The organism is Pseudomonas agarici, from assembly GCF_900109755.1.
In the GTDB taxonomy this organism is placed as follows: domain Bacteria; phylum Pseudomonadota; class Gammaproteobacteria; order Pseudomonadales; family Pseudomonadaceae; genus Aquipseudomonas; species Aquipseudomonas agarici.
Map to the genome: position 1 here is coordinate 1 of NZ_FOAR01000019.1, position 109,806 is coordinate 109,806.

The following is a 109,806-nucleotide window of genomic DNA, read 5'->3' on the forward strand; positions in this document are numbered from 1 at the left end:
AGTCCGAGCCATTGTCGTGGTCGCAAGGCGAGTTCGCCGCCTCTCTCCCGCAATCGCTTATTGATGAAGTAGCGGCTGCGCGGGTGACGCCATGATCGCCCTCGCCTACATGGCCTGGCTCATCTACAAAGGGCCGAAGTGATGAGTGCTTCAGCGAAAGTTCTCGACCCATGCAGCGCCAGCCGAATGATGTGGTTTGACAAGCAGGACCAACGCGCACTGTTCGGCGACATCCGCGACGAGGAACACATCCTGTGCGACGGGCGGGTGTTGAAGGTTGAGCCGAACGTCATCATGGACTTCCGCTCGCTGCCTTTCGAGGATGGCACATTCAAGCTGGTCGTGTTCGATCCGCCACATCTCACCCGCGCAGGCGTCGATAGCTGGATGCGCGCCAAGTACGGCGTGCTCACCGCTGACTGGCGCGACGATATCGCCAAAGGGTTTGCCGAATGCTTTCGTGTGCTGGCCACCGACGGAATCCTGATCTTCAAATGGGCCGAGGCCCAGGTGCTGGTCAGCGAACTTCTAGCCCTAACCGATGAAAAGCCCCTGTTTGGACACAAGTCCGGTAAGCGTGAAAAAACGCACTGGATCACGTTCATGAAGCACCCCTAACCCCAATCCCCCTACAGCCTGCCGGTGATCGGCGGGCGAGGTATTCCTCATGCCTGAAATCAAATGCGAATTCGGCCATAAGCAGAGCATTGGTACCGATGCCTGGGTCGCAACTCTCACCCTGGACCAGATGCGCTACGCCCGCGACCAGATTGCCGAGAAGATCAAAGCGGCTGAGGCTCAGCCGAAGCGCACCGTCTGGCGCGTCAGCAACGGCACATTCTGCGAGGGCAGCTATCGCGAAGAGGAATTCGAGAAGGCCGCTGACCACCTGCTCCGGATCTACAAGGCAAAGTTTATGGATGAGGCGCCGTGCTGGATTGAAAAGCCATGCGGGTACCTGACCTTCGAGCGTCAGTTGCCGAGCCTTAGTCCGGAGCTGGTGACCCAGCACGAATACGACACCGAGTGGTTCCCCGCCAAACCCTAGCCCACCTTCTGCCGCCACGCGCGGCAAGGAGCATCATCATGAAATCAACGCGCCAAACAGCGCAGAGCCGCCGGGAGCTGGTAAAAATCAGCGAGTTCCAGCGACGAGTATGGGGGGAGAACGGTACTCCGCTATGCTCACAAGCAATTCGAAACCAGATCAGGAACGATCAACTGCCAGGCGAGCGCGTCGGAAAGCTCTGGTTCGTTGATTGGACCTCATATCAAAACGCAACTGGCAACGATCTGGTTGATTCGGTGCTCAGAGGAGCCGCCTGATGGTGCCCCGCCCTCGCAACGCCAAGAACAAGGCGTTGCCGCCGAACCTTTATCCGAACAACGGCGGCGAATCCTACAAATACCGGCGCCCAGACACTGGCGCCTGGCACGGTATGGGGACCGACCGTCAGAAGGCAATCCAGGCCGCCAAGCAACTGAACAGCCTGCTGATGGTCGGCAGCGAACTGGTCGCCGGAGTCATGGGCACAGGCCAAACAATGGCCGAGTTCCTCGATCACTACGAGCGCGAAATTCTCCCACCTCGCGAGCTGGCAAAGGCCACATTGGACCTTTACCGAACTCGGGCAAAGCAAATCCGCACAGCCATCGGTGATCAGCCGATTGACCAGATCACCATTCGCCACATTGCCATTATTCTCGACGGACTCACCCCTCGCGCGTCAAACCAGGCACGGGCGCTGCTGGTGGACGTGTTCAACCACGCGGCATCAAAGGGACTATGCCCTGACAATCCAGCATCAAACACCATCCCCAAGATCGAGAAAAAGCAGCGCAAGCGCCACACCGTGGAGGGTTTGAAAGCGATTCGCGAGGTTTCTCCAGCTTGGCTACAGAACGCCATCGACCTGGCACTGATAACCGCCCAGCGCCGGGGCGATATCCTGAACATGAAGTTCAGTGATGCGCACGATGGCGGCCTGCACGTAGTCCAGAGCAAAACAGAGAAGGCAAGTGATGCTGGCTGGATCAAGTTTGCTTTGACGAAAGAGCTGGCCGAAGTGATCGCTCGGTGCCGTGACGATATCGCATCGCCCTACCTGATCCACCGGAAGCCTGAGCGCAAAAAACAGTCCCAGGCCAGTGGCAAAGCGCATTGGACGAAGGTCGAGGAAAGGTTTCTAACGAGAGCGTTCAAGGACGCGAGGGACGCTGCGGGTTGCTACAGAAAATGGACCGAGGCCGAGCAACCAGGCTTTCATGAGGTGCGCGCGCTATCCCTCCACCTGTACAAGCGGGCTGGCAAGGACGGGCAGAGAATCGCGGGGCATACAACGGAGGGGATGACGCGGAATTACCAGAAGGACCACAACGACATCATCTGGTCAGAGGTGGTCGCAGACCTCGATATCAAGGAAATTTCGGGCTGACTTTTTGATTTTATTTTGATTCTGTTTTGATTATGGGGTCAGAAATGAAAACGGCTCAAGCACCGTAAGTGCTTGAGCCGTCTACAGAATAATTGGTCGGGACGGAGTGATTCGAACACTCGACCCCTTGCACCCCATGCAAGTGCGCTACCGGGCTGCGCTACGCCCCGACACTGAGTAGCTGTGCTTCCAAACCTCTGAAAGCGATTAGGAATTTAACCTAACCTTTTGAATTTTGGAAGTATTATTTCCAAAAAAATTACTTCTTCAGCACCATCAACACATCCTCCAGCTCGGAAATCATCTGGCGGATAAGCTGTTTGTACTGGGTGCTGTCGTCCCTGGCCTCATCGCCGGAGAGGCGCAGACGCGCCCCGCCGATGGTAAAGCCTTGGTCGTACAGCAAAGCGCGGATCTGCCGGATCATCAGCACGTCGTGACGCTGATAATACCGACGATTACCACCACGCTTGGCGGGGTTGAGTTGAGGAAACTCCTGCTCCCAGTAACGCAGCACGTGTGGTTTTACCGCACACAACTCGCTGACTTCACCAATGGTGAAGTAGCGTTTGCCTGGGATCGGCGGGAGCTCGTCGTTATGACTTGGTTCCAGCATAGGCCTCAACTCGGGCTTTCAACTTCTGCCCTGGACGAAAGGTGACCACACGGCGAGCCGTGATCGGGATTTCTTCTCCCGTTTTTGGATTGCGGCCAGGCCGCTGGCGTTTGTCCCGCAGATCGAAATTGCCGAATCCCGACAATTTGACCTGCTCGTTGTCTTCCAGAGCGTGTCTGATTTCTTCAAAAAACAGTTCGACCAATTCCTTGGCCTCCCGTTTATTCAGACCCAGCTCCTCGTAGAGACGTTCCGCCATTTCAGCTTTCGTCAGAGCCCCCATACGTCACTTCCTTAACGTGGCGTTCAACCTTTGTTCGAGCGAGGTGAGAATGTTTTGCGTCGTGGAATTCACCTCATCGTCATTAAGAGTGCGCGATGGATGCTGCCAGGTCAAGCCAACTGCAAGGCTTTTTCTATGCGGATCAATGCCTTTACCCTCATAGACGTCAAAGAGCCTGAGCTCTGTGAGCCATTCGCCTGCATTTTCACGAATTACTTCCAGTACGGCACTGGCCGCCACGCCCTTGTCCGCCACCAGTGCGAGGTCACGACGCACCTCAGGGAAGCGCGACAACTCGTTGAATTTCGGCATTTTACCCAATGCCACTTCGGCCAAGACCAGCTCGAAAACGAAGACGGGACGATCAAGACCGAGGGTTTTCGACAGTTCGGGGTGGATCGCGCCAATGAAACCGACCAGACGCCCTTCCCGTTCGACGCGCGCGGTTTGACCCGGATGCAACGCGGGGTGCTTGCCCGCCACGAAAGTGAACGAATCCAGCGCACCGGCAAAGCCCAGCAACGCTTCCACGTCTGCTTTGACGTCGAAGAAGTCGACGGTATCGCGACCCTGTGCCCAGCCCTCCGGCAGGCGACTGCCACAGACCACCCCGGCGAGCATGGGTTCTTGCTTCAGGCCTTCCAGCTGCCCGACGAAACGCAGGCCGCTTTCGAACAGGCGAACGCGATCCTGTTGGCGGTTCAGGTTGTGCTGCAACACCTTGACCAAACCTGGCCACAGGGACGAGCGCATGGCCGCCATGTCATTGGAGATCGGGTTGGCCAGCAACAACGGCTCGACGCTAGGGCTGAACAATTCGAACTGCTTTGGATCGATGAAGCTATAGGTGATTGCTTCCTGGTAACCACGGGCCACCAGCAGGCGGCGCAACTCCGGTAGCTCGCTACGAGCTTCGGCCTTGGCTTTGGGTGCCAGGCGGGCTTGCGGATAACGAACCGGCAGGCGATTGTAACCATACAGGCGCGCCAGCTCTTCGATCAGATCGACTTCCAGGCTGATATCGAAGCGATGGCTGGGTACCTCGACCTGCCACTGCCCTACTCCGCTGGCGACAATGCCCAGGCCCAGGCCGGACAGCAGGCGCTCCACCTGGGCCGCGTCCATTTCCATGCCCAGCATCTGGGTGACGCGCTCCGCACGCAGAGTCACCGGAGCTACGGCAGGCAGGTGCGCCTCGCTGACAGTTTCGATGATGGGGCCGGCTTCGCCACCGGTGATTTCCAGCAGCAGGCCGGTGGCGCGCTCCATGGCTTCACGGGCCAACTGCCAGTCCACGCCACGCTCATAGCGATGCGAGGCATCGGTGTGCAGCCCATAGGAACGGGCCTTGCCAGCGACAGCGATCTGATCGAAGAAAGCACTTTCCAAAAAGATGTCGCGGGTGGTCGCGGTGTTGACACCACTGTGTTCGCCACCCATTACGCCGGCCATCGCCAGGGCACGAGTGTGGTCGGCAATCACCAGGGTATCGCTACGCAGGCTGACTTCCTGACCGTCGAGCAGTACCAGCTTCTCGCCCTCCTCAGCCATTCGCACACGGATGCCGCCGTTGATCTCGGCGAGGTCGAAAGCGTGCAGCGGCTGGCCCAGTTCGATCATCACGTAGTTGGTGATGTCGACGGCGGCATCGATGCTGCGCACGTCGCAACGACGCAGGCGCTCGACCATCCACAACGGGGTCGGCTTCGACAAGTCGACGTTGCGAATCACCCGTCCCAGGTAACGCGGGCAAGCTGCTGGCGCCAACACCTCGATCGACCGCACCTCGTCATGCACGGCAGCCACAGCCTGGACCACTGGGCGAGTGACTGGAGCGGCATACAGCGCGCCGACTTCACGGGCCAGGCCAGCCAGGGACAGGCAGTCGCCGCGGTTCGGGGTCAGGTCGACCTCGATGCTGGCGTCGTCCAAGCTCAGGTAAACACGAATATCTTCGCCAACCGGCGCATCGGCGGCCAGCTCCATCAAGCCGTCATTGCCTTCACCGACCTGCAACTCGGCTTGCGAGCACAGCATGCCATGCGACTCGACGCCGCGCAGCTTGGCTTTCTTGATCTTGAAGTCGCCGGGCAGTTCGGCACCGATCATCGCGAACGGAATCTTCAGACCTGGGCGCACGTTGGGTGCGCCACAAACAACCTGAAAGGTCTGCGAACCGTTGCTGACCTGACAGACACGCAATTTGTCGGCGTCCGGGTGCTGCTCGGTGCTGAGTACTTCACCGACGACCACGCCGCTGAAAGCGCCGGCGGCCGGGGTCACGCTATCGACCTCAAGACCGGCCATCGACAGACGAGCAACCAGCTCGTCGCGGCTCACCTGCGGGTTTACCCAGCCGCGCAGCCATTGTTCACTGAATTTCATCCTGTTCTCCTAATAAGTTCGTGACGACTAGCGAAATTGCGCGAGGAACCGCAAGTCGTTATCGAAGAACAGACGCAGGTCGTTCACGCCGTAACGCAGCATGGCCAGACGCTCGACGCCCATGCCGAAGGCAAAGCCCTGGAATTCTTCAGGGTCGATGCCAGACATGCGCAGTACATTGGGGTGGACCATGCCGCAGCCCATGACTTCCAGCCAGCCGGTCTGCTTGCAGACGCGACAGCCTTTACCGCTGCACATTACGCATTCCATGTCGACTTCAGCGGATGGCTCGGTGAATGGGAAGTACGAAGGCCGAAAACGCACCGCCAGTTCTTTCTCGAAGAACACCCGCAGGAACTCTTCGATGGTGCCTTTGAGGTCGGCAAAATTGATGTCGCGATCGACCAGCAGGCCTTCGACCTGGTGGAACATCGGCGAATGAGTGATATCGGAATCGCTACGGTACACACGGCCTGGACAGACGATGCGGATCGGCGGCTTCTGCGACTCCATGGTGCGCACCTGTACCGGTGAGGTATGGGTGCGCAACAGCATGCTGGCGTTAAAATAAAAGGTGTCATGCATCGACCGGGCCGGGTGATGGCCAGGGATGTTGAGCGCCTCGAAGTTGTGGTAATCGTCTTCCACCTCGGGACCTTCGGCGATGCCGTAGCCGATGCGGGTAAAGAATTGTTCGACGCGTTCCAGAGTCCGGGTAACCGGATGCAGACCGCCCGAGGTCTGGCCGCGGCCAGGCAGGGTCACGTCAATGGACTCGGCGGCGAGTTTGGCAGCCAGATCCGCCTCCTCGAACGCAGCCTTGCGCGCGTTGAGAACCTCTGTGACACGCTCCTTGGCGACGTTGATCAGAGCACCGACTTGCGGACGCTCTTCTGCCGGCAGGCTCCCCAGGGTCTTCATCACCTGAGTCAGCTCGCCCTTCTTGCCAAGGTAGTGAACCCGGATTTGCTCCAGGGCATTGATATCTTCAGCGCTTTGCACAGCCTCAAGTGCTTGAGAGACCAGTGCGTCCAGGTTTTCCATGTACAGACTCCAGATACGAAATAGGGGAAGAGCTTTAAGGCTCTTCCCCTATTTACTGACGTTTAACACCCGAGCCCGCAAAGGCGTGCCCAGGTGATTGTCGGGGGGTACTTAAGCCAAGGTGGCTTTAGCTTTCTCGACAATCGCAGCAAACGCCGCTTTTTCGTTCACTGCCAGATCAGCCAGAACCTTACGGTCGATCTCGATGGCCGCTTTTTTCAAGCCGGCGATGAAACGGCTGTAGGACAGACCGTTGATACGCGCACCGGCGTTGATACGAGCGATCCACAAAGCGCGGAACTGACGTTTTTTCTGACGACGGTCACGGTAGGCGTATTGGCCTGCCTTGATAACCGCTTGCTTGGCAACACGGAATACGCGCGAGCGAGCGCCGTAGTAGCCTTTAGCAAGTTTCAGAATTTTTTTGTGACGCTTACGGGCAATGACGCCACGCTTTACACGAGCCATGAGTTACTTCCTCTATTCTTGATCCAAAAATTAACGAAGGCGCAGCATGCGCTCGACCTTTGCCACGTCAGACGGATGCAGCAAGCTGCTACCGCGCAGTTGACGCTTACGCTTGGTCGACATTTTGGTCAGGATGTGGCTCTTGAAAGCGTGCTTGTGCTTGATACCGTTAGCAGTTTTCAGAAACCGCTTAGCAGCACCACTTTTAGTTTTCATCTTTGGCATGTTCGGATACTCCGCATTCAGTTGATAAACATAACCGCAAGGCCTGCCGTGCCCTGGTGGTTACTTCTTCTTTTTCGGGGCGATGACCATAATAAGCTGGCGTCCTTCCATCTTAGGATGCTGTTCGACCGAACCGTACTCAAGCAGGTCACTTTCAACCCGCTTGAGGAGTTCCATCCCCAGCTCCTGGTGGGCCATCTCACGACCGCGGAATCTCAAGGAAACCTTGGCCCTGTCCCCATCACTCAGGAAACGTACCAGGTTGCGCAGTTTTACCTGGTAATCCCCTTCCTCCGTCCCTGGACGAAACTTGATTTCTTTAACCTGCACTTGCTTCTGGTTTTTCTTCGCAGCAGCAATTTGCTTTTTCTTTTCGAAAATCGACTTGCCGTAGTCCATCACCCGACAAACGGGTGGCACTGCATCGGCGGAAATTTCCACCAGATCCAGCTTGGCTTCTTCGGCAATCCGAAGCGCTTCATCAATCGAGACGATGCCAATCTGCTCGCCATCAGCGCCAATTAACCGAACCTCGCGTGCCGAGATATTCTCGTTGATCGGGGCCTTCGGTGCAGCTCGTTTATCTTGTCTCATTTCACGCTTAATAATAATTACTCCGAATCTGGGCGACCACGCCGGGAAACCGCTTGCGCGAGGAACTCGGCGAACTGGGCGACGGGCATCGAGCCCAGGTCAGCACCTTCACGAGTACGCACAGCGACAGTCTGCATCTCGACTTCCCGATCTCCGATAACCAAAAGATAGGGAACCTTGAGCAAAGTATGCTCGCGGATTTTAAAGCCGATCTTTTCATTTCTCAAGTCGGACTTGGCACGAAATCCGCTTTCGGCCAGAGTTTTTTCCACTTCGAGGGCGAAATCAGCCTGTTTGTCCGTGATATTCATGATCACGGCCTGGGTGGGCGCCAGCCACGCCGGGAACGCACCTTCGTAGTGTTCGATCAAAATGCCGACGAAGCGCTCGAACGAGCCGAGGATCGCCCGATGCAACATCACCGGGTGCTTGCGGCTGTTGTCTTCGGACACGTATTCGGCACCGAGACGGATAGGCAGGTTGAAATCGAGCTGCAGGGTACCACACTGCCACACGCGGCCGAGGCAGTCCTTGAGCGAAAACTCGATCTTTGGACCATAGAAGGCCCCTTCGCCCGGTTGCAGGTCATACGGCAGGCCGGCGCTGTCGAGTGCCGCCGCCAAGGCATTTTCGGCCCGATCCCACAACTCATCGGAACCTACGCGTTTCTCCGGACGAGTGGACAGTTTCATCTCGATGTCCTTGAAACCGAAGTCGGCGTAGACATCCATGGTCAGCTTGATGAACGCGGCGGATTCGGCCTGCATCTGCTCTTCGGTGCAGAAGATATGGGCGTCGTCCTGGGTAAAAGCACGCACGCGCATGATGCCGTGCAGCGCGCCCGACGGCTCGTTGCGGTGGCAGGCACCGAATTCGGCCAGGCGCAGCGGCAGCTCGCGGTAGCTCTTCAGGCCCTGGTTGAACACCTGCACGTGGCATGGGCAGTTCATCGGCTTGATCGCGTAGTCGCGGCTTTCCGATTCGGTGGTGAACATGTTCTCGGCGTAGTTGGCCCAATGCCCGGACTTCTCCCACAGGGAGCGATCGACCACTTGCGGGGTCTTGATCTCCAGGTAGCCGTGGTCACGTTGCACCTTGCGCATGTACTGCTCAAGCACCTGGTACAGGGTCCAGCCGTTCGGGTGCCAGAACACCATCCCCGGCGCTTCTTCCTGGGTGTGGAACAGGCCCAGGCGCTTGCCGATCTTACGGTGGTCGCGTTTTTCCGCTTCTTCGATGCGCAGGATGTAGGCAGCCAACTGTTTCTTGTCCGCCCAAGCCGTGCCGTAGACACGTTGCAGTTGTTCGTTCTTGGCGTCGCCGCGCCAGTAGGCACCGGACAGCTTGGTCAGCTTGAACGACTTCAGGAAGCGCGTGTTCGGCACATGGGGACCACGACACATGTCGACGTATTCTTCATGATAATACAAGCCCATGGCCTGTTCATTCGGCATGTCCTCGACCAGACGTAGCTTGTAGTCCTCGCCACGTTGGGTGAACACGTCGATCACTTCGGCGCGCGGCGTGACTTTCTTGATCACGTCGTAGTCTTTTTCGATCAACAACTGCATGCGCTGCTCAATCGCGGCCAGGTCGTCCGGAGTGAAAGGACGCTCGTAGGCGATGTCGTAGTAGAAACCTTCGTCAATGACCGGACCGATCACCATCTTGGCCGTCGGGTACAGCTGTTTGACCGCATGGCCAACCAGGTGGGCACAAGAGTGACGAATGATCTCCAGCCCCTCCTCATCCTTGGGCGTGATGATCTGTAGCGTGGCGTCGGCGTCGATCAAGTCACAGGCATCGACCAGCTTGCCGTCGACCTTACCGGCCACCGTGGCCTTGGCCAGGCCGGCACCAATGGAGGCGGCAACCTCAGCGACGGAAATGGGACGATCGAACGAGCGTTGACTGCCGTCGGGAAGAGTAATAGTGGGCATGGCGCCTCCTCTCCTAGTGGTGACCCCTACCAAAGGTCACGTGGGTTGGGATGAGCAGCCAGTACATGATCCGTCCAGCCGTTCAGTGAAGAACGCCTGCCGCACAGTGGCAGGAGCCGCAAGGGCCAACCGGAAAACGAACCACCGTGACTGGAGTTCAAAAAAGGGTTGATGGCAGTGGCATCGATTAGTTGCAGCTCGCACCGATGCCGGAAATAGCCAGGTCGGGGATGCTAGCACAGATGAACGGTCATCGCCTCGCTTGACGCACAAACTGCTAAAGTCCGCGGGTTAATAGCCCGACTGAACTTGAATTGCACCCACGCCCTCAAATACGGGGCAAGCGCTACTACTCAGCCCGTCGTTTTTATCCGGAGAAGTATTCAACCATGCGCCTGACTCAGCTTTTTGCCTTTGCCGTTCCAACCCTTCTCCTGCTGCCCTCGGGTGCCCACGCTGACTGGCCTTCAAAGGAAACGCGCACTGCCTACATGAACGACTGTACCGCTGCCGCCAGCCGGAGCGTCCCGGTCAACGTGGCGAAACAACACTGTGCCTGTAGTGCCGACAAGCTGCGGGACAACTTCAGCAAGAATGAAATCTCCGCACTGATGAACGCCAAAAAAGAGCCCAGTCCCGAACTCAAGACCAAGGCCCTGGGCGCCATTGCCGACTGCCGGGTCGTCAAATAATCCCTGACATACGGAGATTTACGCGGTCTTCAGAACCAAAAACGGCTTGAAAACCAGCCTTTTCACACATTTTATGCAGCTTTACGGCTTTTTTTATCACCGCCGGTTTTTCCTGCAACCCTTTTAAACCGGGGCTCTCAGCCAATCACTGCGATAAAGAAAGCACGACTGCTTGGCAATCGGGAACTGCGGGGGGCTCCCAAGTCGAACATTTCGACTATGATAGGCCTGTGTGCCCAGTTGGCCTGAGCAGCACAGTACTACTGAAAATATATGTTTCTTGGAGATACACCATGTCTAATCGCCAAACCGGCACCGTAAAATGGTTCAACGATGAAAAAGGCTTCGGCTTCATCACTCCTCAAGGTGGCGGTGACGACCTGTTCGTACACTTCAAAGCTATCGAAAGCGACGGTTTCAAAAGCCTGAAAGAAGGCCAGAGCGTTTCCTTCGTGGCTGAGAAAGGCCAAAAGGGTATGCAAGCTGCACAGGTTCGTCCGGAGTAAATTTCCGCGAACTGAAAAAACCCCGTCCACGTGGCGGGGTTTTTTATGGAGGCTACAAAACTCAGCCGCAATTGACCCGCTCGATCTTGCCCGCGCTGTCCGCATTAAGGTTCAGGCGTTCTGAACGATATTCCAGGGTGACCATATCATCGGGTCCAAGAATCCGTGCCATCTGTGCGCCACTCCGGTTGCGCGCCTGCTCAAGCAGCTCGGCGGAGGCCTGCTTGCCAAGCGCGAACTCGGCGCCTTTAGCTTCGCAACGGCTATGGCCACTCTCGCCGGCAGACGCATTGGCCGTCGAGGCCGAGCCGCCATTCGCGCAACCCGCCAGGACCAACATGGCGAACAACGCCCCCAAAGATGCAAGCTTGCAAGGCATGAAGCCTCCTTTAAAAAAATAAGTAGAGTGCGTGCGACCGTCGTTTACGTCATTGGTTGCATGCCGAACAATCGTCAGCCCGATTCCTACGGCAACGAAGGATAAGTCTGCCTGAGTCGCCGGCTCACCCGTGCAATGAATCGTGACTGAATATGAACGCATTGTTGAATCAGTAAACATCGATGTAATCGGATGGCGGATTGGGCCAGTTTTCTTTCAACGCATTGAAGACCTGCATGACCCAGACTTCGTCACTGGCCGCGACGTTGCCGACATAACCGGAACCGGCTGCCCAGGTTTCGAGCCGGAACGACAGACCCTCGATATCCTGCCCGCCGACGACACGAGAAGACAGATAGGCGATGCCGGAACGGGTCACCCGCAATTGAGTGTGCACCTCGTCACTGGCCGATGCGAGCAACTGGCGCACGGCCTCGAGGGTCAGGTTGGCGGGGTTGTTCAAATCGATTTGCACGGATGGGTTCCAGAAAAAGCAAAACCCGATTCTGGCATGCTGCCGCCCCTTGTGCCTAGGAACCCGCAGGCAAGTGCCCGCGGGTTATCACCGTTACTTCAGGCGGGCCAGGCGCGCCGTCAGCAGGTCGAAGAAGCCCTGGGCGTCGCCATTCTCGACCCAGAACACGTTTTTGTTCTGTTGCAGGCCATCGTACCAGTCGACAATGGTCTGGCCGAAGGTCGGGCCTTCACGGCTGTCGACCACCATGTTGACCCGGCGCCCGCTGAATAACTCGGGCTTGAGCAAATAGGCGATCACCGTGGCGTCATGTACCGGGCCACCAGGGATACCGTAGTGCTCCATATCGCCCTTGACGTATTCGTTGAGAATATCGCCGACCACCTGGCTGGCGTTGTTGTTCAGCGCCGCGATCTTCTTCAGGCGCTCGTCACTGGTGAGAATCTTATGGGTCACGTCGAGCGGTAGGTAGGTCAGCTTGACCCCACTCTTGAGCACCACCTCGGCGGCCTGGGGATCGGCGAACAGGTTAAACTCGGCCACCGGGGTGATATTGCCACCGTTAAAGTGCGCGCCGCCCATGACCACCACTTCCTTGATGCCCTGGGTGATCTCGGGATCTTGGATCAAGGCCAGCGCCAGGTTAGTCTGTGGCCCCAGCATGGCAATGGTGATGCTGTGGGGCTTGGCGCCACGCAGGGTTTCGATCAGGTAGTTGATGGCATTGCCCTTGGCCAGGGGTGCCTTGGGTTCGTGCACGGTGACGCCAGAGATGCCTTCCTTGCCGTGGATGTTCTCGGCATAGATCGGCGTGCGCAGCAACGGCTTGGGCGCACCGGCATACACCGGCACCTCCTCGCGCCCTGCCCATTCACGGGCCAGGCGCGCGTTGCGCGAGGTCTTGTCCAGGCGCACGTTACCGGCCACGGTGGTCAAGGCACGAATATGCAACTCCTCAGGCGAAGCCAGGGCGAACAGCAGCGCGACCACGTCGTCGGCCCCTGGGTCGGTATCGATGATCAGATCGATTTTTTCCGCCGCCTGGGCGCCTGTAGCAGTGAGCAAGGACAAAATCAGCAGACTCCGGAACCAGCGTTGCAAGATCTGAGCATAGCGGTGCATTGTGCGCTCCTTGTGCGAGGGTTTGAATCGGGAAAGAGGCTCTTAAAAAGTAACGCCTGCAACCAGGACGATGTTGCAGTACGGCTGACACTCGCCGGTGCGTACCACCGCCCTGGCCTGGCGGTTGAGTAACTTCAAATCCTCGTGACCGAGCAGGCGGCGCTGTCCGAGATTGCCCTGGGCATTCAAGGCTTCCAGGTACTCCAATGGCGGCGGACGCTTGAGCAGGATTTCCTCGGCCAGCACGTGACTCTCTACCTGCATCTCGCTAAGCACGGTGCGCAGGGTACTGACGAAATCCGGAATGCCTTGGGTCAGGGCCAAATCGATCAGCTCGACGCCCGGCGGCACCGGCAGACCGGCATCAGCGATTACCAACATATCGCCATGCCCCAGCGAGGCGATCACGCGGGACAGGGCGATATTGAGCAGCGGTGTTTTTTTCATGGCTGTTTGAAACCCTGTACGTCGGACAAATGCGGAATGGACGGCTGCGCACCGGCACGGGTGACCGACAACGCCGCCGCCGCCTGGCCAAAACGAATGGCCTCGGCTTCGCTCTTGCCGCAGGCCAGCGCCGCGGCAAAGCCACCGACAAAGGTGTCGCCGGCGGCGGTGGTATCGAGCGCCTTGACTTTGGGCGCCGGGAAATGCACCAAAGCCTGGCCATCGGCAAACAACAAGCCCTGGGCACCGAGGGTGATGATCACCTTCCCTGCCCCGGCCGCCATCAGGTGGGTCGCGGCAGTCTCGGCGCTCGCCAGCGAATCCACCGGCAAGCCGCTCAGGGCCTCTGCCTCGCTCTCGTTGGGAATCAGATAGTCGATGGATGCATACCAGTCAGCCGGCAGCGGCGTACTGGCCGGTGCCGGATTGAGGATGACGGTCTTACCCAGCTCACGACCGCGTTTGAGCGCATAGCCGACGGTTTCCATCGGCACTTCGAGCTGACAGATGATGACATCCGCCTCTCGCAGCACCGCATCGAAGCCCTTGAGCACATCGGTGGTCAGGCAGCCGTTGCCGCCAGCGACAATGACAATCGCGTTCTGGCTGCTGGCATCGACCACGATCAAGGCAACTCCGCTGGACACGCCGCCAACCGCCGTGACCGCCTGGCAATCGATGCCCTCGACCCGTAACGCATCCCGCAGTTGCTCACCGTAGGCGTCATCGCCGACGCAGCCGATCATCGACACCTGCGCGCCCAGACGCGCCGCCGCCACCGCCTGGTTCGCGCCCTTGCCGCCGGAAACCGTGGCAAAGGACTGGCCGATTAAAGTCTCGCCCGCGCGCGGCAGACGTTCGGCCCGTGTAACCAAATCCATGTTGAGACTGCCTATGACTGCTACTTTTGCTTGCATGCACCATTACTCTTGAATTCAATTCGGTCAGATTCAGCGCTATGGCCCCAAAGGGACTTATGCGAGCCCGGTCGAAACTGGCGCCGTCGACTCGCGCAAGACGATACTCGGGATCACGATCCGCTGATCGATCGGCACATGCGGCGTGGCAATACGCCGCAGCAGCAGCTCAGCCGCCGTCTCCCCCAGGTGCAGGATCGACTGGCCGACCGTGGTCAGCGCCGGATAGACATAGCGACTCATCTGGATATCGTCGAAACCGATGACCGACAGTTCGCCGGGCACGCGGATATTACGTTCCGCCGCTGCCCGCAATACGCCAATGCCGAGCAAGTCGTTACCGGCGAAAATCGCGCTAGGGCGCTCGCCGTCGAGCAATCCGGCCGCCGCTTGATAACCGCCGGTGCTGGTGAAGTCGCTGGCCAGCAGCCACTTGGCGGGCACCTTGACCTTCGCCTGCCGCAGCGCCCGCAGATGACCGGCCAGGCGCAGTTGCGCCACGCTGGTATTGTCCGGTCCGCCGATAAAGGCAATCGCCCGATGTCCCAGCTCCAGCAGGTGCCGGGTCGCCAAGTACGCACCTTCTTCGTGGTCGATACGCACCATATCGGTTTCCAGGCCGACGACACCACGGTCGACGATCACCATCGGTGTACGCACCGCCGACAGACCCGCCGCGAAGCTTTCGTCGCCGCCGGTTGAGGCCACGATCAGGCCGTCGACGCGCTTCTCCAGCAGCACCCGCAGGTAACTGCGCTGCTTGTCCGGGTCATCGTCGGAATTGCAGAGGATCACGCAATAGTTGTTGCGTTCACAGTAATCCTCGATGCCCCGTGCCAGTTCGGCGAAGTATGGATTCAGGCTGTTGGGCACCAGCAAGCCGATAGTTGCGGTAGTCTTGGCCTTCAGCGACCGCGCCACGGCACTGGGTACATAGTCGAGGGCGGCAATCGCCGCCTCGACCTTGAGCCGGACTTCCTCGCTGACCGGCCGGGTCTTGTTCAACACATGGGACACCGTGGTGTAGGAGATCCCAGCCAGCGCGGCAACATCCTTGATGGTTGCCATGCTTCAAGCCCGCCGACGAGCGCGCTGACTGCGGTAGGTATCCAGCACCACCGCGATCACGATCACGGCACCGGTGATGATCCGTTTGGTCGGCTCGCTCGCGCCGATCTGTGCCAGGCCAGCGGCCAGCACGGAGATGATCAGGACACCGAAGAAGGTGCTGATGACCGAACCGCGTCCGCCCATCAGACTGGTTCCACCGATCACCACGGCGGCGATCACCTGCAGTTCCAGGCCGGAGCCAGCATTCGGGTCAGCCGCTTCCAGGCGCGAGACCTGAAACAGTGCCGCGATTCCGGCCAGCAGCCCCATCAGGCTGAACACCAGGATCTTGTAGGGCTTGGGATTGATCCCCGCCAGCCGTACCGCTTCCTCGTTGGTACCGATACCGATCAGGTAGCGACCGAACACCGTGCGGGTCAGCACCAGTTGGGCGGTGATGATGATCGCCAGGGCGATAATGAATGAGGGCGAGATACCGAAGGCCATCGGGTTCGACAGCCAGGCGAACGAGTCGCCGATATAGGCGGTGCGCGAGCCGGTCATCTGGTACGCGACACCACGGGCCATTTCCAGCACGCCAAGGGACACGATAAACGACGGAATCCGCCAAGCCACCGTGATCGAGCCGGTCAGGGTCCCGGCCAAGGCTGCACAGCCCATGCCCAGCGCCGCCGCCGGCAGCACGCTCCAGCCCCAACTGAGAATCGCCACGCTGACCGCCGATGCCGCCAGCGCCAGCACCGACCCCACCGACAGGTCGATGCCACCGATGATCAGCACGAAGGTCATGCCCACGGCCAGCACCATCAGATCGGGAATCTGGTTGGCCAGGGTGCTGAAGGTGTCATAGGAGAGGAAATGACTGCTCAGGCTGGAGAACAGGATAATCATTGCCAGCAGCGCGCCGGCCAGCCCCAGGTAAGTCCCAAGGCCATAGAAGTTGCGACTGGCTTTGCTGGTCGAGGGTGCAGTTTTCATAGGGTCCCCCTAGGCGCTGCATCGTTGAGCAACGCGTCACGTTTTTGGTAGCCGGCAAAGGCGGCGGCAAGCAAATCATCCTGGGTCCAAGTGCCGCGCTCGAAGGTTTCGATCAAGCGCCCGGCCGACAGCACACCGATCCGGTCGCAGATCAGCATCAGTTCACGCAGGTCGCTGGACACCACCACCAGCGCCTTGCCTTGGCGGGTCAATTCGCCGAGCAAGGCATAGATATCGAACTTGGCACCGACGTCGATCCCGCGCGTCGGCTCATCGAACAGCAATACCGAACAATCGCGCTCCAGCCAGCGACCGATCACCACCTTTTGCTGATTGCCGCCGGACAGCTCGGACACTTGTTGGTCCGGGCTCGAACTGCGAATGCGCATGGCCTCGATCTGTCGCCGCGCCAGAGCTACTTCGGCACCTCCATTGACCAGCCCACCGCGGGAGATCGCCGGCATATTGCCCAACGCGATATTGGCGCTGATCGACTGCGTCAGCAGCAACCCCTCGCCCTTGCGATCCTCGGTGATCAGGGCAATGCCATGACGTACTGCATCCACCGGCGAACGGATGTCCACGACCTGCGCCGGCGAACCGAGGGACACCGTGCCACTATCGGCGGTGTCCGCGCCGTAGATCAAGCGCAGCAACTCGGTACGGCCCGCGCCGATCAGGCCGGAGATGCCATAGATTTCCCCAGCGCGGACTTCGAATGAGACATCGAGTACCTTGTCTGAACGGCTCAGGCCCTTGATCGTCAGGGCCGGCGCGCCAACATTGCGCACGCCCCTATCCATCTGTTCGCCGAGTGTGCGGCCCACCATCAGATTGACCAGCTGCTCGCTGTTGTAATTGACCATCGGTTCGACGCAGACCAGGTTACCGTCGCGCAGTACCGCGATGCGCTGGGCGACCCGTGCCAGCTCTTCGAGCCGATGGGAGATATAGATGATCGACACGCCCCGGGCCTGCAGGCGGGTAATTTGCTCAAAGAGCATTTCGACTTCGCGAGCGGTGAGCATCGCAGTCGGCTCGTCGAGAATCAGCACATGGCAATCGCCGATCAGGTTACGGGCGATTTCCACCATCTGCTGATGGCCGATGCCCAGCTCGCCGACCAGAGTATCCGGGTCGATGGCGTCAAGTCCGACCTGGGCCATCGCCTCGATGGCGGCCTTGCGTAGTTGCTTGCGGCTGATCCAGCCGCCATGGCTGGGCAGGTTGTCGAGAAACAGATTCTCCGCCACCGACAGGGTCGGCAGCAGATTGAGTTCCTGCATGACCATGCGGATCCCCTGTTCTTCTGCCTGACTCCGGCTGCCGGGGGTATAGGCCCGGCCGTTGAACTGCATCTGACCGGTGGTCGGCGCGACCAGCCCGCCGATGATCTTCGACAAGGTGCTTTTTCCCGCGCCGTTTTCACCGGTCAGCGCCAACACTTCACCACGCATCAGCGTCAGGTCGATGTCGTTCAGCACGGGTTGCGCGTAGATCTTGCCGATACCGCTGACCGCCAGGACAACGTTCGGTGCGGAAGATGACATAGGAAAGCTCTCCAGGCACCCGCTCAGGACGAGCGGGTGCTATCGCGTGCGGCTAAGTGCGGGGATTACTGCTTGAGGACCAACTCGACCGGGGTTTCGATCACGCCGTCGACACTATCGACTTTTTCGCCCTTGACCAGCTTGAGCGCGTTCTGGATACCGAAGACGGCTTGCTGGGCGGCAGCCTGGTCAGCGGTGGCCAGGACACGACCGTCCCGCAGCATCGGCTTGATGGCTTCGATATTGTCGTAGCCGACCACTTGCACTTTGCCGGCCTTACCTGCGGCACGGACCGCGGAAACAGCGCCCAGGGCCATGTTGTCGTTACCCGCCAGCAAGGCCTTGAGGTCCGGGTACTCGCTCAACATGGCCGAGGCTACCTTGTTGCCCTGGTCGATTTCCCAGTTGCCGGATTGAGTGGAAACGATCTTCATGCCAGCCGCCTCCATCGCGTCCTTGAAGCCGGCGGTACGCTGCTGGGCGTTGGTGGTGGTCGGTACGCCTTCGATGATGCCGACCTTGTCGCCCGCGGCCAGGGTCTTGGCCAGGTAATCGCCCACCAGGCGCGCGCCCTTACGGTTATCCGGCCCTACGAAGGGGATATCGAGGTGTTTGCTTTTCAGTACATCCGGATCCAGACGGTTGTCGATGTTGACGACCTTGATACCGGCGTCGCTGGCTTTCTTCAGGACCATCACCAGGGCCTTGGAGTCAGCCGGGGCAATCACCAGTGCATCGACCTTGGACAGAATCATCTGGTTGACGATATCGATCTGCGCGCTCGTATCGGTTTCATTCTTGATGCCGTTGGTGATCATGTCGAAATCGGCGGAGTGGGCTTTCTGGTAATCCTTAGCGCCATCCTGCATGGTGACGAAGAATTCATTGGCGAGAGATTTCATGACCAGGCCAACCTTCGGTTTGGTGGCGGTTTGCGCGGCGAAGGCCGAAGAAAACGGCAGAGCGGCAGAGGCGGCAGCCAGCACACCGACAGCGAGAAGACGTCCAGCGAATGGCAACTTCATGGGGTTCACTCCGATCTTATGATTATTGTGAGCAACGCCAGGAGCGCGACAGGGCTTTCGGTGCGTTTTTTTTGAGAAAGCCCCTAAAACAGTCAGCGCAAACGTTTGCGTAAGACAAACTATGAGAACCTCGCCGAATTTTGTCAACGGGCTTGTAGGGGTTTTAGCCAAAGAGTTCCATGAAGAAAGCGTCATCGACAAGCCCTCGACACGCAGTGGCGATCAGACGGCTGTATTGATCGTGAAGCCCAAACTCGCCGGTTCGATTAAGCCCCCTACCAGGACGCTGATTGCTTTCATCAGATTGCCTTCGGTCTTGGATTTAGCCGAGCCTGCTATCGATACCAATCCAGACACTTCAACCTACATTCAACGCCGCAAAAGCTGAATCCCCCTACCAGTTAAAAATCATCAGCTGACATCCATCCTATTGTAAATCCTTATAATTTTCCCTACGACTGACATCAAATCGCAAAAATAGTTGTCAGAAAACGCACCAGATTTTGCTAAGAGTTGCGAAATTGCCTACGTTTAAATACTGTATGCACGTACAGTTTATTAAGGATAGTTCCGTGGCAAATCCAATCTCAGTCTCCGCCGCCCCCAGCGCCTACGAACGCATGGGCCTGCGCGTACAGAACATCATCAACTCACCGACAGCCCAGAAAGCCAGGGCCGCGCTGATCTTCCGCCTGCTGGAAGAGTCTATCGACGACTGGGAACAACTGCTCGAGGAAATCGCCGAGAACGACAACGTCACCCTCGCCTATCGCGATGACGGTGGCGTGCAGATTTTCTGGGTCGTGCCGAAGGAAGACTGAAACAATGCTCGTGCGTGTTATCGCTTTGCTCTGCCTGTGTTGGCTGCTACCGGCCCAGGCCGAGGCCCCTCGCACCTTCGCCGAAGCCAAGAAAATCGCCCGCAGACTCTATGAGCGACAGTCCACGGAGTTCTATTGCGGCTGCAAGTACAACGGCAACCGGGTCAATCTCGAAGCCTGCGGTTATGTCCCGCGCAAAAATGCCAACCGCGCCGCACGCATCGAGTGGGAGCATATCGTTCCGGCCTGGCACATCGGCCACCAGCGCCAGTGCTGGCAGCAAGGCGGGCGCAAGTACTGCAGCCAGCACGACCCGGCCTACAAACGTGCCGAAGCCGACCTGCACAACCTCGTACCGAGCATCGGCGAAGTGAACGGCGACCGCAGCAACTTCAGCTTCGGCTGGCTGCCGGAGCAGAAAGGCCAATACGGCTCGTGTCTGACCCAGGTCGACTTCAAGGCAAAGAAAGTGATGCCACGCCCTTCGATTCGCGGAATGATCGCCCGCACCTATTTCTACATGAGCAAGCAGTACGGCCTGCGCCTGTCGAAACAGGATCGCCAGTTGTATGAGGCGTGGCACAAAACCTATCCCGTGCAGGTTTGGGAACGCCAACGCAACCAGCGCGTGGCCTGCGTGATGGGCCGCGGCAACGAGTTTGTCGGCGCGGTGGACCTGAAGGCCTGTGGCTGACACCTGACTGCATGGATCATAGAGCCCAGTGTTGCTACATCGCGAACCGCGTAAGGCTCAAGGTTGCGCCTGATGCTCCACGACCTCGGAATCCATGTTTTGCTTATCGGCCAATTGCGCCTTTTTCTGCTCGGCAATCTCCTTGCTCGCGAACGGCCCGGCAATCACCCGACCGTCATCGAGGATCTTGAACGGGAAACCATGCTCGATCAGCCAGGCGGTCCAGTCGGTCAATGCCTTGGATTTGTCATCCTTGATCAGCAGATCCCACCCCGTGCTTGCCGCCGCGACCGCTGGCGCGACAGCCACTTTTGCCGGCTCGACCTTGTTTTCCGAACCATCGCCACAACCGGCCAGCACCACGAATGCCACCATCACTGCTATTCTGCGCACAAAGCGTCTCCCGTAATGATCAGTTAATGTGATTTTATCACCTTACGGCTTGTCTCAACCTTGTTGAACTGAGCAGCTCCTGTCTTTATCAGGCTGAATTACCGGCAATTTTCCGGCTTCGGGGAATTAAATAGAATGAAATGACGTCTGTAATGAACCACCCGCTCGAATGAACTTGGCGGTATTCTGTGTGTAAGACCTAAGCCGGGACTGCCTGCGAAAGGCACCTTAGTAACAATCAAGGAGAAAGACATGCTGATACTCACCCGCAAAGTCGGTGAAAGCATCAACATCGGTGACGACATCACGATCACGATTCTGGGCGTTAGCGGCCAGCAAGTCCGGATCGGCATCAACGCTCCCAAAGACGTTGCCGTGCATCGTGAAGAGATTTACCAGCGTATCCAGGCCGGCCTGTCTGCTGGAGACAAGAAAGACCCTCTGTAGGACAGCACACTCGTCAGCCCTACCGCCCATGGTCGCGGCTGACGAAAGTTCCCCCGCAACTCATCTTCCCTTCGCTTCCCCCTGTCACAGGGCCAGACTCAAGCCGCCTGCCGGTAACGGCAGCGCCGTTTTGTAGCGTACCTGCTTGAGCGCAAAACTGGAGCGGATATTCGCCACGCCGGGCACTTTGGTCAGGAAATCCAGCATGAAGCGCTCAAGCGCCTGGATGGTCGGCACCAGCACGCGAATCAGATAATCAGGATCCCCTGCCATCAGGTAGCACTCCATCACCTCCGGGCGATCGGCAATCGCCGCCTCGAAATGCTGCAATGCCTCTTCCACCTGCTTTTCCAGGCTGACATGGATAAACACGTTCACGTGCAACCCCAGCAGATCGGGATCGAGCAAGGTCACCTGCTCGCGAATCAGCCCCAGTTCTTCCATCGCCTTGACCCGATTGAAGCACGGCGTCGGCGACAGGTTGACCGAGCGCGCCAGGTCGGCGTTGGTGATGCGGGCGTTCTCCTGAAGGCGGTTGAGAATTCCGATATCGGTTCGATCCAGTTTGCGCATGAGATAAAAACACCTGTTTTTTATGACTATGCAGATTTTTTATCTGCAAGCAGGCTCGAACGCAAGCAAACATAGAGAAATATTCTCCTACGACCGGCCTATGATGGTTGTAGGACAAGACTTCCCTTACCCAGGGAATATTTGCTAGAGCGCCCACTACAAGAAGTTCACAAGATAGAGCGTAGAAAGCCATGACCTCAGCCTACCCGCCGTTGCGCCTGCACGTTCCTGAACCCTCAGGCCGTCCCGGCTGTAAGACCGACTTCAGTTACCTGCGCCTGACCGATGCCGGCCAGGTTCGCAAACCACCCATCGACGTCGAACCCGCCGACACCGCCGATCTGGCCAAGGGCCTGATCCGCGTGCTCGACGACCAAGGCCAGGCCCTCGGTCCGTGGGCCGAGGATGTCCCGGTAGAGATCCTGCGCCAGGGCATGCGCGCCATGCTCAAGACCCGGATCTTCGATTCGCGCATGGTGGTTGCCCAGCGTCAGAAAAAAATGTCGTTCTACATGCAGAGCCTCGGCGAGGAAGCTATCGGCAGCGCCCAGGCCTTGGCCCTGAACATCACTGACATGTGCTTTCCAACTTATCGCCAGCAGAGCATCCTGATGGCCCGCGAAGTGCCGTTGGTGGACATGATCTGCCAACTGCTGTCCAACGAGCGCGACCCGCTCAAGGGCCGGCAACTGCCGATCATGTATTCGGTGCGTGACCATGGCTTCTTCAGTATTTCCGGCAATCTCGCCACCCAGTTTGTCCAGGCCGTCGGCTGGGGCATGGCCTCGGCGATCAAGGGTGATACCAAGATCGCTTCCGCCTGGATCGGCGACGGCGCCACCGCCGAGTCGGACTTCCACACTGCCCTGACCTTCGCCCACGTCTATCGCGCCCCGGTGATCCTCAACGTGGTCAACAACCAGTGGGCGATCTCCACCTTCCAGGCCATCGCCGGCGGTGAAGCCACCACCTTCGCCGGGCGTGGCGTGGGTTGCGGCATTGCTTCGCTACGGGTCGACGGCAACGATTTCATCGCAGTCTATGCCGCCTCGACCTGGGCTGCCGAACGCGCTCGGCGCAACCTCGGACCAACGTTGATCGAATGGGTCACCTATCGCGCCGGACCACACTCCACCTCCGACGATCCGTCCAAGTACCGCCCTGCCGACGACTGGAGCCACTTCCCCCTCGGAGACCCGATTACGCGCCTCAAGCAACACCTGATTGCCATTGGCCACTGGTCCGAAGAGGAACATGCCAGCGTCAGCGCCGACTTGGAAAGCGAGATCATTGCGGCCCAAAAAGAGGCCGAACGCTTCGGCACCCTGGCCGGCGGGCAGGTGCCCAGCGCCGCGAGCCTCTTCGAGGATGTCTACAAGGAAATGCCCGACCACTTGCGTCGGCAGCGCCAGGAACTGGGGTTATAAGTCATGAACGATCACAGCAAACTGCAAACGGAGAACGCCGTGGCGACCAGTACCATGACCATGATCCAGGCCCTGCGCTCGGCCATGGATGTGATGCTCGAACGCGACGACAACGTGGTGGTATTCGGTCAGGACGTCGGCTACTTCGGCGGCGTGTTCCGCTGCACCGAGGGGCTGCAGGGCAAGTACGGCACCTCGCGGGTATTCGATGCACCGATCTCGGAAAGCGGGATCGTCGGCGTGGCGGTCGGCATGGGCGCCTACGGTCTGCGGCCCGTGGCGGAAATCCAGTTCGCCGACTATTTCTACCCGGCCTCCGACCAGATCGTCTCGGAAGCGGCGCGCCTGCGCTATCGCTCGGCTGGCGAGTTCGTCGCGCCCATGACCCTGCGCATGCCTTGTGGCGGCGGCATCTACGGCGGTCAGACCCATAGCCAGAGCCCGGAAGCCATGTTCACTCAGGTTTGCGGCCTACGCACCGTCATGCCATCCAACCCCTATGACGCCAAGGGCTTGTTGATTGCCGCCATCGAAAACGATGACCCGGTGATCTTCCTCGAACCCAAGCGCCTCTATAACGGCCCGTTCGACGGTCATCACGACCGCCCGGTAACGCCCTGGTCGAAACACCCGGCCAGCGCGGTGCCTGATGGTTACTACACGGTGCCCCTGGACAGTGCCGCGATTGTCCGGCCGGGTAGCGAGGTGACGATCCTCACCTACGGCACCACCGTCTACGTAGCCCAGGCCGCCGCCGAGGAAACCGGCGTCGATGCCGAAGTCATCGACCTGCGCAGCCTGTGGCCGCTGGACCTGGAAACCATCGTCAATTCCGTGAAGAAAACCCGCCGTTGCGTCGTCGTCCACGAAGCCACCCGCACCTGCGGCTTCGGTGCCGAGCTGATCGCGCTGATCCAAGAACACTGCTTCTACTATCTGGAAGCGCCGATCGAGCGCGTCACCGGCTGGGACACACCCTACCCTCATGCACAGGAGTGGGCATACTTCCCCGGTCCGGTGCGCGTCGGAGCGGCTTTGAAACGGGTCATGGAGGTCTGAATGGGTACCCACGTCATCAAGATGCCGGACATCGGCGAAGGCATCGCGGAAGTAGAGTTGTCCCAGTGGCATGTGCAGGTCGGTGATCTGGTGGTTGAGGATCAGATCCTGGCAGACGTCATGACCGATAAGGCCATGGTCGATATTCCCTCGCCGGTCCACGGCAAAGTGATTGCCCTGGGCGGCCAACCGGGTGAAGTCATGGCGGTCGGCAGCGTCCTGATCAGCATTGAAGTGGACGGGGCCGGTAATCTGCGCGAAGGCGGCGAAGCGCCGCTAGCCCAGACAGCGCCGGTCGTGACCCCGGTGGTGCAAGCGCCGATGGTCGAGCCGAAAATCGCCAGCCAGCCGCTGACGGCCCCCACCGCCGTGCGCCCTACTCCGGTGGCACGCCAGGCCGACGAACGCCCGCTGGCCTCCCCGGCTGTGCGCAAACGAGCCTGGGATGCCGGGATTGAATTGCGTTTCATCCAGGGCAGCGGCCCAGCGGGACGTATCCTGCACGACGATCTGGACGCCTACCTGGCCCAGGCCGGGCAGCCTGTGCAGAGCGCTGGCAGCGGCTATGCCAGACGTACCGATGAGCAACAGATTCCAGTGATCGGCCTACGCCGCAAGATCGCCCAGCGCATGCAGGACGCCAAGCGCCGCGCCGCGCACTTCAGCTATGTCGAGGAAGTCGATGTCACGGCCCTCGAGGAACTGCGTGTACACCTGAACCACAAGCACGGCGACAGTCGCGGCAAGCTGACCCTACTGCCCTTCCTGGTGCGGGCACTGGTCGTGGCCCTACGGGACTTCCCGCAGATCAATGTGCGCTACGACGATGAAGCCCAGGTCATTACCCAACATGGCGCGGTGCATGTCGGCGTCGCCGCTCAAACCGACGGCGGCCTGATGGTGCCGGTGGTACGGCATGCCGAAAGCCTCAACCTGTGGGGCACTTCGGATGAGATCAATCGCTTGGCCAGGGCCGCTCGCGGCGGCAAGGCCACGCGCGAAGAAATGTCCGGCTCGACCATCACCTTGACAAGTCTCGGCGCCCTCGGCGGCATCGTCAGCACCCCGGTGCTGAATCTGCCGGAAGTTGCCATTGTCGGCGTCAATCGCATGGTCGAGCGGCCCGTGGTAATCAAGGGCCAAATCGTCATTCGCAAGATGATGAATCTTTCCAGCTCCTTCGATCACCGCGTGGTCGATGGCATGGACGCGGCGCAGTTCATCCAGGCCATTCGCGGCCTGCTCGAACAACCCGCCTGTTTGTTTGTGGAGTGAGCATGCAACAGACTCAAAACACCACCCTGCTGATCATCGGTGGCGGCCCCGGCGGTTATGTCGCGGCGATCCGGGCTGGACAACTGGGGATTCCCACTGTGCTGGTGGAAGGCCAGGCACTGGGTGGCACTTGCTTGAATGTCGGCTGCATCCCGTCCAAGGCGCTGATCCATGTCGCCGAACGGTTCCATACCACCCAAAGCTACAGCGGCAACACTTCGCCGCTGGGGATCAAGGTGTCGGCACCGATCCTGGATATCGCCAAGAGCGTCGAGTGGAAGGACGGCATCGTCGACCGCCTGACCAGCGGCGTCGCGGCGCTGCTGAAGAAAAATGGGGTCAAGGTCATTCAGGGTTGGGCCAAAGTAATCGACGGCAAGCACGTCGAGGTCGATGGCCTGCGGATCCAGTGCGAGCACCTGCTGCTGGCCAGCGGTTCGCAGACCGTGGATCTGCCGATGCTGGCGGTGGGGGGTGCGGTGATCTCCTCCACCGAAGCCCTGGCCCCGAGCTCAATTCCCCGGCGCCTGATCGTGATCGGCGCCGGCTACATCGGCCTGGAACTGGGGATTGCCTACCGCAAGCTCGGCGCAGAAGTGACAGTGGTGGAGGCGCGCGACCGGGTCCTGCCGAGCTACGATCGTGAACTGACCCAACCGGTAGCCGACTCGATCAAGGCTCTGGGCATCACCGTTCTCTTGGAACACCGCGTCGAAGGCTTCGATGCCGCGACAACCACCCTTGAAGTACGTGATCCCGAAGGCGCAACCCTGAAGCTGGCGACCGACCAGGTGCTGGTGGCTGTCGGCCGCAAACCGCGCATCCAAGGCTGGAATCTCGAGGCACTGGCATTGGAGATGAACGGCGCGGCGATCCGCATCGACAACCGTTGCCAGACCAGCATGCGTAATGTGTGGGCCATCGGCGACCTCACCGGCGAGCCGATGCTGGCCCACCGCGCCATGGCGCAAGGCGAAATGGTCGCCGAACTGAATGCCGGCCAGCACCGCGAATTCAACCCGACCGCCATTGCCGCCGTGTGCTTTACCGACCCGGAAGTGGTGGTAGTCGGCAAGACCCCGGACGACGCCAAGGCTGCCGGGTTGGACTGTCTGGTGTCGAACTTCCCGTTCGCCGCCAATGGCCGGGCCATGACCCTGGAAGCAAAAAGCGGTTTTGTGCGGGTGGTGGCACGGCGTGACAATCACCTGATTGTCGGCTGGCAAGCGGTGGGTGTCGGAGTATCGGAACTGGCGGCAGCCTTCGGCCAATCACTGGAAATGGGCGCGCGCCTGGAAGATATCGCCGCAACCGTCCATGCCCATCCGACCCTGGGCGAAGCGGTGCAGGAAGCGGCGTTACGGGCATTGGGGCACGCGTTGCATGTGTGAGCGGGCACTCGGTTTAACCGACTGACACCGAATCTGTAGCAGCCGAGTTCACCGGAGCGCCGGCCTGCCGCGAGGATAACCTCAATGGCGGTGGTCGCCAGCACTCAAGTACTGGGCGACCACCGCCAAGCCCAGTAGAATCGCCGCTCTTTTTTTCAAGGCACTTGCCATGACCGCTCACCAGACTCCGCCCACCGCCGTGCCCGAGGCCAACGAACTGATCCTCGGCCTGGAGGACAGGCCTCGCCTGCTAATCGGCCTGCTGGCCGCTGTGCAACACCTGCTGGCGATCATCGTGCCGATCGTCACCCCCGGCCTGTTGATTTGCCAGGCCCTGGGCGTCTCGGCGCGGGACACCAACCTGATCGTCTCGATGTCGCTGGTGATCTCCGGAATCGCCACCTTCGTCCAGTGCCGGCGCTTCGGACCGTTCGGTGCTGGCTTGCTGATCGTCCAGGGCACCAGCTTCAACTTCGTCGGTCCGCTGATTGCCGGCGGCGCCCTGATGGTCAAGCAGGGCACGCCGGTGGAAGCGGTGATGGCGGCGATCTTCGGCGTAGTCATCGCCGGCTCGTTCGTTGAGATGGGCATCTCGCGCATCCTGCCCTTCGTCAAGCGCATGATCACTCCACTGGTGACCGGCATCGTCGTGCTGATGATCGGCCTGACCCTGATCAAGGTCGGTCTGATCAGCATGGGCGGCGGCTTCAGCGCCATGGCCAACGGCACCTTCGCCAATGGCGAAAATATACTGCTGTCCGGCGTAGTACTGGCGATCATCGTCGTGCTCAACCGCATCCCGCTGGTGTGGATACGCAGCGGTGCAATCGTCATTGCCCTGGTTGCGGGCTACGCCCTGGCCGGTTACCTGAATCGCCTGGACTTTACCGGCATGCACGCAGCACCGCTGTTTCAGGTGCCGACACCAGTGCACTTCGGCCTGGGCTTTTCCTGGGCGCTGTTCATTCCGATGCTGGTGATCTACCTGGTCACCGCCCTGGAAGCCATCGGCGATGTCACGGCTACCAGCAAAGTGTCGCGTCAACCGCTGGAAGGTCCGCTGTGGATGCAAAGAATCAAGGGCGGCGTGCTGGTCAACGGTGCCAACTCGCTGCTGGCCGGCGTCTTCAACACTTTCCCGAGTTCTATCTTCGCCCAGAACAACGGCGTGATTCAGCTGACCGGGATTGCCAGCCGGCATATCGGCAAGTGGATCGCCCTGATGCTGGTGCTGCTGGGGCTTTTCCCCTCGGTGGCCGGGGCGATCCAGGCCGTGCCGGAGCCAGTCCTGGGTGGCGCCGCCATGGTCATGTTCGGTGCCGTGGCGGCCTCGGGCATCAATATCCTGGCGAGCATCACGCTGGACCGTCGCGCCCTGCTGATCATCGCCGTATCTCTGGCACTGGGCCTAGGTGTTTCTCAGGTACCGGAGTTCCTCGCCCATATGCCGGCGGCGTTGCGCAATGTACTGGAATCAGGTGTTGCCACCGGAGGAATCTGCGCCCTGGTGCTGAACGGGTTTCTGCCGGAAACCAAAGCGGGTGCCTGACAGACGACACCGGGCAAACTTCGCGGTTTCCCGCAAGACTTGAATCGCCACTCGGGCCTTGTCGGGCACCAGGCAAAAAAGGCACCGGCAGAACTGCCAAGGACCTGCGATAATGACGAGCAACTCCGGCAGGGATGTAAATCATGGCGCGGTGGAACAGGTACCGAAGTAGTGCCTTGGTGGCACTGTTCATCATTCTCGTCAGTCTCCTGGCGTTCCTGCTGATCAAGGTCTATTCGCGGGATACCTCCACCTACTTCGAATCTCGCGACCTGCTGCGCCAACTCAAGCAACTGGACGGCAAGTTGGATGCCAAAGTGCTCAAGGCACGGATCAACGCCGAATACAATTACAACCTGCTCACTGGTTCGACTACCGAGTCGAGCCGCCGCTGGGAGCAGTTGGTGACGCTGAACGCGACATTGGACGACTCCCCCATCTGGCAGTCCAGGAAAAAAGCCTACCTGGACGCGACGGCGGAAAAGAACAAGCTGATCGAGCAGTTCCAGGTGCAGAACATCACCTTGCGCGATGATCTCGAAACACTGTCCGCCATAGAAGAAACCATCCAGCAAGAATTGGACCCCTTCAGCATCCAACACCCGGTCGCCACACTGATCGTGCTGTACAGTGCCTCGAAACTGACCTTGAGTACGCTGGAATATGCGCAACATGTCTCAAATGAAAAAGCCGAGCGGATTCAGCGCCAGATCGAGAACCTGATCGCGCAAAAAAGCGCCCTGGCGGCCACCTTGATCCCATCGCTCGACAAACTGGTCGAGCAGGTCAAGCTGATCGTGCGCGAGCAGCCCCTGGCCAACGATCTGCTTGACCGTATCGGCTTCATCCCGGTGGCCGCCAGCCTCGACGCCATCAATGAATATCTCAATGAAAGCCAGCGGCGTGCGGACCGCCAGAGCCACCAGGACCATCTGTATCTGACACTCTGCGCCGCATGCATGGCACTGCTGGTGGTCTACCTGATCATTCGCCAACTGCGCAGCCATGCCCTGATCAACCAGATGAACAGCGCCCTGCAGGCTGCCAACGAACGCCTCGAACAGCGGGTGGAAGAGCGTACTCGCGAACTCAGGGAGACCCAGAGCGAGCTGCTCGACACCGCCCGCATGGCCGGTATGGCGGAGATCGCCACCAACGTCCTGCACAACGTCGGCAACGTGCTCAACAGCGTGAACATCTCTGCCGACCTGGTGAGCCGCAAGGTCCGCGCCAGCAAGGCACAGGGGTTGAGCAAGGCCGTGCAACTGATGAAGGAGCACGCTGACGACCTGGGGCACTTCCTCAGCCAGGATGAAAAAGGCAAGCTGCTGCCTGCTTATCTGGGTCAATTGGTCACGGCCATCGGCACTGAACAGGCGGAGATCGTCCAGGAATTGACGCAACTGAGCAAAAGCGTCGATCACCTCAAGGAGATTGTCGCCACTCAGCAATCCTATGCCGGGGCTTGCAGGCTGCTGGAACCGCTGAATATCACCGACCTGCTCGAAGATGCCCTACGCATGAACTCCGGCGCCCTGACCCGGCATCAGGTCACAGTACTCAAGGATTACCAGGACGTACCCACTCTGCTGGGGGACAAACACCGGCTATTGCTGGTCCTGATCAACCTGATCAGCAATGCCAAATATGCGGTGTCCGATCTGTCGAACCGTGAGCGCGACATTACCCTCGCTGTCAGGGTGATCGAGGACACCACCTTGCGTATCAGCGTCAAAGACGATGGCGAGGGAATTGCACCGGAAAACATCACACGGATCTTCAATCACGGCTTCACCACGCGCAAGGACGGCCACGGTTTCGGGCTGCACAGCTGCGCCCTCGCGGCGATCGAGATGAACGGCCATCTGTACGCCCACAGCGACGGACCAGGAAAAGGCGCGCTGTTCACCCTGGAGATTCCCCTGGTCCTGTACCGGAAAGAGACGCCTGCTGTCGCGAATGCCCCCGTCCTCCCCTGAATCTCCTTGCCACTACCGCACCAAGAATGGATAGACTGCCGAGGAATCAAGGGCAGGGGCCCCTTGATTCCTTAGGAGCGGACACATCATGGAATTATCAACGCGACACAAGACACGACTCAGGCACTTATCTGTCGGGCTATTGGTCGCCTGGCTGGCAACCGGTGCTACCCACGGTTTCGCAGAGGAAAAGGACGCAAAGGAAATGCAGAGTATTCAGTTTCGCAAGATCATCGACCTCAGTCACGTCATCTCCCCTTCCATACCGCTTTGGCCACACGACCCTCCCGTCAACTTCAATGTCGTGGCCACCCAGGAAAAGGACGGCTACTACCTGCGTAGCTTCAGCATGGGCGAACACAGTGCCACCCATATGAATGCACCTAACAGCTTTCACGTCGAGGGCGTTGGGATCGATGCCTACACACCACAGTCGCTGGTACGCCCGGCCGTGGTGATCGATGTACGAGCACAGGCCAAGGCTAATCCCGACTATGTGATCAGCATCCAGGACATCAAGAACTGGGAACACGCCCATGGGCCTATCGCCCGGGATTCCATCGTGCTGCTCTACACCGGCTGGCAGGCATTCTGGAACGATCCAAAGCGTTTTTTCAACGCCGATGACCAGGGTGGCCTGCACTTCCCCGGACTCGGGAGCGACACCGCCACCTTCCTGGTTGACGAACGCCACATCGCGGGCGTTGGGACTGATACCCATGGTGCCGATCCAGGCCAGGACACGGTATACGCCACCAATAGCCAAGTCCTGGCGAAAAACGGCATCATCCTGGAGTGCCTGACCAACCTCGACCAGTTACCGCCCAAGGGCACCACACTGGTGATCGGCATCCTGCGGCTCCACGAGGGTTCCGGTTCCCCTGCCTCGGTAATGGCATTCGCCCCCTGACCTCGAGTCGGGATCACTCGGCTACCGGGGCGCAGGTCTGGAATTGCTTGCGGTAGTCCAGCGAACGTCGCAGTACTTCGGTAAAGCCCTGGAAGCAGGCGGGCTTGGTCAGAATATCGTTGGCGCCGGCGCCCCGGAAACGCTCGATCTCGTTGGAGAATGCACTGGCGGTAAAGGCAACGATATAGCACTGTTCCCCCTGTGGCAGTTTCCTGATGCGGCGAATGGCCTCCAGGCCATCCATGCCAGGCAGATTGATATCCATCAGGATGACATCCGGTGTCGACACCCGACAATGGTCGAGCGATTCGAGACCATCGCAGGCAAAATCAGGCGTGTACCCCAGGGTCTGCAACATCGCCATCGCGACCTTCCGGTTCAGTTCGTGGTTCTCCACCAACAAGATATCCAGGGGGTAATGCCTGGCGAACGAGGCGTCGAACCCCACCGTTGGGTGCTCGGCGGCAATGGGTATTTCCAGGTCTGAAAACGGCTCGATTGGTAGCGAGAAAGTAAAAGTCGAGCCAATACCGAACAGGCTGCTGAAAGACAGGATCCCACCCTGGGCTTCGATCAGGTTCTTGCAGATCGACAGGCCGAGCCCGCTGCCGGTGAAACGCTGATTGTTCGCGCCTTCGCACCGGGTAAAGGGCTTGAACAGGCTGCCCTGTCGGTCCATGGGAATACCGACGCCCGTATCACGTATGGAAAAGTTGAGTCGCGTAGGAACCGTGCTGTCACTGAGCGAGACAGACAGCGAGACCTTTCCCGTTTCGGTGAATTTGATCGCATTGCCCAATAGGTTGATCAGCACCTGACGAAGACGGTCGGCATCGGTCTTGATCAGCGAAGGAACATCCGGGAAAACGCTGACCTCAAGAGTGATCGGCTTGTCCTGGATATTCTGGCGGACCAGCTCGACACTCGAGGCGATCAAGATTCGTAACTCGAATACACGGGGCCGCAAGTCCATTTTCCCCGACTCGATCTTCGCCAGGTCGAGAATGTCGTCGATCAACGCCAGCAACGTCTCCCCGCTGGTCTGGATCGTGGTCAGCAGGTCACTTTGTACCGGGTTCAGTGCCGTGGCGGACAGTAGCTCGGTGGCACCGATAACGCCATACATGGGCGTGCGGATTTCATGGCTCATGGTCGCCAGAAACTGGCTTTTCAGGCGGTCGGCTTCTTCGGCGCAGATCTTTGCCTGTTTCAATACCTGCTCATTGACTTGCAGCTGGCGAAGGTGGGTTCGCATGCGCACCGAATCGATGACAAACAGGAGACTGAGAGAGAGAAAGACCAGGATCGCCAGCACGAGATGGTGCAGGGAGTCCTGATTGAGTGCGTGGTAGTAGTCAGCCAGGGTAATTTCCGCGCCGGCGACATAAGGAGTGCCGTCCGCGGATTTCATGGGAACAAAGACAGCACGGAAATCACCCCAGTGGTCCGTGTAATCGATCCAGCTCGGTGTTGTCAGATCGAAACTGTCGAGCAGGGCCTGGCTTGCATCGGGATAAGGATCGAAGAAGCGGACGAAGTTGCCTTCCTCGACCTCCTGGGTCGAGGCACTGGAACTGACCAGGATGGCCTTTGCTCCCCGCTTGATTACCGTGTAGACAAAGGCTGTGCCCATCGACTCGTTGAAACGGGACAGTTTGCGGATGGCATCCAGATCTTCGGCTTCGGACTTTGAATGCTTGTCGACCAGCGCATCGTGGTACTGGTCGCCGAGAATGGCGGCAGCGCCCAGAGCCGCATGCAACAGTTTGTTGTTGATGCCCTCGATCAGGATACGTTGGGCCTGGTCGTGCAGGTAGTAGATGTAACCACTGACCCCGACGATATAGACCAGCAGCAGAACGCCAATTTTTCGCCTGATCTTGAACATGCGTTACGGCCTCCATTGCCGTCGGTCCCCGAGCGTCTAGACCGCGACCCGGGCATCCATCGCCGCAGAGGATAAGTCATGCACCCCAGGAACACAATTCGCCAGTCCTGACAGACCTCCACAGTGTTTTCATGGCAAACGCATTGATTACAGCCCATTACAGCAGACTTGCAACCCAACCATTACGCTGCCGTCCAGGCATACAGAGCTGAAGAACACTACCGGCCAAGAAAGGAGTAGCCAAAACTCACAATCTTGGCATCTTCTCCATACCCGCCCAAGAACGAAACGCCAACCGGCAAGTTGCCCTTGATGGTGCCTGCGGGAACCGTTATCTCAGGAAATCCCGTGGCGGAGGCAATGTACGATGATGCATAAGTATCCGCAGATGCGCAGACGTAGCTCTCATCCGCCACACCATGAACCACCGAAGCCGGGCAATTGATGGTTGCGAAAAGCAAACTATCCACCTGGTTCTTCTTCATGATGTCCAACAGTTGCACACGCAATTGCGGGATCTTTCTCGACAGAATCGAAATATACGCTGGCGAATCGGTACTATCGGTTTTCAATACCCGTTCCAGCCCGGCGAGCCGTGCCGGATTCATGCCATGCGGACCGTTGTGCGCCTGATTTTTCCTGGCAAGGTCTAGGAAACCCTCCAGTGTCCGCGGCTGATTGGCATTGAGGGTTGCCAGGTAGCGCTCAAATTGCGGCTTGAATTCGCTCTCTCCAACCGGCCCCAGCACACCGCTCCAAAGGGTTTCAAATACCTTAGGAAGGGTGATGGAGACCACACGAGCACCCCGCTCGCCAAGTGTTTCCTGCGCCCTCTGGAAAACCTCATCCACCTCGGCGTTGGCGCCTTTGAAATTCGTGACCACGCCAATGACCTTGCCTTTCAGTGAGGATTGGTTCAGCGCTTGCACGAACTGTATGTGCTCTGAAGCAAGATCAAGGGTCGCCGAATCGCTTTTGTCCTGTCCCTTGATCACATCCAGCACAATGGCCTGATCCTGCACGCTGCCGGTAATCACACCCGCGGTATCGAACGTGAGGGAAAGCGGAATAATGCCGCTCCGGCTGATCAGCCCCAGCGAAGGTCGAAAACCCACCGTACCGGTGACACTGGCCGGTGCGCGAATCGACCCGCTCGTGTCCGAGCCCAGCGCGAAGGGGGCAAATGCCGCTGCCACCGCGGCGGCAGAGCCGCTGCTGGAGCCGGAAGCATCGCGCCGGGTGTTTTTCGGATTCAGCGTCTGACCGCCAAACGAGCTGTAGCCAAACCAGCCAAAGGACGCAGCCAATTCCGATAGGTTGGTCTTGCCGAGAAGAATCGCTTGCCCCTCGATCAGTGTCTTGATAGTGAAAGCATCCTGGCTCGGCACCGAGGAACGCAGCACGAAGGACCCACCAGAGGTGACCATCCCGGCGGTGTCAAAGTTGTCCTTCACCACGAACGGAATGCCGGCCAGCGCCGGGTACTTGGCAGTGGGGTTTTTCGCCCGTTGAGCATCCCACTTACGGGCTTGTGCGATGGCGTGTTCGTTGAGGGTCACCAGCGCATTGATGTTTTGCCCTTGGTGATTATTCGCTTGAATATTATCCAGATAATGCTGGACCAATTGCTCGGAACTCAGGGTGCCGCTATTCAATGCATGACGCATATCGGCGAGTGTCATACGGTCGATACCGTCATTCGCCTGAACACTTGCCGCTAATAGTAACAACCAGTACGTCATAAATTTTTTATTCAGCTGCATGGGTAACTTCCCTAATAAATACAGACGAACGGAATACGCTCACATCTCAAGCAGCCGGATTGAGCATCACAACTAAGCAGGCTAAAAAGATGCCGCAAATCTACGGCCAGGGCGCAGTGACGAGTTCTAGCCCGTCATGGCCAGGAACAGCAACGCAGCTCACTTGCGGCACCGAAATTGACTGACAGAACCAACTACACAGGCCACTAGAGCAACTGATTTTTTTGCAAAAACTCCCTGGACACACTCTCGATAGACTCACGACCGACGTCGACCCGAGAATTGAGGCCGGCAATAGTGTCGTCGTCCAGCTTGGACGACAACGCGTTGAGCAACTCGGCTATCTTCGGATTGGCTTTAAACACTTCAGTGCGAATCACCGGTGTCAGCGCGTAGCTGGGGAAAAAACCTCTATCGTCTTTCAGCAACACAAAGCCGAAGGCCGGAATCCGCCCATCCGTCGACAGGACCAATGCCAGATCGACCTGACCGTCTCTGAGCGCCTGATAGGTCAAGCCGCCGTCCATGCGGACAATGTTCCTACGTTCGAATTCAAACTTGTAGGTCTCCTGCAAAGGACGCAAACCATCAGGCCGGGAAAAGAATTCAGCATTGGAGGCAAATTTATAGGACTTGCCTGTTGCGATCTTCTGCGCAAGATCACTGATCGAGACAATGCCATCCTTCTGCGCCTCTTCCTTGCGCATGGCGAAAGCGTAAGTATTGTTGGCCCTGGAAGGGTTCAACCAGGTGATGCCTTTTTGCGCATCAAGCTCGCTGATTTTCCGGTACGTTTCCTCGGCGTTGAGCTTGTCGCTGACTTTATTGTAAGTAATCAGCGAAGTGCCGGTGTATTCCCAATATACATCGACCTGACCATTCTCTTGCGCCGCGCGCAACACCGAAGAGCCCAGATCCGGGCGTTTATCGACCCGGTAGCCATTGGCGCGCAGGAGTTGAGCGGTCATCTCGGCGACCAATTGCTGCTCGGTAAACTTCTTGCCGCCGACCACAATCGGGCTGTTGGCGCAAGCGCCGACCACCACACCAAAAGCCAGGCTCAGGGTAAAAATCAGAGTGGCTAGCATTCGATAAATCATCATGCACCTCCTATTATTGGTTTTTGTCGCTGGTCTTCAGGTTCATTCTCGCCCGGCCAACCTCAAGCCCCGTGACACTGCGATGGTTTGAATCAAACCGCAGCCCAGATCGACCGCAACCGCCAACAACGCGGTCGCCCCGGCACCGGCCAGCATCATGCCGAAGTCGTTCAAGTCGATCCCAGTAAAAATCAACTCGCCCAATCCGCCGCCGCCGACCAGGAAGGCCAGCGGCGCGGTACCGACGTTGATCGCCAGCGCCGTGCGGATACCTGCGAAAATCACGCTCATCGCGTTCGGAATTTCAACTTTCCACAGCGTCTCCCGTGGCGTCATGCCCATCGCCTCGGCGGCTTCGAGTAGATGCTGCGGCACTGCGCGCAAACCTTCATAAGTGTTGACTGCCACGGGCAACAACGTCGCGACAAACAAGCCGATGATAGCCGCGCCGCTGCCGACACCCATCAGACTCATGGCCAATGCCAGCAACGCGAGCTTGGGGATTGCCTGCCCTACGTTAAGCACCTGTAGGCTGGCCATGGCGTAACGCTGGTTCGCCGGACGGCTCATCCAGACACCTAACGGCAGCGCAATGAGCAGCGCCAGGACGCCACTGACCGCAACGATCTGCAGATGCTGGAGCGTCAGGTAGCTGATGTCGTCCCAGTAGAACTGCAACCCTTTCCACAATCCGGTAAGTAAATCAGGCATCGTCAGTGCACCACCGGCGTAATATTTTCGACAAGTCGCGCCAGGATGTCGGCTTGATGGACATAACCGATAAAGCGCCCGTCGCTGTCGTTGCAAAGTGCCCAGTCCTGGCCGCGACCCAGCAATTGCGAAAGCACCTGGCGCAAGTCATCCGCAGGTTTGACGATCAGGAGCGAGTGTGAAACGCCGCTGTTGCCACCTACGATCTGCATGTGCTCCCGTGGCGGGACCTTGCTGGCCACGTCAGCCGCACACAGCAGACACAGGCGTTTGATGATCCGGTCGCCGCCCATGAAGTTAGCCACGAACTCGCTGTTGGGCCGGGCCAGCAGATCATCGGAACTGCCGAACTGCTCGATTTTGCCGTTGTGGAACAGGGCGACACAGTCCGCCATCTTCACAGCCTCGTCTATATCGTGACTGACAAAGAGCACTGTTTTTCCGACTTGGCGCTGGATGCGCATGAACTCGTCCTGGATCCCGTCGCGATTGATGGGATCGATCGCACCAAAGGGCTCATCCATCAACATGACAGGTGGGTCCGCAGCCAGGGCTCGGGCGACTCCCACTCGCTGCTGTTGACCGCCCGAAAGCTCGCAGGGGTATCGTTTCAGAAACTGGGATGGATCCAGTGCCACAACTTCCAATAATTGCGCGGCTCGTCGACGGCTTTTGGTTTTATCCCAGCCCAATAGATTAGGTACGACGCAGATATTTTCTTCTACGGTCATGTTCGGGAACAACCCGACCTGCTGGATCACATAGCCGATCGATCGTTTGAGGGTGACGCTATCGAGTTCGGACGTATCTCGACCATTGATTCTGATGGTGCCGGACGTCGGGGTGATCAACCGGTTAATCATTTTCAACGTCGTGGTCTTGCCGCAGCCCGATGGCCCGAGCAGCACGCAAATCTGCCCTTCTTCGACATTGAATGAGACATCTTCTACGGCAGTGATTGAGCCAAATTTCTTGCTTAAATTTTCGATCCGGATCACGTTGTGGCTTCCTTCATTCGACCAGCGGCCATGTTGTTCTGGTTCAGGCCTTTTGGCGTCAGGATGCGCTGCAGGGCATACAGCGCATAGTCGGCCGCCACGGCAATGACGCTGATAACGATGGCTCCGGCCAATAGCTGGCGGGTATCGGATTGGGCGATGCCGCGAATGATCAGACTTCCCAGGCCGCCCGCGCCGATATAGGCCGCGATGGCCGCGATGCCGATGTTGATGACGGTCGCCATCCTGACTCCCGCCATGATGAGAGGAATCGCAATAGGCAGCTCAACCTTGCGCAGCCTTTGCCAGGTCGACATTCCCATCCCGATCGCCGCCTCGCGCAGGGCAGGGTCAATGTTAGAGATCGCGGTGGTGGTGTTGCGAATGATCGGCAACTGCGAATAGAGAAAGAGCGCAATGACTGCCGGCACTACGCCGATTCCATAGCCAATCAACGACAACGCTGGAATCATCAGCCCGAACAGCGCGGCAGAGGGAATCGTCATCAGCACGGCGGCAAAGGCCAGGACCCAACGGCGAACTCTAGCCTGTTGGGATATCGCGACCCCAACAGGCACACCGGTCAGAATTGCCAATCCCACCGCAACCGCCACGATGAAAAGATGCTGTCCGAGTAACAGGCTGATCAGTCCAGCGTTTTCCAGAATGAAACTCATGGTTTCCATGGGTGTTATGCCTTCTTATATATAATTTTTGTTTTTTGCCAGCGGCCCATCTGAAAGTGAACGGCGGACTTTTTAAGTCACCTTACCTCGTTCCGAACGGAGCTTGAGCCTTGAGTTCGACGATCTCTATCAAAAAATCGACATAACGAAGCCCATCTACGTACAGCGCCAAAGGAAAGGGGCGGTCATGAAAGCAAGGATCGAAGATTGCCGATTAACCAAAGGCCGCCGGAGCGTATCAGCATCCGGATCAAGTCATTAGCTTGCTATGCGGTTTTGTAGGACGAATCGGTTCAGGAGGTGTTCGAGAAATTGCGCCTGCGGGCGACATCGCCAAGCGCTTGCAATCAAGAATGGGCACCATCAAATTTCCGCCGTTCTTCCCCTGGCGTGCATCCCCACACCCGGCGGTAAGCGGCGCCCAGATGAGACGCCGAAACGAACCCGCAACTGTAGGCAATAGAAACAATGGGCTGGGTGCTTTCACGCAGTAATCGACGGGCCTCGCTAAGTCTGAGTTCAAGATAGAATTTTTTGGGTGTCATACCGAAATGCTGATGCCACAATCGCTCCAATTGCCGATGCGACAGATTGCATCTGTCGGCGATCTCCTCGATACCCACGATGCTCTCCAGATTATTCTCCATAACCGCAATGGCAACCGTCAGCCGTTTATCGTGAACCCCGAATCGCCACTGTATCGACATCCGCTGATGTTCTTCCGGGGCTCTTATCCTGGCGTGCAAGAATTGCTCCGCGACGCTGGCGGCGAGCTGGCTACCATAATCAAGCGCGATTTGCGCAAGCATCAGATCAATCGCCGCTGTCCCTCCTCCACATGTCCAGCGATTGCCATGGTTGACATACAGGTCCCTGGTGACTTCGATGGTGGGAAATTCCTCGGAGAATTGAGCGATGCACTCCCAATGCAAAGTGCAGCGCTTACCTTCCAGTAATCCGGCGCGAGCGAGAATGAAAGTGCCGGTACTCAATGCACCGACGGTTTTCCCTCGCGCCGCCGCACGCTGCAGAAACCGTATCATCCTGGGTGGTTTCTGGTGCTCGATGTCCAGGCTCGCCAGCACAAAAATGCGATCAACCTCAGGGGCTTGTTCGATCGACAGGGTCTGAATTTCGATGCCACTGCTGGAGCTGACCGCCCCTCCCGACTCCGTAAGGAGGGTCCACTCATAAAGCGCCTTACCGGACAGCCGGTTCGCGGCGCGCAGAGGCTCGCTGGCGCCCGCCAGTGCCATCATGGAAAACTGAGGGAGAATGAGCAGTCCAATTCGCTTGGTTGTGTCGCTGTATACAGGCATCGCCGACTCACGGGGGCTTGTCATCGCCGATCCTTTAAGAGGGTCCAGCCGTTCAAGTGAACAGCTCGGGCCACTCAGGGAAGTGGCTGTGGATCCACCATGTTAGGGGTTGGGCGCGCATTCAGCCAGATTGAATCGTTGCGACAGTGAACGAGCCATGCACAGCATCACCACAGATCAGAATGAGGGGAGCAATACACCTCATAATGCCGGAGATCGCTACGAGACAACGGTGCCCGAAGTCTCGCAGGAGAATGTCGAGTGGATCAACCGCGCGCGCGAATGGCCTCGTCGATGCGCTGGATCATTGACTTGAACACAGGGCTGTCGACTTGATTTTGCTGACCATGTTGCATGTGCGAAATGATCAGCGCGCTCGGGCCAGCATCACCCGGGTAGTTCTGGTGCAGGCGCACCGACTCCGAGGGCCTGTGTAGGGTGTTATCGGCACCGTGGATGATCAGCGCGGGCGGAAAGCCTGTTGCCCCCTTGATCGACTGCTCCGGGTCATACGTCATATAGGACGTGTAGGACTTCGCGGTCACATAGGTGCAGCCCGGCCAACGATCCGCGCCTCCCGCTTCGGTGTAGCCGCCCAGTTGCTGATCAACATATGCCTGGGTTTCAGGGTCCAGCGGATAGTAGCCGAGGCGCGTTGCGTCAGTGCCGGTATCGAACGGAGGAATCGGCGCGTCGTCCGCGAGCCGCCGGATGGCGGCATCAGCCGCGTCTTTGTCTGCGCGCAAGGTCTGCAACTCGCGCAGGTTGGTGTAACTCATTGGCACCCAAAAACGAATCTGTTCCCCCCCTGCCGCCGCCAGTTCGGCCACTGCACCGAGGCTTGCCACAGAGCCCATCGCCCACGATGCGATCACCGGCATCTCACCGAAGGTCGTGCGCGCCCACTCAATGGCACCTAGTACTTCGTCTTTCTGGTCTTCGAGAATGACGTTAGTGATGATCTTGCCATCCGCCTCAAACGTATTGCGGATGTGCTTATTGGAGAAAAAGCCTGCCACATCGTAGGTCATGACGCGATAACCTCGAGCTGCCAGGGCGCGACTGAACAGTTGGCCATACATCGTCACGCCCCCCGTGAAGCCAGAGTTGAAGATGACCGGTGGCAATTTTTGCGACGCAGCGCCGAGTTGTTCCGGCTGAAATAAGCTGCCTTTGAGGCTTAGGGTTGCGTCGCCATACTTAACGGTAAAGTTGATTTCTTTTGTCGTAATGTTCGTCATCGTTAGATATCTCGAGGTAAAAGCGTGGGCGTAGATCAACTTATCAATTGGCAAGAAGCTGCTTGGAGCAGTTGGCCAACAGGAATATGGGTTTGTGCGGACACCTGTTGTGCAACCGCATCGACAAAGTGAAAGGCTTTGGCTAAATCAAATAGTTGGGCATAGCGCACACCCTTGTTGTCCGTTCCAACATGCGGTGAATCGGTGGCTTCCAGCAGAATCTTGTCGGCACCGACAATTCGGGCAATCTGTATCACATAACCGGCAGTCTCCACTGGATCGGTGGAGGTGCGATAACCTGGGCCTTTGAACCAGACGTTGCCGCGCCTGCTCGCTTCGCTGAGTAATGCGCTATACGCCGGCTCATCAGGCCCGCGTTCCCGGTGGCAACTGCCCAGATGATCAATGACGACGCGCAGATGAGTGGGGAGTTGGCGCAGTACGCGCAAGTTTGTCTCGGCCTCTTTGGCGTACACATGCAGATGCTGGTGTGGTAGCAAGCGAGCGTAGAACGCCGACCATGGCTCATCACTAAAGCTCGTATCGGAAACAGTTTCGGGCTTCGCATCGTGCAGAACGATTCGAGCACCGATAATCTGCGGATGAGCCAGACGCTCCGATGTGGCGTAGGCTGGATCCGCCTTGATTGTTCCTACAAGCCGGATACCTCCGTAGCGGCTGGGGTTGGCAGCTTGAAGGCCCTGTAGTTCAACAAAAGAAGTGAACACATTTTCCGAATCCGGGAGGATGCTTAGATGCACATTGTTAATCAGCCTCGGGGCAATTCCGGCAGTGATAAGTTTATCCAGATAAGTTGTAAGTGGATGCGGCTTCGGTAACGCATAGGGCAGCATGCCAGAAACTCGGTGAAGGTCTTTCGAGGTGTAAAGATGAACATGACTATCAATTCTTGTTGTCGAAGGCAGCATGATTATTGTTTCCTGCTTTTATGCGAAAACAATAATCGGCAGCGGCGCTTCGGCGCTCCCGCCAACTCGACGGGTAATATCAAAATTTCGCCATGAACGATTTGCCGGACATGACGGAGCTTTAGACCAACAGCCGCCTTCTTAAGTCATGCTTGGTCAACCGATGGCGGGATTTTGTTGTGATCTGGAAATAAAAAACCACTCGTTCATTGAAGGATCGAGTGGTTTTTTGCTGAGCGGTCGAGCTTAGCCTAGTATCTCGCTGGCTACCTGGTCGATCGCGCTTTTGGTGATATCGACGATCAGATCGGCCTCCTCCTCGGTCAGGACCAACGGTGGTGCAAAACCGAGAATATCGCCATGGGGCATCGCTCGGGCAATCATGCCGCGTTCAAGGCAAGCTGCCGATATTTTCGGACCCACCTTCAATGCCGCATCGAAGGGTGTGCGTTGTTCACGATCGGCCATGAACTCGATCGCGGCCAGCATTCCGGCGCCGCGCACTTCGCCCACCAGTGGATGCCCTTCCAGGGTTTCACGCATCCGCCGATTCAGGTAACCGCCGACTTTGGCGGCGTTGGCCGTGAGGTTTTCCCGCTCCAGAATATCGAGGTTGGCCAAGGCCGCCGCCGCGCAGATCGGATGCCCGGAGTACGTCCAACCATGCCCCATGGCACCTTGGGATTCGGAAGCCTTGTCGATCACCTCCCAGACTTTTTCACCGACGATCACCGCCGACAATGGCGCATAGGCACTGGTCAACCCTTTGGCCGTGGTGATCAGGTCCGGGCGCATACCATAATGCTGGCTGCCCATCTTCGAGCCCAATCGACCAAAGGCGCAGACCACTTCGTCGGCGATCAGCAACACGTCGTATTTATTCAGCACCGCTTGCATCGCAGCCCAGTAACCGGTCGGTGGAACGACGATGCCGCCGGTGCCCATCAGCGGCTCGCCGATAAACGCCGCCACGGTATCCGGTCCTTCGGCGAGGATCATTTTTTCCAGCTCATCGGCACAATAACCCACGAATGCGGCTTCATCCATGCCGGTCGGCGCTTTGCGATACCAGTGCGGGCACACGGTGTGCTTGACCCCTTCGGCCGGCAGGTCGAAATGCTGATGAAAGCTCGGCAGGCCAGTCAAGCTGCCGGTCATGATTCCCGAACCGTGGTAGCCGCGATCACGGGAGATGATTTTTTTCTTCTGCGGGCGACCCAACACGTTGTTGTAGTAGCGCACCAGTTTGATCTGGGTTTCGTTGGCGTCGGAACCGGAAAGCCCGTAATAGACCTTCTTCATGCCCTCGGGCGCCCAGTCGATGATGCGGCTCGATAGCTCGATGATCGCTTCGGTCGAGTGACCGACATAGGTGTGGTAGTACGCCAGTTCTTTGGCTTGCTTATAAATTGCATCGGCAACTTCGGTGCGCCCGTAACCAATGTTCACGCAATACAACCCGGCGAAGGCGTCGATGAATTCACGACCTTCGTGGTCGCGGATACGGATGCCCGATGCGCTCTTGATGATGCGCCCCTTGAGCGCGCCGCTGGCGTGGTCATGGGCGTGGGTCGATGGGTGCATGAAGTGCGCACGGTCTTGTTCGAATAGCGAGTCGAGTGCTTGGCTCATGGCGGATCTCCTCAGAATTGGCCTTGATGGTGCAGGCAAAAATATTTGGTTTCGACAAAGGCTTCGAAGCCCTCGGCGGCGCCCTCGCGGCCCAGCCCCGAGGCTTTCATGCCACCGAACGGAATCGGATGGCCGGTGAATTTGACGCCGTTGACGGCGATCATGGCGTGGTCGAGACGGCGAATCAGTGGGTAGATCAAATCCAGGCGGTTAGAACAGAGGTAGGCAGCCAGACCGTATTCGGTGTCGTTGGCCCATTCGATGGCTTGCTCAAGGGTGTCGAAAGGCATGACCCCCGCGATCGGCGCGAAATTCTCTTCGCGATAGATGCGCATTTGCGGCGTGACATCGGCCAACACCGTCGGTTGATAAAACAACCCGCCGAGGGCATGGGCCTCGCCACCGACCAGACGTTGCGCACCGTGTTGCAAGGCGTCTTCGACGCGTTCGGCGGTGGCATCGAATGCGGCCTGATGCATCAACGGTCCAATGTCGACGCTTTGCTCCTGATCGCCCACCAGCGCCGGGCCAACCCGCAGTTCACGCACCGCCGCGGCGAAGCGGTTGAGGAACGCCGGGTAGATCGAGCGTTGAACCATGATTCGGTTGGCCGCGCAGCAGTCCTGGCCGGAGGTCTGGAACTTAGCCGCCACCGCGACTTTTACCGCCAGCTCCAGATCGGCATCGGCGCAAACAATGAAGGGCGCATTGCCGCCCAGCTCCAGCGAGACCTTCTTCACATCCTGAGCGGCCGCTTGCAGCACCAACTTGCCGACGCGGGTCGAGCCGGTGAAACTGACCGAGCGCACGCGGCTGTCCTGAACCAGAGTTTGCATGGTCATCTGCGGTTCGCCCAGCACCACGTTGAACACGCCGGCTGGGAAGCCGGCCTCTTCCGCCAGTTGCGCCAGGGCCAATGCCGAAAAAGGCGTTTCATGGGCCGGTTTGATCACCACCGTGCAACCGGCGGCCAGTGCCGCGGCGGCTTTGCGGGTGATCATTGCCGAGGGGAAATTCCACGGTGTCAGCAGCGCACAGACGCCGACCGGTTCCTTGAGGGTGCCCAAATGCGCGCCGGGGATATGACTGGGGATGTTCTGCCCATAAAGGCGTCGCGCCTCTTCGGCGAACCACGGAATGAAACTGGCGGCGTAGGCGATCTCGCCGCGTGACTCCGCCAGGGGTTTGCCTTGTTCCAGGCTCAGGATGCGCGCCAGATCTTCCTGATGTTCCAGGATCAACGCTGCCCAGCGCCGCAGAGTCGCCCCACGGCTATCGAGGCTTTGCTCACGCCAGGCCGCAAACGCCCGGTGTGCGGCATCTACGGCGACGACGATCTGAGGTTGATCGAGCATCGGCACATGGCCGATCAACTCGCCATCGGCCGGGTTGTGCACGGCGACGCTGTGGCCGCTGTCACTGTGGACCCAATGCCCATCTACGTAGCAAAGCGCTTTGAACAACAGCGGATGTTTGTATGTCATGAGGTTCGCTCCAAACCGTGTGCGTGAGTCCATGCTAGGGCAGCGCGGCGCGGGTGATTTGGCGTTTGGCGGGATGCGGCAAGCGGTTTTTTCTGATTGAGCACCGACAAACAGCGGCTTTTTGCGGTGAGGGTCAGGCCAGCTCAGCCGGCAACGCTCCGGCGGTCTTGATAGTCTTGGTCACGATATAGGTGAAGTAACGTTCGATGCCTAGATCATCGAGCAACAACTGGTCAATAAACCGCTGGTAATAGTCGATGTCCGGCGCCTGAATCATCGCCAGGTAATCGATGCCCCCCCCGGTGGCATAACAGAACGCTACCTCGGCGGCCTCGTTCATGCGTTGCTCGAAACGCCGCATGTCCTGGGCGGTGTGCCGGGCCAGGGTGATTTCCACCAACACCTGCTGGCTCTTGAACACCGCGTTCCAGTCGATCTGTGCCCGGTAGCCCTTGACCAGTCCAAGCGCCTCCAGCTTACGCACCCGCTCCCACGCCGGAGTCACCGAGAGATTGATCGCCTCGGCCAGGCTCGACTTGGTGATCCGAGCGTCTTCGGCGAGGATTCGCAGGATTTTCAGGTCATAGCGATCAAGTTTGTGCATGGGTCCGATACGCTCCTGAAATGGAGGGAGAAATCCTGGGAGCGAGCCTGCTCGCACTGGCGGTATTGACGCCACAATCGCTAGCGGGGCTCACTTGCGCGGGTTGGGGTCAGGTCAATACATCGGCAATGACCGCAATGGTATCGCCGCACTGCACCATGCCGGGGAAATGGCGCGCCGCCAACAGGCCGCTGCGAGACGCACGATACTCCATCGGCGCGACGCCGCTGCGAGTAGCGTCGTAAACGCGAGCGACAACCTCGCCCTTGCTCACGTTGTCGCCTAGATCGCGGCACATTTCCAGCAAACCAGCGTGTTCGCTGGTGACAAAGCAATGGGCATCGGGCATGTCGAGCATGATTGACTTCCGGGTCTGGATCTCGCCCTGGAGAATCCCCGCATGCACCAACAGATTGCGCACCCCGCGCTCGGCAATCGCCACGCTACGCGCCGTGGAGGAACCACCGCCACCCAGTTCGGTGGTGATAAACACCTTGCCTTGGCGCTCGGCGGCGGTGTCGTACATCGACCCGGCATCCAGTTCCAGCATACGCATGCTGTAAGGCGCATTGAAAGCGCGCATGCCGGCTTCGCAGAGCGCCTGCTGCTTCTTGTCGGGCAACACATGACACGCCGCAAAAGGCAGGAAATCCAGGGTTCGGCCACCGGAATGAATGTCCAGCACGATGTCGGCCATGGGCAACAAAATCCGATTGAAGTAATCGGCGATTTTCTCGGTCACGGTGCCGTTCGGCTTACCGGGGAAACTGCGATTGAGATTGCCCTTGTCGATCGGCGAGGTGCGCCGCCCCGCATGGAACGCCGGGGTGTTCATGAACGGCACGATAATCACCCGTCCGGTGACTTCGCCAGCCGTCAGGCTTTGCGCCAGTTTGCTCAGCGCCACCGGACCTTCGTATTCATCACCGTGATTACCGCCGGTGAACAGCGCCGTCGGCCCTCGGCCGCACTTAATCACGGTGATCGGAATCATCACCGAGCCCCAGGCCGAGTCGTCCCGGGAATACGGCAGTTTGAGAAAACCGTGCTGCACGCCTTCGCGGGTAAAATCCACGGTGGCATTGATCGGATTATCAAGTAATTGGCTCATGATTCACTCCTTCACGAACAGTTGACGTGGCACGTCGCACAGCGTCTCGACTCCCGTCTCGGTGATCAAAATGCTCTCGGTGATTTCCAGTCCCCAGTCATCCATCCACAAGCCTGGCATGAAGTGGAACGTCATGCCCGGTTGCAACACGCTGGTGTCACCAGGGCGCAGGCTCATGGTGCGCTCGCCCCAGTCCGGCGGATAACTGATTCCGATAGGGTAGCCGCAACGGCTGTCCTTGTGGATGCCAAACTTTTCCAACACTTTGAAAAACGCCACGGCGATGTCGCCAGTGGTGTTGCCCGGCTTCGCCGCGTCCAATCCTGCGGCGATGCCTTCGACTACAGCTTTTTCGCCGTCGAGGAAATGCTGTGGCGGCTTGCCCAAGTAGATGGTTCGCGATAGCGGACAGTGATAACGCTTGTAGCAACCGGCAATCTCGAAAAAAGTCCCGGCGCCTTTTTCGAAGGGTGTATCGTCCCAGGTCAGGTGCGGCGCGCTGGCGTCGGCCCCCGTGGGCAATAGCGGCACGATGGCCGGGTAATCGCCACCATGCCCATCGGCGCCGAGAATGCCGCTGCTGTAGATTTCAGCCACCAGTTCATTTTTGCGCAGGCCCGGCTCGATCCGCTCAAAGATGCGCCGGTGCATGTTTTCGACGATGCGTGCGGCAATGCGCATGTAGGCGATTTCCTGGGGCGACTTGATTGCCCGCTGCCAGTTCACCAACCCGACCGCGTCGACCAGGGTAGCCCTCGGCAGGTGCTTTTTCAGCGACAAGTACGCGGCGGCGCTAAAGTAATAGTTATCCATTTCCACGCCGATGGTCAGCGCGTCCCAACCCCGGCGACTGATGACTTCCCGTGACAGGTAATCCATCGGATGGCGTTCTCGGGACTGTACGTAGATATCCGGGTAACCAACGATGTTGTCGTGCCCCATGAACACTGTGCGCTTGGCGCCATTGGCGTCCTGTCCACGACCAAACCAGACCGGCTCGCCGTCGAGCGCCAACAACACACATTGATGAACATAAAACGACCAACCGTCATAACCGGTCAGCCACGCCATGTTCGACGGGTCGGTTACCAGTAACAACTCGATGCCCTGGGCCTGCATGGCCGCTCGAACCTTGGCCAGACGCAGGGCGTACTCCTCCCGCTGGAACGGGAGATTGACAACTATCTGAGACATGCACAGGCCCTCCGAGAAATGTTGCACGGATGAAAAATGGATTAGCTGCCAAACTGAAAGCCCTTGCCGGCCAAGCGTGCCCGCTCGAAGGCCAGATTGGCCATGGCGGTGTCTTGGGCGCCGGTGCCGGTGAGGTCGCACAGGGTCACTTGTGCCTCGTCGATACGGCCGGGACGCTGGCCTGCCAGTACCTGCCCCAGTTCCACCAGGCTCGCTTCGTCGGCCATGACGCCGGCCACCAAGGCGTGATGCAACTCGCCGAGGATGCGCGTCTGACTCAGGCGATCGGCCACATAGCGGTCGACCTTGGCCAAGGCCTGGGGGGAAATTTCGTTTTTGTGTTCGGCGTCCGAGCCCATGGCGGTGATATGCAAGCCAGGATGCAGGTGGCGCGCCTCGATCAAGGGCTCACGACTGGGGGTGCAGGTGATCGCAATGTCCACACCGGCCATGGCCTCGTCGATGCTCGCGCAAGGTACGACCGCCAGACGGCTGTCACGCGCCAGCTCGGTGCTAAAGGCTTGAGCCTTGGCGCTGTCACGCGCCCAAACCCGCACCGTTGCAATCGGCCGCACCAGCCGCAACGCCTGAAGCTGCAAAGCCGCCTGCTCGCCGGCACCGATCAACGCCACACAGCGACTGTCGGCCCGCGACAGCGCACGCGCGGCCACCGCGCCCGCCGCCGCCGTGCGCACGGCGGTCAGGTAACCGTTATCCAGCAGCAAGGCCTCCAGCACACCGGTACGTGCCGACAACAGCATCATCATGCCGTTGAGGCTTGGCAGCCCGAGTTTCGGATTGTCGAAAAAACCCGGACTGACCTTGATCGCAAAGCGCTCCAGACCCGGCAGGTACGCGGTCTTCACATCCACTTCGCCATTGTGTTCGGGGATGTCCAAACGCAGGATCGGCGGCATCGCCACCGCCGCCGTGGCCAGCAGCACGAAGGCCTGTTCGATGGCATCGATGCTGGGCAAATCCAGCGCCACGCAGGCGCGCAGATCCGCTTCGCTCAATAGAATGATTTCACTCATCAACGCAGCTCCAGTCAGACGGTTATTGTTTGGGTTCAGGCATCCGCGCCCGTCAGGACACGTAAATGCTGATCGATGTCGACGTTACGGCCACTGACCACCACCACGATCGGTCCGCGTGGCTCGATCAGTCCGTCAAGCAATGCGGCGATGCCCACCGCCGCCGCGCCTTCCACTACCAGTCGTTCTTCGCGATAGGCATGGCGGATGGCATTGGCGATGGAGGCTTCGCTGAGCAGATGCAGGTGATCACAGCGGTCGCGGGTCATGCTGAAGGTGTAACGGTTGTCCAGGCCGATGCCGCCACCCAGCGAATCGGCCAGGGTCGGCAGCTCCTCGACTGCCACCGGATGCCCGACCGCGAGGCTGGCGTGCATGGCCGCACCGCGTTGCATGCTGATGCCGTGAGTGACGATGAGCGGGCTGGCGCTTTTGATCGCCAGCGCCACACCGGCAAACAGCCCGCCGCCGGACAACGGCACGAGGATTTGCGCCACGTCCGGCAGCTGCTCGAGAATTTCCAGCCCCAGCGTGCCCTGTCCGGCGATGATGGCCGGGTGATCGAACGGTGGCAGCAATGTCGCGCCTTGCTCGCTGGCGATCCGCTCGGCTTCACGCTGAGCATCGTCCTGGGACTGGCCGACGATGCACACCTCGGCTCCCAGATCGCGAATGGCCTGGACCTTGTTCGCGGGCACCAGGTGCGACAGGCAGATGGTCGCCTTCACGCCCTGCCGGAACGCGGCATACGCCAGTGCTCGACCGTGATTGCCGGTCGATGCCGCCACCACGCCCCGGGCCTGTTGTTCGACGCTGAGTTGTGCGACAGCGTTGCTCGCACCGCGCAATTTGAAACTGCCGGTGAGTTGCTGGGATTCGAGTTTGAGGTACACCGCCACGCCCAATCGCTGCGAAAGGCTGGGCGAATATTCCATGGGAGTGCGCCGGATCAACGATTCGATGCGCTGGCGAGCGAGGTAAACATCCTGTAGCTGCAACGTTGACATGACCGCGTCCCGACTATGCTGTGGTTGGGCGCAGTCTAAGAGGACTGGATTGTCACAATGAATGTACTAGGGCAATTTAACCGACAAACTTTCTTGCGGACTTTTCTCTCTCAAAAGTCATGGATTTGCGGGTACTGACTGAATATCTCGCGCATGCCCATCAGCGCATCGCACATCTCCTCGTCGCTGCATTCGGCACCGACACAAATCCGCACGGCCCTTGACCGAGGCGTGCCACGCACGGTGAACGGGTCCGGCGAGGCAACGGCAATATGCCGGTGACGCAAGGCCCGCACCAGGCTGTCGACCTCCCAATGCCGGGGAATACCCACCCATGCATTCAACGCATGAGGATGCTGGCCGAGCAGGTGTTCGCCCAAGTACTCGCTGACCATGGCCTGACGACCGGCCAACAGTTTGCGCTGCAAACGCACGAGCGTGTCAGCACGACCGTCGCGAATCCAGCGCGCCGCGATCTCGGAGACCATGGGCGTGGCCATCCAGCTATTGACCCGCAAGATGCTCTCGGTGCGCAGCGCCAGACGCTTGGGCATCACCAGATAACCGATGCGCAGACCGGTCAGCACTGACTTGGTCATGCTGGTGCAATAGAACGACAGCTCCGGCAGGTAATGGCTGATAGGCGGCGCGCGATGCTCATCCAGCAACGGCCCGTAGACATCGTCCTCGATGATGTGTACGCCGAAACGCCGGGCGATGTCGGCAATCTCCCGACGACGACTGTCAGGCATCAGGCTGGTGGTCGGGTTGTTCAGGTTAGGCGTGCACACCAGCGCGGTGATGCGCTCATTGCTGCACATGTCTTCGAAATGTTCCGGGTCAATGCCATAACGGTCCATCTCCAGGCCTTTGAGGGTGAATCCCAACACCTGCGAGTTACCGATGACGCCATGGTCGGTGATCCCTTCGCAGAGCACCACATCATCAGGCCCCGCCAGAGACGCCAGCGCCAGGAAGATGCCATGAGCCGCACCGTTGGTGATCAGAATATCATCACGCTCCACCCGCAGTCCTTGTCGGCCAATCCAGTGCATGGCCTCTTCGCGGTGCGACTCGAAACCGGCAATCGGGCGAAATGCATGAATCCATGGCTGATCCTCCTCCATGCTGAGCTCACGGCAGGTGTCACGCCAGAACTGGTCGTGCTCGCGGGTGTGTAGGATCCGCGCGATAGAAAAATCCACCAGGGCCCGTTCGGGGCTATCGAGAATATAGGTAGCCACGCGATCGCTCATGCGCCGCGAAACAAAACTGCCACGCCCAACCTCACAACGCACCAGGCCCTGACGCTCCAGCTCCTTATAGGCATTGGTGACCGTCTGCACGCTGATACCCATGGCTTCGGCAACATTACGCTGTGGTGGCAGGCGTTGATCGTTGACGAGGACGCCCTGCTCGATATCGTCGGCAATCGCCTGCACCAGAATCTTGTATTTAGATTCGCCGCTGCGGGCGATTTCCAATGCCGCTTTCCACTTGTCCATCAACGCTAAGTCCCGGTCTGTGCTCGTCGGGACAGCATCCCGCTAGAATCCCTGCAAAGCAATTGTCCTAGTGCAATACAATGAGACTCAGAGCTTTTGTATGCTCAGGTCAAGGTCGACGCCCAGGCTATCATTCAAGCCCACAAAGAAGCCCATTGACCTGTATCGGAACTGTTCCCCTATCCATGGGATCAGTTCTTATACGCTTTGCTCTTGTCACACTGCCTCCTACCACAGAGCCGTCACCGACGGGTCAACAAGAAACAGGAGATTTTATCGATGAGCAATTTCCCCTCCCGCCCTACCCATGTTTTGCGTCGCCTGTTCGTGGCCTGCGCGATGTTCGGCCTGGCCGCCAGCGCCCACGCCGCCGGTACGCTGGAAACCATTAAACAGAACAGCAATATCCGCATCGGTTATGCCAACGAAACCCCGTTCGCCTTTACCGAAACCGACGGCAGGGTCACCGGTGAATCACCGGAAATCGCCAAAGCCATCTTCGAAAAAATGGGTATCAAGAAGGTCGACGGCGTGTTGACCGAGTGGGGCTCGTTGATTCCAGGGCTGCGCGCCGGGCGTTTCGATGTAATTGCCGCCGGTATGTACATCACCCCTGCTCGTTGCAAGCAGGTGTTGTTCACCGATCCGCAGTATCAACTGCCGGACGCGCTACTGACAGCCAAAGGCAACCCGAAGAACCTGCACAGCTATGAAGACATCGCCAAGAACCCCGAGGTGAAGCTGGCAATCATGGCCGGCACGGTGAACCTGGCCTATGCACGGGATTCGGGGGTGAAGGATGCGCAAATCCTCCAGGTACCGGACACCACCGCCCAGTTGCAAGCCGTGCGCGCCGGACGTGCCGATGCCGCCGTGGGTACTCAACTGACCATGAAAAGTCTGGCCGCCAAAGGTGGTGAAAAAGTCGAAGCGGTCATGGCATTCAAGGACGACCCGTCGCACATCGGATACGGCGCCCTCGCCTTCCGTCCAGAAGACAAAGACTTGCGCGATGCGGTCAACGCCGAGTTGAAAAAGTGGCTGGGCTCCGAAGATCACCTCAAGGCGGTCGCCCCTTTTGGGTTCGACAAATCCAACGTGACCGGCAAAACGGCTGCCGAGCTCTGCGCTCAATAGTCGAAACAGGCATGGCGCCACGGCGCGATGCCTATTTCCCTGCTCAATCCGGATGGCCAGGTTTAAACCATGGGTGAATTACTTCCGCTATTGATACAAGGCGCCTGGGTGACGCTTCAGGTGACAATCTTCGGTTCGCTGCTGGCGATTGTCGCGGCGATTCTCGCGGCACTGGGCCGTATGTCGCCATGGCGGCCATTGCGCTGGTTTTCCATCGCCTACATTGAAGTGTTTCGCGGGACCTCGTTGCTGGTGCAATTGTTCTGGCTGTTTTTCGTGCTGCCGCTGCCGCCGTTCAATCTTGAACTGAGTCCCTACAGCGTGGCCATCGTCGGCCTGGGGCTGCACATCGGCGCTTACGGTGCCGAGGTGATGCGCGGCGCAATCAGCTCGGTGGCCAAGGGTCAATACGAAGCGTCCACGGCGCTGAACTTCAGCGGCTACCAGCGCTTTCGCCGCATCATTCTGCCGCAGGCGTTGCTGGCCGCTATCGCACCGGGTACCAACCTACTGATCGAATTGCTGAAAAATACTTCGCTGGTGTCGTTGATCACCTTATCCGACCTGAGCTTTCGGGCCCGTCAACTGGATCAGGCAACGTTCCAAACCCTGGAAATTTTTAGCCTGGCGCTGGTGATGTATTTTGTCATGGCGCAGGCGATCAACATCGGCATGCGTCGCATTGAGCGTCATCTGGCTCGCGGGCGGATGCGAGGAGGTCTGTCATGACACTGTTCGACTGGACCTATGCCTGGCAAATCCTTCCCGATTTGCTCCGTGCCTCACTGAACACCGTGGGGATTACCCTGATCGGTTTCCTGATCGCCATTGTACTCGGGCTGTTCCTGGCCATCGGCCGACGCAGCCGCAGAGTCTGGCTGTCGTGGCCGGCCACCGCCGTGATCGAGTTCATCCGTAGCACGCCGCTGCTGATCCAAGTGTATTTCCTCTACTACGTGCTGCCCAACTACGGCGTCAGCATGAGCGCCATGCAAGTGGGGATTATCGGTATCGGCCTGCATTACGCCTGCTACATCGCCGAGGTGTATCGCAGTGGCCTCGATGCCGTGCCGCGAGCGCAATGGGAAGCGGTCACAGCGTTGAACATGGCCCCCTACGGCGCCTATCGCCACATCATCCTGCCCCAGGCCCTGCGGCCAATCCTGCCGCCATTAGGCAACTACCTGGTGGCGATGCTCAAGGATACGCCGGTGCTGTCGGCGATTACCGTGGTGGAAATCATGCAACAGGCCAAGAACATCGGCTCCGAGAACTTCCGCTACCTGGAACCGATCACCATGGTCGGTCTGTTTTTCCTCGCCCTGAGCATCGCCTTGGCTTATCTGGTACGGCGCCTTGAAGTGCGCCTGGAGCTACGCTAATGACTTCTCTACTCTCGACACTTGGCGGCCTTTCCCGGCACGGCAACCCGACATCGCTGCATCCGCAGGAGGCCATGGCCATGCAGGAAACCAAAGCGGTCAAGCCAATCGTCAGCTTCCAGGACGTCACCAAGAGCTACGGCAACTTTACCGTGCTCGACCACTTGAATCTGGACGTCTCACCCGGCGAGAAAGTCGCGATCATCGGTCCCAGCGGCTCCGGCAAATCCACCCTGCTACGCGTGCTGATGACACTCGAAGGTATCGATGACGGGCTGATCCGCATCGAGGACGACCTGTTGACCCACATGCTTAACCGCAACGGTGTGCTGGTGCCGGCCAATGATCGGCATATTCGTCGAGTGCGCGGCAAAATCGGCATGGTGTTCCAGAGTTTCAACCTGTTTCCACACATGACAGCGCTGCAAAACGTCATTGAGGCACCCGTCCAAGTCCTTGGCATGAAACCGACCGAGGCGCGCGAGCGAGCAGCAGACTTGCTGGAACTGGTGGGCTTGGGCAGCAAACTCGGACATTACCCTTCGCAACTGTCCGGCGGTCAGCAACAACGGGTGGCGATTGCCCGGGCACTGGCCATGCGCCCGAAAGTCATGCTGTTCGACGAAGTAACCTCCGCGCTCGACCCGGAACTGTGTGGCGAAGTGCTCAATGTGATCCGTAAACTCGGCACCGAACACAACCTGACCATGCTGATGGTGACGCACCAAATGGGTTTCGCCCGCGAGTTCGCCGATCGTGTGTGCTTTTTCTATAAGGGGCAGATTCATGAGCAGGGCACCCCGGCACAGATCTTCGAACACCCGCGGCAAGAACGCACCTGTGCGTTTCTCAGTGCGGTGAAGGAAGCCAACTAGATGTCGCGCTAACGCCTGATTGAGCCTCCCCAGCCGAGCACCGATCCGCCGCGCGCGAAACACGTCGTCAACGCCTCCAACCCCATCGGCTTGGCAAAGTAATACCCCTGGGCCTGCCCCGCGCCCATTTCGCGCAACAGCTCCAGGGTCGCGGCGTCCTCGACGCCTTCGGTGAGCTCCAGGCAGATCCGCGACGGCGAGACCTGGTGCCTGGCCAACAGTGCCAGCACCTCACTGGCGAAGTCCGGGCGTGTCATGCTGTAGCTGGAGCAGTTGACGTGCACCGGCGGCCAGTTGGCGTGCTGGGGTTGGGCGAGGATTACGGCAATACTGGTCAGCATGTACAGATCCAATCGGCCGATCAGGCGCAAGCCCTCGAAGTCCGGCAGAAACTCGCCCGGCGCGATCACCCGGCCACCCGGCTGATGCCAGCGGACCAGCGCTTCAAGGGCCAACAGTTCACCGCTGTCGACGCTGACAATCGGCTGGAAAGACGCCAGCAATTCATCGGTGCGCTTAAGCGCATTGCGCAAGGCACCTTCACGTTCGACCTGGTCCGAGACTTGGCGACGCACTTCCTGGTTGAATACCGCGTAGCTGTCGCGCCCCGCGCTCTTGACCCGGTACATCGCCGCATCGGCATCGCGCAGCCAGTCAGCCGGCTCATGGTGGAACTGGCTGTCGGCACTGACACTACCGATACTGCAGGACGAAAAGACTTCATGGCCATTGATGAAAAACGGCAGTTCAAACGCCCCCAGGACCCGCTCGGCGATGTCGATGACTACGTCCAGTGACGCCTCGGGAGCGAGCACCGAAAACTCATCGCCTCCCACCCGCGCCAACATATCGGTATCGCGTAGGCAGCCGCGCAGACGGTCGGCTGCCTGTATCAGCAACAGGTCGCCGAAGTGATGGCCGAGACTGTCGTTGACCATCTTGAAGCGGTCGAGGTCGATGAACATCACCGACAGGTGCCCGCCTTCGCTGTCGAATCGCGACCAGGCCTGATTGAGGCGCTGTTGCAGGTAGGTACGATTGGCTAGCCCGGTCAGCGCATCATGGGAGTTTTCGTGCTGCAACTTGGCGTTGGCGTTGGCGTGATCGAGTTCGCGGGTGCGGCTCTGCACCCGTGCCTCAAGCATCAAGTTGGCGGCATGGATGGCTTCGGCAGCGGTGCGACGCGACAACGCCGTGTCGATGTGTCGCGACACGAATGTCAGCAATTCCTGGTCGCGCAAGGTGTAGCGCACCTGCGAGGTGTAGCTTTGTACCGCCAGCACGCCGCGCACCGCATCGCCATCGAACAGTGGAACGCCCAGCCAAGAGTAGGATCGGACAGACTCATGGGCCCTTTCGGTTTCGCCGCTCGCCGACAATCGCTCGGACTCCTCGGTGTCGACCAGACAAGGGCGACGCTGACGGATAACGTACTCGGTCAACCCCCGGTGCCCACGCCGTGCCGCCGGGCAGGTGGTCCCTCGCTCATAGGCATAGTACGGAAAGGTCACTTCGCCGGTCGCCTCGTCGAACAGTGCGATGTAGACGTTCTGCGCGAACAGCAGCTCGCCGACTAGGTTTTTTTCAATGGTTTATTCCCTGGTGCCAATCCAGGCTAAAGCCTTACTACAGTGACGGCATACTGCTTCTATTGGAGTGCCATGGAAATGGCCGTCTGGCATGATTCTTTTAAATCGACCAATCATGATTTAGCCAGGCGGGCTCTTCCTCCAACGATCAATTCGCAGGGCACCCAAGAGGTTTGATGGCCATGGGAGTCGGCTTACCGACTCCCTAGTAGCCTGTACGGTTGGTTCGTTCGCTCAAGTTCGGTTGCCACAGCCACGGGTATCACACGCGGAGCAACAGATCAGACGCCATGTGCAAGCTTGAGTAGCGGGTGCGGCAGATTGCCGCCGGCCTTTGCCGAGCGCTCTCGACGTGGCAAGATCACAGCTTTCTCCTTGCCCCGGACCGGGACCCCACGTGCCGCGTACTCGAACTCAGCAACGATTCGCTACCTGGCTGGCCATGCTGGCCCTGGGTCTGTTGCTGTTCGTACCGACAATTTCCCGTACCGTCCAGGCCCTGGAGCATCAGCCGCCGGACGGTGCCTGGTGCTCCCAACATGTCATGAACGCCGCCGGGCATCAGCATTCCGTTGGTGAGCCTGGTCATGGCGGCGTTCACGAAGCGCTCGATGCCTGTGGCTATTGTTCGTTGTTTCACGACAGTCCGGCCCTGCTCTGGGCCGTGACGATACTGGCGCCGCAGGTGCCCGCCGCAGCGCCTGCCGCGCCCTGCAAGACACCCCTCCCACCGTATCAATGGCCGCTGGATCTGTGTCCACGCGGACCGCCCCAGGCCTGATCCAGGCGTTCCCTAAAAAACAAACCACCCGCTGAACATCACGAACGCTCCGGCGCCCGTGGTTTTTCAAGTGTTTTGTCGCTCTGAATCACGGACTTATATCGATGCCTATCACCCGCCCACAACGCGCCCTCGCCGCGTTGACGCTTGTGGCCGCCCCAGCGCTGGCCGGACGCCGCTCGAGCCTGAACACGACCTTGCTTTCGGCCCTGGCCAGCAGCCTGGTATTACTGCCAAGCGCCCTACCGGTACAGGCCGACACCCTCGCCTCATCCACCCTCAGCGCCGAGCAGAAAACCGCTGTCAATCCCATCGTCCTCGGCAGTGTCACGGTAACCGCCGACGATCAGGTACAACCGCTGCCCCATGCCGTCGCCAGCGCACCGGCGGTAGTGGAAAGCCGTAGCGCCGAACAGATCAACGATAGCGTCAACCTGATGACCTCGGCACAAGCCCTGAAGTACTTACCGAGCATCGAAGTGCGCGAACGCTATATCGGCGACCGCAACAGCATCGTGGCCACCCGCACCACCGGGACGGTGTCCAGCGCCCAGTCGTTGGTCTACGCCGACGACCTGCTGCTTTCCAACCTGTTGGGCAACAGCTACAACTTCCCACCGCGATGGGGCCTGGTGTCGCCCAGCGAGATTTCCCGCGTCGATGTCATGTATGGCCCGTTCAGCGCGCTCTATCCGGGGAACTCGCTGGGCGGCGTGGTAACCCTGGAAACACGGATGCCGACCCGCCCGGAATTCCATGCGGCGATCACTGGCGCGCAGCAGGACTTCAAGCTCTATGGCAGCCACGAAAACTCCACCAGCGGCAATGTCAGCCTGGCCGGCGGCAATCGCGTCGGGCCGTTCTCGGCCTGGGTCTCCTACAACCATCTCGACGCCCAGGGCCAGCCGATGAGCTTCGCCACCGCTAACCTCTCGGGTCGGCCAGCCGCCGCTTCGGCCACGCCGGTCAGCGGCGCCCACCAGGACACCGACCAAAACGGCAATCGGCGCCTGGTGTTCGGCGGTTATGCCCGCGACCATAGCGTCCAGGACCAGGCCAAGCTCAAGCTCAGTTGGGACATCGACCCGGACATCACCGCCATTTACACCTTGGGCTTGTGGGCCGACGAATCGCATACCAGCGTCGACAGCTACCTGAAGAACAGCGCCGGCCAGACTTTCTACAACGGCCCGGTGAATATCGACGGCAACGCTTATACGGTGTCCGGTCTCAACCCAGGCAGCACCGATGAGTTGCATATGCTCAACGCCCTGTCGCTGGGCAGCGATACCCAGGGAGCATTCGACTGGCACGCGGCCTACAGCAACTACCGCTACCTCAATGAAGAATCGCGCTCGGCTTCCAGCTACGGCCAGACCCTGGCCGGCACACGCCAGGTACAGGACGGCACCGGCTGGCAGACCGGCGAACTTCGCGGCATCTGGCGACCACAGCCGCTGTTCGACCAGACACATGAAATCACCTTCGGCTATCACATCGATGACTACCTGCTCGAGCAGCAGACCTACCAGGTCAGTAACTGGAAGACCGGCGGCGACGGCCCGAAGAGCGCCGCCTCCGGTGGCGAGACCCGCACCCAGGCGCTGTACCTGCAGGACACCTGGAAACTGGCCCCGCGCTGGACCCTGACCCTGGGCGGTCGCGAGGAATACTGGCAAGCCTTCGACGGTTTCAACCTCAACACCTCGACCACCCCGACGCAGGTCAACTACCCCACGCAGCGCCGCCATAACTTCTCGCCCAAGGCGGCACTGGCGTTCGACATTACCCCGGCGCTGCAAACCCGCTTGTCGTTCGGGCGCGCGGTGCGCTACCCAACGGTGAGTGAGCTGTTCCAGCAGGTCACCAGCGGCAACCAACTGGTGCAGAACAATCCCGACCTCAAACCCGAAGACATGCGCTCCTATGACTGGACCACGCAATACAGCTGGGATCAACGGCAATTGCGCGTCTCACTGTTCCAAGAGAACCGTCGCAACGCCCTGTTCTCGCAGACAGACACCACGGTCAGCCCCAACCTGACCCAGATCGAAAACATCGACCGTGCACGTATCCGTGGTGTAGAAACCGCGCTCGAAGCCCAGGACGTCGGCCTGGCGGGCCTGGAACTGTCAGGAAGCATCACCTACGCCGAGTCCGAGGTGCAGCAGGACACCCGGGCGCCTGCCGCCGAAGGCAAGGAATTCCCGCGTATCCCGCGCTGGCGCAGCCGGATTTCGGCCATCTACCACTCGAACGCGCAACTGACCTACGCCCTCGGCTACCGCTACTCCAGCGCCGCCTACAGCACTCTGTTGAACACCGACAGCAACCACGACACCTATGGCGGCATCAGTCACTACAGCGTGTTCGACGTCAAAGTCAGCTACAAGATCGACGCGCACCTTAGCGCCTCGGCCGGTATCGACAACCTGGGCAATGAAAAATACTTCGTCAGCCATCCCTATCCACAACGCACGGCCTTCCTGGGGCTCAACTATGACTACTGATCGGCCCGCCCACGACATCACTCACCCTGGCGCAAGCCCTGCGCCCTTGAACAGGCCCAGCGTTTCCTCGCCCTCTCGGCTCCGCCGCGCGGGGCTCTACCGGCTGATCTGGCGCTGGCATTTCTATGCAGGGTTGTTCTGCATTCCCTTTGTTCTCACCCTGTCGCTGAGCGGCTCGATCTACCTGTTTCATCCACAGCTCGACGCCTGGCTCGACGGTCCCTACAACCAGGTCCGGGCCGATGCGCCACGACGGCCGATCAATGAGCAGTTGCAAGCAGCGCTGGCGCTGGTGCCGGGTGGCGTGCTCAACGCCTACCAGTTGCCCGATGGCCCGACCGAGGCTGCGCAGATCCTGGTCGGTAAGGGCGATGCGCTGCTGCGGGTCTATGTCGACCCGGTGACCGCCAAGGTTCTGCATCAAGTGGCAGACGACGAGCGCTTCACTCGCCAGTTGTTCCACTTGCACGGCGAATTGCTGATGGGCGGCCTCGGCTCGGCCCTGGTGGAACTGGCCGCCGGCTGGACCCTGGTGATGCTGCTCTCGGGACTCTATCTCTGGTGGCCGAAAGACGACCGTCTGGCTGGAGTCATCTACCCACGGCTGGGCCGGCGTGGCCGGTTGTTCTGGCGTGACCTGCACGCCGTGGTCGGTTTCTGGATCTCGCTGTTCGCCATCCTGTTGATTCTCAGCGGCCTGCCCTGGGCGACCTTCTGGGGCGGCGCGCTGAAGGAGCTGCGCCAATGGGTCGCCAGTCATGCCGTGGAACAGGACTGGACCACTGGCCGCGCCTCGGAACTGGCCCAGCGCCGAGCGATGAACCTGCCTGTGAGCGACGAGCATGCGAACATGCCCGGCATGCACCACGACATGCCCATGTCCACACCGATGAATACCTTCACCACCCCGGACTACAGCCCGCTAGAGCGACTTGCACCGATGGTCCAAGCCCTGGGACTGCCGTCGCCGGTGCTGATCTCGCCGCCCTCGGCACGGGCACCGAACTGGACCGCCCGCTCTGACACCGCCAACCGTCCGCAACGCACCCACCTAACGCTCGACCCCGTCAATGCCACGGTGCGCCAGCGCATTGACTTCAGCCAGCGGCCACTGCTCGACCGCGTCATCGGTTATGGGGTGGCGGTCCATGAAGGCCAACTGTTCGGCCTGGCTAATCAGTTGCTCGGTCTGTTCACCACCTTTGGCCTGATGACCCTGTCGCTCAGCGCCCTGGTGCTCTGGTGGCGCCGCCGCCCGCAGGGTGCGCTCGGTGCGCCGCCCGCCCTGGCCGAGAGCCGTTACCCAGCCGTCATGCTCGGCGTGCTGGGGCTACTGGGCGTTTACCTACCGTTGCTGGGGGCGTCCATGCTGGTGTTGTGGCTACTGGAGCGGTGCGTGCTGTCACGCATCGCGCCGCTGCGCCGTTTCCTCGGCCTAGTGGCCTAAGAGTGACGGCAGGGGGCGTAAGCTTCCTGCCGTCGCCACCGACGATGATTTATTGCGCAGCGGCCCGAGCAACGCGATAGACCGACAGGCAATAGAACGCCAGCGCCACCCCTGCCAACACGCCGCCCACCACGCCGATATAGGCAAACCCCAGTTGCCGCCCGACCCAACTGCCCATCAGCGCCCCACCGCCAATTCCGATGTTGTAGATCCCCGAGAACAGCGCCATGGCCACATCGGTTGCATCCGGTGCAAGCACCAGGACCTCGCGCTGCAGCGACAGACCGAAGCCCATGATCGCCATGCCCCAGAACACGCTGAGCACACCCAGTGTCGAAACGTCGCCGCTCAACGGCAACAGCAAGGCCAGGCACACCGCCAGCAACGAGGTGGCCGCGATCAGAAAGCGCTGTGGATGTTGCCGATTGAATCGACTGAATAGCAGCGACCCGAAAATTCCCGCGCCACCGAACAGCAGCAGGATCAAGGTCACCACCTCGCCGCCCATGCCCGCCACCGACTCGATGAACGGTTCGATATAGCTGTAGGCCGTGAACTGAGCCGTGATCACCGTTGCCGTCAGCCCGTAGACCGCCACCAGAGCTGGCCGCTTGAATAGCACGGGCAGGCTTCTCAAGGAACCCGAATTCTGGCTCGGCAACAGCGGCAGGGTCCTGGCCAGCCACAGCACCAGCGCGCCCGCCATCAAGGCAATCGCCAGGAAGGTCGTTCGCCAGCCCATGGCTTCGCCCAGCAATCGGCCCAGGGGAATGCCCAGTACTAACGCCATGGAGGTGCCGGTCGCCAGCAGGCCCAGTGCCTGTGCCTGTTTGCCCGGTGGCGCAACACGCACCGCGAGGGAGGCGGTGATGGACCAGAACAGCGCATGGGACAAGGCAATGCCGATGCGGCTCACCATCAGTACGCCAAAACCGGTCGCCAGGCTGGACAACACGTGGCTGGCAATAAACAGCCCGAACAGCACCATCAACAATTTGCGCCGCTCGATGTTACGGGTGAGCAGCATGATCGGCAGCGACGTGAGAGACACCACCCAGGCGTAGAGAGTGAGCATCAGCCCGACCTGGGCGGTGGACATATCGAAGCTGTCGCCGATGGCGCTCAACAGACCGACCGGTACGAACTCGGTGGTGTTGAAGACAAAAGCGGCCAGGGCCAATGCGATGACCTGGTGCCAGTTGCCGGTGTGTTCAGGTGCGGGGGCGCTCATTGGAAATCCGTCATACGCTATCAAGAATTAAGCAGTCGGTGGTGTGCACACCGGGCGTTTGCAAGAACAGCAGGTCGAGGTGAAATGGCTACAAGTATCGCTCGTTGGAGGGGCTTGATTGTTGGAAAGTTGCGATCGGCGCCCTGAAAGTTCTGCTCTCTGTCTCCCATCAAACCTTGAAACACTCCACCGGTAGCTGATCGCCAGTCGGACGGGAAGCTTGGCTTGCGGTTCTGTCGCTATAATGCTCGGCGACAGGTGACTATCCACCGGCCATCAATCTGCCCCTCACAGTCGAAGGTCTAAAAATGCCAAAGACACTGCCAGCAGGCGCCTCGACGGCCACCGCGACAGACATCGAACGATCCATCCAGGCGCTGAACAAAATGGCTGAGCGGCTTTGGGGAGACGGCCGCGAGAGCGAGGCAAAAGCACTCCTCGATGCCTTGGATGCGTTGAACCGAGCACTGGACAGGATCCGCATCGGTGAGAGTCGCAAAATAGTGACGCTTCATTGAATTGGATGGCAAACGTAGGAATATTTCCCACTACCATAGTATGTAGAAGTTACACATCAGCATCACTGCTCCATCCACTAAGTTTCAACCTCTGCACCTTGCCCTATCCTTCTACTCCGACCTTCACTCTGGAGATCGAAAATGGCCCCTTATCAATCTCCCCTCTTGCAAAGCTGGCACCGCAACGGTGCTATCGAAAGTCCCCGCCAAGTCACCGACCAGGCCATCCTGCTGGCGATAGCAGGCCGCAAGCCAGAGCGTGTGCGCGACACCACCTGGAAGCATTCGTTTATCTACTGCCCCAACAGACTGAAAGGGAATCCGTCTCTATCCCAAGAAAGGAGGTTCGGACCCGGTCGCCCTTTGCCCGTGCAGGCTTCAACCCGCTCCGCTCATCGTCATCGCACGCTTTAAGAGCAACCAGTGCTATAGTTTGCCGCGTTTTTTACGCTTTGATTACGCATGGAAGCAAAAGGGGAGTATCTATGACCATCTACACCGCAGGCTACGAAGGGCTCGTGATCGACGCGTTCATCGCACAGCTCAAACAAGCCCAGATCGACAAGGTGCTGGATGTTCGGGAATATCCGTTGTCTCGCAAAAAGGGCTTTTCCAAAAAAGCCTTCGCTGAAAACTTAGCCGTTGCGGGCATTTCATATGAGCACAGCCCGCCACTGGGATGTCCAAAACCAATACGCAACCGATACAAGGTGGACGGTGATTGGTCAGCATACTCTCGCGACTTCCGAATCTACATCCGAACACAAAACGCTATATTAAGTGAGTTAGTGTCAGACGCTGCAGAACAAAAAATTTGTATGGTCTGTTACGAGGCGGACGCAAAGCTCTGCCATCGTAGCCTGATCGCGGAAGCCGCTCAGGAGCTGGAGAGTTCACTGAAAACCGAACATCTACCTCTCAGAATAGAGACATTTGCTGATATTCTTTGCTCTGTCGCTTAGGTGGATAGATCAAGCTGACTATCAACCACTGCCCAGGAAAACGGTGAATAGTTCCCATTAAAAGTAGGAGATCCCTACTAGGTAAATCGGCTTCCAACTTCTTTCGAAAAGGAGCTTCCCAGCCATCTGCACCATGTTGGCGGCGAACGTTTCGATAAAGCTGGCTGGCCTCCCAATCAACAATCTTGTGGGTGTAGGGCTTGATCTCGCCATCTATCATACATTCATAAGTGTAATGAAAATCGAACGGTACTTTTTCTAGCCGCTTGATACTTGCCCGCTCTTGCTGCTCATCAAACAGGCTCGGCTGCCGCTGCATCAGCTCAAGCTTTTCGATTTCTTGCGGCGTCCATTCCTCCGAAGCAGCTTTTCGAATATGCAGCGTGGCAATTCGGACAGGCCTGATCAAGCCCAAAGTAACATTGCTATCTACCCGTGCCGCCTCCAAGGCATCAAAGCTTTCGTAAATGGTCAATTTATCCAACAACTTACAACGCTCCTTCCAGTCCCCAGCCGGTAAAGCTCTGCCTACCGAGATAGTATCGACACCGATCTTGTGGCTCTCGGGCCTCCGATCTCCTGGGCTTCTGTCAATAAAAGCCTCGATCCATTGCCACTTTGCGAATTGCTGATCCCCGGTTACTAGACGAAATGGAACGGGGTAGAGGCGTATGAGATTGCCAAATTCATCCATCCCAGCAACACATGAAGTTTCAGCGTATTTAGCGCTAGGAGAGGGGTACGTTTTGCAGAGAATCAGGATTCGAGCTTTCCGTCTCATTCAGACCAGATCCATTTGGTGTTTTCCTACTGTCGCCAGAAATCGAAGCAACGACCAGTTGTCATCAATGCAGGCCTTGGCATCATCTCAAACCCTCGCCGACTCAATATCTATCAGTAAAACAAGACATGTTTAAAAATTATTGTAGACTTTTATGTATTCATGGAAGGGGATCGACGCAATACCTTCGAAGCCGGCTTTCTACATTATCTGCAGAAACAACTCTTCGCCAACGCCCGCACCGCCTCGTCCGTATAATGTATACGGGCGGCCAGCAGCAGGATGAGCACAGCGTCATTGAGCGACGGTACCTTTGCCATCATGACCGCCAGTCATTCCGTGCGGGATCTCAAAGGGTTGATTCGCAAGCCTGCCAGGCCAATCAGTATTGAAGACATGAACCAGGCTATCGCGGCTGAGGGTGCTAAAGCACGATGATCGGTCTGGACGCCAATGTGCTGGCTCGTTATCTCGCTCAGGATGACCCGGCACAAGCAGCCAAGGCAACGGCATTGATAGAGTCGTTGTCCGTAGCCTCTCTCGGCTATATAACGCTGGTGTCGGTGGTCGAGTTGGTGTGGGTACTTCAGTCCTGCTACCAATCCGACAAGAGCGACATCCTCGTGACGCTCGAGACACTACTGCGCACCAGGGAACTAAAAGTTGAACGGGCCGAAATTGTCTGGCAAGCCCTACGTCGCTATACCGAAGCCAAAGCGGATTTCGCCGATTGCCTGATCGAACGTAGCGCCCACGCAGCGGACTGTGAATACGTCGTGACCTTCGATAGCAAAGCCGCAAAAACAGCAGGCATGCGCAAACTGACCTGAACCTACGCCAACAGCGATGCCCGAACCCTGGCCTGTCAGGATGACCAGCAGCAGGCGTTCGCTTACAAACAGATCAAGGACGCCCCCTCTGTTTCGCAAAGGAGGCAAACTGATCGTCAGTCAGTGGTCTTCAGTCAGTGAAATCCCAGGGCTGTCCAAAGCGAGCCAGACGCCAAGGTCTGGTCTGGCAACCCCCAGAAACGACAAAGCCCCGAATTCCGGGGCTTTGAGGTCTATGTATGGCGGAGGCGCAGAGATTCGAACTCTGGGACCTGTTACAGTCGGCAGTTTTCAAGACTGCTGCCTTAAACCACTCGGCCACACCTCCTATGTAGTGCGGGCGCCATAATACCGTAATGAAACACACTGTCAAACTCTCGTGATAGCTTGTTGCAGAGCCTCTGTTATGATCTTTGCGACTGAACATTTCAAACCCGAAGGAGTTTCGCCATGCGCGAACAGGATTATGCCGTTAACAACAGCGTGCAGGCTGAGCAGCTAGAGGTTAGCCGCGTCCTGCGCAACACTTACAGCCTTCTGGCCCTCACCCTGGCTTTCAGCGGTGTGATGGCCTTCGTCGCCCAGCAGATGCGTGTCGGCTACCCGAATATCTTCGTCGTGCTGATCGGCTTCTACGGGCTGTTCTTCCTCACCAACAAACTACGCGATTCGGCCTGGGGCCTGGTGTCCGCCTTCGCCCTGACCGGTTTCATGGGGTTCCTGCTCGGCCCGATCCTCAACCGCTACCTGGGCATGCAGGGCGGCGCTGAAGTCGTCAGTTCGGCATTCGCCATGACCGCCCTGGTCTTCGGCGGCCTGTCGGCCTACGTGCTGATCACCCGCAAGGACATGAGCTTCCTCAGTGGGTTCATCACCGCCGGCTTCTTCGTGCTGCTGGGTGCAACGCTGGCCAGTATTTTCTTCAACATCAGCGGTCTACAGTTGGCGATCAGCGCTGGTTTCGTGCTGTTCTCCTCGGTCTGCATCCTGTTCCAGACCAGCGCCATCATCCATGGTGGCGAACGTAACTACATCATGGCAACCATCAGCCTGTATGTGTCGATCTACAACCTGTTTATCAGCCTGCTACAGATCTTCGGCATCATGGGTCGCGACGACTGATCGCACCGCTCAAGCGAAAAGCCCGCTTTGGCGGGTTTTTTGTTGTCGACGATTTAGCTTCCTGGCGTTTCTAGCTTTATTATGACGGCAGATTTGCCGACAGAGTCTCCCATGAAGTTTGCCATTGCACTGTTTTCCGCACCCCACGCGCCCTCCTCTCGCCGCGCCCTGCTGTTCGCCCAGGCAGTGCTTGCCGGTGGGCATGAGATTGTGCGGCTGTTCTTTTATCAGGATGGCGTGCATAGCGCGTCGAGCAATGTGGTCACTCCCCAGGACGAACAGGACTTACCACAACAGTGGACGACCTTCGTCAGTGAGCACCAGCTCGACGGTGTGGTCTGCATCGCCGCAGCGCTGCGACGCGGTGTGCTCAACCGTGAAGAGGCCCAGCGCTATCAGCGCGCGGCGGTGAATCTGGGCGAGCCCTGGGAACTCTCCGGACTGGGGCAGTTGCATGATGCCGTGCAGGCCGCCGACCGATTGATTTGTTTCGGAGGGCCTTGAAATGCCCAAGTCCCTGTTGATTGTCAGCCGCCAGGCGCCGTGGTCTGGCCCGAGTGCCCGCGAAGCGCTGGATATCGTGCTGGCCGGGGGGGCCTTTGATCTGCCCATCGGCCTGCTGTTCATGGATGACGGGGTGTTCCAGCTGACGCCCGCACAGAACGCCAAGACGCTCCAGCAGAAAGACCTGACCGCTAACCTTCAGGCGCTGTCACTGTTCGGTGTCGAGAATCTGTATGCCTGTCGCGACAGCCTGGCTGACCGGGGGATTTTTTCCAGCCAGATCACTGGCGAGGATTTGAGCCTGCTCACGGCCGAAGAAACCATCGCGCTCGTTAATCGTTATGACCAGGTGATTACTCTCTGATGTCGACCTTGCATGTGCTGTCTCACTCTCCGTTCACCGACAGCCGCCTGGGCAGTTGCCTGCGCCTGCTGGGCAGCGACGATGCGCTGCTGCTCTGTGGCGACGCTGTCTACGCCTTGCAACCGCGCAGCCTGCCGCTCGAAGCCCTTGAAGAACGTGCCGCCGAGTTGTCGCTGTTTGTGCTCGACGAAGACCTGCTGGCCCGAGGCCTGGAATGTCCGGACTGGGCCACGCGCGTGGACTATCCGGGGTTTGTCGAGCTGTCGATCCGCTACCATAAGGTCAACACTTGGTTATGAACACCTTGACGGTGAACGGGCAGGACATCGCCCTGGACAAGGACGGCTACCTGGTGGAGTTGAGCGATTGGTCGCCCGCCGTCGCCAGCGCCCTCGCTGCCCGGGAAACCATCGAGCTGAGCCCGGAGCACTGGGAAATCCTCGAGTTGTTGCGCAGTTTCTATCAGGAATTCGACCTGTCGCCGGCGACACGCCCGCTGATCAAATACACCGCCTTGAAACTGGGTGCCGAAAAAGGCAACAGCCTGCACCTCAATCGCCTGTTCAATGGCACCCCCGCCAAACTCGCCGCCAAGCTGGCGGGCCTGCCCAAACCGACGAATTGTTTATGACCCACTCTGCTCCTCTGATCACCGAAACGCCCACCGAGCATGCGTTTGCACCTTTCGTGCGGATCCTTGGCAAAGGTAAGCGCGGCGCCCGCAGCCTGACCCGCGAGGAAGCCCGCGAGGCCATGGGCATGCTGCTTGACGACAAGGTCGAGGACACCCAACTCGGCGCCTTCCTGATGTTGCTGCGCCACAAGGAGGAAAGCCCGGTGGAGCTGGCCGGATTTACCGAGGCCCTGCGCGAGCGGCTCAATGCGCCGGCCTTGCCGATCGACCTGGACTGGCCGACCTACGCCGGCAAGAAGCGCCACCTGCCCTGGTACCTGCTGGCCGCCAAGTGCCTGGCCCAGAACGGCGTGAAGATCCTGATGCACGGCGGCGGCGCCCATACCTCGGGCCGGCTGTACACCGAACAATTGCTCGGTGCCCTGCAGATTCCGTTGTGCCGCACCTGGCAGGCGGTCGCACAGGCTCAGGCCAGCGGCAATATCGCCTTTTTCCCCCTGGGTGACTGGGCACCACGGCTGCAGCGGATGATCGACCTGCGTAACACCCTGGGCCTGCGCTCACCGATCCACTCCCTGGCGCGCATCCTCAACCCGCTGGGCGCCCGTTGCGGCCTGCAAAGCATCTTCCATCCCGGCTACCAGGCCGTGCATCGCGATGCCAGTGGCCTGTTGGGCGATACGGTCATTGTGATCAAGGGCGACGGTGGTGAGATCGAGGTCAATCCCGACAGCCCCTGTCATCTTTACGGGACGACCAACGGTGAAAGCTGGGAGGAAGAATGGCCCGCATTGTCCGCGCAGCGTCATGTGAAACCGGCGACGCTGGAGCCCGGGCATCTCAAGGCTCTTTGGAGGGGCGAGGTGGAGGACAGCTACCCGCAATTGGCCCTGCTGTCGACCATGGCCCTGGCCCTGCGCGGTCTCGGCATACCTCGTGAACACGCCTTCGAACAGGCACGACAGTACTGGGATGCCCGTAACAAATCGATTTAGCCAATCAGGCTCATGATGGTGCGCGAACCTGCAAGAGCCGGATTACAGGCTCTTGCAGTGGGGATTGAGGCCAACGCTAAATCGGCCTCAGACTTGGGATTGCGCACCTTCGAACCAGGCCAGTTTCTCGCGTAGCTGGACCACTTCTCCGACAATCACCAGCGTCGGTGCATGGACTTCATGCTCCGCCACCAGTTGTGGCAGATTGGCCAGCGTGCCGGTGAATACGCGCTGATTCGAGGTGGTGCCTTGCTGGATCAGCGCTGCGGGTGTTTGCGCCGAACGACCATGTTTGATCAACTGTTCACAGATGATCGGCAACCCCACCAGGCCCATATAGAACACCAGGGTCTGGGCCGGCGCCACCAGGTCGACCCACGGCAGGTCAGTGCTGCCATCTTTCAGGTGCCCGGTAACAAATCGTACCGACTGCGCGTAGTCGCGGTGCGTCAGCGGGATCCCGGCATAGGCCGAGCAACCGCTGGCCGCCGTGATCCCCGGCACCACTTGGAAAGGAATCCCGTGGGCCGCCAGCTCTTCGATCTCTTCGCCACCACGACCGAAGATGAACGGATCTCCACCCTTCAGCCGCAGTACCCGCTTGCCCTGTTTCGCCAGATCGACCAGTTGCTGGTTGATCTGGTCCTGAGGCACGGTATGATCGGCACGACGCTTGCCGACATAGATACGGTCGGCATCGCGCCGGCACAGTTCGAGAATCGCCGGGGCGACCAGACGGTCGTAGAGCACCACGTCCGCCTGTTGCATCAAGCGCAGTGCGCGGAAGGTCAACAGGTCGGGATCACCCGGTCCCGCACCCACCAGATACACCTCGCCTGGCGCGTTCGGTGCCACTCCGTTGAGCTTCTCCAGCAATAAACGCTCGGCCTCGGCGCCCTGCCCGGCCAACTGACGGTCGGCGATAGGCCCCTGGAACACGTCTTCCCAGAATGCACGACGCTGTTGCACGCCAGGAAACAAGGCTTTCACCTGGGTCCGAAAGCGCGCTGCGAGCCCGGCCAACTGACCATAGGTGGCAGGAATCCAGGTTTCCAGCTTGGCCCGGATCAACCGAGCCAGTACCGGTGCATCACCGCCGCTGGAAACTGCGATCACCAGCGGCGAACGATCAACAATGGCCGGGAAGATCACGCTGCACAAGGCCGGTGCATCGACCACATTGACCGGTACGCAGCGCCGACGAGCATCGGCGGAGACTTGAGCGTTGAGCGACTCGTCGTCGGTGGCGGCAATGACCAGCACGCAGCCGTCCAAGTCGGATTCGACATAACCGCGCAACAGCATTTTGCCACCGCTGTTGCCGATCAGCTCACCTAACTGACTTTCGATCTCGGGAGCGACCACCTGCAACACCGCGCCGGCATCGGCCAGCAGGCGGGATTTGCGCAAGGCAATCTCGCCGCCGCCGACGACCAGCACACGGCTGCCGCGCAGGTTGTGAAACAGCGGCAGAAACTCCATCAGCCGATAACCTCGAGGCCGCCCATGTACGGTTTGAGCACTTCCGGTACACGGATCGAACCGTCGGCCTGCTGGTAGTTTTCCAGCACCGCCACCAGCGTGCGACCCACCGCCAGCCCGGAACCGTTCAGGGTGTGTGCCAGCTCCGGCTTGCCGGTTTGCGGGTTACGCCAACGCGCCTGCATGCGCCGGGCCTGGAAGTCGCCGCAGTTGGAGCACGAGGAGATTTCACGGTATTTGTCCTGGCTCGGCACCCACACTTCCAGGTCGTAGGTCTTCACAGCACTGAAGCCCATATCACCGGTACACAGGGCCAGTACGCGATAGGGCAGTTGCAGTTGTTGCAAGACCTTTTCGGCGTTTGCGGTCAGGCTCTCCAGGGCTTGCATTGAGGTCGCGGGCTCGACGATCTGGACCATCTCGACCTTGTCGAACTGGTGCTGGCGGATCATCCCGCGGGTATCGCGACCCGAGGCACCGGCTTCGCTGCGAAAGCACGGCGTGTGTGCCACGAACTTCAACGGCAGTTGCTTGGGATCGATGATCTCACCGGCGACGATATTGGTCAGCGACACCTCGGCGGTCGGGATCAGGTACAGATCGGCCTCGCCGTCACGGGTGATCTTGAACAGGTCTTCCTCGAACTTTGGCAATTGACCAGTACCGATCAGCGCCGGGGCCTGGACCAGGTAAGGCGTATAGACCTCTTCGTAACCATGCTCGCTGGTGTGCAGGTTGATCATGAACTGCGCGAGCGCACGGTGCAGGCAGGCAATCGGGCCGCGCAACAAAGCGAAACGTGCGCCGGACAGCTTGGCGGCGGTTTCGAAATCCAGCCAGCCGAACTTTTCACCCAACGCGACATGGTCCTGGATCGGGAAATCGAAGGCGGCTGGCGTACCCCAGCGGCGCACTTCGACATTGGCGTCTTCATCGGCGCCAACCGGTACCGATTCGTCGGGCAGGTTCGGAATGCCCAATAGGATCTGATCGAGTTGAAACTGGATGGCATCCAGCGCCACCTTGCCTTCGCTCAGTTCAGAACCCAGCGTCTCGACACTGGCCATCAGCGGCGCGATGTCTTCGCCGCGCTGCTTGGCCTGGCCGATACTTTTGGACACCGCATTGCGCTCGGCCTGCAATTGTTCGGTGCGGGTCTGCACCACCTTGCGCTGGCTTTCCAGCGCTTCGATGCGGGCAACATCGAGGCTGAAGCCACGGGAGGCCAGGCGATCCGCTACGTCCTGAAGGTTGCTACGTAACAGTTTGGAATCGAGCATGTCGGTTTCTCGTTATTCAGAGTTTGGTCAAGGACAGGCCGGCCCAGGTCGCGAGCAGCCCGCCGAATACGCTGAGGGCCACATAGCCGATGGCCAGCAAGCCCTGCCCGCTTTCCAGCAGGCGCACCGTATCCAGTGAAAAAGATGAAAATGTGGTCAGGCCGCCGACAAACCCCACGATCAGGCCCGCGCGGATTTCAACCGGAACTTCGGGGCGCAGCAAAAACAGGCCGTAGAGCACGCCAATCACCAGGCAGCCCACGATATTAACGGCCAATGTCGCGGTATAGAAGTGCTTCGGCCAATTGGCGTTGATTAGATTGCCCGTGGCAAAGCGCACCAGGGTACCGACGATACCGGCGACAGAGACGGCAAGCACAGTGCGGATCACGTTTTTCTCCGTGGTTTCGGGCTTTGGCGGTCGAGCGCCGCCAGTTGGTTGAGTTTCTCGCCGATCTTGATCTCCAAGCCTCTGGGCACGGGTCGGTACCAACCGGGTTCTTCCATTCCTTCTGGAAGGTAGGTTTCACCCGCCGCATAAGCATTGGGCTCATCATGGGCATATCGGTATTCATGCCCGTAACCGAGTTCCTTCATCAGTTTGGTGGGAGCATTGCGTAGATGAACGGGAACCTCTCGGCTCTTATCCTGCTTGACGAAGGCTTTCGCCTGGTTGTAGGCCATGTAACCGGCATTGCTCTTTGCCGCCATTGCCAGGTAGATGGTCGCTTGACCCAGTGCCAACTCACCTTCGGGACTCCCCAGCCGCTCGTAGGTCAAGGCAGCGTCATTGGCAATCTGCATGGCTCTTGGATCAGCGAGCCCAATATCTTCCCAAGCCATACGCACAATACGCCGTGCCAGGTAGGCAGGATCGGCACCACCGTCCAACATGCGGGTCAGCCAATAGAGCGCGGCATCGGGATGAGAACCACGAACCGACTTGTGCAAGGCCGAGATCTGGTCATAGAAGTTGTCGCCGCCCTTGTCAAAACGCCGACTGTTCAAGGTCAACGCGTTCTGAAGGAAGTCAGCGGTGATCAAGGTTATGCCAGAGGTAGTGGCGGCCGCGCTACTTTGCTCCAACAGGTTGAGGAACCTTCTGGCATCTCCATCGGCATAACCGATGAGCGTGTCCCTGGCCTGGTCGTCAAATTGAAGATCGCCAAGTGCTTTTTCCTGGGCACGTTGCAGCAATTGCTTCAGTTCTTCGTCTGTCAGCGACTGCAGCACATAGACCTGTGCCCGTGATAAGAGGGCCGAGTTCACCTCAAAGGAGGGATTCTCGGTGGTGGCGCCAATGAAGGTGACCAAGCCACTTTCCGCATAAGGAAGAAGAGCGTCTTGTTGGGACTTATTGAACCTGTGAATTTCGTCGACGAACAAGATGGTGTGCTTGCCCATGGATAGGTTCTGTTCTGCCTGTTCCATGGAGGTCCTGATGTCCTTCACGCCGGAGAACACCGCTGACAGGGCGATGAACTCACACTTGAAGGCTGTGGCGGTGAGACGCGCCAAGGTTGTCTTGCCAACCCCTGGCGGCCCCCAAAAGATCATCGAATGAGGCCTGCCCGACTGGAAAGCCAGTCGCAGAGGCTTACCTGCACCCAGCAAGTGCGACTGTCCGACCACCTCTTCCAAGGTCTTGGGGCGAAGGGCTTCAGCCAGTGGCGCAATAGGCTCTTGTGCGAACAGATCAGGCATGGCTTGCCTCCTCGAAACAATGGGAAAGCCCAGAAATCCGCACAATGCCCCTTCCAAGCCATTGATCTATATATGACTTGATCGCGTTATTGAGTCGATGGACCTCGTCGACGAACAAGACAACACAGATCCACGGGTTGGGCTTGAAACCTCTTATTCCTGAATGACGTCAGCCCCCTTGGGGATGTCAAACTTGAACGTGGCGGCCGGGATCGGCTGGTTGGCCTTGACCGCGGTGAACAGCAGGTTGGTGCGCTGGCCGACGCTGTCGATCAGTTGCATATCATTGACCAGGCCGTTACGGAACGACAGGCGTAGGCTGTCGAACAGGGTATCCTTGGTTTTCGGCTTAAGGGTGAAGTCGATCACGCCACCGGCTTCCTTGGCACTGATATCGAAGCTTTCGCTGATCTTCGACACGTCACCGGACAACAGCAAGGCTGGAGTCTGGGTCAAGCGCATGTCGAGCTTCTTGATGGTTACCTGTTCCAAGTCCGGGTCCCACAGGGTGACCTTCTGCCCATCGGAGATCATGGTCTGTTCCTGGGGTGCATCGGTGTGCCAGTAGAACAGGCCTGGACGCTGCAAGGACATTTCACCGGCAGTTTCCTGCAACTGGGTGCCGCTGCCATCCAGGGTCAACTGGGAGAACCGCGCTGTCAACGTCTGAGACTTTTCGAGCAACTGCGTCAGGCGCGTCACATCCTTCTGGTCAGCATGAGCCGACAAGGTGGTCAACGCCAGAACCGGCAACAACAGCATGCGGATAAGACGCATGGGAGTCCTCATGAAATTCGTTTGAAAGGTGGGCCGCATGATCTCACGCGGCCCAGGGTCAGTCGCGCATCGGCCCTGGCGCAAGCACTTCGCGCGAGCCGTTGGTATTCATGGCTGTCACCACTCCGGCCATTTCCATGGCTTCGATCATGCGGGCAGCCCGGTTGTAGCCGATTTTCAGTTTGCGCTGGACCGCGGAAATCGACGCCCGGCGGCTTTCCAAGACGAACTGCACAGCCTCGTCGTACAGTGCATCGGTCTCGGCATCGTCGTCACCGCCGCCGCCACCGCCATTTTCAAAGCCGCTGCCGGCTTCTTCGACGCCATTGAGGATGTCGTCGTTGTACTCGGGCGCACCTCGCAGCTTCCAGGCTTCGACCACCCGATGCACCTCGTCGTCGGAGACAAACGCGCCATGGACCCGAATCGGCAGGCTGGTGCCGGGCGGCATATAGAGCATGTCACCATGGCCCAGCAATTGCTCGGCGCCACCCTGGTCGATAATGGTCCGCGAATCGATCTTGCTCGAAACCTGGAAGGCCATGCGGGTTGGGATGTTGGCCTTGATCAGGCCGGTGATCACATCCACCGAAGGCCGCTGGGTCGCGAGAATCAGGTGGATGCCGGCTGCCCGCGCCTTCTGTGCGATACGGGCGATCAGCTCTTCGACCTTCTTGCCGACGATCATCATCATATCGGCGAATTCGTCGACCACCACGACAATGGTTGGCAGCTTGCTCAACAGCGGCGCTTCGTCGTGGATGCTCTCGCGATTGTACAACGGGTCGGCAATCGGCTCGCCGCGCTCCTGGGCCTCCTTGATCTTGGCATTGAAGCCCGACAGGTTGCGCACCCCCATCTTGGCCATCAGCTTGTAGCGCCGCTCCATCTCCGCGACGCTCCAGCGCAAGGCGTTGGCAGCGTCCTTCATATCGGTGACCACCGGGCACAGCAGGTGCGGAATGCCTTCGTAAATCGACAGTTCGAGCATTTTCGGGTCGATCATGATCAACTTGGCGTCTTCGGGGCCGGACTTGAACAGGATTGACAGGATCATCGCGTTCACCCCCACCGACTTACCGGAACCGGTGGTACCGGCCACCAGCAGGTGCGGCATCTTCGCCAAATCGGTGATCACTGGCCGACCGCCGATATCGTGGCCCAGGGCCAGGGTGACCGGCGACTTGAAGTTGTCGTATTCGGGGGTCGACAGCACCTCGGAGAAGCGCACGATCTGTCGGTCTTCGTTGGGAATCTCGATACCGACGGTGGTTTTGCCGGGAATCACCTCCACCACCCGCACGCTGGTCACCGCCAGCGAGCGCGCCAAGTCCTTGGCCAGGTTGGCGATACGGCTGACCTTGACGCCCGCGGCCGGCTGGATTTCGTAACGGGTAATCACCGGGCCGGGATGGATCGAGTCCACCGCCACTTCGACTCCGAATTCCTTGAGCTTGATTTCCAGCAGGTGGCCGATGGCAGCCAGGGACTCCGAGGAATAATTGAGCTGTTTCTTCTCGGCCGGGTCGAGAATCGAGATCGGCGGCAAGGTGCCTTCGACCGCACTGTCGATAAACAACGGGGCTTGTTTCTCTTTCTCCACGCGCTTGCTCGGCAACGGCGGCTTGACCGGTGCCGGGGCGATCACCGGCGGAACGTGTTTTTCACGCTCGGACATGTGCCTGCTCAAGGCCTGCTCGCGCTCGATCAGGCGTTCCTTGGCCTTGGCCTGCTCACGCTTGTCGGCGGTACTCGGGGCGACCACTTCCTCGATCCGGGTATCGACCTCACGCAGTTGCGCCACCAATTGCTTGCGCTCGGTACGCGCCGCCCACCAGCGATTCAGCGCGCCCTGGAACAGCTCGAAGAGGTCGAGAGTGATCTTGCCGGTAACGTCCATCACCTTGAACCACGACAAGTCGGTAAAGACCGTCAGACCGAACAGGAACAAGGCAATGAACAACAGCGTGCTGCCCTGGATATTCAAGGCATTGCGGGCCAGGTCGCCAAGGCTTTCGCCCAGCGCACCGCCGGCACCGGCCGGCAAGCCGGTGGGCGAATGAAAATGGATATGCGCCAACGCGGCACCGGACAGTACTAAAAACACCAGGCCGATCAACCGCCAGGAAAACAACCAGCCGCTCCACTGCCAGGGTTCGTGGCGCTGGCGGAAGATCTGCCAGGTCTTGACGGCCAGCAACAGCGGGAATACGTAGGCGAAATAACCCAACACCATGAACAGGATATCGGCGCTGTAGGAACCGGCAGGCCCACCGAAGTTCTGCACATCGTCGATCTTGCTGTTATGACTCCAGCCCGGATCGTCCTTGCCATAGGTCAGCAAGGCCATCATCAGGAACAGGCACAAGGCGCCGATGGCAATCAGTGCGCCTTCCTTGAGACGATAGTGCAGTTGCTGACGCCAGAGCGGCACGACTGCTTTAGGGGGTGTAGCGGTGGATTTCTTCAAAACGCGTCTTTTCCTGCGCCCAAGGCGCGCCCAACTGTTGATTGACGACAAAAATACTGCCCATTCGGGGCAGCTGAACAGTTCTGCGACTCTACCGGGACTCTTTTCACTGTCCGTCCTTTATGCGATCGGCACTTGCCCGTTCAGAAACTATCATCGGTACATTATGGCCATTGTACGGGTTTACACGCCCGATGCCACACGCTAGCCGCTTGGGTGTAGCATAACCAACAGCGATTTTCATGCTGTTCAATTTGAGCATGCATTTTCTTTTGTGACAAAGGCTTATGAGGTGTTTTTATGACTGAAGCCAAGCATTCACGCCTGATCATCCTGGGCTCCGGTCCCGCCGGTTACAGTGCTGCCGTTTATGCCGCCCGTGCCAACCTCAAGCCTGTGGTCATTACCGGCCTGCAAGCCGGCGGTCAGTTGACCACCACCACCGAAGTCGACAACTGGCCAGGCGATGTCGAAGGCCTGACCGGTCCGGTCCTGATGGAGCGCATGCAAAAACACGCGGAGCGCTTCGATACCGAGATTGTCTACGACCACATTCATACTGCCGAGTTGCAGCAGCGACCGTTTATCCTCAAGGGTGACAACGGTATCTACAGCTGCGACGCCCTGATTATTGCCACCGGCGCCTCTGCCCAGTACCTGGGCTTGCCTTCCGAGGAGGCCTTCGCCGGCAAGGGGGTTTCGGCTTGCGCCACATGCGATGGGTTTTTCTACCGTAACCAAGTAGTAGCCGTTATCGGTGGCGGTAATACGGCCGTCGAGGAAGCGCTTTACCTGGCCAATATTGCCAAGGAAGTACACTTGGTTCACCGCCGTGACAAATTGCGCTCGGAGAAGATCCTCCAGGACAAACTCTTCGAAAAAGCCGCCAACGGCAATATCCGCCTGCACTGGAACCAGAATCTGGACGAAGTGCTCGGCGACGCGACCGGCGTGACTGGCGCCCGCCTGCGTGACAGCCTGACCGGCGAAACCTGGGACTTGTCGCTGGCCGGCGTGTTTATCGCTATCGGCCACAAACCCAACACCGACCTGTTCCAGGGGCAGTTGACCATGCGCGACGGCTATCTGCAGGTCAGGGGCGGCAGCGACGGCAATGCCACCGCGACGCAAATCCCTGGGGTGTTCGCCGCCGGCGACGTCGCCGACCATGTCTATCGCCAAGCCATCACGTCGGCGGGTGCCGGCTGCATGGCAGCGCTGGATGCCGAGAAGTATCTGGACGATAACTGATTGAATGCCATGCTGACTTGGTTACAACGCGACACCCTGACATTTCCACCGCTGGCCAAGGCCATGCGCGAACCCAATGGACTGCTGGCCGCTGGCGGCGATCTGTCTGCCGACCGGCTGATCCAGGCCTATCGCCACGGCTGTTTCCCGTGGTTTTCCGAAGGCCAGCCGATTCTCTGGTGGTCGCCGGACCCACGCACCGTTCTGTTTCCCGACGAACTGCATGTTTCGCGCAGCCTGGGCAAGCTTCTGCGCCAGCAGCGCTACCAGGTCACCTTCGACCGGGATTTTGCCAGTGTCATTCGCGCCTGCGCCGCGCCACGCGCCTACGCCAACGGAACCTGGATCACCGAGGCGATGCAAAACGCCTATCTGCAGTTGCACGAGCGCGGCATCGCCCATTCGGTCGAGGTCTGGGACCAGGATCAACTGGTCGGCGGCCTGTACGGCCTGGCGATTGGGCAACTGTTTTTCGGTGAGTCCATGTTCAGTAGTGCCGACAACGCCTCGAAAGTAGGCTTCGCAACCCTGGTCAACCACCTGAAAACAGCGGGGTTTGTCTTGATCGACTGCCAGATGCCCACCGATCACCTGCATAGCCTCGGTGCCCGGGCGATTCCGCGCAGCACTTTTGCCGACTACCTGCACCACCATCTCGATCAGCCCAATACGGCCCGATGGGTTTGCTAGGCGAGTTCCATCGGCTGGCTTACACTTAATTCAAAGCTTATCCCGAGGGTTGATCATGACCGAGCTGGCGCGTTTGAAGTTTTATGCCACTCAACCCCACTCTTGCAGCTATCTGCCCGAAGAGCAGGCTACCACGCTGTTCCTCGACCCTAGCCAGCCCATGGACGTGCATGTCTACGCAGACCTTTCGGAGATGGGATTTCGTCGCAGCGGCGACCACCTCTACCGACCCCATTGCCAAAACTGCAACGCCTGCGTGCCGGCGCGCATCCCGGTGGCGCAGTTTGTGCCCAACCGTCAGCAAAAACGCATTCTCAAACGCAACATGGATCTTCAGGTGCGAGCCGCCAAGCCGGGGTTCAGCGAGGAATACTTCGACCTGTACCAGCGTTATATCGAGCAACGCCACTCCGATGGCGACATGTATCCGCCCAGTCGAGGCCAGTTCTCGACCTTCCTGGTGCGCGATCTGCCCTTTTCAAGATTCTACGAGTTTCGCCTGGAAGGTCGACTGGTCGCCGTGGCGGTGACCGACCTGCTGCCCAACGGCCTCTCGGCGGTCTACACGTTCTACGAGCCGGACGAAGAACGCCGCAGCCTCGGCCGCTACGCGATTCTCTGGCAGATCAGCGAAGCCCATCGACTGGGCCGGGACGCCGTTTATCTCGGGTACTGGATCAAGAACTGCAAGAAGATGAACTACAAGACCCAATATCGACCGATCGAGCTGTTGATCAATCAACGCTGGGTCACGCTCAGCTAGTGGCCGGTGCGGTTAGTTCGTTAGCTCAAGTGCAGATGCCGGCAGTCCAGGCGGCTGATGCCGAAATTGCCTGACAGAACTCGCCACCCAAGCCACCCGGCCTTCCCCTTACCTCGCAAAAAACTGTATTGCGGTGACTGATGTCGCCGCAGGCGGGCAGTTATTTTCGCGGTTGGCACTAACCACTTGGCGTGAAGGTGGTTTTTCGGGCACAATGCACGCCGCTTTTGCCTGGCGCAGTTGCACCGGGCCATTCACTGGATACCGAGGGCTTTACTGCATGTCGAAAGAAGACAGCTTCGAAATGGAAGGCACTGTCGTCGACACCCTGCCCAACACCATGTTTCGCGTGGAGTTGGAAAATGGGCACGTCGTAACCGCGCATATCTCCGGCAAGATGCGCAAGAACTACATCCGCATTCTTACCGGTGACAAAGTGCGCGTCGAGCTGACGCCCTATGACTTGAGCAAAGGGCGCATCACCTACCGCGCCCGCTAATCAGGTCAACACAAGACGCCCGGCACCGCCGGGCGTTTTTGTTATGTGGTGAGCAAGCTTGCCTCGCCGAGCCGTGAAGCAGACCCAAAAAACATTTTGATTGCTCCCAGGCTTACAAGACAAAGGCGCCTGAAAGCGCCTTTGTCTTGTACTGCATCAAGCCCGGATCAGGCCATTTCAGCCGTGGTTTCGAAGTCGAAAGTCAGCTCGCCATCCTTGATGTCGATGTGTACTACACCGCCATGCTCGGACAACTCGCCAAACAGGATCTCTTCGGCCAGCGGACGCTTGATCTTGTCCTGGATCAGGCGTGCCATCGGACGCGCTCCCATGGCCACATCGTAGCCACTTTCGGCCAGCCAGTTGCGGGCCGCATCGGTCACCTCCAACTGTACGCGCTTGTCTTCCAACTGAGCCTGAAGCTCGGTAAGGAACTTATCCACCACACTCTTGATAACCTCATGGCTGAGGCGACCAAACTGGATAATAGTGTCCAGGCGGTTGCGAAACTCCGGCGTGAAGCTTTTCTTGATCACTTCCATGGCATCGGACGAATGATCCTGATGGGTAAAGCCAATCGACGCCCGGGCTGCGGTTTCGGCACCGGCGTTGGTGGTCATGATCAGAATCACGTTGCGGAAGTCGGCCTTGCGCCCGTTGTTGTCGGTCAGGGTCCCATGGTCCATGACCTGCAGCAGAAGGTTGAAGACTTCCGGGTGGGCCTTCTCGATTTCATCGAGCAGCAGCACACAATGCGGTTGTTTGGTAATCGCTTCGGTCAGCAGGCCACCCTGGTCGAAACCGACGTAGCCCGGAGGTGCGCCGATCAGACGCGAGACAGTGTGACGCTCCATGTACTCGGACATGTCGAAACGCACCAGCTCGATCCCCATCGCCTTGGCCAGTTGCCGCGCCGCTTCGGTCTTGCCGACACCGGTGGGACCGGCGAACAGGAACGAACCGACAGGCTTGTCCGGCGATTTCAGTCCGGCACGGGACAGCTTGATGGCGGTCGACAGCGAGTCGATGGCCGCATCCTGGCCGAATACGGTCAGCTTCAGGTCACGCTCAAGATTACGCAGCAGTTCCTTGTCGGAGCTGGTGACGTGTTTCGGCGGAATCCGCGCGATTTTCGCGACGATGTCCTCGACTTGCGGCACTTCGATGCGCTTCACACGCTTCTCGACCGGCTGCAAGCGCTGGTAGGCGCCCGCCTCGTCGATCACGTCGATGGCTTTATCCGGCATATGCCGATCATTGATGTAGCGTGAAGCCAGCTCGGCTGCCGCACGCAACGCCTCGTCGCTGTATTCGATATTGTGGTGCTGCTCGAAACGACCTTTCAGGCCACGCAGAATACCAATGGTGTCTTCGACCGAAGGCTCGGACACGTCGACCTTCTGGAAGCGCCGGGCCAGGGCACGGTCTTTCTCGAAGATGCCGCGAAATTCCTGGAAAGTGGTCGAGCCAATGCAACGGATATCGCCAGAGGACAGCAGCGGCTTGAGCAGATTCGAAGCGTCCATGACACCGCCGGAAGCGGCACCCGCGCCGATGATGGTGTGGATTTCGTCAATGAACAGGATCGCCTGTGGACGTTTTTTCAGCTCGCCGAGCAACGCCTTGAAGCGTTTCTCGAAGTCGCCGCGATATTTGGTGCCGGCCAGCAAGGCACCCAGGTCGAGAGAATAGACGACGCTGCTGGCCAGCAGATCCGGCACCTGGTTGTCGACGATGCGCTTGGCCAGGCCTTCGGCGATCGCGGTCTTGCCAACGCCCGCCTCTCCCACCAACAACGGGTTGTTCTTGCGCCGACGAGCGAGGATCTGCGCGACACGCTCGACCTCCAGCTCGCGGCCGACCAATGGATCGATACGCCCCTGGCGTGCCAGCTCATTGAGGTTGCTGGCATACGCGTCCAGGGGATTGCCTGAAGATGAAGACTCGCCGCCCTCTTCGTCCTGCATATCCTGCTCGCCTTCGGAGTGATCGCCGTGCCCAGGCACCTTGGAGATGCCATGAGCGATGTAGTTGACGACATCGATACGTGCAACGCTTTGTTGCTTGAGCAGGAACACTGCCTGGCTTTCCTGTTCGCTGAAGATTGCGACAAGCACGTTGGCACCCGTCACTTCGCGTTTACCGGAACTCTGCACATGGAATACGGCACGCTGCAGGACACGCTGGAAGCCCAGCGTCGGCTGGGTTTCGCGATCTTCGTCATGAACGGGAATCAACGGCGTGGTGGAGTCGATAAACTCCTGCAGGTCGTGTTTGAGTTTGTCGAGGTTCGCACCACAGGCCCGTAGAACGGCAGCGGCGGCCTCATTATCCAAAAGGGCCAGCAGGAGATGCTCGACCGTCATGAATTCATGACGCTTCGAACGGGCCTCCTTGAAGGCTAGATTGAGGGTGACTTCGAGCTCGCGGTTTAACATAGTTCACCTCATACCCAAGTGGTCGGCGTTAACCGTCCTTCTCGATTTCACAGAGTAGCGGATGCTGGCTTTCCCTGGCGTACTGGTTGACCTGCATGGCCTTGGTCTCGGCGATGTCGCGGGTAAACACTCCACATACTGCCCGTCCCTCTGTATGAACGGCCAGCATGACCTTGGTGGCCAGCTCACGATTCAGGTTAAAAAACACCTCAAGCACTTCGACGACGAAATCCATCGGCGTGTAGTCATCGTTGAACAAAACCACCTTGTACATCGGCGGTGCCTGCAACGAGGGCTTTGCTTCCTGTATGGCAATGCCCGCAGAGTCGTCGTCGTGAAAATCCGGGCGATCCTGATTGAAGGTTAGTCGAATCTGGCTGATTGCATGCATGGAAAGAAAGGTTCGTCAGTTGAGCTGTTGTAGTAATGGGGACGTTTCGGAAAGTTTCAATACCGACCGAACGGTCACCTTGACTATCGCCAAATCGGTGTTACAACCAATAGAGCCCACATTGGGTAATAAAGGTCCATATCGTCAACCATTTTTCTGGTTCACGTAGTGAAGGATGAACTGGATGATACTCCAGTGATGGGGTCGTTTGCAGAGGGATATGAGCATGCCGAGCGGTAAGGTCAAGTGGTTCAACAACGCCAAGGGCTATGGTTTCGTCCTGGAAGAAGGCAAGGATGAAGACTTGTTTGCCCATTACTCAGCCATCAAGATGGATGGCTACAAAACCCTTAAGGCTGGCCAGGCAGTAAGCTTTAAGATCATCCAAGGCCCCAAAGGTTTGCATGCCGTCGATATAGAGGCTGTTGTCGCGACCCCCACCGAAGAGAAAGCATTGCCCCATAAGACCAAGACACACAACGTCAGTGCCTGAAATCGATCAGTAGAAAAATCCAGGCAAAAAAAACGCCCGACTCAAATTTTGAGTCGGGCGTTTTTTTGTGCACCGCCGCTCGCTTTACATATGGGCGATCAGGGCATCGCCGAAGCCGGAAGACGACAGCAGCCTGGCACCGTCCATCAGGCGCTCGAAGTCATAGGTCACGGTCTTGGCGCCGATTGCGCCGTTGGTCCCCTTGATGATCAGATCAGCCGCTTCGGTCCAGCCCATATGGCGCAGCATCATTTCCGCGGACAGGATCAGCGAGCCCGGATTTACCTGATCCTTGCCGGCATACTTGGGCGCAGTGCCGTGGGTAGCTTCAAACATGGCGACGGTATCGGACAGGTTGGCCCCCGGCGCGATACCGATTCCTCCCACCTCGGCCGCCAGGGCGTCGGACAGGTAGTCACCGTTCAGATTGAGGGTCGCGATCACATCGTACTCGCCCGGGCGCAGCAGGATCTGCTGGAGCATGGCGTCGGCAATGGCGTCCTTGACCACGACATGGCGACCGGTCTTCGGGTTCTTGAACTGCATCCACGGGCCGCCATCGAGCAACGTCGCGCCGAACTCTTCGGCGGCCACTTCGTAGGCCCATTCCTTGAAGGCACCTTCCGTGAACTTCATGATATTGCCCTTGTGGACGATGGTCAGCGACTTGCGATCATTGTCGACAACATATTGCAGGGCCTTGCGCACCAGGCGCTGGGTCCCCTCTTTCGATACCGGTTTGACGCCAATACCGCAATTTTGGTCGAAGCGGATCTTGGTGACGCCCATTTCCTCCTTGAGAAACTTGATGACCTTGTTCGCTTCCGGCGAGCCGGCTTTCCACTCGATCCCCGCATAGATATCTTCGGAATTCTCGCGAAAGATCGTCATGTCGACGTCGCCGGGCTTTTTCACCGGGCTCGGCACGCCTTCGAACCAGCGCACCGGGCGCAGACAGACATACAAGTCGAGTTGCTGGCGCAGGGCCACGTTAAGCGAACGGATACCACCGCCCACTGGAGTCGTCAGGGGACCTTTGATGGAAACCACGTAATCCTTGACCGCATCAAGGGTTTCCTGAGGCAGCCAAGTATCCTGATCATAGACCTGGGTGGCCTTCTCGCCAGCATAGACTTCCATCCAGGATATCTTGCGCTTGGCGCCATAAGCCTTTTCGACCGCGGCATCGACGACCTTGATCATCACCGGGCTGATATCGACGCCAATGCCGTCGCCTTCGATGAAGGGGATGATCGGGTGATCAGGAACATTGAGAGAGTGGTCTGCATTGACGGTGATTTTGTCACCGACGGCTGGAACCTGAATCTTCTGGTATCCCATGTTGTACCTCCATCTATGGATTGAACATCTGGCTACGCTCGAGCCTACCCCGGTTAAATATAGACGCAAACCTCGACTATCCCTATTTACACCGAAAGGCTGGCAGTTCGCGGCGTACAAACCTGAACTCCTGGAAAAAATCGGCAATCTCCAGCATCGCGCGGCGCCACCCGGCGCTTTGCGCGTGCGACCTTTAGACCAATGGATCAAAAGAGTTGTTTATGAACCCTCGGCGCTTTGCCAGCAACCTATGTATAATCGCGCCGATGACCACAGGGTCACGATGGCCGACCTCTCCCAGCTACCGAAATGTAGCCGAGACTTTCCGCCCAAAAGCCGGACTGTTAGCGCAGTCCGACCGCTTGACGCTCGACTGACGCAACCCAACATCACCGCGAAGAAATCTCGACATTCGACTCATGGACGACTTTGAACGAACGCGCTTATCCGGCGCATCTCGAGTTTCTGCGCATGCTTTAGCAAAGAAGAGAGTTAATCCGAATATGCCCACCCGTTCGAAGATCATCTACACCTTCACCGACGAAGCCCCCGCCCTCGCCACCTATTCACTGTTGCCTATCGTAGAGGCCTTTACCGCTTCGGCTGATATCGCCGTGGAAACCCGCGACATTTCCCTCGCAGGACGCATTCTCGCCAGCTTCCCCGAGCAATTGGGCGCCAAAGCTGTGCCGGACCACCTTGCCGAGCTCGGCGAGTTGGCCATCACGCCCGAAGCCAACATCATCAAGCTGCCGAACATCAGCGCTTCGGTACCGCAACTGCAGGCCGCGATCAAGGAACTGCAAGCCCAGGGCTTCAACATCCCCGACTACCCGGAAACCGTGAGCAGCGACGCCGAAAAAGACGCTCGCGCCCGTTACGACAAGGTCAAGGGCAGCGCCGTAAACCCGGTCCTGCGCGAAGGCAACTCCGATCGCCGCGCACCGCTGTCGGTCAAGAACTACGCACGCAAGCACCCGCACAAGATGGGCGCCTGGGCTGCCGACTCCAAATCCCACGTCGCGCACATGAGCAACGGCGATTTCTACGGCAGCGAAAAAGCCGCCCTGATCGACGCCGCTGGCAGTGTCAAGATCGAACTGATCGCCGAGGACGGCACCTCCAGCGTCCTGAAGGAGAAGACCAGCGTCCAAGCCGGTGAGATCCTTGATTGCGCCGTGCTGAGCAAGAACGCCTTGCGCAGCTTTATCGCCGCCGAAATCGAAGATGCCAAGCAACAAGGCGTGCTACTGTCGGTTCACCTGAAAGCCACCATGATGAAGGTGTCCGACCCGATCATGTTCGGCCAGATCGTTGCCGAATTCTACCAGGACGCCCTGGCCAAGCACGCCGAGGTCCTGGCCCAGATCGGCTTCAACCTGAACAACGGCATCGGCGACCTGTACACACGCATCAAGGCCTTGCCGGCCGAGCAGCAAGCACAGATCGAAGCGGACATCCAGGCGGTCTACGCCGCTCGGCCAGCACTGGCCATGGTCAACTCCGACAAGGGCATCACCAACCTGCACGTGCCAAGCGACGTCATCGTCGACGCCTCGATGCCGGCCATGATCCGCGACTCCGGCAAGATGTGGGGCGCCGACGGTCAACTGCACGACACCAAGGCAGTGATCCCGGATCGCTGCTACGCCACCATCTATCAAGCGGTGATCGAAGACTGCAAGCAACATGGCGCCTTCGACCCGACCACCATGGGCAGCGTGCCCAACGTCGGTCTGATGGCGAAGAAAGCCGAAGAATACGGCTCCCACGACAAGACCTTCCAGATCAAGGCCAAGGGCGTGGTGCGGGTTTGCGACAACAATGGCCGTACCCTGCTGGAACAAACCGTGGAAGCTGGCGACATCTTCCGCATGTGCCAGACCAAGGACGCGCCGATCCAGGACTGGGTCAAGCTGGCCGTCAATCGTGCCCGCGCGAGCAGCACCCCGGCGATTTTTTGGCTCGACCCGATGCGCGCCCACGATGGCGTAGTGATCGAGAAGGTCCAGGCTTACCTGAAGGATCACGATACCAGTGGCCTGGATATCCAGATCATGTCGCCGGTCGAGGCGATGAAGTTCACCCTGGCCCGTACCCGCGCAGGCCAGGACACCATCTCGGTCACCGGTAACGTGCTACGTGACTACCTGACCGACCTGTTCCCGATCATGGAACTGGGCACCAGCGCCAAGATGCTGTCCATCGTACCGTTGATGAACGGCGGTGGCCTGTTCGAAACCGGCGCCGGCGGTTCGGCTCCCAAGCACGTCCAGCAACTGGTGGAAGAAAACTTCCTGCGCTGGGACTCCCTGGGTGAATTCCTGGCCCTGGCCGCTTCCCTGGAACATCTGGGCGTGACCTACAACAACCCGAAAGCCCTGGTGTTGTCCAAGACCCTGGACCAGGCGACTGGCCTGTTCCTCGACAACAACAAGTCACCATCGCGCAAGGTCGGCAACATCGACAACCGCGGCAGCCACTTCTACCTGGCACTGTACTGGGCCCAGGCCCTGGCCGCCCAGAGCGAAGACACCGCGCTGCAAGGCCAGTTCACCCCATTGGCCAAGACCCTGACCGAGAACGAGGCGACCATCGTTGCCGAGCTCAATGCCGTGCAGGGCAAACCAGTCGACATTGGCGGCTACTACCACGCCAACGCCGAACTGATCAGCCAGGCCATGCGTCCGAGCGCCACGCTCAACGCGGCAATCGCTGCGCTGGTGTAAGCTTCCCGGCAGTACCACAAGCCCTGGCCCAGTGCCGGGGTTTGTGTTATCACCTTCAGAGAAACCACCCTATGGAATGGCAACCCCATATCACCGTCGCCACCGTCGTCGAAGACAACGGGCGCTTCCTGCTCGTCGAAGAACTGCAAAACGGACAGGTGGTCTTCAACCAGCCGGCCGGCCACCTCGATCCCGATGAGAGCCTGAGCGAGGCGGCCATCCGCGAAACCCTGGAAGAAACCGGTTGGGATGTCGAACTGACCGGCGTCATCGGCATCTACCTGTACACCGCTCCCAGCAACGGCGTGACCTACCAGCGCGTGTGCTTTGCCGCCAAGCCACTGCGGCACCGCCCCGATTACCAACTGGATGACGGCATCATCGGCCCACGCTGGCTGACCCGCGACGAATTGCTGGCCCTGCGCCCGCAGTGGCGCAGCGAGCTGATCATCCGCTGTATCGACGATTATCGGGCAGGCCCGCTGCACAGTCTCGAACTGATCCGCCCTTCTCTTTAGCCTTGCGGGCGCGGGCCTGTTAGAATCGCGTCCTTTTTCGAAGACACTCATTGAATCCCTATGCGTGATCCAGCCTCCCTCGCCCCAGAAAACCTGCGCGTCATTGTCGGCATGTCCGGCGGCGTGGACTCTTCCGTTTCCGCCGTCCTGCTGATGGAGCAGGGCTATCAGGTGGAAGGCCTGTTCATGAAGAACTGGGAGGAAGACGACGGAACGCAGTACTGCACCGCCATGGACGACCTGGCGGACGCCCAGGCTGTGTGCGACAAGATCGGCATCAAGCTGCACACCGCCAACTTCGCCGCCGAGTACTGGGACAACGTGTTCGAGCTTTTCCTGGCCGAATACAAGGCCGGACGCACACCGAACCCAGACATCCTCTGCAACCGCGAAATCAAGTTCAAGGCGTTTCTCGACTACGCCCTGATGCTCGGTGCCGACCTGATCGCCACCGGCCACTACGTGCGCCGCCGCGATATCGAAGGACGCACCGAACTGCTCAAGGGTCTGGACCCGAACAAGGACCAGAGCTACTTCCTGCATGCCGTCGGTGGCGAACAGATCGCCAAGACCCTGTTTCCGGTCGGCGAGTTGGAAAAGCCCGCCGTGCGCGCGATTGCCGAAAAGCATGGCCTGGCGACCGCCAAGAAAAAGGACTCCACTGGGATCTGCTTTATCGGCGAGCGACGCTTCAGCGACTTCCTCAAGCAATACCTGCCGGCCCAAGCCGGCGAGATCAAGACGACCGAAGGTGAGGTCATTGGCCGCCACCACGGCCTGATGTATCACACCATCGGCCAGCGCCAGGGCCTGGGCATCGGCGGCCAGAAAGACGCCAGCGACGAGCCGTGGTATGTGCTGGCCAAGGACCTGGAGCACAATGAATTGATCGTCGGCCAGGGCAACGAGCACCCGTTGCTGTTTTCCCGTGCCCTGCTCGCCTCCGAGATCTTCTGGGTCAACCCGGTCGACCTGAGGAGCCCGCGTAAGTTGACGGCAAAAGTCCGTTACCGCCAGGGCGACCAGCACTGCACCCTGGAAAAAACCGTCGACGGCTATCGTGCGGTGTTCGATGAACCTCAACGCGCCGTGACGCCGGGTCAGTCCGTGGTTTTCTACGATGGCGAAATTTGCCTGGGTGGTGGCGTGATCGAAGTTGCCGAGCCCTGGACCGACGGAGCCTGCCCATGAGCCCGACCCAGGAGCAACTGACGGCACTGGGCGGTGTGTTTCTCGCGGCGGTTCTGGTGGACAAGATCGCCAAGACCGGCCAATCCAGCGAAGCTGGCCTGAGCTGCATGCTCGGCAGCCTGCTGATCCGCGACCCCAGGGACACTCTGGAAGTCTACGGTGGCGACGATCTCAACCTGCGCGACGGCTACCGCGCACTGATCGGCGCCCTCGAACGCGATCCCAGCGCCCTGCAACGCGAGCCGCTGCGCTACGCCCTGTCGATGCTCGGCCTGGAGCGCCAGTTGGCCAAGCGCGACGACATGCTGGAAACCATCGGCAAGCGCCTCCCGCAGATCCAGTCCCAAGTCGAACACTTCGGTCCAGCTCATGAAAACGTGATAGCCGCTTGTGGCGCGTTATACCAGGACACCCTAAGCACCTTGCGCCAGCGGATCCAGGTACACGGCGACATGCGCAACCTGCAACAACCGAGCAATGCTTCGAAGATCCGTGCCCTGCTGCTGGCCGGTATTCGCTCGGCCCGCCTGTGGCGCCAACTGGGCGGTCATCGCTGGCAGTTGGTTATCAGTCGGCGCAGGCTGCTCAAGGAACTCTATCCGTTGATGCATGGCGCCTGAGGCCATCGACGGAGCTGTAAAAGCGCGATACGCCGGTCAGTTGGCAACGGACCAGTGAATTTTTTCATGTATGATACGCGCCCCATTTCGTTGCCCGACTGTCCGAGAACACCCCATGCAGCTTTCTTCGCTCACTGCGGTTTCCCCTGTTGACGGCCGCTACGCCGGCAAAACCCAGGCCCTGCGCCCTATTTTCAGCGAATACGGTCTGATCCGTGCTCGCGTCCTGGTGGAAGTGCGCTGGCTTCAGCGCCTGGCCGCTCACCCTGCGATCACTGAAGTGCCGGCGTTTTCCGCGCAAGCCAATGCCGTATTGAATACCCTGGCCGAAAACTTCTCCCTGGAGCACGCCGAACGCGTCAAAGAGATCGAGCGCACCACCAACCACGACGTCAAGGCCATCGAATACCTGCTCAAGGAACAGGCCGCCAAACTGCCTGAACTCGCCGCCGTCAGTGAGTTCATCCACTTTGCCTGCACCAGCGAGGACATCAACAACCTGTCCCACGCTCTGATGCTGCGCGAAGGCCGTGACGATGTGCTGCTGCCGCTGATGCGCCAGATAGCCGAGGCCATCCGCGAGCTGGCCCAGCGCTTCGCCGCCGTGCCGATGCTGTCGCGCACCCACGGCCAGCCAGCATCGCCAACCACTCTGGGCAAGGAGCTGGCGAACGTCGTCTACCGCCTGGAGCGCCAAATCGCCCAAGTCGCCGCCGTGCCGCTGCTGGGCAAGATCAACGGAGCCGTGGGCAACTACAACGCCCACCTGTCGGCCTATCCGCAGGTCGACTGGGAAGCCAACGCCCGCGCCTTCATCGAAGACGAACTGGGCCTGGGCTTCAACCCCTACACAACGCAGATCGAGCCGCACGACTATATCGCCGAGCTATTCGATGCAATCGCGCGCTTCAACACCATCCTGATCGACTTCGACCGCGATATCTGGGGCTACATCTCCCTGGGTTACTTCAAGCAGCGCACCATTGCCGGCGAAATCGGCTCCTCGACCATGCCGCACAAAGTCAACCCAATCGACTTCGAAAACTCCGAAGGCAACCTGGGTATCGCCAACGCACTGTTCCAGCACCTGGCCAGCAAGCTGCCGATCTCCCGCTGGCAACGCGACCTGACCGACTCTACCGTACTGCGCAACCTCGGCGTCGGCTTCGCCCACAGTGTCATCGCCTACGAAGCCAGCCTCAAGGGCATCGGCAAGCTGGAGCTCAATCAGCAGAAAATTGCCGCCGACCTGGATGCTTGCTGGGAAGTCCTGGCCGAGCCGATCCAGACCGTGATGCGTCGCTACAACATCGAAAACCCCTACGAAAAACTGAAAGAGTTGACTCGCGGTAAGGGTATCAGCCCGCAAGCGCTGCAGACTTTCATCGACGGACTCGACATGCCTGCCGACGCCAAGGCCGAGCTGAAACAGTTGACCCCGGCCAACTACATCGGTAACGCCGTGAGCCAAGCCCAGCGTATCTGATCATACAGCACCCGCTCTGAACGCCCGGCCGAGCCGGGCGTTTTTATTACCGTATGAAAAATGTCTTTTTTCAATAGGTTACACATGAATCCTGATATTCCTCTGCAACTTTTAGGCGGCATTACTGCTCGCGAATTCCTACGCGACTACTGGCAGAAGAAACCGCTACTGATCCGCCAGGCCATTCCTGACTTCGAAAGCCCCATCGACCCCGACGAACTGGCCGGCCTGGCCCTGGAGGAAGAAGTCGAATCGCGCCTGATCATCGAACACGGCGAGCGCCCCTGGGAACTGCGCCGTGGACCGTTCGCCGAAGACGCCTTCAGCCAGCTACCGGAGCGTGAGTGGACCCTACTGGTGCAGGCTGTCGACCAGTTCGTTCCGGAAGTCGCCGAACTGCTGGAAAACTTCCGCTTCCTGCCAAGCTGGCGCATCGATGACGTGATGATCAGCTTCGCCGCCCCCGGCGGCAGCGTCGGTCCGCACTTCGACAACTACGATGTATTCTTGCTCCAGGGCCATGGCAAGCGCCATTGGAAGATCGGCCAGATGTGCGACTCCACCAGCCCGCTGCTGGAGCACACTGACCTGCGCATCCTCGCTGACTTTCAGGAAACCGCCGAGTGGACCCTGGAACCCGGCGATATGCTCTACCTGCCGCCGCGCCTGGCCCACTGCGGTGTCGCCGTGGACGACTGCCTGACCTACTCGGTGGGCTTCCGTGCGCCGAGCGCGGCTGAAGTACTGACCCATTTCACCGACTTCCTCAGCCAGTTTCTACCGGATGAAGAGCGCTATACTGACGCCGACGCGCAGCCGCTGGCCGATCCGCACCAGATCCAGCACGACGCTCTCGACCGCCTCAAGAGCTTGCTGGCCGAACACATGAGCGACGAACGCCTGCTGCTGACCTGGTTCGGCCAGTTCATGACCGAACCTCGCTATCCGGAACTGGTAGTAGGCCCGGAACTCGAAGAGGAAGACCTGCTTGCCGGCCTGCAACAAGGCGCGATACTGATTCGCAACCCGAGCGCACGCCTGGCCTGGTCGGAAGTCGATGACGACCTGCTGCTGTTCGCCAGTGGCCAGAGTCGCTACCTGCCGGGCAAGCTGCGCGAGTTGCTGAAAATGATCTGCGCGGCGGACGCTCTGCATCTCGACAACCTCGGCCAATGGCTGGACGATGAAGAAGGACGCGGCCTGCTCTGCGAGCTGGTCAAACAAGGAAGCCTGGGATTTGCCGATGAATAGAATTCATGTACGTGTCGCAGACTGGCAAAAGGATAACGCCGAGATCCGGCGCATTCGTGAGTCGGTGTTCATTGTCGAACAAGCCGTACCGCCGGAACTGGAGTGGGACGCCGAGGACGCCAGTGCCGTGCACTTCCTGGCGTTCGAGGGCGACTTTCCAATCGGCACTGCCCGCCTGCTGCCAGACGGGCATATCGGACGCGTTTCGGTCCTGCGCGACTGGCGCGGACTGAAGGTCGGTGACGCACTGTTGCGGGAAGTCATCGCCGAGGCCGAGAAACGCGGCCTTGAGCAGCAGATGCTCAGCGCCCAGGTACAGGCCACGGCGTTCTATGAACGGCATGGCTTCAGTATCGTCAGCGAGGAGTTTCTCGAAGCCGGGATTCCCCATGTCGACATGGTACGCAACTGCGCCTGATCTATCGGAGAGCTCTGATCCGGACCCTAGTGGCCTGTGAGATGGCTGATTTTACGCCCCGCCATCACCGATGCCGGGGCGTTTTCCCTGCCGCGATTCAACTTGACCCATCAATGGCCGAGAAACTGTCAAACTCAAGCCATTGCCAAGTCCACCGCGGAGATAACGGACATGTCCCTACGCACCCTACTCACCAGCCTCCTGCTGGCCTGTACTTTCAGCGCCCAGGCCGCCACCGAAATCATCCCCCTGAACTACCGCACCAGCGGCGACCTGCTGCCCGTCGTCCAGAACTTCCTCGGCCAGAACGGTAAGGCCAGCGCCTACCAGAACCAACTGATCGTCGACGCCGAGCCCAGCAAGATCAATGAGCTGCGCGACTTCCTCCACCAACTGGACAAGCCCGCCAGACGCTTGCTGATCAGCGTCGACACCAGCGAAAGCAACGACCAGGGCACCCAGGGCTATTCGATCAACGGTCAGGGCCAGACCCGCATCATCAGCCGTGGTACCGACAGCCGCGAGGGCGGTATCCAGCAAGTCCAAGCCAGTGAAGGCGCCCCAGCCTTGATCCAAGTGGGCCAGAGCGTGCCACTGACCACCAGCACCGGCCAGCTCGACGCCTACGGTCGGCCACAGACCCAGACCCAGTATCGCAACGTCACCCAAGGTTTCTACGTCACCGCCAGCGTCACCGGAAACATCGTTCACCTGGCCATCAGCACCAATCGTGACCGGATGAGCCAGGAGCGTCAGGATGTAGTGAACGTGCAAAGTACCGACACAATCATCAGCGGGCCGCTCGGCCAGTGGATGACGCTGGCCGGCGTCAATGGCCAGACTCAGGCTGATCGTCAGGCGCTAACCCGCAATTACTCTACCTCCAGCCGTAACGACATGACTTTGCGAGTGAAAGTCGAGATGCTGGACTAAAGCACCGAAAACTGACCGATGAGTCGCATCGGAGCAAATATGTAGTGCTTTAAAAAAAGCACTACAAAACGTTTGACGGGCTAAAAAACCAAAGGCATGATGGCCTCGCTCCCGCTAATCAAGGGCCCTGGCGAGGGCCTTCGGATCGCAGCTCTAACCTATCCCCTGAGCCGATTCGGTCTGTACCGCCCATCAGGCGCGTTTGACGAGGTTGCGACTGCAACGAAGTTGTCCCGAGGGACGGAAGCGTAATAGATACAACGGCAAGACCGGTGAAGCCCGCATGAAGGCCCACAACGCCCCACTGCGCCCGCTGCATCGCCTGCGCCTTGCTCACTTCCTTGGGTCAATCGTTCAATCGTCGCCTCCCCGCCAAACCGCACCTTTGGTCTGCGAGCAATTGTCTATACACGTTGTGCAGGTGGCGGAGTAAGGAATTCTCCCCCCCCAAGGACGACTTTTGATAAAAGACGCGACGAGGTTTATCTCCATGGCACTGACACGCGAACAGCAAATTGCGGCCCTTGAAAAAGATTGGGCGGAAAACCCGCGCTGGAAAGGCGTGACTCGCACTTACTCCGCCGCTGACGTGGTCCGCCTGCGCGGCTCGGTTCAGCCCGAGCACACCTTGGCGCGCATGGGCGCCGAGAAGCTCTGGAACCTGGTCACCCAAGGCGCCAAGCCGGCCTTTCGCCCGGAGAAAGATTTCGTCAACTGCATGGGCGCCCTGACTGGTGGCCAGGCCGTACAGCAAGTCAAGGCGGGCATTCAGGCAATCTACCTGTCGGGCTGGCAAGTGGCGGCGGACAACAACTCCGCCGAATCGATGTACCCCGACCAGTCGCTGTACCCGGTGGATTCCGTGCCGACCGTGGTCAAGCGCATCAACAACTCGTTCCGGCGCGCCGACCAGATCCAATGGAAAGCCGGCAAGAACCCCGGCGATGACGGTTACATCGATTACTTCGCACCGATCGTAGCCGACGCCGAAGCCGGTTTCGGCGGCGTCCTGAACGCCTACGAGCTGATGAAGAGCATGATCGAAGCGGGCGCGGCCGGCGTACACTTCGAAGACCAATTGGCTTCCGTGAAGAAGTGCGGCCACATGGGCGGCAAGGTATTGGTGCCGACCCAAGAGGCTGTCCACAAGCTGACCGCCGCCCGCCTGGCCGCCGATGTCGCCGGTGTACCGACCATCATCCTGGCTCGTACCGACGCCAACGCCGCCGACCTGCTGACCTCGGACTGCGATCCTTACGACCAGCCATTCGTGACGGGCCAACGCACCCAGGAAGGCTTCTATAAAGTCCGCGCCGGCCTTGACCAGGCCATTGCCCGCGGCCTGGCCTACGCGCCCTATGCCGATCTGATCTGGTGTGAAACCGCCAAGCCGGACCTGGGCGAAGCCCGCCGCTTCGCCGAGGCCATCAAGAAGGAATACCCGGACCAGCTACTGTCCTACAACTGCTCACCGTCCTTCAACTGGAAGAAAAATCTGGACGATGCGACCATCGCCAAGTTCCAACGTGAGCTGTCGGCCATGGGCTACAAGCACCAGTTCATCACCCTCGCGGGCATCCACAACATGTGGCACAGCATGTTCAACCTGGCACACGACTATGCCCGCAACGACATGACCGCCTACGTCAAGTTGCAAGAGCAGGAGTTCGCCGACGCCGCCAAGGGTTACACCTTTGTCGCGCACCAGCAGGAAGTCGGCACCGGCTACTTCGACGACATGACCACTGTGATCCAGGGCGGCTCGTCTTCGGTGACCGCACTGACCGGCTCGACCGAGGAAGAGCAGTTTCACTGATTCGGCTTCAGCGTTCTGAAGAGTCTCGTTCTGCTCTCCGAGCAACCGTCGGGACCGTCGAGGTCCCGGCAGCCGTGCCACTGAACGTGATCAACGACAAAAAGGCGAGCGTGTGTCTGGATGCTATTGCCTGATTGCCCCTCAAGAGCGAGGTACGCCGGCTCGGCGCACCTCGCATGCCCCATCCGGCGCTCGCCGAGCACAAGACTGCAGTTAATTGACGCACATAAAGTCAATAATCCGCCACAAAAATAAACAACTCGTAAACCTGATCAGAAAATATCATTTTTTTGACGTTTAGCCGATATACGGTCACAACTTTTCCGCTCCAACCTGTCATAACAGCACAAAAGCCGACGATATATTGGCAATTCGCGTGATTAGGTCAGGGAAAGGAGATAAATCATGATTTTCAACGTACAAGATTTTGGCGCAAAAGGTGACGGTATCACTGATGACACCGCAGCTATCCAGAATGCAATCGATGCGGCGGCCGCCGCTGGCGGAGGGCAGGTGTACGTGCCCTCCGGCACTTACATCGTGTCGGCCGGCGAGGAGCCTTCCGATGGCTGCCTGATGCTCAAAAGCAATGTGTACCTGTCCGGCGACGGCATGGGCGAAACCACCGTCAAGGTCGCCGACGGCTCCGACACCAAGATCACCGGCATTATCCGTTCGGCCTATGGCGAGGAAACCCACGACTTCGGGGTCAGTAACCTGACCATCGACGGCAACCGCGACCATACCACCGGCAAGATCGACGGCTGGTTCAACGGTTACATTCCCGGCGAAGAAGGCTACGACTCCAACGTCACCCTCGACAGCGTCGAGATCAAGGACTGCTCCGGGTACGGCTTCGACCCGCACGAGCAGACCGTCAACATGGTCATCAAGAACAGTGTGTCACACGGCAACGGCCTGGACGGCTTCGTCGCTGACTTCCTCAGCGCCAGCACCTTCGAAAACAACGTGGCCTACGACAACGATCGCCACGGTTTCAACGTCGTCACCAGCACTCACGACTTCACCCTCACCAACAACGTTGCCTACGACAACGGCGGCAACGGCATCGTCGTGCAACGTGGCGGCGAAGATATTCCCTCCCCCAACCACATCACCATCAGCGGCGGTGCGATGTACGGCAATGGTGCCGAAGGGGTACTGATTAAACTGTCCAGCGAGGTGACTGTCAGCGGCGTCGATATCCATGACAACGGCGGTGCCGGGGTGCGCATCTATGGCAGCAACAACGTCGATGTCACCGACAACACCCTCAATAACAACTCGCTGGGCGCCGCCGTCGCCGAAATCATCATCCAGTCCTACGACGACACGGCGGGGGTGTCCGGCAAGTACTTCAACGGCAGCGACAACACGATCCAGGGCAACCTCATCAGCGGCAGCAACCTGTCGACCTATGGCGTGGCCGAGCGCAACGAAGACGGCACCGACCGCAACGCCATTATCGGCAACACCATCAGCCACACCAGCCGGGGCGACACCCTGGTCTATGGCGACGGCAGCTATGTCAGCGACACGCTACCGATGATCACGGTACAAGGCACCGACGGCAACGACACCCTGCTGGGCAGCGGCGCCAGCGAGATTTTCTATGGCAAGGCCGGCAATGACATCATCAATGGCGGTGGCGGTGACGACATCCTCGTCGGTGGCGCGCACATCGATAAGCTCACCGGCGGTGCTGGCGCCGATACATTCCGTTTTGCCAATCAGTCCGACAGCTACCGCAACGCCACCACCAGCTTCGACGACATCCTCAGCGACTTCGATGTCACCAAGGATAAGATCGATCTCGCCGGCCTTGGCTTTACCGGCCTGGGCAACGGTCGCGGCGGCACCTTGCAGATCAGTTACAACCCCGACAGCGACCGCACCTACATCAAGGATTACGAGCCCGACGCCAGTGGCAATCGCTTCGAGTTGATCCTCACGGGTAACGTCGCCGACACCCTCAGTGCCAGCAACTTCATCTTCAACCGGATCCTCACCGGCACTAGCGGCAACGACTCGCTGTCAGGCACCGACTCGGCCGACACCCTGCTCGGCCTGGCGGGCGACGACAGCCTCAATGGCGGCGCTGGCGACGACAAGCTCGACGGCGGCGCCGGCATGGACATTCTCACCGGAGGAGCCGGGGCGGATACCTATGTGTTTTCCAATCGCCTGGATAGCTATCGCAATTACAGTACCGGTGGCGCCATCGTCGACGACCTGATCACCGGCTTCGATGTCGGCGCCGACAGGATCGATCTCTCGGCCATGGGTTTTACCGGCCTGGGCGACGGCAAGAACGACACCGTCTACCTGGTGCTCAATAGTGCCGGGACCAAGACCTACATTAAATCGCTGACTGAAGACGCCCATGGCAACCGCTTCGAGGTGGCGCTGGACGGTAACTACCTCGGCCAATTGAGCAGCGCCAACTTCCTCTTTGCCAGCCCCTCGACAGTCAATCACGCACCCGTGGTGGCCACCCCGCTGGTGGACCAGGCAGCGACCGAAAACACACCGTTCAGCTACGTAGTGCCGGCCACCAGCTTTATTGATCCGGACAACGACAACCTCAGCTACAGCGCCACCCTGCTCGACGGTAGCGCCCTTCCCGACTGGCTGCTCTTCGATGCCGCCAGCCGTACCTTCAGCGGCACGCCCAGCGACACGGCGTCCGGCACCTACGCCATTCAGGTCAGCGCGACCGACGGCAGCCATGCCACGGTCAGCGACACCTTTACCCTTGCCGTGCAAGATGTGCCTGCGTCCCCCATTGTGATCGACGGTACGCCGGGCAACGACACCTTGACCGGCACCATGGCCAATGAGCAGTTGTTCGGCGGGGCCGGCGGCGACCTCGTCAATGGCGGCGCAGGCAATGACATCCTGGTCGGCGGCAGCGGCATCGACAAACTCACCGGCGGCGCGGGCGCCGATGTCTTTCGCTTTACCTCTCAACTCGACAGCTATCGTACCGAGACCACCGGCGCCAGTGACCAGATTCTCGACTTCAGCGTATCCGACGACAAAATCGATGTCTCGGCACTCGGCTATACCGGTCTGGGCAACGGCCGCGACGGCACTTTGCTGGTCACCTACAGCGCCGCGACCCACCGCACTTACCTCAAGGACCTCACCGCCGATGCTAACGGCAACCGCTTCGAAGTATCGCTGGCAGGCAATCTGCTCAACAGCCTGAGCGCCAGTCACTTTGTCTTCGCCGACCAGCACACACCCGGCAATGTGGCACCGGTGGTGAGCATACCGCTACTCGACCAAAATGCCACCGAACGCACGCCATTCACTTATACCGTCACCCATAACAGTTTCACCGATGCCAATCAGGATCAACTGAGCTATACCGCGACTCTCGCCAATGGCAGTGCCCTGCCCACGTGGCTGAGCTTCAATGCCGCCACCCTGACGTTCAGCGGCACCCCACCCAGCACTGCGGCGGGCGACTACAGTGTGCTGATCAAGGCCACCGATCCGGCTGGCGCCACGGTCAGCGATGGCTTCGAACTGACCGTGGCCGACGATCCCACCAATACCCTGACCGGTACCAACGGCGCCGACACCCTCAATGGCACCACCGGCACCGACCTAATCCTCGGCCTGGGCGGCAACGACACAATCAACGCAGGCGCCGGCATGGACATCATCGATGGCGGCAGCGGACGCGACGAGCTGCATGGCGGCAGCGGCGCCGACACCTTCCGTTATGACAATACGCTCGACAGCTACCGCGACTACGACACGGGCGGCATCACGGCCACCGATACACTCATTGATTTCAGCGCCGGCGTCGACAAGATCGATGTCTCTGGCCTGGGCTTCCTCGGCCTCGGCGATGGCAGCCACCACACGCTGTACCTCACGCTGAACGATACCGGCGACAAGACCTACATCAAGTCCAGCGAGGTCGACGCCGATGGCAATCGCTTCGAGATCGCCCTCCAGGGCAACTACCTCAACACCCTGACCGCCAACGATTTCGTATTCGCCGAGCGCGCCCAGCAGGATATCCTCTACCTGCCGACCCTCGGCCAATCCAACGCGCGCCTGATGCGCATGAGCGAAGACGACGATCAATCCGGTACTTCGATGCTGGTCAATGACCTGAGCAAGTACACCGACTATGACGTGCGCAGCCAGTTCGACGATGCCGACGGCAATGGCATCGACATCGCGGTGGGTGGCAGTACCGTCGACGGTTTGTCGACGATGAGCCCCGTCGAGCTCGAACTGTGCTGGTGGCTGACCGACATCCAGCAGCCCGGACCGGCGCTGTTGCGCGCGGTGGCGCTGCTGCAGGGCCAACTCACTGAACTTCAAGCCATCGATAACGTCACCATGGGCATCATCTGGGGCCAGGGCGAGGAAGCCGCGCAGGAGATCGCCCGTGCCAGCGACAAGCAGGCGGCCGCGGCGGCCTACAAGGCGGCGACGCTGGCGGTGTTCGACTACCTGCACGCACAATTGGGCAGCTTCAACGTGTACCTGATGGAGACCGGTCACTACCAGGCGGACGCGGCGCGCGCCCATGGTTATTCCGAGGAGAAGATTGCCGGCATCGTCGAAGGGGTCGGCTATGTCCGGGCGATCCAGGAGGCCATCGCCGCCGAGCGCGGCGACGTCAAGCTGGCGGTGGACTACACCGACCTGCCACTGCGTTATGAAGTCGATCCGCTGGTGTATCCCGACGATGTCTGGCACTTGCACGAGGAGTCGGCGGAAATCGTCGGCCAGCGCCTAGCCGACTACATCGCCGATGACCTTGGTTTCCAGGGCAATGCTGACGATAACCACAGCGTGCAGGATATTTTCGACAACGCGCAGAATGAAGGCGGGCATATTTTCGGCACGGATCAGGACGATACCCTGGTAGGCGGCTCGGGCAACGACATACTGGACGGCGATCTCGGCGCCGATACCATGACCGGCGGTGACGGTAACGATATCTACGTGGTCGACAATGGGTTCGACAGCGTGGTGGAAAGCGATACTTCGGCCTCGCAGATCGATATCGTGCAGGCATCGGTTAGCTGGACCCTGGGCGCCAACCTCGAAAACCTGGTACTGAGTGGCGTGTCGGCCATTGACGGCACTGGCAATGAGCTGCGCAACTTCATTGCCGGCAACGCCGCCGACAACGTGCTCGATGGCGCCGCCGGAGCCGACCGACTGAGCGGTGGCAATGGCAACGACACCTACTATGTCGACAACCTCGACGATAGCGTGATCGAGACCAATGGCAATAAGGTGACGGGCGGTATCGACAGCGTACACAGTAGCCTGGCGGCCTACACCCTCACCAACAATGTCGAGAACCTCTACATCGACGCCAGTGGTTCCGCCAATGGCACCGGTAATGCGCTGGACAATACGCTATTCGCCGGTGCCGGCAACAACGTGTTGGACGGGCGTGATGGCCAGGATACGGTGTCCTTCGAACGGGCCTTGGCCGCGATTACCGCGACGCTTTCGACCTCTGCGCAACAAAACACCCTGGGCTCTGGGCTCGACACTTTGAAGAATATCGAGAACCTGACAGGCAGTGTCTACGCCGATAACCTGACGGGCAACAGCCGCGCCAACGTCCTGGATGGCGGCGCGGGCAACGACACCCTGCTGGCGGGCGCGGGCGACGATCGACTGATCGGCGGCGCGGGAACCCACAGCTTGACCGGCGGCACTGGCGCGGACACCTACGCGTTCGGGGCGCTATCGCAGATGGGCGTCGGCGCGTTGCGGGATGTGATCAACGGCTTCAAGACCAGCGAGGGCGACCAATTGGACTTCACCGGCCTGGACGCCAACCCGCTGACTGCGGGCGTCCAGGCCTTCACGTTCATTGGCGCCAATGCCTTCGACACCGACAACGCCACCGGTCAACTGCGCTTTGCCGATGGCATTCTCTATGCCAGCCTGAATGCCGACGCCAGTGCCGAGTTCGAAATCCAGTTGGTGGGTGTCAAGGAACTGCACGCCAGCGACTTCACTGTCTGAACGAAAAAAGCCGGACACGCCCCGTGGCGAGGGCGTGTCCGGCACCGATTATCAAAACAGGCGTTGCACCTGCTCCAGGATCGCGCGATTCATCTGGCCGGTGCGGATGTGCAGGCTCACGTAGCTTTGTAACATGTCGAGCCGGGTGTCCAGCAGATCACGACGCGCCTGAAAGACTCGCTGCTGGGCATCCAGGACATCCACGGTAGAACGCACACCACCCTGAAGGCCTTTTTCCGTCGATGCCAGCGCCCGCCGATTGGACTCCACCGCCCGCTCCATCGCCTTGCTCTTGGCAAATCCGGCAACGACCCCCAGGTAGTCCGTCTCGATCTCCTCGGCCAATTGTTGGCGCTGCACATCGTATTCGGATCGAGCGCCGGCCAACTGCGCCTCGGCCTTGGCCACCGAGGCCCGTACCGCGCCGCCACGATACAACGGGATATCCAGTTGTACGCCTATGTAATAGCTGTCCTGGCGCGGGTCGAGGTCTTGATATTGGCGGGTTTCCCGATGACTCAATTGAGTGGTCAGCGACAAGCTCGGATAATGCCCGGCGCGCTGGCTGTCCGCCTGCGCTTGCGCCACGCTCACCGCCGCCAGCCGGGCGGCCAGCTCGGGGCTGGCCTCGTGGGCGATTGTCGTCCAGTATGGCAAATCCCGCTCTGCCGGGAGCGGACTGCTGACGACGAGTTCCTCGCGCATGGGCTGGATATCGTCGACAGGCACACGGGTGCGCCCCGACAACGCCCGCAACGCCGCCACGCGATGGGCCGCCGCCTCGGCTTCCTGGGCCTCGACCAGATCGAGCCGCGCCTGGGCCTCGTCGATGTCGGTGATCGCACCCTGGCCAGACTGATAGAGCCGTTTACTCTGCACGACCAAGCCGCGAATGGCAGTCTTTTGCTGGGCAATCAACTTAATCTCATTCTCGGCCCGAGCCACATCAAAGTAGCCTTTGGCAACCCGCTCGAACAAGCTTTGGCCAGCGACGTCGAACTGCTGGACGCCCAATTGCCCCCGCGCCTTGCCCTCCCGATATGCCGCCCAGCGAGCCGGGTCGTATAACGCTTGCTGCGCCGCCAGGGTAACGTTATCGGCCTGGTAATCGTTGCTGTTGACATAACCGTTGTCGTCACCGCCATCGGTACGCCCACCTCGGCCGTAACGTGATGTCAGCGACACTTGTGGGTAGAGGCCTCCGCGCCCGATTGTCTCTTCCTGTTGCGAGGCCTCATAGGCGTGCGCCGCCGAGTGCAGCGTCGGATCATTCAGGCGCGAGGCGTCGTAGGAGGCGGTCAGACTCAAGCCGTCCACGCCCGCCCAGGCGGGCTGGACCGCCCACCAAGCGCTACACAAGCCCAGCAACATCCAAACGCCATGGCGATGACATCTGATCATGCTTATTCTTCCTTGAAGGCGGCCAGCAAGCGTTCGCGCAACGGTTTCATCAGGTAATTCATCAACGTGCGCTCGCCTGTCACCACGGTGACATCGGCGAGCATACCGGGGCGTACCAATAGTCCCGCGGCCTGTAGCGCGGTGACGGTATCGATGCCAATCCCGACCTTCGCGGCGAAGTACGGCTGATGCGTCTGTTCATCGAGCAACTGATCCGCCGACACCGTATTCACCGTACCGGTGACTGTCGGCGTATCCACCCGTTGCAAGGCGGTAAAGTGCACATGCACCGCCAGCCCGGGATGTAATTTATTGGCCAGCAGCGGCGGGAAACGCGCCGTGATCGCCATCGGCGCATCCAGTGGCACCACCTGCATCAAGCTTTGGCCGGCCTGAGCGACACCGCCGACCGTATGAATGCTCAGGTCCATGATCTGCCCGGCCACCGGTGCGCGGATGGCACCGTTGTCGACCTCGAACCGCAGCGCGCGCATTTGGTCGGCAAAGCCTGCCGCTTCGGCGGAAACCTCACTGAGCTGGGTTTCGGCATCGCGGCGAAATTCTTGTTGCGCCTGCAGGACCTTGAGACGGCTTTCATTGATGGCCTGGCGAGTCCTGCCGATATCGCCCATGCCAGAGGCGATCTGCCCCGCCAACTGGGCGGCGTTACGCTCGGCCTCATAGAGCTTGTTGCGCGGCACGTAACCTTCACCCGCCAGATCGCGCAGTCCATCGAGTTCCTGCTGCTGGAACTGCATTTGCGCATCGTAGTTACGCTTGACCCCTTCATAGCCGCGCAATTGCTGCTGCAACGAGGCCTCCTCGTGTTCGAGAATCTGCAAGCGGCTACCCAACTCCGCCCGACGGGTATGAAACAACTGGCTCTGCAAGGCCATGGAAGCCTTGAATCGCGGCTCATCGGCACGCTGCAGCAGTTCGCTGGGCCATTCGATCCCGGCGTTACCCAGGCGCTCGGCAATCAAGCGTGCCTCGATCCCGCGATCATTGAGCAACTTGCCCAAAATCACGTCCAACTGCGACTGTGCCTGCACCGTATTGAGCTGCACCAGCAACTGCCCTTGGCTGACGCGATCGCCATCGTTGACCAGCAGTTGTTCAACCACGCCACCGATCAATGACTGCACCGCCTTACGCTCGCCCGCCACCACCACGGTACCGCTACCCACCACCCCCTGATCGAGCGGTGCCAGACAAGCCCAGAGCAACGCGCCCCCTAATGCCACCACCAGCAAACCCACGCCATAACGCGCCGCCCCGTCGGCATCGGTGCTGGCTCGGGATAACGCTGGGACCTCGCCGTACATCGTCACGCCCGGAGTCAGATCACGCATCGCCGCCAGCCTCCCGGACCATCGCCGGCCGAGGCCCCGGCATCAGCGCCTTGAGCACCCGCTCCCGTGGGCCGAACGCTTGTTGAGCGCCGTCCTGGAGCAGCAGGATATGATCGACCACCGCCAGCACACTGGGTCGGTGAGTAATCAACACCACGGTACTGCCGGCGACCTTGAGCGCGCTGATGGCCTGCACCAGCGCTAATTCCCCGGCTTCGTCAAGGTTGGAATTGGGCTCGTCGAGTACCACCAACGACGGATTTCCATACAGCGCGCGCGCCAGCCCGAGGCGTTGCTTTTGCCCACCGGAAAGCCCCAGCCCGCCAGGGCCCAGGGGGGTGTCGTAGCCCTTGGGGAATCGCAGGATCATCTCGTGGATGCCCGCGTGGCGGCTGGCGGCGATGATCTTGTCGGCCTCCTGCCGACCAAAACGGGCAATGTTGTCGGCGACGCTGCCATCGAACAGTTCGATGTCTTGCGGCAAATAGCCCAGGTGCGGCCCCAACGCCTCGCATGTCCATTGACTAATTTCGGCTTCGTCCAAACGCACCGATCCGCCCATGGCCGGCCATACGCCCACCAGCGCCCTGGCCAGAGTCGACTTGCCACTGGCGCTGGGACCGACCACTGCGAGAACCTCACCTTTGCCCAGACTAAAATGGATGCCGCGCAGGATCGGCTGCAAAGCCCCCGGTGGGCCAACATACAACTGCTCCAGGCGCACCGCGCCGGTGGGCGCGGGCAATGGCATGCGCGGGCGCCCGCGCGGATGCTGGACCAGCAACTGGCTCAAGCGTTGGTAGCTTTGGCGCCCGCTGTTGAATTGCTTCCACGAGCCGATGGCGATTTCCACCGGCGCTAGCGCACGGCCAAGCAAAAGCGACATGGCGATCATCATGCCCCCCGATAACTGGCCTTCGAGCACCAGCAACGCCCCCAGCCCGAGGGACAGTGACTGTCCGGAAATACGTACAAAACGACTGGTCGCCGAGATCCGCGCACCGCGGTCGCTGGCATGTGCCTGAGCGGCGATGATTTGCTGTTGCAGCAGACTCCAACGCTGACGGAGCGGCCCGAGCATGCCCAGCGCCTAAATCACTTCGGCATTCTGCAAGGTACTATTGACGTAGGCTGCCGACTGCACACTCAGGCGATTGGCTTCGCCCAGGCACGCCCGGGTCGCCAACTCGCCCCACAGCGCCAGGCCGACCAATACCAGCGCGAGGAGCAGCGTCAACACCCCAAACCAGGGATGAAAAATGAACGCGATCAACAGGAAGATGGGCAGCCACGGCGCATCGAGCAAAGCGATCAAGCCTTGGCCGGCGATCAATTGCCGCAACGTGGCCAAGTCGCCAAGCACCTGCGCCGGATTGGCGTTGTGCTCGCGCAGGCCGCGAGCAAACGCAGCATCGAACAGGCGCTCGCCCAGAGCCTCGTCGATACCCGCGCTCATACGGATCATCACTTGGCCGCGCACCCATTCGATCAAGGCGCTGACCATGAACAGGCCCAGGGCGATCAGGGTCAGCATGAACAACGTGGTTTCATTGCGGCTGGTGAGAACCCGGTCATACACCTGCATCATGTACAACGAAGGCACCAACACCAGCATATTGATCGCGCCGCTGAACAGCCCCAGCGACCAGAATACTCGGCGATAAGAGAGCAAGGCGACATCAATGTCGTGGCGTGGATCGAGCAGCAGGCGCATGGAGTGTCATCCTGTCAAAGCAATAGTCACTTCTGAACGCAATGCGCGGCAAAGGAGAACCCGCCTCCGTCACCGTCGCGCTCGACTGCTGACGGTATTATGTCGTTATTACCAGACATCACCCCTTAAAGTCAAATAATTGGCGGTAAGCGGCTCGCGCACCACCTCTAGGGAAACGCTGATTTATTCCAGCCCATTCCCCAAGCAGTTCCACCACGGCGCCTGAATTGAGATAATCAAGCCCTCCAATACAAAGTGAACCTGCCTGCCATGCAATCGAGCTTTTCCGATCTTGAGTACGCTGCCAAGAAGAAGTGGACCCGGCGCGACCGTTTTCTCGCCGAAATCGACTCCGTGACCCCGTGGCAGGCGCTGATAACCTAGCTGGAACCCTTCTACCCCAAGGGCAAGGGGCCGGGCCGTCCACCTGTGGGCCTGGAGCGGATGTTGCGCATGTATGTGGCCCAGCAATGTTTCGGCCTGTCCGATGAAGGGATCGAAGATGCACTCTACGACAGCCAGTCGATCCGCCGCTTCGTTGGCATTGATCTGGGACGCGAGGCTGCGCCGGACGCCACCACCTTGCTGAAGTTTCGTCGCCTGCTCGAAACCCACGCGCTGACCCGCAAAATCTTCGACACCATCAACGGGCATCTGGCCGCCAAAGGCCTGCTGATGCGTGAAGGAACGATTGTCGATGCCACACTGATTGCCGCGCCGCCGTCGACCAAAAACCGGGAGAAGGCCCGCGATCCCCAGATGCATTAGACGAAAAAAGGCAATCAGTGGTACCTTCCCGTCGCCGTCGCGGCCCCATACTTCTTGCTGGTCCATTCCGCTCCGGTATGCATCAACTCCAGCGCAACCGCCGTGGTCGCCAACGCCGCCGCCGCGAACTCAGCCTTCTGCTTATGCCCCTCGGACATCGCCTGCGCTTTGCTGTACAACTGAAAGGCTTCATACAGACCGACGATCACACCAATGCGCAACGCGTAAAAATTACCGACCTTGCCCGCTTCCAATTCAGCTTGAACCGACGCCCTTACCCGCACCTGCAACTCCAGCCGCACCCGCTCAATGCTTTTCGGCGTCTTGGCCTCGGCCAATTCCTCCAGGCGCAATTGCGGCGCAAAGTGGCCCAGGCGCCAACTCACGGCAGTGATCAGCACATTCGCCATCGCCTTGTCGACGCTGTTGGGCGAACCGTAGGTGAACACCCCTTTGGCCAGTTGTGCATACCAGCCCATCAACACGCCCATTTGCGAGCGGGCCAGCCACTCCATGGGCGTCGGCTTTTCGCCATCGGCCAGCACCTTGTTGGCCTTTTCGAAGGCATTGATAATGCTTTTGCCGCGCTTGATTTCCTTGATCGCGGTGGCTGCAATGTCTTTGAGCGGCAAGCTTGCGAACAGCGATTTGCTTTCCGTCAAACCGTCTCGGGCGTCTTCTATAAGCGCCTGTTGGTTTAATGCATAAGCGCGCCAAAACAGGTTGCCTTCGGCAATGTGCAGGTCTTCCCACCACTGGGTCTCTAGCGACGTGGGCATCGCCAATTACGCATCGGAATTATTTTGCTGCCGGACAGCAGGCCGCCATCCTGGGCGTTCGAGCATAGGCGTTTCGCTACGTTCTTTCAGGGTATTGGCCCGCAAATTGGCACCGATAACCGGACCGAAATCTTCGGCTGTAGTGAGTTTTGGGATGGGCTTGCCGGGTTGTCCAGCCTCCTGGATCTCCTTGGGCCAGCGTGGCGCCCAGCACAGAAGCAGCGAGATCCAATGACACAACGCATGCAGTACAATAAGGGGCGACAATAAGGTGCCAGTGATTAAGGCGGTGATCTTTCCGCCATTACGCCAGAAACCCGACATAAAACGCAGGGTGGCCCGCACCGGTTCAATCGGAGTAGGCCGAAGCGTGAGTAACCGCTTGGGTTTGGGCACCGCTTGCGGCCCTTCTTCCATGTAGCGGCGGATAAACTCCCAGAACCCAACCAGTTCCTGATTACCGTGCATGGGGCGTCCCAGCATCAGGGTTTCGTCGTAGCCCGCGCTGGTGTGTTCGGAAAGAAAACCCAAAATCAAAAAACCACCCATACCCATAAAATCGGGATCTTCTGGGCTTATAGCCGGAATGACCGCACTCCACGGTAAAGTAGTAATACCCCCCGCATAATCTGGACGACTGACATAAACCTGCTTAGTTATTCGATTAAAACGCGCAACCAAATACCGCTGGGTAAACAACTCAACACGAATCCAGCGCCACGTATATTTCCAAAGGAAATAATTCATTACAAACCAAAGACTCACAATCATCCCACCAAAAAACCACCCTCCAAAACCTGACGAGTCTCCCGAAACAAAATCCGAAACTAAAATATTAATAATCACCCATACAAACGCATAAAACATGTAGAAATTCAGCCCTACTCCAAAAGCCAAAAAACCAAATGTAATTAGTCCTCTTTTTTCTTCCTGAAAAGCTGCACGCACATCAATATGATTTTCATCAAACGCGTACAATGAATTCGCGTCAGTAGGAGCATCACTGGCTCGTTCATAAAACCTCCATTGCTTTGAGCTTTTCTTCACATGTACTTTTGCTGTGGAACCATTCTCTTCATTTTTGGCTGTTTCTTTTCTCCAGAACTCGCGTATCTCTGGGCTCTCTGTCTTTACAGACCACATCATCCGCTCAAATAAGAACATTACTCACCAACCATGCTATTGAAGGCGGATTCCAAGCCTATAATCTCTTCAGCCTGGTTTTTAAATCTCTTAGCCTTTTTACTTTTCCGAAATATTGATTTATTGCACCAAACTTCAATTTTCTTCGGTTCAAAGAGCCATATTGCACCACCAACAAACAATGCAATCCAGGCGAATCGGGCTAAACCCGCACGCATCATAAGGAGTGCTCGCTCAGTGGCTAGACGTGCAGCAACAAACTCCAAAGCCTGAAGAAATTTTAAAGTCATAGCGTTCCCCGTCTTAACCATCAGCATACGTAAATAGGGACCGCTTCCCGATATCGCTAACCCCAAAGAAAGAACTGAAACCCCAAACGTGGCGGTTCCTTTAACAGCATATGCAAACGCCAGAGAAAATTGTCTATTGTAGGCTTGATCAATCGCAGCATTTGCATCTAACGAACCACCAATCACCCCACCAATAGCCCCCAAAAACCCACCATACAACTTCAACCCACCGCCCCAGTTCGCCGCTATCCTTCCCGTC

The 109,806-nt window shown here is 59.2% G+C and carries 100 protein-coding genes, 2 tRNA genes and 7 pseudogenes; 51 read left to right on the top strand and 58 right to left on the bottom strand.

What is annotated here, in order from left to right:
* Nucleotides 1-141: 141 nt before the first annotated feature.
* The 4 genes from BMX68_RS17075 to BMX68_RS17090 are packed head-to-tail and all read left to right on the top strand — an operon-like array spanning nt 142 to nt 2,435.
* A complete protein-coding gene (locus BMX68_RS17075) occupies nt 142-618 on the top strand; it encodes a class I SAM-dependent methyltransferase (RefSeq protein ID WP_017132448.1) in 477 nt (158 codons plus the stop codon).
* Nucleotides 619-667: 49 nt separating this feature from the next.
* On the top strand, nt 668-1,048 hold the full coding sequence (locus tag BMX68_RS17080) for a hypothetical protein (protein WP_017132447.1): 381 nt from the start codon (nt 668-670) through the stop codon (nt 1,046-1,048).
* Between the two features lie 38 nt (nt 1,049-1,086).
* Nucleotides 1,087-1,326 (top strand): hypothetical protein, encoded by a 240-nt coding sequence (locus tag BMX68_RS17085; RefSeq protein ID WP_017132446.1) that lies wholly within the window; start codon nt 1,087-1,089, stop codon nt 1,324-1,326.
* A complete protein-coding gene (locus tag BMX68_RS17090) occupies nt 1,326-2,435 on the top strand; it encodes a phage integrase Arm DNA-binding domain-containing protein (RefSeq protein ID WP_017132445.1) in 1,110 nt (369 codons plus the stop codon). Before BMX68_RS17085 ends, BMX68_RS17090 begins: the two co-directional genes overlap by 1 nt.
* Before the next feature lie 93 nt (nt 2,436-2,528).
* Here the strand turns inward: BMX68_RS17090 and BMX68_RS17095 are convergent.
* The 9 genes from BMX68_RS17095 to thrS form a co-directional block, all read right to left on the bottom strand.
* Nucleotides 2,529-2,605, bottom strand: a tRNA-Pro gene (locus BMX68_RS17095).
* An 89-nt stretch (nt 2,606-2,694) separates the two neighbouring features.
* The gene (locus tag BMX68_RS17100; protein ID WP_017132444.1) at nt 2,695-3,051 is read right to left on the bottom strand and encodes a MerR family transcriptional regulator; all 357 of its coding nucleotides are present in this window, start codon (nt 3,049-3,051) and stop codon (nt 2,695-2,697) included.
* A complete protein-coding gene (gene ihfA, locus BMX68_RS17105) occupies nt 3,032-3,334 on the bottom strand; it encodes an integration host factor subunit alpha (RefSeq protein WP_002553164.1) in 303 nt (100 codons plus the stop codon). The genes BMX68_RS17100 and ihfA overlap by 20 nt, the downstream gene beginning before the upstream one ends.
* A gap of 3 nt (nt 3,335-3,337) precedes the next feature.
* The gene (pheT, locus tag BMX68_RS17110) at nt 3,338-5,719 is read right to left on the bottom strand and encodes a phenylalanine--tRNA ligase subunit beta (protein WP_017132443.1); all 2,382 of its coding nucleotides are present in this window, start codon (nt 5,717-5,719) and stop codon (nt 3,338-3,340) included.
* A 27-nt stretch (nt 5,720-5,746) separates the two neighbouring features.
* Complete coding sequence (gene pheS / locus BMX68_RS17115; RefSeq protein ID WP_017132442.1) at nt 5,747-6,763, bottom strand: phenylalanine--tRNA ligase subunit alpha; 1,017 nt, start codon at nt 6,761-6,763, stop codon at nt 5,747-5,749.
* 111 nt (nt 6,764-6,874) lie between these two features.
* Nucleotides 6,875-7,231 (bottom strand): 50S ribosomal protein L20, encoded by a 357-nt coding sequence (gene rplT / locus BMX68_RS17120; protein ID WP_017132441.1) that lies wholly within the window; start codon nt 7,229-7,231, stop codon nt 6,875-6,877.
* Between the two features lie 30 nt (nt 7,232-7,261).
* On the bottom strand, nt 7,262-7,456 hold the full coding sequence (gene rpmI, locus BMX68_RS17125; RefSeq protein WP_002553160.1) for a 50S ribosomal protein L35: 195 nt from the start codon (nt 7,454-7,456) through the stop codon (nt 7,262-7,264).
* Nucleotides 7,457-7,516: 60 nt separating this feature from the next.
* On the bottom strand, nt 7,517-8,068 hold the full coding sequence (gene infC / locus BMX68_RS17130) for a translation initiation factor IF-3 (protein WP_176987518.1): 552 nt from the start codon (nt 8,066-8,068) through the stop codon (nt 7,517-7,519).
* Nucleotides 8,068-9,990: a threonine--tRNA ligase gene (gene thrS / locus BMX68_RS17135; protein WP_017132439.1), complete on the bottom strand. Its 1,923-nt coding sequence runs from the start codon at nt 9,988-9,990 to the stop codon at nt 8,068-8,070. Before thrS ends, infC begins: the two co-directional genes overlap by 1 nt.
* A gap of 491 nt (nt 9,991-10,481) precedes the next feature.
* Between thrS and BMX68_RS17140 the strand changes: the two genes are divergently transcribed.
* Both BMX68_RS17140 and BMX68_RS17145 read left to right on the top strand, forming a co-directional pair.
* Nucleotides 10,482-10,682 (top strand): hypothetical protein, encoded by a 201-nt coding sequence (locus tag BMX68_RS17140; protein ID WP_345939357.1) that lies wholly within the window; start codon nt 10,482-10,484, stop codon nt 10,680-10,682.
* A 293-nt stretch (nt 10,683-10,975) separates the two neighbouring features.
* Nucleotides 10,976-11,188, top strand: a complete 213-nt coding sequence (locus BMX68_RS17145) for a cold-shock protein (RefSeq protein ID WP_017132437.1) — start codon at nt 10,976-10,978, stop codon at nt 11,186-11,188.
* A gap of 61 nt (nt 11,189-11,249) precedes the next feature.
* Here BMX68_RS17145 and BMX68_RS17150 read toward each other — a convergent pair whose 3' ends face one another.
* From BMX68_RS17150 to BMX68_RS17190, 9 genes are all read right to left on the bottom strand, one after another.
* On the bottom strand, nt 11,250-11,567 hold the full coding sequence (locus BMX68_RS17150; protein WP_017132436.1) for an I78 family peptidase inhibitor: 318 nt from the start codon (nt 11,565-11,567) through the stop codon (nt 11,250-11,252).
* Between the two features lie 169 nt (nt 11,568-11,736).
* A complete protein-coding gene (locus BMX68_RS17155; protein ID WP_017132435.1) occupies nt 11,737-12,042 on the bottom strand; it encodes a hypothetical protein in 306 nt (101 codons plus the stop codon).
* Nucleotides 12,043-12,135: 93 nt separating this feature from the next.
* On the bottom strand, nt 12,136-13,164 hold the full coding sequence (locus tag BMX68_RS17160; protein WP_017132434.1) for a nucleoside hydrolase: 1,029 nt from the start codon (nt 13,162-13,164) through the stop codon (nt 12,136-12,138).
* A gap of 42 nt (nt 13,165-13,206) precedes the next feature.
* Nucleotides 13,207-13,611: a D-ribose pyranase gene (rbsD, locus tag BMX68_RS17165; RefSeq protein ID WP_017132433.1), complete on the bottom strand. Its 405-nt coding sequence runs from the start codon at nt 13,609-13,611 to the stop codon at nt 13,207-13,209.
* Entirely contained in the window at nt 13,608-14,528 is a 921-nt protein-coding gene (gene rbsK / locus BMX68_RS17170; RefSeq protein WP_026013227.1) for a ribokinase, read from the bottom strand. Before rbsK ends, rbsD begins: the two co-directional genes overlap by 4 nt.
* Nucleotides 14,529-14,585: 57 nt before the next feature.
* Complete coding sequence (locus tag BMX68_RS17175) at nt 14,586-15,596, bottom strand: LacI family DNA-binding transcriptional regulator (protein WP_017132431.1); 1,011 nt, start codon at nt 15,594-15,596, stop codon at nt 14,586-14,588.
* A 3-nt stretch (nt 15,597-15,599) separates the two neighbouring features.
* The gene (locus BMX68_RS17180; protein ID WP_060783136.1) at nt 15,600-16,577 is read right to left on the bottom strand and encodes an ABC transporter permease; all 978 of its coding nucleotides are present in this window, start codon (nt 16,575-16,577) and stop codon (nt 15,600-15,602) included.
* Nucleotides 16,574-18,127 (bottom strand): sugar ABC transporter ATP-binding protein, encoded by a 1,554-nt coding sequence (locus tag BMX68_RS17185; protein ID WP_017132430.1) that lies wholly within the window; start codon nt 18,125-18,127, stop codon nt 16,574-16,576. Before BMX68_RS17185 ends, BMX68_RS17180 begins: the two co-directional genes overlap by 4 nt.
* A 65-nt stretch (nt 18,128-18,192) precedes the next feature.
* Entirely contained in the window at nt 18,193-19,152 is a 960-nt protein-coding gene (locus BMX68_RS17190; RefSeq protein ID WP_017132429.1) for a sugar ABC transporter substrate-binding protein, read from the bottom strand.
* 121 nt (nt 19,153-19,273) lie between these two features.
* On the opposite strand from BMX68_RS17190, the gene BMX68_RS17195 reads away from it, so the two are divergent.
* The 3 genes from BMX68_RS17195 to BMX68_RS17205 all read left to right on the top strand — a co-directional run bounded on the left by BMX68_RS17195 (nt 19,274) and on the right by BMX68_RS17205 (nt 20,667).
* Complete coding sequence (locus tag BMX68_RS17195) at nt 19,274-19,540, top strand: hypothetical protein (protein WP_017132428.1); 267 nt, start codon at nt 19,274-19,276, stop codon at nt 19,538-19,540.
* 154 nt (nt 19,541-19,694) lie between these two features.
* Nucleotides 19,695-19,973, top strand: a complete 279-nt coding sequence (locus BMX68_RS17200) for a DUF1654 domain-containing protein (RefSeq protein WP_074862409.1) — start codon at nt 19,695-19,697, stop codon at nt 19,971-19,973.
* 4 nt (nt 19,974-19,977) lie between these two features.
* On the top strand, nt 19,978-20,667 hold the full coding sequence (locus BMX68_RS17205) for an endonuclease (protein WP_017132426.1): 690 nt from the start codon (nt 19,978-19,980) through the stop codon (nt 20,665-20,667).
* Between the two features lie 57 nt (nt 20,668-20,724).
* Here BMX68_RS17205 and BMX68_RS17210 read toward each other — a convergent pair whose 3' ends face one another.
* Nucleotides 20,725-21,060, bottom strand: a complete 336-nt coding sequence (locus BMX68_RS17210) for an SPOR domain-containing protein (protein WP_244159562.1) — start codon at nt 21,058-21,060, stop codon at nt 20,725-20,727.
* Nucleotides 21,061-21,312: 252 nt separating this feature from the next.
* Between BMX68_RS17210 and csrA the strand changes: the two genes are divergently transcribed.
* Nucleotides 21,313-21,507, top strand: a complete 195-nt coding sequence (gene csrA, locus BMX68_RS17215) for a carbon storage regulator CsrA (protein ID WP_017132424.1) — start codon at nt 21,313-21,315, stop codon at nt 21,505-21,507.
* Between the two features lie 84 nt (nt 21,508-21,591).
* Here the strand turns inward: csrA and bkdR are convergent, their stop codons facing one another.
* Nucleotides 21,592-22,080: a Bkd operon transcriptional regulator BkdR gene (gene bkdR, locus BMX68_RS17220; protein WP_017132423.1), complete on the bottom strand. Its 489-nt coding sequence runs from the start codon at nt 22,078-22,080 to the stop codon at nt 21,592-21,594.
* Nucleotides 22,081-22,271: 191 nt separating this feature from the next.
* On the opposite strand from bkdR, the gene BMX68_RS17225 reads away from it, so the two are divergent.
* The 7 genes from BMX68_RS17225 (at nt 22,272) to BMX68_RS17255 (ending at nt 31,670) form a co-directional block, all read left to right on the top strand.
* A complete protein-coding gene (locus BMX68_RS17225; RefSeq protein WP_017132422.1) occupies nt 22,272-23,507 on the top strand; it encodes a 3-methyl-2-oxobutanoate dehydrogenase (2-methylpropanoyl-transferring) subunit alpha in 1,236 nt (411 codons plus the stop codon).
* A 3-nt stretch (nt 23,508-23,510) separates the two neighbouring features.
* Entirely contained in the window at nt 23,511-24,566 is a 1,056-nt protein-coding gene (locus BMX68_RS17230) for an alpha-ketoacid dehydrogenase subunit beta (protein WP_017132421.1), read from the top strand.
* Complete coding sequence (locus BMX68_RS17235) at nt 24,567-25,841, top strand: dihydrolipoamide acetyltransferase family protein (protein ID WP_017132420.1); 1,275 nt, start codon at nt 24,567-24,569, stop codon at nt 25,839-25,841.
* A 2-nt stretch (nt 25,842-25,843) separates the two neighbouring features.
* Nucleotides 25,844-27,232 (top strand): dihydrolipoyl dehydrogenase, encoded by a 1,389-nt coding sequence (lpdA, locus tag BMX68_RS17240; protein WP_017132419.1) that lies wholly within the window; start codon nt 25,844-25,846, stop codon nt 27,230-27,232.
* Between the two features lie 169 nt (nt 27,233-27,401).
* Nucleotides 27,402-28,781 carry a nucleobase:cation symporter-2 family protein gene (locus BMX68_RS17245; protein ID WP_017132418.1) on the top strand — a complete coding sequence of 460 codons (1,380 nt, stop codon included), beginning with the start codon at nt 27,402-27,404 and terminating at the stop codon, nt 28,779-28,781.
* Between the two features lie 143 nt (nt 28,782-28,924).
* A complete protein-coding gene (locus BMX68_RS17250; RefSeq protein WP_039792643.1) occupies nt 28,925-30,760 on the top strand; it encodes a DAHL domain-containing sensor histidine kinase in 1,836 nt (611 codons plus the stop codon).
* Between the two features lie 88 nt (nt 30,761-30,848).
* Complete coding sequence (locus tag BMX68_RS17255; RefSeq protein ID WP_143063312.1) at nt 30,849-31,670, top strand: cyclase family protein; 822 nt, start codon at nt 30,849-30,851, stop codon at nt 31,668-31,670.
* Between the two features lie 13 nt (nt 31,671-31,683).
* Here BMX68_RS17255 and BMX68_RS17260 read toward each other — a convergent pair whose 3' ends face one another.
* The 17 genes from BMX68_RS17260 to ehuR all read right to left on the bottom strand — a co-directional run bounded on the left by BMX68_RS17260 (nt 31,684) and on the right by ehuR (nt 51,876).
* On the bottom strand, nt 31,684-33,558 hold the full coding sequence (locus BMX68_RS17260; RefSeq protein ID WP_017132415.1) for an ATP-binding protein: 1,875 nt from the start codon (nt 33,556-33,558) through the stop codon (nt 31,684-31,686).
* Nucleotides 33,559-33,776: 218 nt separating this feature from the next.
* Nucleotides 33,777-35,321 carry an amidase family protein gene (locus tag BMX68_RS17265; RefSeq protein WP_017132414.1) on the bottom strand — a complete coding sequence of 515 codons (1,545 nt, stop codon included), beginning with the start codon at nt 35,319-35,321 and terminating at the stop codon, nt 33,777-33,779.
* A gap of 206 nt (nt 35,322-35,527) precedes the next feature.
* The gene (locus tag BMX68_RS17270; RefSeq protein ID WP_074862412.1) at nt 35,528-36,421 is read right to left on the bottom strand and encodes a glycine betaine ABC transporter substrate-binding protein; all 894 of its coding nucleotides are present in this window, start codon (nt 36,419-36,421) and stop codon (nt 35,528-35,530) included.
* A gap of 42 nt (nt 36,422-36,463) precedes the next feature.
* Complete coding sequence (locus BMX68_RS17275; protein WP_026013225.1) at nt 36,464-37,132, bottom strand: ABC transporter permease; 669 nt, start codon at nt 37,130-37,132, stop codon at nt 36,464-36,466.
* Nucleotides 37,133-37,134: 2 nt separating this feature from the next.
* Nucleotides 37,135-38,130, bottom strand: a complete 996-nt coding sequence (locus BMX68_RS17280) for an ABC transporter ATP-binding protein (protein WP_017132411.1) — start codon at nt 38,128-38,130, stop codon at nt 37,135-37,137.
* Nucleotides 38,127-38,816 (bottom strand): ABC transporter permease, encoded by a 690-nt coding sequence (locus tag BMX68_RS17285; protein WP_060783132.1) that lies wholly within the window; start codon nt 38,814-38,816, stop codon nt 38,127-38,129. Before BMX68_RS17285 ends, BMX68_RS17280 begins: the two co-directional genes overlap by 4 nt.
* A gap of 347 nt (nt 38,817-39,163) precedes the next feature.
* A complete protein-coding gene (locus tag BMX68_RS17290) occupies nt 39,164-40,159 on the bottom strand; it encodes a GlxA family transcriptional regulator (RefSeq protein WP_017132409.1) in 996 nt (331 codons plus the stop codon).
* Nucleotides 40,160-40,401: 242 nt separating this feature from the next.
* Nucleotides 40,402-41,376: an alpha/beta fold hydrolase gene (locus tag BMX68_RS17295; RefSeq protein WP_017132408.1), complete on the bottom strand. Its 975-nt coding sequence runs from the start codon at nt 41,374-41,376 to the stop codon at nt 40,402-40,404.
* 35 nt (nt 41,377-41,411) lie between these two features.
* Nucleotides 41,412-42,305 carry an amidohydrolase family protein gene (locus tag BMX68_RS17300; RefSeq protein WP_026013224.1) on the bottom strand — a complete coding sequence of 298 codons (894 nt, stop codon included), beginning with the start codon at nt 42,303-42,305 and terminating at the stop codon, nt 41,412-41,414.
* A 246-nt stretch (nt 42,306-42,551) separates the two neighbouring features.
* The gene (locus BMX68_RS17305) at nt 42,552-43,937 is read right to left on the bottom strand and encodes an aspartate aminotransferase family protein (RefSeq protein ID WP_017132406.1); all 1,386 of its coding nucleotides are present in this window, start codon (nt 43,935-43,937) and stop codon (nt 42,552-42,554) included.
* 11 nt (nt 43,938-43,948) lie between these two features.
* Nucleotides 43,949-45,421 carry an NAD-dependent succinate-semialdehyde dehydrogenase gene (locus BMX68_RS17310; RefSeq protein WP_017132405.1) on the bottom strand — a complete coding sequence of 491 codons (1,473 nt, stop codon included), beginning with the start codon at nt 45,419-45,421 and terminating at the stop codon, nt 43,949-43,951.
* A 133-nt stretch (nt 45,422-45,554) separates the two neighbouring features.
* On the bottom strand, nt 45,555-46,025 hold the full coding sequence (locus tag BMX68_RS17315) for an Lrp/AsnC family transcriptional regulator (protein ID WP_017132404.1): 471 nt from the start codon (nt 46,023-46,025) through the stop codon (nt 45,555-45,557).
* A gap of 109 nt (nt 46,026-46,134) precedes the next feature.
* Nucleotides 46,135-47,136: a N(2)-acetyl-L-2,4-diaminobutanoate deacetylase DoeB gene (gene doeB / locus BMX68_RS17320; RefSeq protein ID WP_017132403.1), complete on the bottom strand. Its 1,002-nt coding sequence runs from the start codon at nt 47,134-47,136 to the stop codon at nt 46,135-46,137.
* Nucleotides 47,137-47,139: 3 nt separating this feature from the next.
* A complete protein-coding gene (gene doeA / locus BMX68_RS17325; protein ID WP_017132402.1) occupies nt 47,140-48,330 on the bottom strand; it encodes an ectoine hydrolase DoeA in 1,191 nt (396 codons plus the stop codon).
* Nucleotides 48,331-48,371: 41 nt separating this feature from the next.
* A complete protein-coding gene (gene eutC / locus BMX68_RS17330) occupies nt 48,372-49,364 on the bottom strand; it encodes an ectoine utilization protein EutC (protein ID WP_074862415.1) in 993 nt (330 codons plus the stop codon).
* A gap of 35 nt (nt 49,365-49,399) precedes the next feature.
* Entirely contained in the window at nt 49,400-50,371 is a 972-nt protein-coding gene (gene eutB / locus BMX68_RS17335) for a hydroxyectoine utilization dehydratase EutB (RefSeq protein WP_017132401.1), read from the bottom strand.
* 110 nt (nt 50,372-50,481) lie between these two features.
* On the bottom strand, nt 50,482-51,876 hold the full coding sequence (gene ehuR / locus BMX68_RS17340; protein ID WP_017132400.1) for a MocR-like ectoine utilization transcription factor EhuR: 1,395 nt from the start codon (nt 51,874-51,876) through the stop codon (nt 50,482-50,484).
* 279 nt (nt 51,877-52,155) lie between these two features.
* On the opposite strand from ehuR, the gene ehuB reads away from it, so the two are divergent.
* The 4 genes from ehuB (at nt 52,156) to ehuA (ending at nt 55,270) form a co-directional block, all read left to right on the top strand.
* Nucleotides 52,156-53,013, top strand: a complete 858-nt coding sequence (gene ehuB, locus BMX68_RS17345; protein ID WP_017132399.1) for an ectoine/hydroxyectoine ABC transporter substrate-binding protein EhuB — start codon at nt 52,156-52,158, stop codon at nt 53,011-53,013.
* A 69-nt stretch (nt 53,014-53,082) separates the two neighbouring features.
* Nucleotides 53,083-53,742 (top strand): ectoine/hydroxyectoine ABC transporter permease subunit EhuC, encoded by a 660-nt coding sequence (gene ehuC, locus BMX68_RS17350; RefSeq protein WP_017132398.1) that lies wholly within the window; start codon nt 53,083-53,085, stop codon nt 53,740-53,742.
* Nucleotides 53,739-54,395: an ectoine/hydroxyectoine ABC transporter permease subunit EhuD gene (gene ehuD, locus BMX68_RS17355; RefSeq protein WP_060783125.1), complete on the top strand. Its 657-nt coding sequence runs from the start codon at nt 53,739-53,741 to the stop codon at nt 54,393-54,395. Before ehuC ends, ehuD begins: the two co-directional genes overlap by 4 nt.
* An 80-nt stretch (nt 54,396-54,475) precedes the next feature.
* Entirely contained in the window at nt 54,476-55,270 is a 795-nt protein-coding gene (ehuA, locus tag BMX68_RS17360) for an ectoine/hydroxyectoine ABC transporter ATP-binding protein EhuA (RefSeq protein ID WP_017132397.1), read from the top strand.
* A gap of 8 nt (nt 55,271-55,278) precedes the next feature.
* On the opposite strand, the pseudogene BMX68_RS17365 reads toward ehuA, so the two are convergent.
* Nucleotides 55,279-56,847 (bottom strand): annotated as a pseudogene (locus BMX68_RS17365) (putative bifunctional diguanylate cyclase/phosphodiesterase); the annotation flags it as partial.
* Nucleotides 56,848-57,256: 409 nt separating this feature from the next.
* Between BMX68_RS17365 and BMX68_RS17370 the strand changes: the two are divergent.
* The 3 genes from BMX68_RS17370 (at nt 57,257) to BMX68_RS17380 (ending at nt 61,597) form a co-directional block, all read left to right on the top strand.
* The gene (locus BMX68_RS17370; RefSeq protein WP_143063313.1) at nt 57,257-57,640 is read left to right on the top strand and encodes a DUF2946 domain-containing protein; all 384 of its coding nucleotides are present in this window, start codon (nt 57,257-57,259) and stop codon (nt 57,638-57,640) included.
* Between the two features lie 104 nt (nt 57,641-57,744).
* The gene (locus tag BMX68_RS17375) at nt 57,745-60,150 is read left to right on the top strand and encodes a TonB-dependent receptor (protein ID WP_017132394.1); all 2,406 of its coding nucleotides are present in this window, start codon (nt 57,745-57,747) and stop codon (nt 60,148-60,150) included.
* Nucleotides 60,140-61,597, top strand: coding sequence for a PepSY-associated TM helix domain-containing protein (locus BMX68_RS17380; protein WP_081503038.1), 1,458 nt, complete (start codon nt 60,140-60,142; stop codon nt 61,595-61,597). The genes BMX68_RS17375 and BMX68_RS17380 overlap by 11 nt, the downstream gene beginning before the upstream one ends.
* 49 nt (nt 61,598-61,646) lie before the next feature.
* Here the strand turns inward: BMX68_RS17380 and BMX68_RS17385 are convergent, their stop codons facing one another.
* Nucleotides 61,647-62,828: a sugar transporter gene (locus BMX68_RS17385; RefSeq protein WP_017132392.1), complete on the bottom strand. Its 1,182-nt coding sequence runs from the start codon at nt 62,826-62,828 to the stop codon at nt 61,647-61,649.
* Nucleotides 62,829-63,136: 308 nt separating this feature from the next.
* Here BMX68_RS17385 and BMX68_RS17390 point away from each other — a divergent pair, with 308 nt between their 5' ends.
* From BMX68_RS17390 to BMX68_RS17395, 3 genes and pseudogenes are all read left to right on the top strand, one after another.
* Nucleotides 63,137-63,346, top strand: a complete 210-nt coding sequence (locus tag BMX68_RS17390) for a hypothetical protein (protein WP_017132391.1) — start codon at nt 63,137-63,139, stop codon at nt 63,344-63,346.
* Between the two features lie 141 nt (nt 63,347-63,487).
* A pseudogene (locus BMX68_RS26425) lies at nt 63,488-63,616 on the top strand (class I SAM-dependent methyltransferase); the annotation flags it as partial.
* Nucleotides 63,617-63,831: 215 nt separating this feature from the next.
* Nucleotides 63,832-64,308, top strand: coding sequence for a DUF488 domain-containing protein (locus BMX68_RS17395; RefSeq protein ID WP_074862420.1), 477 nt, complete (start codon nt 63,832-63,834; stop codon nt 64,306-64,308).
* On the opposite strand, the gene BMX68_RS26160 is transcribed toward BMX68_RS17395, so the two are convergent.
* From BMX68_RS26160 to BMX68_RS26765, 3 genes and pseudogenes are all read right to left on the bottom strand, one after another.
* Nucleotides 64,265-64,795 carry a DUF8757 domain-containing protein gene (locus BMX68_RS26160; protein WP_208599906.1) on the bottom strand — a complete coding sequence of 177 codons (531 nt, stop codon included), beginning with the start codon at nt 64,793-64,795 and terminating at the stop codon, nt 64,265-64,267. The genes BMX68_RS17395 and BMX68_RS26160 overlap by 44 nt on opposite strands.
* Nucleotides 64,796-65,089, bottom strand: a pseudogene (locus tag BMX68_RS26820) (DUF8758 domain-containing protein); the annotation flags it as partial. It abuts the gene before it with no gap.
* 221 nt (nt 65,090-65,310) lie between these two features.
* Nucleotides 65,311-65,409: pseudogene (locus BMX68_RS26765) on the bottom strand (hypothetical protein); the annotation flags it as partial.
* Between BMX68_RS26765 and BMX68_RS26430 the strand changes: the two are divergent.
* Together BMX68_RS26430 and BMX68_RS17410 are read left to right on the top strand one after the other, a co-directional pair.
* Nucleotides 65,393-65,527: pseudogene (locus BMX68_RS26430) on the top strand (AbrB/MazE/SpoVT family DNA-binding domain-containing protein); the annotation flags it as partial. The pseudogenes BMX68_RS26765 and BMX68_RS26430 overlap by 17 nt on opposite strands.
* The gene (locus BMX68_RS17410) at nt 65,524-65,919 is read left to right on the top strand and encodes a type II toxin-antitoxin system VapC family toxin (RefSeq protein ID WP_017132388.1); all 396 of its coding nucleotides are present in this window, start codon (nt 65,524-65,526) and stop codon (nt 65,917-65,919) included. The pseudogene BMX68_RS26430 and the gene BMX68_RS17410, both read left to right, overlap by 4 nt.
* Nucleotides 65,920-66,159: 240 nt before the next feature.
* Here the strand turns inward: BMX68_RS17410 and BMX68_RS17415 are convergent.
* A tRNA-Ser gene (locus BMX68_RS17415) sits at nt 66,160-66,247 on the bottom strand.
* Nucleotides 66,248-66,369: 122 nt separating this feature from the next.
* Here BMX68_RS17415 and BMX68_RS17420 point away from each other — a divergent pair.
* The 6 genes from BMX68_RS17420 (at nt 66,370) to BMX68_RS17445 (ending at nt 69,538) form a co-directional block, all read left to right on the top strand.
* Nucleotides 66,370-67,041 (top strand): Bax inhibitor-1/YccA family protein, encoded by a 672-nt coding sequence (locus tag BMX68_RS17420; protein ID WP_017123866.1) that lies wholly within the window; start codon nt 66,370-66,372, stop codon nt 67,039-67,041.
* Between the two features lie 111 nt (nt 67,042-67,152).
* Nucleotides 67,153-67,545 (top strand): sulfurtransferase complex subunit TusD, encoded by a 393-nt coding sequence (gene tusD / locus BMX68_RS17425; protein WP_017132387.1) that lies wholly within the window; start codon nt 67,153-67,155, stop codon nt 67,543-67,545.
* A 1-nt stretch (nt 67,546) separates the two neighbouring features.
* Nucleotides 67,547-67,909 (top strand): sulfurtransferase complex subunit TusC, encoded by a 363-nt coding sequence (gene tusC / locus BMX68_RS17430; RefSeq protein WP_017132386.1) that lies wholly within the window; start codon nt 67,547-67,549, stop codon nt 67,907-67,909.
* Nucleotides 67,909-68,208 carry a sulfurtransferase complex subunit TusB gene (gene tusB / locus BMX68_RS17435; protein WP_017132385.1) on the top strand — a complete coding sequence of 100 codons (300 nt, stop codon included), beginning with the start codon at nt 67,909-67,911 and terminating at the stop codon, nt 68,206-68,208. Before tusC ends, tusB begins: the two co-directional genes overlap by 1 nt.
* Entirely contained in the window at nt 68,205-68,540 is a 336-nt protein-coding gene (locus BMX68_RS17440) for a TusE/DsrC/DsvC family sulfur relay protein (RefSeq protein WP_017132384.1), read from the top strand. The genes tusB and BMX68_RS17440 overlap by 4 nt, the downstream gene beginning before the upstream one ends.
* Nucleotides 68,537-69,538 (top strand): glycosyl transferase family protein, encoded by a 1,002-nt coding sequence (locus BMX68_RS17445; protein WP_017132383.1) that lies wholly within the window; start codon nt 68,537-68,539, stop codon nt 69,536-69,538. The genes BMX68_RS17440 and BMX68_RS17445 overlap by 4 nt, the downstream gene beginning before the upstream one ends.
* An 87-nt stretch (nt 69,539-69,625) precedes the next feature.
* Here the strand turns inward: BMX68_RS17445 and cysG are convergent, their stop codons facing one another.
* The 6 genes from cysG to BMX68_RS17475 all read right to left on the bottom strand — a co-directional run bounded on the left by cysG (nt 69,626) and on the right by BMX68_RS17475 (nt 77,251).
* Nucleotides 69,626-71,020 carry a siroheme synthase CysG gene (gene cysG / locus BMX68_RS17450; protein WP_017132382.1) on the bottom strand — a complete coding sequence of 465 codons (1,395 nt, stop codon included), beginning with the start codon at nt 71,018-71,020 and terminating at the stop codon, nt 69,626-69,628.
* Nucleotides 71,020-72,300 (bottom strand): serine--tRNA ligase, encoded by a 1,281-nt coding sequence (gene serS / locus BMX68_RS17455; protein WP_017132381.1) that lies wholly within the window; start codon nt 72,298-72,300, stop codon nt 71,020-71,022. Before serS ends, cysG begins: the two co-directional genes overlap by 1 nt.
* A gap of 16 nt (nt 72,301-72,316) precedes the next feature.
* Nucleotides 72,317-72,691: a fluoride efflux transporter CrcB gene (crcB, locus tag BMX68_RS17460; RefSeq protein WP_060783120.1), complete on the bottom strand. Its 375-nt coding sequence runs from the start codon at nt 72,689-72,691 to the stop codon at nt 72,317-72,319.
* Nucleotides 72,688-74,004: a replication-associated recombination protein A gene (locus BMX68_RS17465; RefSeq protein ID WP_017132379.1), complete on the bottom strand. Its 1,317-nt coding sequence runs from the start codon at nt 74,002-74,004 to the stop codon at nt 72,688-72,690. Before BMX68_RS17465 ends, crcB begins: the two co-directional genes overlap by 4 nt.
* Nucleotides 74,005-74,157: 153 nt before the next feature.
* On the bottom strand, nt 74,158-74,781 hold the full coding sequence (gene lolA / locus BMX68_RS17470; RefSeq protein WP_017132378.1) for an outer membrane lipoprotein periplasmic chaperone LolA: 624 nt from the start codon (nt 74,779-74,781) through the stop codon (nt 74,158-74,160).
* A 58-nt stretch (nt 74,782-74,839) separates the two neighbouring features.
* Complete coding sequence (locus tag BMX68_RS17475; protein ID WP_060783119.1) at nt 74,840-77,251, bottom strand: DNA translocase FtsK; 2,412 nt, start codon at nt 77,249-77,251, stop codon at nt 74,840-74,842.
* Between the two features lie 300 nt (nt 77,252-77,551).
* On the opposite strand from BMX68_RS17475, the gene trxB reads away from it, so the two are divergent.
* The 4 genes from trxB to infA all read left to right on the top strand — a co-directional run bounded on the left by trxB (nt 77,552) and on the right by infA (nt 80,454).
* Nucleotides 77,552-78,502, top strand: a complete 951-nt coding sequence (trxB, locus tag BMX68_RS17480) for a thioredoxin-disulfide reductase (protein WP_017132377.1) — start codon at nt 77,552-77,554, stop codon at nt 78,500-78,502.
* A 9-nt stretch (nt 78,503-78,511) separates the two neighbouring features.
* Entirely contained in the window at nt 78,512-79,192 is a 681-nt protein-coding gene (gene aat, locus BMX68_RS17485) for a leucyl/phenylalanyl-tRNA--protein transferase (protein WP_017132376.1), read from the top strand.
* Between the two features lie 55 nt (nt 79,193-79,247).
* Complete coding sequence (locus tag BMX68_RS17490; protein ID WP_017132375.1) at nt 79,248-79,955, top strand: arginyltransferase; 708 nt, start codon at nt 79,248-79,250, stop codon at nt 79,953-79,955.
* Nucleotides 79,956-80,235: 280 nt separating this feature from the next.
* Nucleotides 80,236-80,454 (top strand): translation initiation factor IF-1, encoded by a 219-nt coding sequence (infA, locus tag BMX68_RS17495; protein WP_002553999.1) that lies wholly within the window; start codon nt 80,236-80,238, stop codon nt 80,452-80,454.
* 167 nt (nt 80,455-80,621) lie between these two features.
* On the opposite strand, the gene clpA is transcribed toward infA, so the two are convergent.
* Together clpA and clpS are read right to left on the bottom strand one after the other, a co-directional pair.
* Nucleotides 80,622-82,892: an ATP-dependent Clp protease ATP-binding subunit ClpA gene (gene clpA / locus BMX68_RS17500; protein WP_060783118.1), complete on the bottom strand. Its 2,271-nt coding sequence runs from the start codon at nt 82,890-82,892 to the stop codon at nt 80,622-80,624.
* Nucleotides 82,893-82,920: 28 nt separating this feature from the next.
* Nucleotides 82,921-83,283, bottom strand: coding sequence for an ATP-dependent Clp protease adapter ClpS (gene clpS / locus BMX68_RS17505; protein ID WP_017132374.1), 363 nt, complete (start codon nt 83,281-83,283; stop codon nt 82,921-82,923).
* 226 nt (nt 83,284-83,509) lie between these two features.
* Between clpS and cspD the strand changes: the two genes are divergently transcribed.
* The gene (gene cspD / locus BMX68_RS17510) at nt 83,510-83,776 is read left to right on the top strand and encodes a cold shock domain-containing protein CspD (RefSeq protein WP_017132373.1); all 267 of its coding nucleotides are present in this window, start codon (nt 83,510-83,512) and stop codon (nt 83,774-83,776) included.
* Between the two features lie 84 nt (nt 83,777-83,860).
* Here the strand turns inward: cspD and icd are convergent, their stop codons facing one another.
* On the bottom strand, nt 83,861-85,117 hold the full coding sequence (icd, locus tag BMX68_RS17515; RefSeq protein WP_017132372.1) for an NADP-dependent isocitrate dehydrogenase: 1,257 nt from the start codon (nt 85,115-85,117) through the stop codon (nt 83,861-83,863).
* Nucleotides 85,118-85,620: 503 nt separating this feature from the next.
* On the opposite strand from icd, the gene BMX68_RS17520 reads away from it, so the two are divergent.
* The 10 genes from BMX68_RS17520 (at nt 85,621) to BMX68_RS17565 (ending at nt 102,100) form a co-directional block, all read left to right on the top strand.
* On the top strand, nt 85,621-87,846 hold the full coding sequence (locus tag BMX68_RS17520; protein WP_017132371.1) for an NADP-dependent isocitrate dehydrogenase: 2,226 nt from the start codon (nt 85,621-85,623) through the stop codon (nt 87,844-87,846).
* Between the two features lie 71 nt (nt 87,847-87,917).
* Nucleotides 87,918-88,364, top strand: a complete 447-nt coding sequence (locus BMX68_RS17525) for an NUDIX hydrolase (protein WP_060783117.1) — start codon at nt 87,918-87,920, stop codon at nt 88,362-88,364.
* 60 nt (nt 88,365-88,424) lie between these two features.
* Entirely contained in the window at nt 88,425-89,555 is a 1,131-nt protein-coding gene (mnmA, locus tag BMX68_RS17530; RefSeq protein ID WP_017132368.1) for a tRNA 2-thiouridine(34) synthase MnmA, read from the top strand.
* Nucleotides 89,552-90,175 (top strand): high frequency lysogenization protein HflD, encoded by a 624-nt coding sequence (gene hflD, locus BMX68_RS17535; RefSeq protein WP_017132367.1) that lies wholly within the window; start codon nt 89,552-89,554, stop codon nt 90,173-90,175. The genes mnmA and hflD overlap by 4 nt, the downstream gene beginning before the upstream one ends.
* 115 nt (nt 90,176-90,290) lie before the next feature.
* Nucleotides 90,291-91,661, top strand: coding sequence for an adenylosuccinate lyase (purB, locus tag BMX68_RS17540; protein ID WP_017132366.1), 1,371 nt, complete (start codon nt 90,291-90,293; stop codon nt 91,659-91,661).
* An 84-nt stretch (nt 91,662-91,745) separates the two neighbouring features.
* Nucleotides 91,746-92,912, top strand: coding sequence for a ribosomal protein uL16 3-hydroxylase (locus BMX68_RS17545; protein ID WP_017132365.1), 1,167 nt, complete (start codon nt 91,746-91,748; stop codon nt 92,910-92,912).
* Complete coding sequence (locus tag BMX68_RS17550; protein ID WP_017132364.1) at nt 92,905-93,330, top strand: GNAT family N-acetyltransferase; 426 nt, start codon at nt 92,905-92,907, stop codon at nt 93,328-93,330. Before BMX68_RS17545 ends, BMX68_RS17550 begins: the two co-directional genes overlap by 8 nt.
* Before the next feature lie 171 nt (nt 93,331-93,501).
* The gene (locus tag BMX68_RS17555; protein WP_017132363.1) at nt 93,502-94,263 is read left to right on the top strand and encodes a secretin N-terminal domain-containing protein; all 762 of its coding nucleotides are present in this window, start codon (nt 93,502-93,504) and stop codon (nt 94,261-94,263) included.
* A gap of 490 nt (nt 94,264-94,753) precedes the next feature.
* The gene (aceA, locus tag BMX68_RS17560) at nt 94,754-96,079 is read left to right on the top strand and encodes an isocitrate lyase (RefSeq protein WP_017132362.1); all 1,326 of its coding nucleotides are present in this window, start codon (nt 94,754-94,756) and stop codon (nt 96,077-96,079) included.
* Between the two features lie 405 nt (nt 96,080-96,484).
* On the top strand, nt 96,485-102,100 hold the full coding sequence (locus BMX68_RS17565) for a putative Ig domain-containing protein (protein ID WP_074862425.1): 5,616 nt from the start codon (nt 96,485-96,487) through the stop codon (nt 102,098-102,100).
* Nucleotides 102,101-102,151: 51 nt separating this feature from the next.
* Here the strand turns inward: BMX68_RS17565 and BMX68_RS17570 are convergent, their stop codons facing one another.
* The 3 genes and pseudogenes from BMX68_RS17570 to BMX68_RS17580 all read right to left on the bottom strand — a co-directional run bounded on the left by BMX68_RS17570 (nt 102,152) and on the right by BMX68_RS17580 (nt 106,567).
* Nucleotides 102,152-103,501 carry a TolC family outer membrane protein gene (locus BMX68_RS17570; RefSeq protein ID WP_017132361.1) on the bottom strand — a complete coding sequence of 450 codons (1,350 nt, stop codon included), beginning with the start codon at nt 103,499-103,501 and terminating at the stop codon, nt 102,152-102,154.
* Nucleotides 103,502-103,503: 2 nt separating this feature from the next.
* The gene (locus BMX68_RS17575) at nt 103,504-104,853 is read right to left on the bottom strand and encodes an HlyD family type I secretion periplasmic adaptor subunit (protein ID WP_017132360.1); all 1,350 of its coding nucleotides are present in this window, start codon (nt 104,851-104,853) and stop codon (nt 103,504-103,506) included.
* Nucleotides 104,846-106,567, bottom strand: a pseudogene (locus tag BMX68_RS17580) (type I secretion system permease/ATPase). Before BMX68_RS17580 ends, BMX68_RS17575 begins: the two are co-directional and overlap by 8 nt.
* Nucleotides 106,568-106,837: 270 nt before the next feature.
* On the opposite strand from BMX68_RS17580, the pseudogene BMX68_RS17585 reads away from it, so the two are divergent.
* Nucleotides 106,838-107,332, top strand: a pseudogene (locus BMX68_RS17585) (IS5 family transposase); the annotation flags it as partial.
* A 17-nt stretch (nt 107,333-107,349) separates the two neighbouring features.
* Here the strand turns inward: BMX68_RS17585 and BMX68_RS17590 are convergent.
* The 3 genes from BMX68_RS17590 to BMX68_RS25970 form a co-directional block, all read right to left on the bottom strand.
* Nucleotides 107,350-108,114, bottom strand: a complete 765-nt coding sequence (locus BMX68_RS17590) for a hypothetical protein (protein ID WP_074862427.1) — start codon at nt 108,112-108,114, stop codon at nt 107,350-107,352.
* Nucleotides 108,115-108,120: 6 nt separating this feature from the next.
* Nucleotides 108,121-109,278: a DUF6708 domain-containing protein gene (locus BMX68_RS25595; protein ID WP_143063315.1), complete on the bottom strand. Its 1,158-nt coding sequence runs from the start codon at nt 109,276-109,278 to the stop codon at nt 108,121-108,123.
* The coding region (locus tag BMX68_RS25970; protein WP_218145913.1) for a hypothetical protein at nt 109,278-109,806 on the bottom strand (529 nt) is incomplete at its 5' end. The genes BMX68_RS25595 and BMX68_RS25970, both read right to left, overlap by 1 nt.

What these genes read in the sequence shown, in the direction of transcription:
- aceA (WP_017132362.1), top strand. Translation starts at nt 94,754, where the DNA reads ATGGCACTGACACGCGAACAGCAAATTGCGGCCCTTGAAAAAGATTGG.
- clpS (WP_017132374.1), bottom strand. Translation starts at nt 83,283, where the DNA reads ATGCATGCAATCAGCCAGATTCGACTAACCTTCAATCAGGATCGCCCG.
- rpmI (WP_002553160.1), bottom strand. Translation starts at nt 7,456, where the DNA reads ATGCCAAAGATGAAAACTAAAAGTGGTGCTGCTAAGCGGTTTCTGAAA.
- BMX68_RS17285 (WP_060783132.1), bottom strand. Translation starts at nt 38,816, where the DNA reads ATGGAAACCATGAGTTTCATTCTGGAAAACGCTGGACTGATCAGCCTG.
- BMX68_RS17390 (WP_017132391.1), top strand. Translation starts at nt 63,137, where the DNA reads ATGCCAAAGACACTGCCAGCAGGCGCCTCGACGGCCACCGCGACAGAC.
- BMX68_RS17520 (WP_017132371.1), top strand. Translation starts at nt 85,621, where the DNA reads ATGCCCACCCGTTCGAAGATCATCTACACCTTCACCGACGAAGCCCCC.
- hflD (WP_017132367.1), top strand. Translation starts at nt 89,552, where the DNA reads ATGAGCCCGACCCAGGAGCAACTGACGGCACTGGGCGGTGTGTTTCTC.
- ehuC (WP_017132398.1), top strand. Translation starts at nt 53,083, where the DNA reads ATGGGTGAATTACTTCCGCTATTGATACAAGGCGCCTGGGTGACGCTT.
- BMX68_RS17395 (WP_074862420.1), top strand. Translation starts at nt 63,832, where the DNA reads ATGACCATCTACACCGCAGGCTACGAAGGGCTCGTGATCGACGCGTTC.
- BMX68_RS17205 (WP_017132426.1), top strand. Translation starts at nt 19,978, where the DNA reads ATGCTCGTGCGTGTTATCGCTTTGCTCTGCCTGTGTTGGCTGCTACCG.
- eutB (WP_017132401.1), bottom strand. Translation starts at nt 50,371, where the DNA reads ATGTCAACGTTGCAGCTACAGGATGTTTACCTCGCTCGCCAGCGCATC.
- BMX68_RS17250 (WP_039792643.1), top strand. Translation starts at nt 28,925, where the DNA reads ATGGCGCGGTGGAACAGGTACCGAAGTAGTGCCTTGGTGGCACTGTTC.
- BMX68_RS17260 (WP_017132415.1), bottom strand. Translation starts at nt 33,558, where the DNA reads ATGTTCAAGATCAGGCGAAAAATTGGCGTTCTGCTGCTGGTCTATATC.
- BMX68_RS17590 (WP_074862427.1), bottom strand. Translation starts at nt 108,114, where the DNA reads ATGCCCACGTCGCTAGAGACCCAGTGGTGGGAAGACCTGCACATTGCC.
- ehuB (WP_017132399.1), top strand. Translation starts at nt 52,156, where the DNA reads ATGAGCAATTTCCCCTCCCGCCCTACCCATGTTTTGCGTCGCCTGTTC.
- mnmA (WP_017132368.1), top strand. Translation starts at nt 88,425, where the DNA reads ATGCGTGATCCAGCCTCCCTCGCCCCAGAAAACCTGCGCGTCATTGTC.
- tusB (WP_017132385.1), top strand. Translation starts at nt 67,909, where the DNA reads ATGTCGACCTTGCATGTGCTGTCTCACTCTCCGTTCACCGACAGCCGC.
- BMX68_RS17230 (WP_017132421.1), top strand. Translation starts at nt 23,511, where the DNA reads ATGAACGATCACAGCAAACTGCAAACGGAGAACGCCGTGGCGACCAGT.
- purB (WP_017132366.1), top strand. Translation starts at nt 90,291, where the DNA reads ATGCAGCTTTCTTCGCTCACTGCGGTTTCCCCTGTTGACGGCCGCTAC.
- BMX68_RS17380 (WP_081503038.1), top strand. Translation starts at nt 60,140, where the DNA reads ATGACTACTGATCGGCCCGCCCACGACATCACTCACCCTGGCGCAAGC.
- BMX68_RS17080 (WP_017132447.1), top strand. Translation starts at nt 668, where the DNA reads ATGCCTGAAATCAAATGCGAATTCGGCCATAAGCAGAGCATTGGTACC.
- thrS (WP_017132439.1), bottom strand. Translation starts at nt 9,990, where the DNA reads ATGCCCACTATTACTCTTCCCGACGGCAGTCAACGCTCGTTCGATCGT.
- lpdA (WP_017132419.1), top strand. Translation starts at nt 25,844, where the DNA reads ATGCAACAGACTCAAAACACCACCCTGCTGATCATCGGTGGCGGCCCC.
- bkdR (WP_017132423.1), bottom strand. Translation starts at nt 22,080, where the DNA reads ATGCGCAAACTGGATCGAACCGATATCGGAATTCTCAACCGCCTTCAG.
- BMX68_RS17190 (WP_017132429.1), bottom strand. Translation starts at nt 19,152, where the DNA reads ATGAAGTTGCCATTCGCTGGACGTCTTCTCGCTGTCGGTGTGCTGGCT.
- csrA (WP_017132424.1), top strand. Translation starts at nt 21,313, where the DNA reads ATGCTGATACTCACCCGCAAAGTCGGTGAAAGCATCAACATCGGTGAC.
- BMX68_RS17445 (WP_017132383.1), top strand. Translation starts at nt 68,537, where the DNA reads ATGACCCACTCTGCTCCTCTGATCACCGAAACGCCCACCGAGCATGCG.
- BMX68_RS17545 (WP_017132365.1), top strand. Translation starts at nt 91,746, where the DNA reads ATGAATCCTGATATTCCTCTGCAACTTTTAGGCGGCATTACTGCTCGC.
- rbsK (WP_026013227.1), bottom strand. Translation starts at nt 14,528, where the DNA reads ATGCAAGCAAAAGTAGCAGTCATAGGCAGTCTCAACATGGATTTGGTT.
- BMX68_RS17160 (WP_017132434.1), bottom strand. Translation starts at nt 13,164, where the DNA reads ATGCACCGCTATGCTCAGATCTTGCAACGCTGGTTCCGGAGTCTGCTG.
- BMX68_RS17225 (WP_017132422.1), top strand. Translation starts at nt 22,272, where the DNA reads ATGACCTCAGCCTACCCGCCGTTGCGCCTGCACGTTCCTGAACCCTCA.
- BMX68_RS17265 (WP_017132414.1), bottom strand. Translation starts at nt 35,321, where the DNA reads ATGCAGCTGAATAAAAAATTTATGACGTACTGGTTGTTACTATTAGCG.
- BMX68_RS17150 (WP_017132436.1), bottom strand. Translation starts at nt 11,567, where the DNA reads ATGCCTTGCAAGCTTGCATCTTTGGGGGCGTTGTTCGCCATGTTGGTC.
- BMX68_RS17140 (WP_345939357.1), top strand. Translation starts at nt 10,482, where the DNA reads ATGAACGACTGTACCGCTGCCGCCAGCCGGAGCGTCCCGGTCAACGTG.
- rbsD (WP_017132433.1), bottom strand. Translation starts at nt 13,611, where the DNA reads ATGAAAAAAACACCGCTGCTCAATATCGCCCTGTCCCGCGTGATCGCC.
- BMX68_RS17310 (WP_017132405.1), bottom strand. Translation starts at nt 45,421, where the DNA reads ATGACATACAAACATCCGCTGTTGTTCAAAGCGCTTTGCTACGTAGAT.
- BMX68_RS17315 (WP_017132404.1), bottom strand. Translation starts at nt 46,025, where the DNA reads ATGCACAAACTTGATCGCTATGACCTGAAAATCCTGCGAATCCTCGCC.
- BMX68_RS17075 (WP_017132448.1), top strand. Translation starts at nt 142, where the DNA reads ATGAGTGCTTCAGCGAAAGTTCTCGACCCATGCAGCGCCAGCCGAATG.
- BMX68_RS17410 (WP_017132388.1), top strand. Translation starts at nt 65,524, where the DNA reads ATGATCGGTCTGGACGCCAATGTGCTGGCTCGTTATCTCGCTCAGGAT.
- BMX68_RS17555 (WP_017132363.1), top strand. Translation starts at nt 93,502, where the DNA reads ATGTCCCTACGCACCCTACTCACCAGCCTCCTGCTGGCCTGTACTTTC.
- BMX68_RS17270 (WP_074862412.1), bottom strand. Translation starts at nt 36,421, where the DNA reads ATGATTTATCGAATGCTAGCCACTCTGATTTTTACCCTGAGCCTGGCT.
- pheT (WP_017132443.1), bottom strand. Translation starts at nt 5,719, where the DNA reads ATGAAATTCAGTGAACAATGGCTGCGCGGCTGGGTAAACCCGCAGGTG.
- BMX68_RS17145 (WP_017132437.1), top strand. Translation starts at nt 10,976, where the DNA reads ATGTCTAATCGCCAAACCGGCACCGTAAAATGGTTCAACGATGAAAAA.
- doeB (WP_017132403.1), bottom strand. Translation starts at nt 47,136, where the DNA reads ATGAGCCAATTACTTGATAATCCGATCAATGCCACCGTGGATTTTACC.
- ehuR (WP_017132400.1), bottom strand. Translation starts at nt 51,876, where the DNA reads ATGGACAAGTGGAAAGCGGCATTGGAAATCGCCCGCAGCGGCGAATCT.
- BMX68_RS17305 (WP_017132406.1), bottom strand. Translation starts at nt 43,937, where the DNA reads ATGAGCCAAGCACTCGACTCGCTATTCGAACAAGACCGTGCGCACTTC.
- BMX68_RS17175 (WP_017132431.1), bottom strand. Translation starts at nt 15,596, where the DNA reads ATGGCAACCATCAAGGATGTTGCCGCGCTGGCTGGGATCTCCTACACC.
- BMX68_RS17090 (WP_017132445.1), top strand. Translation starts at nt 1,326, where the DNA reads ATGGTGCCCCGCCCTCGCAACGCCAAGAACAAGGCGTTGCCGCCGAAC.
- BMX68_RS17550 (WP_017132364.1), top strand. Translation starts at nt 92,905, where the DNA reads ATGAATAGAATTCATGTACGTGTCGCAGACTGGCAAAAGGATAACGCC.
- BMX68_RS17245 (WP_017132418.1), top strand. Translation starts at nt 27,402, where the DNA reads ATGACCGCTCACCAGACTCCGCCCACCGCCGTGCCCGAGGCCAACGAA.
- tusD (WP_017132387.1), top strand. Translation starts at nt 67,153, where the DNA reads ATGAAGTTTGCCATTGCACTGTTTTCCGCACCCCACGCGCCCTCCTCT.
- cspD (WP_017132373.1), top strand. Translation starts at nt 83,510, where the DNA reads ATGCCGAGCGGTAAGGTCAAGTGGTTCAACAACGCCAAGGGCTATGGT.
- BMX68_RS17440 (WP_017132384.1), top strand. Translation starts at nt 68,205, where the DNA reads ATGAACACCTTGACGGTGAACGGGCAGGACATCGCCCTGGACAAGGAC.
- eutC (WP_074862415.1), bottom strand. Translation starts at nt 49,364, where the DNA reads ATGAGTGAAATCATTCTATTGAGCGAAGCGGATCTGCGCGCCTGCGTG.
- tusC (WP_017132386.1), top strand. Translation starts at nt 67,547, where the DNA reads ATGCCCAAGTCCCTGTTGATTGTCAGCCGCCAGGCGCCGTGGTCTGGC.
- BMX68_RS17255 (WP_143063312.1), top strand. Translation starts at nt 30,849, where the DNA reads ATGGAATTATCAACGCGACACAAGACACGACTCAGGCACTTATCTGTC.
- BMX68_RS17195 (WP_017132428.1), top strand. Translation starts at nt 19,274, where the DNA reads ATGAGAACCTCGCCGAATTTTGTCAACGGGCTTGTAGGGGTTTTAGCC.
- cysG (WP_017132382.1), bottom strand. Translation starts at nt 71,020, where the DNA reads ATGGAGTTTCTGCCGCTGTTTCACAACCTGCGCGGCAGCCGTGTGCTG.
- serS (WP_017132381.1), bottom strand. Translation starts at nt 72,300, where the DNA reads ATGCTCGATTCCAAACTGTTACGTAGCAACCTTCAGGACGTAGCGGAT.
- BMX68_RS17565 (WP_074862425.1), top strand. Translation starts at nt 96,485, where the DNA reads ATGATTTTCAACGTACAAGATTTTGGCGCAAAAGGTGACGGTATCACT.
- BMX68_RS17385 (WP_017132392.1), bottom strand. Translation starts at nt 62,828, where the DNA reads ATGAGCGCCCCCGCACCTGAACACACCGGCAACTGGCACCAGGTCATC.
- trxB (WP_017132377.1), top strand. Translation starts at nt 77,552, where the DNA reads ATGACTGAAGCCAAGCATTCACGCCTGATCATCCTGGGCTCCGGTCCC.
- doeA (WP_017132402.1), bottom strand. Translation starts at nt 48,330, where the DNA reads ATGTCTCAGATAGTTGTCAATCTCCCGTTCCAGCGGGAGGAGTACGCC.
- lolA (WP_017132378.1), bottom strand. Translation starts at nt 74,781, where the DNA reads ATGCGTCTTATCCGCATGCTGTTGTTGCCGGTTCTGGCGTTGACCACC.
- BMX68_RS17465 (WP_017132379.1), bottom strand. Translation starts at nt 74,004, where the DNA reads ATGCCTGATCTGTTCGCACAAGAGCCTATTGCGCCACTGGCTGAAGCC.
- pheS (WP_017132442.1), bottom strand. Translation starts at nt 6,763, where the DNA reads ATGGAAAACCTGGACGCACTGGTCTCTCAAGCACTTGAGGCTGTGCAA.
- BMX68_RS17525 (WP_060783117.1), top strand. Translation starts at nt 87,918, where the DNA reads ATGGAATGGCAACCCCATATCACCGTCGCCACCGTCGTCGAAGACAAC.
- BMX68_RS25595 (WP_143063315.1), bottom strand. Translation starts at nt 109,278, where the DNA reads ATGTTCTTATTTGAGCGGATGATGTGGTCTGTAAAGACAGAGAGCCCA.
- BMX68_RS17100 (WP_017132444.1), bottom strand. Translation starts at nt 3,051, where the DNA reads ATGCTGGAACCAAGTCATAACGACGAGCTCCCGCCGATCCCAGGCAAA.
- BMX68_RS17185 (WP_017132430.1), bottom strand. Translation starts at nt 18,127, where the DNA reads ATGTCATCTTCCGCACCGAACGTTGTCCTGGCGGTCAGCGGTATCGGC.
- BMX68_RS17375 (WP_017132394.1), top strand. Translation starts at nt 57,745, where the DNA reads ATGCCTATCACCCGCCCACAACGCGCCCTCGCCGCGTTGACGCTTGTG.
- ehuD (WP_060783125.1), top strand. Translation starts at nt 53,739, where the DNA reads ATGACACTGTTCGACTGGACCTATGCCTGGCAAATCCTTCCCGATTTG.
- icd (WP_017132372.1), bottom strand. Translation starts at nt 85,117, where the DNA reads ATGGGATACCAGAAGATTCAGGTTCCAGCCGTCGGTGACAAAATCACC.
- infA (WP_002553999.1), top strand. Translation starts at nt 80,236, where the DNA reads ATGTCGAAAGAAGACAGCTTCGAAATGGAAGGCACTGTCGTCGACACC.
- ihfA (WP_002553164.1), bottom strand. Translation starts at nt 3,334, where the DNA reads ATGGGGGCTCTGACGAAAGCTGAAATGGCGGAACGTCTCTACGAGGAG.
- BMX68_RS17570 (WP_017132361.1), bottom strand. Translation starts at nt 103,501, where the DNA reads ATGATCAGATGTCATCGCCATGGCGTTTGGATGTTGCTGGGCTTGTGT.
- clpA (WP_060783118.1), bottom strand. Translation starts at nt 82,892, where the DNA reads ATGTTAAACCGCGAGCTCGAAGTCACCCTCAATCTAGCCTTCAAGGAG.
- BMX68_RS17180 (WP_060783136.1), bottom strand. Translation starts at nt 16,577, where the DNA reads ATGAAAACTGCACCCTCGACCAGCAAAGCCAGTCGCAACTTCTATGGC.
- BMX68_RS17200 (WP_074862409.1), top strand. Translation starts at nt 19,695, where the DNA reads ATGCACGTACAGTTTATTAAGGATAGTTCCGTGGCAAATCCAATCTCA.
- BMX68_RS17575 (WP_017132360.1), bottom strand. Translation starts at nt 104,853, where the DNA reads ATGCGTGATCTGACTCCGGGCGTGACGATGTACGGCGAGGTCCCAGCG.
- rplT (WP_017132441.1), bottom strand. Translation starts at nt 7,231, where the DNA reads ATGGCTCGTGTAAAGCGTGGCGTCATTGCCCGTAAGCGTCACAAAAAA.
- ehuA (WP_017132397.1), top strand. Translation starts at nt 54,476, where the DNA reads ATGCAGGAAACCAAAGCGGTCAAGCCAATCGTCAGCTTCCAGGACGTC.
- BMX68_RS17420 (WP_017123866.1), top strand. Translation starts at nt 66,370, where the DNA reads ATGCGCGAACAGGATTATGCCGTTAACAACAGCGTGCAGGCTGAGCAG.
- BMX68_RS17300 (WP_026013224.1), bottom strand. Translation starts at nt 42,305, where the DNA reads ATGCTGCCTTCGACAACAAGAATTGATAGTCATGTTCATCTTTACACC.
- BMX68_RS17235 (WP_017132420.1), top strand. Translation starts at nt 24,567, where the DNA reads ATGGGTACCCACGTCATCAAGATGCCGGACATCGGCGAAGGCATCGCG.
- BMX68_RS17295 (WP_017132408.1), bottom strand. Translation starts at nt 41,376, where the DNA reads ATGACGAACATTACGACAAAAGAAATCAACTTTACCGTTAAGTATGGC.
- aat (WP_017132376.1), top strand. Translation starts at nt 78,512, where the DNA reads ATGCTGACTTGGTTACAACGCGACACCCTGACATTTCCACCGCTGGCC.
- BMX68_RS17490 (WP_017132375.1), top strand. Translation starts at nt 79,248, where the DNA reads ATGACCGAGCTGGCGCGTTTGAAGTTTTATGCCACTCAACCCCACTCT.
- BMX68_RS17275 (WP_026013225.1), bottom strand. Translation starts at nt 37,132, where the DNA reads ATGCCTGATTTACTTACCGGATTGTGGAAAGGGTTGCAGTTCTACTGG.
- BMX68_RS17290 (WP_017132409.1), bottom strand. Translation starts at nt 40,159, where the DNA reads ATGACAAGCCCCCGTGAGTCGGCGATGCCTGTATACAGCGACACAACC.
- BMX68_RS17085 (WP_017132446.1), top strand. Translation starts at nt 1,087, where the DNA reads ATGAAATCAACGCGCCAAACAGCGCAGAGCCGCCGGGAGCTGGTAAAA.